The sequence below is a fragment of the Kribbella voronezhensis genome (assembly GCF_004365175.1).
Lineage (GTDB): Bacteria > Actinomycetota > Actinomycetes > Propionibacteriales > Kribbellaceae > Kribbella > Kribbella voronezhensis.
Map to the genome: position 1 here is coordinate 1028760 of NZ_SOCE01000002.1, position 115343 is coordinate 1144102.

The window sequence follows — 115343 nt, forward strand, 5'->3', positions numbered from 1 at the left end:
CGATGGGGTGGTTCGGGGTTCAACGAGAGGGGTGGGGGTTGTGGTGGAGGTTGATCTGGCAGCGATTGAGGCTGAGCGGGAGCGGATTCGGGGGGAGTATCTGAAGGGTGGGCGCGGGTCGTCGGCGCGGGGGTTGCATCACACGGCGTTGTTGTGTGCGGACGTCGAGCGGACGATCCAGTTTTACCAAGAGGTGCTGGAGTTTCCGTTGACCGAGATCGTCGGGAACCGGGACTACGAGGGGTCGAACCACTTCTTCTTCGACATCGGGAACGGGAACCTGCTCGCGTTCTTCGACTTCCCGGGGCTGGAGCTCGGGCCGTACGCCGAGGTGCTCGGTGGGCTGCACCATCTGGCGATCTCGGTCGAGCCGGCCAACTGGCAGCGGTTGAAGGGGAATCTGGATGCGGCGGGGGTGGAGTACCTGGAGGAGAGCGGTACGTCGATCTACTTCCGGGACCCTGATGGCGCCCGGATCGAGCTGATCTCGGACCCGTTGGGGGAGATGTACGGGCTGAGCGTGCTCTGAGCTGGGCGTGATGTGTGGGCTCAGCGTGCTCTGACCGGGCGGGTGCGCGAGGATGGCGGTATGACTATGCCGACTCCCAGCGACCGTCCGTACGTGCCCGAGGCCGAGGTGGTGGACCTCTGTTCCGAGCTGATCCGGTTCGACACGACGAACTACGGCAACGGCAAGAGCAACGGGGAGCGGGGCGCCGCGGAGTACGTGGCGGCCAAGCTCGACGAGGTCGGGATCGAGTCGACGATCTACGAGTCGGAGCCGGGTCGCGCAACCCTGGTTGCGCACTGGGAGGGCGAGGACCAGGAAGCGGATCCGCTGCTCGTCCATGGGCACCTGGACGTCGTACCGGCTGATCCGAAGGACTGGAAGGTCGATCCGTTCGCCGGTGAGATCTTCGACGGGTGCGTGTGGGGCCGCGGGGCCGTCGACATGAAGGACTTCGACGCGATGGTGTTGTCGGTGGTCCGGGCGCGGCAGCGGGCCGGGGTGAAGCCGCGGCGGCCGGTCAGGCTGGTGTTCACGGCTGACGAGGAGGCCGGTGGCCTGTACGGCGCACAGTGGCTGATCAACAATCACCCGGACACCGTTGCCGACTGCACCGAGGGGATCGGCGAGGTCGGCGGGTTCTCGCTGACGGTGAAGGACGACCTGCGCCTGTACCTGATCGAGACCGCCGAGAAGGGCATGAACTGGATGCGCCTGAAGGCCCGCGGTACGGCGGGTCACGGGTCGATGGTGAACAACGACAACGCGGTGACGAACCTCGTCGAGGCGGTCACCCGGATCGGCAACCACCAGTGGCCGTTGCGGCTGACGCCGACGGTGAAGGAGTTCCTCAAGTCGCTGGAGGACGTGCTCGGCACCGAGCTCGATCCCGAGGACATGACGACGACGCTGGCCAAGCTCGGCAGCTTCAGCCGGATGTTCGGCGCGACGATCCGCAACACGGCGAACCCGACGATGCTGAACGCCGGCTACAAGGTGAACGTGATCCCCGGTGACGCGGAGGCGCATGTCGACGGGCGGTTCCTCCCGGGGTACGAGGACGAGTTCTTCGCCACGATCGACGAACTGCTGGGCGACAAGGTGCAGCGCGAGACGGTGATCGAGGACATCGCGCTCGAGACCGAGTTCAGCGGCGGACTGGTCGAGGCGATGAAGGCGTGCCTGGCGGCCGAGGACCCGCAGAGCCGGACCGCGCCGCTGCTGATGTCGGGCGGTACCGATGCGAAGTCGTGGAGCCGGCTGGGCGTTCGCTGCTTCGGTTTCGTCCCCCTGCAGTTGCCGCCGGACCTCGACTTCATGGGCATGTTCCACGGCATCGACGAGCGCGTCCCGACCAGCTCGCTCGAGTTCGGCTCGCGAGTCCTCGACCGCTTCTTCGCCGAGGCCTGAGCCCCCGTACTGCGAGCCCGCCGCCGCTCGGGGCTGGGGAGGTGGCGGGCTGCGGGGCTAGACGGTGGGGCCTGGTGGGTAGCTGGTAGGCCTCGGCGGATACGGGTGCTGCTGGGTTGCGCGCTTGCGTTTCACGGTGTCGGCGATGATCAGGGCGGTGCCGATGATGAAGAAGAGCGCGAAGGTGCCGACGGCGGTGAGGGCTGGAGCCAGGTAGGTGCCCATGGTGTGGCGCTGGCCGACGAAGTAGGTCCGCTGGGTCGCGTCCGTGCAGGTGATCGTGACGGTCTGGGGTGGGATCTTGGCCGTCGAGTGGGCGACGACGTAGTACGTGCGTGTCGTGGCGGCCCACTTCTCGGATCGCTTCGGGGTCTGCAAGGGGACGTTGTTGCCGTGCTCGTCCTTGGCTGTGCAGAAGTTCGTCGGAGCCGGCGATGAGGCGAAGACGGTCAGGCCGGCTCGCTCCAGCCGAACGGGGCCGTCGGCGATCGCGGTGGGCTCGGCAGGGATGTTGTGCACCAGGCGCCAGATGAAGATCGAGCTCACCGCGAGGCCGAGGACGAAGGAGACGATCGCGAGCCTCGTGAGGGTTCGCTTCGGCTGGGGAGGCTGGGGAGGCTGCGGTGGCTGGGAGGGCGGTGGTCCCGGCTGGCCTGAGTAACTGCTCACGGCGCAAACGCTAGCTGGTCAGCGGGTTAGGTGCAGAGCCTGACGGAGGCGGGGGAGCAGCCGGACCAGGGCTGGCGGTGGGGTGTTCGCGGTGATCAGGCTGAGGGTGAGGCGGTGCCGGAACGGGGCCGGGACCAGGCGTTCGCCCGGGCGGAGTTCGTGGGACAGGGCGCTGCGGGGGACCAGGGCCAACTGGGAGCGGCGGCGGGCCATGGCGACGGTGGTGCCCAGGGTGACGCCGCGGCGGCCTGTGGCGCCGAGGGCGATCAGGCGGGCGCGGATGGCGTCGCCGCTTCGGTCGTACGTCGAGAACGGGAGATCGCGCTCTCTCAGCGGCTGGCGACCCGTGCCGGGCAAGGGAACACCGAGCGGGACGAAGAGGACGAGCTCGTCGCGCCCGACGGTACGGGCGGTGGTGCCTCGTGGGAGGACCATCTGGTCGGCGATGGCGATGAACGCGGCGTCCATGGTGCCTTCGGCAACCAGTTGCGCGAGGTGCTGGCCGTGGTCGACCTGCTGGTCGATAGTGACGTCGGGGAGTTCGGCATCCAGCACCGGGAAGAGGATCGGGGCAAGGCTGACGAAGGTGCCGACGACGAGCCGGTCGCCGGCCGAGGCGGCGCGGGTGGCCGCGTAGACCTCGTCGAGGTGACCGAGGATGTGTTCGGCACGGCGGGCGAGTTCGCGGCCGGCGGCGGTGGGGCGGGCGCCGCGGGTGTCGCGCGTGAACAACTGGGTGTCACAGGCGCGTTCGAGGCGGGCCAGGCGCTGGGATGCCGACGGCTGGGAGATGCGCAGTTCGCGCGCCGCCGTACCGAGCGAGCCGGTGCCGGCGATGGTCATGACGAGCCGGAGGTCATCCACCGAGGGTGATGAGGCCATAGGAACAGACTATGACCGGCCGATAGTTGCCGCCAGCTACCGCCGACGCCGGGCCGGATCGAGGATGGGAGCGTGAGAGCTCAACGCGATGCGCTGTTTCTGTTGCTGGGAAGCGGTTTCGCCGATCTGGCCTTCCGGATCGCACAGGTTGCGTTGCCGTTGGTGGTGTTGCAGGAGACGGGTTCGGTGGCCGCTACGGGGTTGGCCGGCGGTGCCGCGGGGGTGCCGGTGTTGCTGTCGCCGTGGTGGGCTCGGCGCGCGCGACAGTGGGTCGATTCCGGGCGGCGGCTCGCGGTGGTTGCCGCGGTACAGGCGTTCGCGTTGGCGATGGTTCCTGGAGCGGCGGCGCTTGGGGTGCTGTCTGCCGGAGTACTGATCGTGAGCGGGTTCTTGTTGGGGTCTGGGGATGCGCTGGCTACTCCGGGGCGTAGTGCGTTGCTGGCCGATACCGGGGATCGGTGGGGACCGGACCAGGCCGTCGTGTTGCTGACCTGGCAGGACGGCATCCGGCGAGTGGGGATGGTGGTCGGCCCGTCGATCGGCGCGGCTGCCGTCGCCGTCGGGCTGATGGACGAGTTGCTGTGGATCGAGGCCGCGGCTGTGGTGTCAGCAGGGCTGCTGGCGGTCAGAGTTGTTGGAGAGCGCTCTCTGGACAGCGCTGAGCTGCCGTCGATCCGGGGCAGTCTGGGCGGGCGGTCCGACGTGCTGTACGGCTGGATCGCGCGAGGTGCCGGCTGCCTGACGTGGTTCTCCTTCACGCTGGGGTTGTCGGTGATCGGTGCGGAGAAGGGGCGGCCTGGGGTGTATCTGGCGGCCGGCATGTCGGGGTACGGCGTGGGCGCGTTGCTCGGCACGTTGGTGTCGCTGGCCGTCGTCCGTCGCGTCTCGCCGGTGCCGCTGGCCGCGATCGCCTGGGCCTGCATGGGTTTGTGCTGGGTCGGGATGGGTGTGTGGACGACGCCGGGTGCGGTCGCTGCCTTCGGCGCGCTGTCGGGGACGACGGTCGTGCTCGGGATTGCGGCTGTCTCGATCCTGATCACCAGGTCATCGGCTGGAGCTGAGCGCCGGGCGTTGCTTGCTGGGCAGTCGGTGGTGGTCAATGCGAGTAGTTCGGCGGGGTTGCTGATCGGGGGACCGGTGATCGCGGCGGTGGGGGCTGAGCACACGCTGGTCGGGTCCGGCCTGCTGACGAGCGCGGTGGCGATCGGCGTACTGGTGGTGAGTAGGAGCAGGGCTGAGAAACCGGTCGGCAGTGAGAGAAAGGGAGCTGCGGGGGAGAGCGCTCCCTGGGAGACTGCGGGGCATGATCAGGATCACGACCCTTGCCGAGCGGCCTGAGTTGCTGGACGACGTGTACGCGTTCGAGGGCGGGTGGCCGGAGTTCATGATGCAGGACCCGATCGCGGGTTCGCTGTTCGGTCGGGTGCTCGAGTTCTTTCCCGAGCACTGTCTGGTGGCGACCGAGGACGGTGAGCTGATCGCCCACGGCCGGAGCATCCCGTTCGTGTTCCCGGACGAGGACCGTACCGAGCTTCCGGCGGGTGGCTGGGACAGGGTGCTGCAGTGGGGCATCACCGATCACCGCCGAGGCCGTACGCCGACCGTCTCCAGTGCGCTCGAGATCAACGTCAGGCCGAGTCACCTCGGCCGCGGCCTGTCGCACGAGATGCTCGCGGCGATGCGCGAGAGCGTGCAGGCGAAGGGGCACCCGACGCTCTACGCGCCGGTCCGGCCGAACGGCAAGCAGGACGCCAGGCAGCCGATGACGGAGTACATCCAGCAGTTCCGGGACGACGGGCTGCCGGTGGATCCGTGGTTGCGGGTGCACGTGAAGGCGGGCGGCAAGATCCTCAAGGTGGCGCCGGCCTCGATGGTGATGAGCGGATCGCTCGACGAATGGCGGGAGTGGACCGGGCTACCGTTCGACGAGACCGGCGAGGTCATCGTGCCGAAGGCACTCGTCCCGGTGCACTGCAGCCTCGAGCACGACCACGCCGTGTACGTCGAACCGAACGTCTGGGTCCAGCACGACCTCTAGGGACTGGGCACGACCTCTGATACGACCCGCGGCTCAACCGGCCGGAAGAGCGGTCAGAGGGTGCGCATCACCTTGATGATGCGGCGGCGGAGCCAGACGCGGCGGGTGCCGTCGGGGTAGCGCCGGAGGCGGGCCAGTTCCCAGCCGCCGTACTCGGCGTGCTCGGTGAGCAGGCGGCGTACCGCGCCGCGTGACTCCGTCCTGGACACCTCGAACTGTTGCAGCTCGTATTCGGCCATCCACACCTCCGCACCTTCACCGCACTAGCTCACGAAACGTCTTCCAGCGCCGCCGCGATGGCCGGCGGCAACGTCAGCTCCTCGACTCCCAGCACCGACTTCAGCTGCATCGCCGTCCGCGCCCCGACGATCGCGGCCGTCACGCCCGGCCGGTCCCGCACCCAGGTGAGCGCCACCTCGAGCGGACTCCAGCCGAGCCCGTCGGCTGCGCGGGCCACCGCCTCAACGATGCCTGAACCTCGGCCGTCGAGGTAGGGGTCGACGAATCTGGACAGATGCTGAGACGCCGCCCGTGAGTCCGCCGGGATGCCGGTCCGGTACTTCCCAGTCAACACACCACGCCCAAGTGGCGACCACGCCAGTACGCCGATGCCGAGGCCGCCCGCCGCGCGAATGGCATCCGCCTCCGCGTCCCGGGCGAGCAGCGAGTACTCCACCTGGTTGGAGACGGGCACCGCTCGACCGGGCCACGCCTGCTGCCAGGTGACGGCGCGGGCGGACTTCCAGCCGGCGTAGTTGGACACTCCGACGTACCGCACCTTGCCGGAGTTCACCGCGTGGTCCAGCGCGGACAGCGTCTCCTCGAGCGGCACGTCGTCCGACCAGGTGTGCAGCTGCCACAGGTCGATGTGGTCGACGTTGAGTCGCCGCAGCGAACCCTCGAGATCACGGAGCAGGGCGCCACGAGAGGTATCGGTGATCCGCTCGCCACGGCGCACCGAGAAGCCTGCCTTGGTGGCGATCACCAGGTCGTCGCGCTCGACGACGTCACCCAGCAACGAGCCGATCAGCCGCTCGCTGTCACCGTCGCCGTACGCCGCGGCGGTGTCGATCAGGGTGCCGCCCGCAGCGACGAAGGCGGCCAACTGCTCACGAGCTTCGTGCTCGTCGGTGTCACGGCCCCAGGACATGGTGCCCAGGCCCAGCCTGCTCACGGCGAGGCCACTGTGACCTAGATAGCGCTGCTGCATGGACCGAGCCTATTGCGGGCCGCCGACAACGGCTCGTTAGGCTCGCCTGTCATGCGACTCGGACTCAACATCGGCTTCGTCCTCGGCGGCGACGATCATCTGGATCATCTCAGGCTGGTGAAGGAGGCCGAAGCGCTCGGATTCTCGGTCACCTGGGCCGCGGAGGCGTACGGCTCGGACGCGGCCACGCTGCTGACCTGGATCGCCGCCCAGACCTCGACCATCGACGTCGGCGCGGCCGTCTTCCAGATCCCGGCCCGTACGCCGGCCATGACGGCGATGACCGCGGCGACCCTCGACCGGCTGTCCGGCGGCCGGTTCCGGCTCGGCCTGGGAGTTTCCGGACCGCAGGTGTCCGAGGGGTGGCACGGTGTGCCGTTCGCTCAGCCGCTGCTCAGGACGCGTGAGTATGTTGCGATCGTGAACTCCGCCCTCCGCCGCGAGACCGTCGCGTTCGAGGGCAAGCACTTCACGCTGCCGCTGCCCGGCGGACCCGGCAAGGCGCTCAAGCTGTCGATCCGGCCGGTCCGCGACCACGTCCCGGTCTACCTGGCCGCCGTCGGCCCGAAGAACCTCGAACTGGCCGGCGAGATCGCCGACGGCTGGCTCGGCATCCTCAACGACCCCTCGTACCTGGGAGAGCAGTTGAACCACATCAAGGCGGGCCGTCAGACCCGCCAGGCCGGCCTCGGACTGGAGGACTTCGACGTCGTGGCGTCGGTCCCGGTCGTGGTCGGCGACGACCTCGCCGCCTGCGCGGATCCGATCCGTGGCTACACCGCGCTGTACATCGGCGGGATGGGCAGCCGGGAGAAGAACTTCTACAACGCGCTCGCGGTCCGGATGGGCTACGCCGACGAGGCCAAGGAGGTCCAGGACCTCTTCCTGGCCAAGAAGCACCGCGAGGCGATGGCCGCCGTACCGCAGCAGTTCATCGACTCCGTCTCGCTGCTCGGGCAGAAGGAGCGGATCGCGGACAAGCTCACGGCGTACGCCGAAGCGGGCGTGACGACGGTCGCGCTCACCCCGTTCGAGTCGACGGCCGAAGAGCGGATCGCCACCATCCGCACCGTCGCCGAAGCCCTCGACCACGCCGGGATCGGTGACTGACACCCCATGTCCATCTGGGACGCCATCATCCTCGGCATCGTCGAGGGGCTCACCGAATTCCTGCCCGTCTCCAGCACGGGCCACCTCACCATCGCCTCGAAGATGCTCGGCCTGAAGATCGACGACCCGGCGGTCACCGCGTTCACCGCGGTGATCCAGTTCGGCGCGATCGCGGCCGTCGTGTTGTTCCTGTGGAAAGACATCAGCCGGTACGCCGTCGCGTGGTTCCGCGGGCTGCGCAACCCTGAGCACCGGGGTGAGTTCGACCACCGGATGGGCTGGTTCGTGATCGTCGGCTCGCTGCCGATCTGCATCGTCGGGTTCCTGGCGAAGGACATCATCTCGGGGCCGCTGCGCAGTCTGTGGTGGGTCGCGGGGTCGCTGATCGCCTGGTCGTTCGTGATGGTCGCGGCCGAGCGGCTGGGCAGCAAGACGCGGCCGTTGGAGAAGATCACGCTGATCGACTCGATCGTGATGGGCGTGATCCAGTGCCTGGCGCTGATTCCCGGCGTCTCGCGGTCGGGCGCGACGATCGCGGCCGGGTTGTTCCGCGGGCTGGATCGGGTCGCGGCGACCCGGATGGCGTTCCTGCTCGGCATTCCGGCGCTGGTGGGTGCTGCGGTCTTCGAACTCAAGGACGCCTTGAGCGGTGACGTCGGGATCGCGCCGGTGCTGGTCGGGACGATCGTGAGTTTCATCGTCGGCTATGCGTCGGTGGCCTGGCTGATCCGGTTCGTGGCCAAGCACAGCACCGAGGTCTTCGCGTTCTACCGGGTGCTGCTCGGCATCGTGATCCTGATCCTGTTGATGACCAGCACGATCACGGCCACGTAGTACGGGTCAGAGCCAGCCGGCGCGGCGGAAGGCGGCGTACATGATGGTGCAGATGACGACCATCAGCAGGAGGACGCCGTAGTAGCCGTAGTGCCAGCTGAGTTCGGGCATGTGGCGGAAGTTCATGCCGTAGATGCCGGCGATCGCGGTCGGGGCCGCGGCGATGGCGACCCAGGCGGAGATGCGGCGCATGTCGTCGTTCTGCTGGACCGAGACGCGGGCCAGGTGGGCGTTCAGGGCCGAGCTGAGCAGCGTGTCGAGCGCCTCCGTCTGGTCGGCGACCCGGACGACGTGATCGGCGACGTCGCGGAAGAACGGCGCGGCCTCGCGGCTGATCAGCGGTACGGCGGCGTGTGCGAACGACTTCATCGGCTCCCGCAGCGGGCCGATCGCGCGGAGCATCTCCAGCACCTCACGTTTGAGGGTGTAGATGCGCTCCGCGTCGCTGGTGCGTTCGGGGGAGAAGACCGAGCTCTCGACCTCGTCGACGTCGATCTCGACCGCGCCGGCGACCTCCTCGTACCCGTCGACGATCGAGTCGCAGATCGCCCAGAGCACCGCGGCGGGGCCGTGGCCGAGCACGGAGGCGCGCTCCTCGAGTTCGGCCCGGGCCGTGGTCAGCGGAGCCCCTTCGCCGTGCCGGACGGTGACGACGTAGCGCCGGCCGACGAAGACGCTCACCTGGCCGGTCTCCACCGCGTCACCGGTATCGGGGTACCAGAGGGTGCGCAGGACGACCACGATCGAGTCGCCGTACTGCTCGACCTTCGGGCGTTGGTGCGCCTTCAGCGCGTCCTCGACGGCGAGTTCGTGCAGCCCGAAGAGTTGCTGGACGCGGGTCATCTCGGCTTCGGACGGTTCGTACAGGCCGACCCAGCCGAAGCACTCCTCGTCGCCGTCGATCGCCTGCGCGACGATTTCCGGCTCCTTGGCGAGTTCCCGGCGGACCCCGTCGGCGTACACCCCGCAGTCGACGATCACCCGGCCATTCTGGCACCGAAGTTTGTCCCGACCGGATAGCGTGCGGCTATGCCCACGGTGATTCTGGTCCGGCACGGCCGCAGCAGTGCCAACACGTCCGGCGTGCTGGCGGGACGGACCCCAGGGGTGAAACTCGACGAGACCGGGCTACAGCAGGCGGCTGCGGTCGCCGAACGGCTGGCCGCCTTGCCGCTGGCCGCGATCGTCACCTCGCCGCTGGACCGCTGCAAGCAGACCGCGACCGCGATCGCGAAGCATCACGACGGGTTGCGTCCGGCAACGGATCGGCGCCTGACCGAGTGCGGGTACGGAGACTGGACAGGCAAGAAGATTCCCGAGTTGGCGAAGGATCCGCTGTGGGCGGTGGTGCAGCAGCACCCGTCGGCGGTCACCTTCCCGAACGGTGAGTCCATGCGTGGGATGCAGCAGCGCGCGGTCGACGCCGTCCGGACCCACGACGCGGCGATCGGCGCCAGCCACGGTCCGGGCGCGATCTGGGTGGCGGTCTCGCACGGTGACGTGATCAAGTCGATCGTGGCCGACGCGCTCGGCCAGCACCTGGACACCTTCCAGCGGATCGTGGTCGACACGGCGTCGGCGACGATCATCACCTACACCCCGACCCGGCCGTTCCTGGTCCGGCTGAACGACACCGGCAGCGAACTCGCCTCGCTGGTGCCGAAGCCGGAGGCGCCGAAGAAGGGCCGCGGGACGAAGAGCCGGAGTACGGGAAAGTCCGCAGTACAGTCCTCGGACGCCGTGGTCGGCGGCCGGTAGATAGGGTTTGGGAATGGCGCGCGTAGTGCATTCGTATGACGATCCGGACCGGTTCGTCGCCGGCACCGTCGGTGAACCCGGTGCCCGGACCTTCTTCCTGCAGGCCAGGGCCGGGACCAGGATGACGTCGGTGGCCTGTGAGAAGGAACAGGTGATGGCGCTCGCGGAGCGGCTCGACGTGATGCTGGACGAGGTGGCCCGGCGGTTCGACCGCGATCCGGTCACGCCGGTCGGTGCCGACGACACCGACCCGCTCGAGCAGCCGATCGAGGAGGAGTTCCGGGCCGGCACGATGACGCTGGCCTGGGAGGCCGACGCCGAGAAGGTCGTGATCGAGGTGTTCGCCGTGGTCGCCGCCGACCCGGCCGAGGAGGAGTCCGACCCGGTCGCGGCGGCGCTGGAGTCCGACGACGCCGAGGTGTTCATCGTCCGGATCAGCGAGGAGCAGGCCCGGGCGTTCGCCCGGCGTGCGGTCGCGCTGGTGGCGTCGGGTCGTCCGACCTGCCCGTTCTGCGGGCGGCCGATCGACCCGGAGGGACACATCTGCCCGCGCGCCAACGGTTACCGCAGGCACGTTCCGGAATGATCGATCTCGACCTGCTCCGCAGCGGGGAACTGTCCCTGCACGGACGGTTGGTGGCCGCTTCCAACGGCACCTTCCAGGGCTCGGTGAGCCTCGGCGGCGACTCGGCGACGGTGGTCTACAAACCGGTCCAGGGCGAGCGGCCGCTGTGGGACTTCCCGGACGGCACGCTGGCCCAGCGCGAGTACGCGGCGTACGTCGTATCGGAGGCGCTCGGCTGGTCCGTGGTGCCACCGACCCTGCTGCGCGACGGGCCGCTCGGCGAGGGCATGGTGCAGCTGTGGATCGACGAGGTCGAGCGCGAGCCAGGCGAGACCGAACTGGTCGACATCGTCCCGCAAGGCCGCGTGCCGAAGGGCTGGGTCGGCGTACTGGACGCACTCGACGGCCGGCACAACCCGGTCACGCTCGTGCATGCGGAGGTCGATCCGTTGCGGCGGATGGCCGTATTCGATGCCATCGTCAACAATGCCGATCGCAAGGGCGGGCATGTGCTCGACCCGGGTGACGGGCGGGTGTTCGGGGTCGACCACGGCGTCACGTTCAACGCGGACGACAAGCTGCGGACGGTGTTGTGGGGCTGGGCCGGCGAGCCGGTGCCGGACGAGTTGCTGGAGGACGTACGGAAGCTGGCCGATCAGCTGGCGGGCAAGCTCGGGCAGGAGTTGGTCGAGCTGATCACGGCGGTCGAGCTCACGGCGACCCGCGAGCGGTGTGCGACGTTGCTGAAGACGGGGATATTCCCATTGCCGAGCGACGACTGGCCGGCGATTCCCTGGCCGGCGTTCTAGTCCGCTGCTGGGCTGCCGGGCTCGACGGTTGTGCGTTCGAGTCGGCCGCGGCTGTCGAAGGTGGCCGTGATGGTGCTGCCGTCGGGGCCCTGCCCGGAGATGGCGTCCGGCGTATCGGCGTACTGGATGTTGAAGTGTTTGAAGTAGCCGCGGACGACCCGGCGGTGGTCGGCCGGGAAGGCGCCGACCGCGGCCAGCAGCAGGCGCGGCGTGGCGATCGGGTCGAAGCCCGCCGTGGGGAGCTTGCTGTCGTCGACATGCAGGTAGACGGCGCCCTGGCCGTCGTTGATCGCGGTCGACCAGGTGCCGTGCCCGCCGAGGACGACGCCGGCCGCGATGGCCAGGGTGGTCGCTGCTTGGTGTGGCGCGGGGAACTTGCTCAGGTCCGGCTCGCCGGTGGTGAACTCGATGATCCCGTACTGCGTGCCGAACTCCCGGATCCGCAGCGTCGGCGCGATCGCCCGGTCGGTCTGTTCGAAGCTCGGATTCGCCCAGCCCCACAACCAGGTCCCGGTGACGTGCGAGAAGCTGCCGAGGAGCGAGACGCCGTCCAGTACGCCGTCCGGGCCGGTCAGCGTCCTGGCTTCGAGGTCCGCCCAGCGGTTGCTCGGGCCCAGCGTGGCGTTGAAGAGGTCCTGCTGCTGGATCGCGGCAGCCGCCACGGTCGCGCCGAACTTCTGGAACGCTGGGCTGAAATCATCGGACGTGTTCATCGCGGCGGAGGCTAGCCGATGAACGGGTGCGCGCGCTCGCCGATCCGGGGATCGGAACCGGATCGTGGCGCGAATTCGCTGACTGGATAGGCTCCGTCCCATGCAGGCGTGGACGAAACCAGAAATCCCGGTCGTACCGGGGCCGGCCCGGCGTCTTCGCCTCTACGACACCGCTTCGGGCGGCCTGGTCGAGGTGCCGCCGCCGGCCGACGGGCCCGCGCGGATGTACGTGTGCGGCATCACGCCGTACGACGCGACGCACATGGGGCACGCTGCGACGTACGTCACATTCGACCTGATCAACCGGCTCTGGCGAGACGCCGGGTACGACGTGCACTACACGCAGAACATCACCGACGTCGACGACCCGCTGCTCGAGCGAGCCACCGCGACCGGCGTCGAGTGGACCGAGCTGGCCGAGCGCGAGATCCAGCTCTTCCGCGACGACATGACCGCCCTCCAGGTGATCCCGCCGCAGGACTACATCGGCGTGGTCGAGTCGATCGACCTCGTCACCGGGGCGATCGAGGACCTCCAGCGGGCTGGTGCGGTGTACTCCGTCGACGACGATCTGTACTTCGCTGTGAAGGCCGACCCGCGGTTCGGCGGCGTGTCGGGGTACGACGTGGAGACGATGCGGGCGTTGTTCGCCGAGCGTGGCGGCGACCCCGGTCGGGAAGGCAAGCGGGATCCGCTCGACAGTCTGCTCTGGCGCGCCGAGCGACCAGGGGAGCCGGCTTGGGATTCGCCGTTCGGACGGGGCCGCCCGGGGTGGCACGTGGAGTGCTCGGCGATCGCTCTGAAGCATCTGGGGATGACGTTCGACGTACAGGGTGGTGGGTCGGACCTGATCTTCCCGCACCACGAGATGTCGGCCAGCGGGGCGCAGGTGGCGACGGGGAAGCATCCGTTCGCGCGGGCCTATGTGCATCAGGCGATGGTCGGGCTGGACGGCGAGAAGATGTCGAAGTCGAAGGGCAACCTCGTGCTGGTCTCGCGAGAGCGAGCCGCCGGGACGGACCCGATGGCGATCCGGCTTGTTTTGCTCGCGCACCACTACCGGACCGACTGGTTCTGGACGTCGTCGGATCTGCTGGCTGCGCAGGAACGTTTGGATGTCTGGCGTGGGGCGGTCTCTCGTGGCACCGGTCCGGATGGCGCGGCGGCGGTCGACGCCGTGCGAGCCGCCCTCACGAACGATCTCGACACGGTGGCTGCGTTGGCAGCGGTGGACCAGTGGGCCGAAACCAACGGCGACGATGCGACCGCACCGGCGTTGGTGGCTGACGCGGTAGACGCTTTGCTGGGGATCAAGCTCTAGTTTCGCGGTGGGCTTCGCGCCTCCTACGTCGGCCGCTCAACCCACCCCGAAACGCCGCTCCTGCGTGGCGGCTGGGAGTTTCGGCGTGCGGCACCAACTCGGATCCCACGCGTCCTGCGCTGCCTGGAAACAAACTTGCATATACGCACGAAAAGTTTCCAGTCACGGCGAAACGTGCCCCGAGGACTACGCAACCGGTCGATTGAGCCGCGACGGGGCGCGTCCCGGGATGAGTCGAGCGGCCGACGAAGGAGGCGCGACGGGGCGGTTGTTCGGCGTACGGGCTACTCCGGCCGGTCTGTGTTTCTGCGTCGTAGGTAGCGTTCGAATTCGGCGGCTATGGCGTCGCCGGTGGCCTCGGGGAGGTCGGTGGTTTCGCGTTGTTCCTCGAGGGACTGGACGTACTCGGCGACCTCGGGGTCTTCTTCGCTGAGTTCGTCGGCGCCTCGTTGCCAGGCGCGGGCCAGTTCGGGGAGTTCGCCTTCGGGGATCGGGAGGTCGAGGAGGGCCTCGATCTTGCCGAGGAGGGCGAGCGACGCCTTCGGGCACGGGGTGCCGGCGATGTAGTGCGGGATCGCGGACCAGATGGAGACCGCCGGTACGCCGAGGGTGCCGCACAGGTCGGCGAAGACGCCGGTGATGCCGGTGGGACCTTCGTACGTCGACGGCTCCAGGCTCCACGACGCGGTGAGTTCGGGGTCGGACGACGAGGCGCTGACCGGGATCGGCCGGGTGTGCGGGGCGTCGGCGAGCAGGGCGCCGAGGACGACGACCAGTTGGGCGTTGGAGTCGTCGACGAGTTCGAGGAGTTCGCGGCAGAACCCGCGCCAGCGCATGTTCGGCTCGATGCCGCGGATCAGCAGGACGTCGCGGCCGGTGTCGGTCGGGCGGGCGAGGAAGACCCGGGTGGTCGGCCAGGTGAGCCGGCGGACGCCGTCGGAGTCGAACCCGACCTGCGGCCGGTTGACCTGGAAGTCGTAGTAGTCCTCCGGGTCGATCGCGGTGACGAGTTCGGCGTCCCACTCGTCGATGAGATGGTCGACTGCGCCGGTGGCCGCCTCGGCGGCGTCGTTCCAACCCTCGAACGCGGCGATCACGACCGGGTCCCTCAGGTTCGCGAGATCTACCACTCCCGCCACCCCCTTGTCCTAGTCGTCTCCTGATGACTCCCGGCCCGGCCGGGAGCAGGGTGCCAGCCTACGTCCATCACCCACCGCGCGCGGCTGCTTTCACCCGCAGCGGAAGTGTCGCCCGTACGCCGCGCGGAAGCGTCACCAGTACGCCGGGCGCAAGCGTCACCAGTACGCCGACAGCGCGCCGCCCCTCGTACAGCGGCCGGCGTCGCCACTACGCCGAATGGAACTGCCCACCAGTACGCCGGACAGCGCGCCGCCTGTCGCAAGGCGGACCCGGCGTGCGGGGGGCGACAGGGGCAAGGGAAACTTGGGTCATGACACTGCGAGCGGTGCTCTGGGACATGGACGGCACGCTGGTGGATTCGGAGCCGGTCTGGGCGCGGGTCCAGATCGAGCGGCTCACCGCACTCGGCGCGACCTGGACGGTCGAGGACTGCGTCGCTCTGGTCGGCAGCGACCTGAGCCACGCGGTCGACGTGTGGATGTCGCGCATTCCGGCCGGCGCGATCGAGCCGGAGGAACTCGCGGAGCGGATGTACGGCGAGGTCGTCGCCGCCCTGAAGGAAGAGGTCGTGTTCCGCCCGGGTGCGCTCGAGCTCCTCACGGCGCTCAAGGCCGAGGGCATCCCGTGCGCGCTGGTCACGGCGTCGTACCGGGTGATGATCGACGCCGTACTGTCGCATCTGCCGCCCGACCCGTTCGACGTGATCGTCGCCGGCGACGAGGTGAGCAACGGCAAGCCGCACCCCGAGCCGTACCTGACCGCGGCCGCCGAACTCGACGTGGACCCGGCCGACTGCCTCGTGATCGAGGACTCGCCGGGTGGAACAGCAGCTGGTACGGCGGCCGGCGCGTTCGTCCTCGCCGTACCGCAATGGGTCACGATTCCGGCGGCACCGCGTCGGCTGGTCGCCGAGTCACTCGAACAGTTCACTCCGCAGGCTCTCCGCGAACTCCTGGCGTGAGCCCAGCAGGCGGCGGTGCGCCTGCCGCGCAGTACCGTCTTGGTGCTAGGGAGGGCCGGGAGGTAGCGTTTCCAGGCCCTCCGGGGGCAGCCGCGATCACGGGCGGGGTCGCGAAGTCGAGAGGGTGGAATTGGTGAACGCGGTGAAGCGCCGGGCGGTGGCCGGCGTACTGGTGGGATCGCTGGCCGTAGTACTCACCGGATGCGGGAAGACCGACCATCCGGCCGGCCAGGGCAGCAGCACACCGGCGCCGAAGGACATGATCCTCAAGGTCGCGACCGCGGACACGGTCACTTCGCTCGACCCGGCCGGTCCGTACGAGATCGGCTCCCGCACGCTGCAGGCGAATCTCTACCAGACCCTGCTGACCATCACCCCCGACAAGCCGACCCCGGTCCCGGACGCGGCCGACTGCCAGTACGACGCTCCGACGATCTACACCTGCAGCCTCAAGAAGGGCCTCACGTTCCCGAACGGGCACGAGCTGACGTCCTCGGACGTGAAGTTCAGCTTCGACCGGATGGTCCGGCTGAAGACGCCGGGCGGCCCCGCCGCTCTGTTCGGTTCGGTCGCGTCGGTGACCACTCCCGACGAGCTGACCGCGGTGTTCAACCTGAAGAAGCCCGACGCGCGCCTTCCGTACCTGCTCACGACGACCGCCGCGTCGATCGTCGACGAGGAGTACTACCCGCCCTCGAAGCTGCTCAACGACCGTGCGATGGGCAGTGGGCCGTACCAGCTGACGTCGTACAAGGCGGGCCGGCAGGCGGTGCTGGCCAAGTTCACCGGCTACCGCGGTGCGCGTGGAGCCTTGAACGACGGTGTCGAGGTGAGCCTGGTGCCGGACTCGGCAGCGCTCACCCAGGCCGTCACCACGGGCAAGGCGGACCTGGCGCTGCACGGCTTCGGCCCGACCGACCTGGACAAGCTCCGCTCGGGCGACAAGGTGCAGGTGGTCGAGGCGGAGTCCGCGGAGACCCGGTTCTTCTCCTTCAACTTCAAGTCGCCGGTCGCCCGCAGACCCGCCGTACGCCGGGCTGTCGCGCAGCTCGTGGATCGCCCGGCGCTGGTCAAGAAGGCGTACGCCGATCACGTCACGCCCTTGTACTCCGTGGTCCCGCCGGGGTTCGGCGGTCATGTCGACGCCTTCAAGGCGGAGTACAAGGAGCCGAACAAGGCAGCGGCCACGAGCATCCTGCGCGAGGGCGGCCTGGCCGGCGTGGTCACGCTGACTCTCGGCTGGACCCCGAGTCACTACGGCCCTGGCGCCCGGGCAGAGGCGCTGGAGCTGAAGCGGCAGTTGGAGGCCTCGGGGCTGTTCAAGGTGAACCTGCGAGGCGTCGAGTGGCCGCAGTACCAGCAGCTGGTGAAAGCCGGAGCGTTCGACCTGTACCACGCCGGCTGGACCCCGGAGTACCCGGACAGCGACGACTACCTGGTGCCGATCGTGCGGGAAGGCGCGGTGTTCCAGAACGCCTACCGGTCACAGAACGCCAACAAGCTGATGGATCAGGAGATCGCGGAACAGAACAACCTCGACCGCGAAGAGTTACTGCAGAACCTGCAGCGGGTCCTGGCGCACGACGTACCGGCGTTGCCGACCTGGCAGGGGCGGCTCACCGTCGCGGCCGGCAAGGACGTCGAGAACGTCGGCGCGAGCCTGAATCCGCTCTCGTTCGTGTACTTCTCGCCACTGCGGAAGTGACCTCGGTTGTGACACTGCGCGAGCCGGTGGCGACTACCGGTGTAACACCATGCTTTACTGCGAGATGTCCACGATACGGGACGATTTCCTAGTCATCACGATCGGGCAACGCACCCATTCCGGCGTTTGACTCCGGACGGTTATGGCGGCAGGTTTAGGCGGCAGCCGCTACGCGTGGCTGACGACCAACACTTCGGACAGGGGTAGCTATCGCGTGACCACACCACTCGAGGTCGAGCCCGGGGGAGCGGCGGCGGGAGATCCGGAAGCCATCTTGGCCGGCACCACCCGGATCGAGGGCCGTTCGCTGTGGCGGATCTCCTGGACCCGGCTCAAGCGCGACAAGGTCGCGATGGCCGGTGCGGTCATCATCGGGCTGCTGATCCTGATGGCTGTCTTCGCGCCGTTGATCGTCAAGGTGCTCGGTGACCCGCCCAACGAGTTCCACCAGGACCTGATCGACACCAAGACCGGCACGCTGGCGCCGATCGGCACCTTCGGCGGCATCAGCTGGGACCACCTGATGGGACTGGAGCCGGTGAACGGCCGGGACCTGTTCAGCCGGGTCGTCTACGGCTCGCGGATCTCGCTGCTGATCGCGTTCTTCGCCACCCTGCTGTCGGTCGCCATCGGTACGACGATGGGTGTCGTGGCCGGCTTCTTCGGTGGCTGGGTCGACGCGGTGATCAGCCGGCTGATGGACATCTTCCTGGCGTTCCCGCTGCTGGTCTTCGCGATCGCGCTGGCCGGCGTGATGCCGGACGAGGCCTTCGGGCTGAAGGGCAACACGCTGCGGATCGTGCTGCTGATCTTCATCGTCGGCTTCTTCAACTGGCCCTACATCGGCCGGATCATCCGTGGTCAGACGCTGTCGCTGCGCGAACGCGAGTACGTCGACGCCGCCCGCAGCCTGGGCGCCCGGCGGCCGTACATCCTGTTCACCGAACTGCTGCCGAACCTGCTCGGCCCGATCCTGGTGTACGCGACGCTGCTGATCCCGACGAACATCCTGTTCGAGGCGGCGCTGAGCTTCCTGGGCGTCGGTATCCGCCCGCCGACGGCGTCCTGGGGCGGCATGCTCTCCGACGCGGTGACCTTCTACACGATGCCGTACTTCATGTTGTGGCCCGGCCTGGCCATCTTCATCACCGTCCTGGCCTTCAACCTCTTCGGCGACGGTCTGCGCGACGCCCTCGACCCGAAGGCCCACTAGTTTCACCAAGAAGTCCCCGTTTGACCTAGCTCCTGAGAAGAAGGGGTGGATCGGAAACGATGAACACCAGACGAATCAAGACAGCGATCGCCGCTACCGCGGTGCTCGCGCTGTCACTGTCTGCCTGTGGGGGCAGCAGCAACAACAGCGGCGGCTCGTCGGGCGGTGACACCGCGAAGGCCGAGTTCAACGCAGCGATGACGAAGGTGTTCAACGCCTCCGACAAGAAGGGCGGCATCGTCAAGTTCGCCGACGAGGGCGCTCCCGACTCGGTCGACACCGGCGACACCTACTACGGCTACAGCTGGAACATGGTGCGGCTCTGGTCCCGTTCGCTGACCATGTTCACGGTCGCACCGGGCAAGGACAGCAGCAAGCTGGTCGGTGACCTGGCCGAGGGCCTCGGTACGCCGAGCGACGGCGGCAAGACCTGGACGTACAAGATCCGCAAGGGCCTCAAGTACGAGGACGGCACCCCGATCACGTCCAAGGACGTGAAGTACGGCGTCTCCCGGTCCACCGACAAGACCGTCTTCCCCGACGGCCCGGCGTACTTCGACTCGATGCTGAACTGGCCGGCCGGCTACAAGGGCCCGTACAAGTCGAAGGGGATGAACACGGACTCGGCGATCTCGACGCCGGACGACACCACCATCGTGTTCCACCTCAAGTCCGCCTTCGCGGGCTTCGACTACCTGGCGATGACGCCGCAGTCCGCTCCGGTGCCGGAGGCCAAGGACCAGGGCGCGAAGCAGAAGCAGCACGTCATCTCGTCCGGCCCGTACATGTTCGCCGCGTACGCCGACGGCAAGAGCTTCACGCTGAAGCGCAACCCCAACTGGGACCAGGCGAGCGACCCGAACCGCAAGGCGCTGCCGGACGGTTACGAAATGTCGCTGAACGTCGACCCGGAGGACATCGACAACCGGCTGATCTCCGGTGACCTCGACATCGCCAGCGCAGGCACCGGTGTCTCGGCCGCGAGCCAGAGCCGGGTGCTGGGCGACCCGACCCTGAAGGCCCGTGCCGACAACCCGACCCTGGGCCGGCTCTGGTACACCTCGATCAACCCGACGGTGAAGCCGTTCGACAACATCGAGTGCCGCAAGGCCGTCGAGTACGCGATGGACAAGACGTCCTACCAGACCGCGTACGGCGGCGAGTTCGCCGGCGGTTCGCTGGCCACCACCCTGCTGCCGCCGGTCATCCCGGGCTACAAGCAGTTCGACCTGTACCCGACCCCGGACGGCAAGGGCGACCTGAACAAGGCCAAGGAGTCGCTGACCAAGTGCGGTCAGCCGAACGGCTTCGCGACCAACATCTCCTACCGCAACGAGCGGCCGAAGGAGAAGGCGACCGCCGAGGCCTTCCAGCAGCAGCTGGCCAAGGTCGGCATCAAGGTCACGGTCAAGGGCTTCCCGAAGAAGGACTACTTCTCCACCTACGCCGGCAACCCGCCGTACGTGGCGAAGAACGGTCTCGGCCTGGTCGTCAACGGCTGGGGCGCGGACTGGAACGACGGCTTCGGCTTCCTGTCGCAGATCACCGACTCCCGGGTCATCCGCGAGACCGGTGGCTCGTCGAACACCAGCGTGCGGATCCCCGAGGTCGACAAGCTGCTCGACCAGGCGCAGGGCGAGCTCGACACCGCCAAGCGTGAGAGCGACTGGTCCGTCATCGACCAGAAGGTGATGGAGCAGGCGGTCATCTACCCGGGCGTCTACGCCAAGAGCCTGCTGATCCGCGGCAAGAACCTGACGAACGTCTTCGTCAACGAGCAGTTCGGCATGTACGACTACCTGTCGCTGGGCAAGCCGTAAGCAGTTCCGTCTTCTTCAGATTAGGTAGGTGAAGGCACTTGGTGGCCGGTCCGGGGGAATCCTCCGGACCGGCCACCGACGCCGAGGTTCGTGGTCACATACATCATCAGGCGGCTGATCGCCGCGGTCGGTCTGCTGTTCGTCGTGAGCGCCATCACGTTCTCGATCTTCTACCTGGTTCCGAGGCTGGCCGGCGCGACGCCGGAGACCCTCGCGACCAGGTACGTCGGGCGGACGGCGACCGCGGAGACCGTCAAGCTGACGGCGCAGAACCTCGGCTTCTACGACCCGATCGTGGTCCAGTACGGGCACTGGGCGAAGGGCATCTTCGTCGGTGCGAGCTACGACATGGGTGCCGAGGTCGAGCACTGCCCGGCGCCCTGCCTGGGCTACTCGTTCATCACCCGGCAGCCGGTCTGGCCCGATCTGCTCGACAGAGCGCCGGTGACGTTGTCGCTGGCAGCGGGCGCTTCGGTGCTCTGGCTGCTGGCCGGCGTCTCCATCGGCGTCCTGTCGGCGTTGCGGCGAGGATCGCTGTTCGACCGGGCGGCGATGACTCTGGCGCTGGCCGGTGTCTCGATGCCGATCTTCTGGACCGGCCTGATGTCGCTGGCGTATCTGAGTTACAAGTTCGGCATCTTCGCCAACGGCGCCAGTTATCAGCCGATCACGCAGGATCCGGTGGCCTGGTTCAAGTCGCTGATGTTGCCCTGGATCACGCTCGCGTTCCTGTTCTCCGCGCAGTACGCCCGGCTGACCCGGGCCGGCATGCTCGAGACGATGAACGAGGACTACATCCGCACCGCCCGGGCCAAAGGCCTGAAGGAGAACACCGTCGTGGTCCGGCACGGTCTGCGCGCCGCGCTGACGCCGATCCTGACGATCTTCGGTCTGGACCTCGGCCTGCTGCTCGGCGGCGCGATCCTGACCGAGAAGGTGTTCAGCCTGAACGGTCTCGGCAAGTACGCGGTCACCGGCATCTCCGACCAGGACATGCCCAAGATCATGGGTGTCACCCTGCTCGCGGCCTTCTTCATCGTGATCTCCAACCTGGTCGTCGACATGCTGTACGCCGTCGTCGACCCGAGAGTGCGGCTCCAGTGACCGAGAACAACGACGCCTTCCTCCAGGTCCGCGACCTGCGGGTGCACTTCCCGACCGACGACGGGGTGGTCAAGTCCGTCGACGGACTGTCGTTCAGCCTGGACCGCGGCAAGACGCTCGGCATCGTCGGCGAGTCCGGCTCCGGCAAGAGCGTCACCAGCCTGTCGATCATGGGCCTGCACAAAGCCGGTACGGCGCGGATCAGCGGCGAGGTGCTGCTCGACGGGCAGGACCTGATCAGCTCGACCCGCGAAGAGGTCCGGTTGCTGCGCGGCAAGCGGATGGCGATGATCTTCCAGGACCCGCTGTCGGCGATGCACCCGTACTACACGGTCGGCACCCAGATCATCGAGGCCTACCGGGTGCACAACAAGGTGACCAAGGCGGTCGCCCGCAAGCACGCGATCGAGATGCTCGACCGGGTCGGCATCCCGCAGCCGGACAAGCGCGTCGACGCCTATCCGCACCAGTTCTCCGGCGGGATGCGGCAGCGCGCGATGATCGCGATGGCGCTGTCCTGCGACCCCGACCTGCTGATCGCCGACGAGCCGACCACCGCGCTCGACGTCACCGTGCAGGCGCAGATCCTGGACCTGATCCGGGACCTGCAGCGCGAGTTCAACTCCGCCGTCATCATCATCACCCACGACCTCGGCGTGGTCGCCGAACTGGCCGACGACATCCAGGTGATGTACGCCGGCCGCGCGATCGAGTACGGCTCGGCCGAGGACATCTTCGACCGGCCGCAGCACCCCTACACCTGGGGTCTGCTCGGCTCGATGCCGCGGATCGACCAGGAGCGGACCGAGCGGCTGATGCCGATCAAGGGCACGCCGCCGAGCCTCATCAACGTGCCGCCGGGCTGCGCTTTCCACCCGCGGTGCAACTATGCGCAGCTGAACGGCGGCGCGAGCGAGACCGAGGTACCGCAGCTACTTGACATCGGCGACGGCCACCGGGTCGCCTGCCACCTGTCGCCCGAGCAGCGCAAGCACGCCTGGGAGACCGACATCAAGCCGAAGCTGTGACGGCCGTCGCCCCGCAAGCCGCCGCTGGGCAGGCCCGAGCCATCACCGCCGAATCCGGGAACGACGGAGTGCCACTGTGACCACTACTGACATCGAATCGGGCACCGCGACCCCGCCGCTCGGCGAGGAGCTGCTCGCGGTGACGGGTCTGAAGAAGCACTTCCCGATCCGGCAGGGACTGCTGCAGCGCCAGACCGGCGCGGTACAGGCTGTGGACGGACTGGACTTCACCGTCACCAGGGGCGAGACGTTGTCGCTGGTGGGGGAGTCGGGCTGTGGCAAGACGACCACCGGCCGGTTGCTGACCCGGCTGCTGGAGCCGACCGACGGCACGATCGTCTTCGAGGGTCGCGACATCAGCCACCTCTCCGAGGGCCGGATGCGACCGCTGCGCAAAGACGTGCAGATGATCTTCCAGGACCCGTACGGCTCGCTGAACCCCCGGCACACGGTGGGCAAGATCGTCGGTGCCCCGTTCAAGCTGCAGCACGTGAAGACTCCGAACGGCACCAAGAAGGCCGTCCAGGAGCTGCTCGAGCTGGTCGGCCTGAGCCCGGAGCACTACAACCGCTACCCGCACGAGTTCTCCGGTGGTCAGCGGCAGCGGATCGGGATCGCCCGGACGCTCGCACTGCGGCCGAAGCTGATTGTGGCCGACGAGCCGGTGTCGGCGCTGGACGTGTCGATCCAGGCCCAGGTCGTCAACCTGCTGGAGGACCTGCAGGACGAGTTCGACCTGACCTACGTGATGATCGCGCACGACCTGTCGGTGGTCCGGCACGTGTCGGACCGGGTCGCGGTGATGTACCTGGGCAAGATCGTCGAGATCGCCGACCGGGTCAGCCTGTACGAGTCGCCGATGCACCCGTACACGCTGGCGCTCCTGTCCGCCGTACCGATCCCGGACACCAAGGGCAAGGGCGGCCGCGAGCGCATCCGGCTCACCGGCGATGTGCCCAGCCCGATCAACCCGCCGCCGGCCTGCCGCTTCCACACCCGCTGCTGGAAAGCCCAGGACATCTGCAAAACGGTCGAACCCCCGCTGCTCCAACTGGCCCCCGGCCACCAGACCGCCTGCCACTTCCCCGAGAACCAGCCCGGCGGCGAGGCCCCCCGCGTCGGCACCGCCCGTTCGATCCCGCCCGCCCGGCCGGCCGACGATCCCAAGAGCGGGGCCGCGCGCCCGGTCGACACACCACCCGCTCCATAGTTCTCGCTGTACTCACTCGACGTCCGGAGAACCCCTTGGGGTTCTCCGGACGTTTGCCGGTCAGTCGGACAGTGCCTTGCCGGTCGGGAACTGGAAGGCCGGGATGCCGTTGTCGGCGGGGTAGCGGGCGAACTTGGCGATGCTGACGGTGCAGGTGGCGTGGCTGACCGAGCAGGTGAGCAGGTCCAGTGGGGTCTTCTCCGGGTTCTTGAGGTGCTTGATGCCGATCGTCGTGAAGTGATCGTCGTCCTGCCAGACGCTGAGCGCGAGCAGGGCGTAGCCGGAGGTCAGCTTGACCTCGCCGGTGCCGTCGGTGCGGGAGACATGGGCCTCGTCGGTGCCGTCGCTGAACAGGTAGCTGCCGTCGGGGGACAGATCCCCCTCGGAGGCGTCTGTGATGGCCTTCCTCGATCCGAGCTTCGGGCCGACCGCGATACCCGAGGTGCCGCCGCCGTTGCCTTCCAGCGCATCGTAGGCGAGCAGGCCATTCGCTGCGTCGACGACGAAGTTCTGCCGCAGGCCGGCCTGGACGAGTTCGGCCTTGCCGGTCCCGAGGTTCCAGCGGTGCAGTCCGTCGAGTGCGGCGAGGTAGGCCTGGTCGTTGTCGATGGCAATGACTCGTGGCTCCCTGTCGTCGTTCGCGGGCTTGCCGGCCGTGTTGCCCACGGTGGTCCTGGCCAACTCCTTGCCCGCGGCAACGTCGTACAGGACGAACTGGCGGACGGCGTGCGTGGCGTCGACCCAGCCGACCACAGTGCCGTGGTCGCCGGCGGTCAACTCCAGGCGCTTGTTGCCCTTGCCGATCTTGGTGTCGTCGTGGCCGTCGGTGAAATAGACGTCGCCGTTGGCCGCGGCGTACGCGAAGCCCGCGTCGGTCTGGACGAAGGAGACGATCTTCGCCGGACCGACCTTGATCACATCGGCGCCGAAGTGGATGGTGTCGCCGGTCGCGTAGGTCGGACGACGGTCCTCGAAAGTCGGTACGCCGCCCACCGGCGGTTCGTCGGCCCCGGCGAGGTTCTTGGCGGTGATGACGCCGCACGCCAGAACCAGTGCGGAGACGCAGGCGACCGCGGCGACCGCGGTGGCGCGCCGGCGGCGAATGCGCCTGTTGCCGGTGGCAATGATCGCGTCGAGGTCCAGCGGCGGCTCGTCGAGGGCGGCGGCTCGCTCGGTCAGGGTGTCCTTCAGCAGGCCGGTCATTTCGCCACCACCATCTCCATGATCAGTACGGCGTCGGGGCCCAGCCGGGCACGTAGTTTCTTCAAGGCATGCGAGGTCTGGCTCTTCACTGTGCCGACAGTGCAGCCGAGCACTCGAGCCGTCTCGGTTTCGGTCAGGTCCTCGTAGTACCGAAGGACCAGCGCGGCGCGTTGCCGTGGCGGGAGCGCCCGAAGCTCTTCCCACAGCCACAGGCGGGCCGTGACATCCTCGTCGTCCCGCGCCCCGGCCAACTCCGGTACGTCGTCGCGCGGACGCTCGGCGCTCCAGGACTTGCGGCGCCACCAGCCGATCGCCGTGTTGGTGATCACCTTGCGGGTGTACGCCTCCGCGTTCGCCGAGTCGTCGAGCCGCTTCCAGGCGACGTACGTCTTGGTCAGCGCCTCCTGGACCAGGTCCTCCGCAAGGCCCCGCTCACCGGCCAGCAGGTACGCGTAGCGGTACAGCGCCTGATGCCTACTGGTGGCGAACTGTGCGAACCCCCCAGATCCGTCTCCGGTTGCCATCTGTTCCCCTTCACCTGGCGGGGCACCCGATGGCACCCCGTCTGTATCCGCCCTGACGCGATGAGCTAGCCGAATGGTTGGCCGGTGATGTGTTCGGCGTTGCCCGGGCGGACTATGCCGGTCTCGTAGGCGTGGACGATGACCTGGGCGCGGTCGCGGAGGCCGAGCTTGGTGAGGATGCGGCTGACGTGCACCTTCACTGTGGGCTCGGAGATGTGGAGTTGCTCGGCGATCTCCCGGTTGGATCGCCCGCGGGCGATCTCCAGCAGGATGTCCCGTTCGCGGTCTGTCAGGCCTTCCAGCGGTTGTTCGGCGGGTGGCTGGAGTGGTTCGGGAAGGTGTGGGGTGAACTGTTCGATCAGGCGGCGGGTGACGGCGGGGGCTACCGCCGCGGCGCCGCTCGCGACCACGCGGATGCCGTTGATGAGCTCGGCCGGGAGGGCGTCCTTGATGAGGAACCCTGAGGCGCCGGCGCGCAGGGCGGCGTACACGTACTCGTCGAGATCGAACGTCGTCAGTACCAGGATCTTCGCGGGTGAACCGCCGGCGACGATCCGGCGGGTCGCCTCGATACCGTCCAGCACCGGCATCCGGATGTCCATCAGGACGACATCGGGCTTGAGCGTTCTGGTCAGCGAGAGCGCTTCCTCCCCGTTCCCCGCTTCTCCGACCACCTCGAGATCGGGCTCCTGGTTGAGAAACGCGCGAAAGCCCAACCGCAACAACGCCTGATCATCCGCCAGCAAAACCCTGATCACGCCGTCACCTCCCGCTCAGCCGGTGCCGCTGAACTGGTCGACGGAGCACGGGAGGCGGTAGCCGAGATGGGTTGGGTGGAGGTGGCCGAGACGCTGGCGGGGGTGGTTCGGGTGGGTGGTGGGGTTGAGGTGGTGGGGTCCAAGGGGAGGTGGGCGGTCAGGCGCCAGCCGGTGGGGGTTTGGGGGGCCGCGTGGATGGTGCCGCCGTAGGCGGTGGCGCGTTCGGTGATGCCTAGGAGGCCGTGGCCGCCGGGGATCGGGGTGGGAGCGGTGGTGTGGGCACCGTCGTCGGTGATGTCGAGGGCGATTCCGGTGGGGGTACGGCGGAGGTGGACCGAGGCGTGGGCGGTCGGGCCGGCGTGTTTGAGGGTGTTGGTGAGTCCTTCCTGGACGATCCGGTAGATGATCAGGCCGGCGCCGGCGGAGAGCGCTCCCTGAGGTTCTTCGATGCTGAGTTCGACCTGCAGGCCCGCGTCGCGGACCTGTGCGACCAGGTCGTCGAGATCGGCGATACCGGGCTGCGGTGCCAGGGACTGGCCGTCGCGGAGTACGCCGACCATCCGCCGCATCTCCGCCAGCGCGGCACGGCCGGTGGTCGACGACTGGCGCATCAACTCGGTTGCCTGATTTGGATCGGTACCGGCCGTCGCGGCGGCGCCGTCGGCGAGCGCGACCATCACAGCGAGGTTGTGTGCGACGACGTCGTGCACCTCTCGGGCGAGCAGTGTGCGCTCGGCCGTGACCGCGATTCTCGCCTGCGCTTCCAGTTCCTGCTGCCGATGGCGGATCCGTTCGAGTTCGGCCTTCTCCCGCAGGCGAAGGGAGATCGCGAGCAGGCAGATGACGGCGACGATGGAGCAGACGCCGATCATGGTCGACAGGTGACCGTCGCTGGTGAGAATCGCGACGACGACCGCGGTCAGCACGGTGACGAGCGCGGGCAGGACGTGGATGATCCGGGCGTACCGAGCGAGGCCGTAGAGGGCGAAGAGCGGGGCGAAGACGAGAAAGACACCCGCGACGTCGAGCAGAACGCACAGGCCGACGAGGGCGAGGATCGACCAGAAGACCGCGACCGGCGCGCGCCGCCGCCAGAACAGTGGCAACTGGACCGCGGCGAACAACAGCCACGTCACCGCGGCGAACCCTGGCCTCGAGCCGATCGTCGCCGGTTCGGTCTGCCCGCCGACGCTCGCAGGCAGCACGATGAGCGCCACCAGCACCGCCAGACACGCGTCCACCAGCCGAGGCGGCTGCACCACGAACCACCGCCCCAACGAATCCCACCGGCCGCGCAACGAATCGCGCCAGCTACGCCTCATCAGCTCACCGAACGCTCGGCGGGTCGGTTGGCCGGTGGTTCCGGCGAGGGGTGCGGCGATGGGGCGGTGGATTGGAGCACCGGTGGACTGGAGCAGCGGTGGCTTGCCGGAACGCGTGGGTGGCGGGACAACGGGGTCACCTTCGTTCGGGGGTCAGATGTCGCGGCGGCGGAGGAGGGTCGCGGCCCAGGTCAGCATCAGGATGACCCAGCCGAGGACCACCACGGTGGAGAGGCCGGGGGAGAGCATGACGTCCGGTGCGTCGCCGACCTGGACCATCGCCTGCGAGACGTTTCGGAACATGCCTTGGAGGGCGAGGGTCGGGAAGTACGGCAACGCGGCGTGGAACGTCGTGGGCAACGCCGACACCAGCACCGACGGCAGGACCACGAGACCGAGCACGTACGCCGACAGCGCACCCGCGGTACTGCGGAGCAGCGTTCCCAGCGCGAGTGCCATCAGGCCTGCCGCCACGGTCGCGGCGGTGGCTCCGAACAAGGACCGGATGATCCCGGGATCCCCCAGAGAAGCGCGGAGAGCGCTATCTGTGAACGCTTGGTACGTCAGAAACGCGCCGAAGTACGCGACCAGCAACGAAGGTGTGGCCACCACGACAAGGATCAGCGCCTTCGCCCACAACACCGGCAGACGCCGCGGTACCGCGGTGAAGGTCGCCCGGATCACGCCCGACTGGAACTCGCCGGTCATCATCGTCAGCCCGAACACCCCGACCGCCACCGCGAACATCAGGAAACCGCCGCCCACGCTGAGCGTGGGATCGGTCGGCGTGGCGTGATTGGTGTGGCCGATCCAGCCGGAGAGAGCGCTGAAGACCACGGGGAGCGCGATCAGCACGCTCCAGTTCGTCGACGACAGTTTGGTCCACTCGGATCGGAGTACGCGCCGGAAGGTCAGCCCGTCCTGCCCGCCGGCGCTCATCGCGGACCGCCCGAGAACTCGACCGCGTCACCGGTCAGCTGGAGATAGGCCTCTTCGAGCGAGGCGTGGCCAGAGGTGAGCTCGGCCATCGGCAGATCGGCGAGCAGCCGCCCGCGCCCGACCACCACGAGTTGGTCCGCGGTGAGCGCCATCTCGCTGATCAAATGCGACGACACCAGCACCGTCCGCCCCTCCGCGGCCTGAGCGCGGAGCAGATTGCGTAACCAGTGCACGCCCGCCGGATCGAGCCCGTTCGTCGGCTCGTCGAGGATCAAGGTGGACGGTTCACCGAGCAACACCGCCGCGATCCCGAGCCGCTGGCGCATCCCGAGGGAGAACTCCGCCGCCGGCCGCCCAGCCACCGAGCTCAGCCCGACCGCGTCGAGCACCTCCTCCACCCGAGAGAGCGTGATCCCATGAGTCTGGGCCAGCGCCAGCAGAAACCGGTACGCCGTACGCCCGCGTTGCACCGGAGTTGCCTCCAGCAACGCCCCCACCTGGCGCAACGGGTCACGCAATTCGCAGTACGGCTGTCCGTCGATCGTCGCGGTCCCGCTCGACGCCTTGGCCAGCCCGAGCAGGATCCGCATCGTCGTGGACTTCCCGGCTCCGTTGGGCCCCAGGAACCCGGTCACCCGTCCCGGCCGTACGCTGAAGGTGAGCCGGTCGACCACCACGGCGCTGCCGTACTTCTTCGTCAATTCCTCGATCTCGATCATGGGACAGACGCTAGGAAACGCAGTAGGTGCGAAGCGTCCGGCGGACGTCTATTCCGCCGGCGCGCGCCGTACATCGAAAGACGTAGCCGGACCTGCGGGGTGTCGCGTTCCGGCACTCAACCGCCGCGTTCGACAATGTCGAACGAGAGTTGTTGTGCCGCCTCGCAGACACTCCTAGATTCCAGTTCTCCGTGGTCGTCACGGGGTGGAAGGGAGACCAAGCATGGCTACGACTGAGGCGGTCAAGGCGAAAACCCTTCTGGGGGAGTGTTCCGCCGAGCTCGCCGGCACGTTCATCCTGATCCTGTTCGGCTGTGGCGTCGTCGCCCAGGTGGTCGCCGGCGGGATCGGCGACCACGACTCGATCGCGTGGGCCTGGGGACTCGGTGTGACACTGGGCATCTACGTGGCGGGCCGGATGACCGGCGCGCACCTGAACCCGGCGGTGACGATCGCCCTGGCGGCGTTCCGCGGCTTCAGCTGGCGAAAGGTGCTGCCGTACTCGGTGGCACAGTTCCTCGGAGCGTTCCTGGCGGCGCTCGTGGTTCGCTGGAACTACACCGAGGCACTGCACAAGGTCGACCCGGGCCTGACCATCAAGACCCAGGGTGTGTTCTCGACCCTGCCCGGCAACGGCAGCATGGATCTCGGCGTCCACATGTGGGGCGGTTTCCGGGACCAGATCATCGGTACCGCGATCCTGATGATGGTCATCCTGGCCATCACCGACCTGCGCAACACCTCCCCGGCGGCCAACCTGGCGCCGTTCATCGTCGGCCTGCTGGTGGTCGGCATCGGGATGGCGTGGGGCACCAACGCCGGCTACGCGATCAACCCGGCGCGCGACTTCGGTCCGCGGCTGGCGTCGTTCTTCACCGGGTACGGCGGAGCGATGAAGGACCAGTTCGGGGACGTCTATTTCTGGGTGCCGATCGTGGCACCGATCATCGGCGCGCTGGTCGGCGCGGCGCTGTACGACCTGCTGGTCGGCCGCAACCTGCCGATCGCGGACGAGGACGAGGAGCCCGGCCGCATCCCGGAGGCCGACACCGAGACCGGCGCCGGGGCCAAGGCCGCCAACGCATGACCACCAAGTGTGAGGAGAGGACTATCCATGGCTGACTTCGTAGGTGCCGTCGACCAGGGCACCACGAGTACCCGCTTCATGATCTTCGACCACTCCGGCAACGAGGTGGGCAAGCACCAGCTGGAGCACGAGCAGATCCTGCCGCAGGCCGGCTGGGTGGAGCACAACCCGGTGGAGATCTGGGAGCGCACCAGCTCGGTGATCCGGACCGCGATGAACGCGCAGGGGCTGCAGGCGAGCGACCTGGCGGCGCTCGGCATCACCAACCAGCGTGAGACGGCCGTGGTGTGGAACCGCAAGACCGGCCGGCCCTACTACAACGCGATCGTCTGGCAGGACACCCGGACCGACCGGATCGCCTCGGCGCTCGACCGCGAGGGCAAGGGCGACGTGATCCGGCAGAAGGCCGGCCTGCCGCCGGCGACGTACTTCTCGGCCGGCAAGGTGCAGTGGATCCTGGAGAACGTCGACGGGGTCCGCGAGGCCGCCGAGGCCGGGGACGCCGTCTTCGGCAACACCGACACCTGGCTGCTCTGGAACCTCACCGGCGGCACCGACGGCGGTTCGCACATCACCGACGTGACGAACGCCAGCCGGACCATGCTGATGAACCTGGAGACGCTCGACTGGGACGACGAGCTGATCTCGTTCTTCAACATCCCGCGGCAGATGCTGCCCGAGATCCGGCCGTCGTCGGACCCGAACACGTACGGCGAGACGCTCACCAACGGCCCGCTCGGCGGTCAGGTGCCGCTGACGGGTGACCTCGGCGACCAGCAGGCGGCCACGGTCGGCCAGGTCTGCTTCAAGCCGGGCGAGGCGAAGAACACCTACGGCACCGGCAACTTCATGCTGCTGAACACCGGTACCGAACTGGTCCGCTCCAAGGCCGGCCTGCTCAGCACGATGTGCTACAAGTTCGGCGACGAGGACCCGGTCTACGCGCTGGAGGGATCCATCGCGGTCACCGGTTCCGCGGTCCAGTGGCTGCGCGACCAGCTCGGCATCATCTCCGGTGCCAGCGAGACCGAGACGCTGGCCCGCCAGGTCGCGGACAACGGCGGCGTGTACTTCGTACCGGCGTTCTCCGGGCTGTTCGCACCGTACTGGCGGTCCGATGCGCGCGGAGCGATCGTCGGCCTGTCCCGCTTCAACACGAACGCTCACCTCGCCCGCGCAACACTGGAAGCGATCTGCTACCAGAGCAAGGACGTGGCGGACGCGATGGAGAAGGACTCGGGCGTGAAGCTCGACGTGCTGAAGGTGGACGGCGGTGTCACGGCGAACGAGCTGTGCATGCAGATGCAGGCCGACATCCTCGGCGTACCGGTGAGCAAGCCGGTCGTCGCGGAGACCACCGCACTGGGCGCGGCCTACGCGGCCGGCCTGGCGACCGGGTTCTGGAAGACCAAGGAAGAACTCGTGCAGAACTGGAACGAGGACAAGCGCTGGAACCCGGAGTGGACCGACGAGCAGCGTGCCGCCGGGTACAAGGGCTGGGAGAAGGCCGTCAAGCGCACCCTCGACTGGGTGGACGTCGACTAGGTCCGGCAGCGACACGCAGTACAAGGCAAGGCAACGGAAGGGAAGCACAGTGGGCGCAGTGGCTCTGTCACCGCAAGCGAGGTCCGAGGCCATCGACGCGATGGCGGACGGCCGGGAACTGGACATCCTGGTGATCGGTGGCGGGGTGGTCGGCACCGGGTCGGCCCTCGACGCCGCGACCCGGGGTCTGACCACGGGGCTGCTGGAGGCTCGCGACTTCGCGAGCGGTACCTCCAGCAGGTCCAGCAAGCTGATCCACGGCGGTCTGCGCTACCTGGAGATGCTCGACTTCCGCCTGGTGCACGAGGCGCTGCAGGAGCGCGGTCTGCTGCTGCAGCGTCTCGCACCGCACCTGGTGAAGCCGGTGCCGTTCCTCTACCCACTGCAGCACCGGTGGTGGGAGCGGTTCTACGCCGGCTCGGGTGTCGCGCTGTACGACGCCATGGCGCTCAGCTCAGGGCTCGGCGCGGGGCTGCCGATCCACAAGCACCTCACTCGCCGCGGCGCGATGCGGCTGGTGCCGAGCTTGAGGAAGTCCGCTCTGGTCGGAGCACTGCAGTACTACGACGCGCAGGTGGACGACGCGCGTCACACGATGGAGCTGGCCCGTACGGCGGCGTCGTACGGCGCCCATGTCGCCAACCGGGTCAAGGTGACCGGATTCCTGCGGCAGGGCGAGCGGGTGACCGGGGTCCAGGCGAAGGATCTGGAGAGCGGCCGCGAGTTCGAAGTACGGGCCAAGCAGGTCGTCAACGCGACCGGGGTGTGGACCGACGACACCCAGGCGATGGTCGGCGAACGCGGGCAGTACCACGTCCGTGCCTCGAAGGGGATCCACCTGGTCGTACCGAAGGACCGGATCCAGTCCAGCACCGGGATGATCCTGCGGACCGAGAAGTCGGTGCTGTTCATCATCCCGTGGGGCCGGCACTGGCTGATCGGGACGACCGACACCGACTGGAACCTGGACAAGGCCCACCCGGCCGCGACCAGCAAGGACATCGAGTACCTGCTCGACCACGTCAACGCGGTACTGACCACCCCGTTGACGCGGGAAGACGTGGAAGGCGTGTACGCCGGTCTGCGACCCCTTCTGGCGGGGGAGTCGGAGAGTACGTCGAAGCTGTCGCGCGAGCACGTCGTCGCCCACGCGGCGCCAGGGCTCGTGGTGGTTGCCGGTGGCAAGTACACGACGTACCGGGTGATGGCCAAGGATGCCATCGACGCGGCCGCGAATGCCCTCGACGGCCGGGTCCCGAAGTCGGTCACCAAGAACACGCCGCTGGTCGGCGCCGACGGGTACCACGCGATGTGGAACCAGCGGCACCTGATCGCGCAGCGGTCGGGCCTGCACGTGGCCCGGATCGAGCACCTGCTCAACCGGTACGGCGCGCTGATCGACGAGGTGCTCGCGCTCGTGGAGAAGGATCCGTCGCTGGGGGAGCAGTTGCCCGGCACGCAGGACTACCTGAAGGCGGAGATCGTGTACGGCGCGACGAACGAAGGCGCGCGCCATCTGGACGACGTCCTGGCCCGCCGGACCCGGATCTCGATCGAGGCCTGGGACCGCGGCGTCGAGGCCGCCGACGCGGCCGCACGTCTGATGGCCCCGATCCTCGGCTGGGACGAGGAGACCGTCGATCGCGAGGTCTCCTTCTACCAGCAACGCGTCCAGTCCGAACGCGACTCCCAGGACCAGCCCGACGACGAGTCCGCCGACAAGGTCCGCCTCGGCGCCCCCGACATCGTGTCGCCCGCCTGATCGGTGGTTGGCCAAGAAGCCCCGAGGATTTCCTCGGGGCTTCTGCTAGTGCGTCAGCACGGTGGCGATGAGCGCGGTGCCGGGGGCGGTGCGGCCACCGGGGCCGGGGGAAGGTGTGGTGGTTCCCGTGGTGAGGGCATCACCGCATTCGGAGCAGCAGACGGTCGGCGTGGTGACCTTGCCGCAGGTGGTGTGGGTGAACCGGAGGGGTTGGCCGGCCGGTGGAGTCGCCCAGCGGTCGCCCCAGGCGGTGAGGGCGATCAGAACCGGCACGAGCTCACGGCCCGCCTCGGTCAACGAGTAGGCATAGCGGACCGGGTTCTCCTGGTACGGCGTACGCGCCACCAGGCCGGCCGACAGCAGCGTGTTGAGCCGGTCGGTGAGCAGGTTGCGCGAGATCCCGAGGTCGGTGACCAGTTGGTCGAAGCGGTCCAGGCCCAGGTAGAGATCACGCAGAACGAGGGGGCTCCACCAGTCGCCCATCACCTCCAGGGACTGGGCGAGTGAGCAGTGCATCCCGGCGAAGCTCGTGTTCCGCATGCCCGCATTCTAGTCAGTTGCGTCATTGAACTCACTAGGCCTAGGCTCGGAAGCTCACCGACGAGGGGATGGGCGGATGTATCACCGGATCGTGGCCGGCAAGGTGCGGAAGACGTTCGCGGAGATCAGCGCGGGCAACTGGGAGGCGATGGTGGCCGGGATGGCGCCCGAGTTCACCTACCGGTTCTACGGCGATCATGCGCTGGCCGGGGAGCGGCACACGCAGGAGGCGCTGCGGCGTTGGTGGCAGCGCTGTTTCAGGTTGTTGCCGCAGACAACGTTCGAGGTACAGGACGTGCTCGTCGCCGGCTGGCCGTGGCACACCAAGGTGGCGACGGCCGTCACCGTGGATGTCGGTCTCGTCGACGGCACGCGGTACCAGAATGTCGTCCACCAGTTCGTCACCATGCGCTGGGGCAGGATCACCGAGGTGCGAACGCTGGAGGACACCGCGGTGCTGGAACGCGCGCTGAGCCGGCTCGCGGCCGCCGGGATCGAGGAAGCGCACGCGGCGCCGATCACGGACGAAGTACCAGCCGCGGTCTGACGTTACTGGTCGGGGCGGATCCAGCCGAAAGTGCGCTCGACCGCGGCCTGCCAGTTGGCGTACTCCGTGACGCGGCGGTCCGGGTCCATGTTGGGGAGCCACTGGCCGGCGCGGTGCCAGTTGCTGCGGAGGCCCTCGAGGTCCGGCCAGTAGCCGACGGCCAGGCCGGCGGCGTACGCGGCGCCGAGGGAGACGGTCTCGGTGACCATCGGCCGGACCACCCGGACGTCGAGCAGGTCGGCGAGGAACTGCATCAGCAGGTTGTTCGCCGTCATTCCGCCGTCCACCTTCAGCGCGGTGAGCGCGATCCCGGAGTCCGCGTTCATCGCGTTGACGACCTCGAGCGTCTGGAACCCGGTCGCCTCCAGCACGGCCCGGGCCAGATGGCCCTTCGTGATGTACGACGTGAGCCCCGCGATCACCCCGCGCGCCTCACTGCGCCAGTGCGGCGCGAACAACCCGGAGAACGCGGGCACGATATAGGCGCCGCCGTTGTCCTCGACGGTCCGCGCCAGCGTCTCGATCTCGGCCGCCGTGTGGATCAGCCCGAGCCCGTCACGGAACCACTGCACGAGCGAGCCGGTCACCGCCATCGACCCTTCGAGCGCGTACGCCGCCGGCTCGGACCCGATCTGATACGCGACCGTGGTGAGCATCCCGTGCGTGGACCGAACGATCTCCTTCCCAGTGTGCAGCAGCAGGAACGACCCGGTGCCGTACGTGCACTTCGCCTCGCCCGGGCTGAAGCATGTCTGACCGAACAACGCGGCCTGCTGATCCCCGAGCGCCGCCCCGATCTGTACGCCGGGCAGCACCTCGGTCGCCGTCGCGAAGACCCCCGACGACGGCCGGATCTCGGGGAGCACACACCGCGGGACGTCGAAGGCAGCGAGCAGTTGCTCGTCCCACTCCAACGTCTCGATGTTCATCAACATCGTGCGGCTGGCGTTCGTCACGTCGGTCGCGTGCAACCCGCCGTCCGGGCCGCCGGTGAAGTTCCAGATCAGCCAGGACTCCATCGTGCCGAAGAGCACCTCGCCCCGCTCCGCACGAGCCCGCAGACCAGGGGTGTGATCGAGCATCCAGCGCAGCCGCGGCGCGGAGAAGTACGTCGTCAGCGGCAGCCCGCAGAGGTCGGCGAACCGGTCCGCGCCCTCGGTGCCGGCCAGTTCCTTGATCAGCCGGTCCGTCCGGGTGTCCTGCCAGACCACCGCGTGGCCGATCGGCTGGCCGGTCCGGCGGTCCCACAGCAGGCTGGTCTCGCGCTGGTTGGTGATGCCGATGGCAACGATCTGGGACGGTTCGGCGCCGATCTGGCGGATCGCGGACGGCACCACCCGGGTGACGTTGCGCCAGATCTCGGCCGCGTCGTGTTCGACCCAGCCCGGCCGGGGAAAGTGCTGTTTGTGTTCGCGCTGCGCGACCGACACCAGCCGCCCGCGCCGGTCGAACAGGATGCACCGGGTCGAGTTGGTGCCCTGGTCCACGGCCGCGACGTATTGCTCAGCCATCAGCGGTCCTCCCGCAGGTCGCGGCCGATGGCCTCCGCGGTCGCCCGGACCATCGTCACCAGGTCCGTGCGATGCCGCATCCGGCTGTCGCAGATGCGTTCGATCCGGCCGGTCAGCCCGACGGCCCCGACCACGAGTCCCCCGAGCCCGCGGATCGGCGCCGCGATCCCGGCCAGCTCGATGGTGTGCTCCTCGAACTCACCGGCCCAGCCTTTGGCCCGTACGGCGGCCAGCTCGTCGAGCAACCTCGCCGGCTCGACGATCGTCCGGGTCGTGTAGGCGTCCAGCTTGCGCGGCTTGGCCGTGCCGCCGGCGTCGAACGCGAGCACCGCCTTGCCGAGCGCGCAGGCGTGCGGCGGCAACGTCGTACCGACGTCCAGGTTCTGGTCGCTGTCGTCGGGGCGGAAGACGTGGTGGACGACGACGACCTTGCCCTCGACCAGGCGGCCGACGCGGACCACTTCGCCGCTGCGGGAAGCCAGCGAGTCGGCCCAGTTGATCGCGCGGCTGCGCAACTCGTTCGGGTCCAGGTAGGTCTCGCCGAGCCGGCCGAAGGCGTCACTCAGGTGGTAGTGCGCGCCGCTGTGGTCCTGCTCCACGAACCCGACCTGATGCAGAGTGCGGAGGATGCCGTGCACAGTCGTCTTCGCGAGGCCGAGCGCATTGCCCAGATCGGCGACCCCGAGGCCGTTCGGCGCCGCCGCGAGCAGCCGCAGCACTGCGGCAGCTCGCTCGATGGACTGCACACTGCCCGGCACACCCCGCAGGCTACCTGTGAAACCGCTGAGTGGCTTCGGTTCACGGGCCCGATCTCCCGGCTCATTCGGTGGCGATCGCCCGCAGTACGTCGAGGCGGGCTGCGCGGCGTGACGGCCAAACAGCAGCGAGTACGCCGACCGCTGCCGCGACCACGACGGTGACGAGCAGTTGGAGCACCGGGACATCCAGCACGCTGAGCCCGTCGTCGACCATCACGGCCTGGATCGAGGCGCCGAAAAGCACTCCGATGACGACACCGAGCAAGGCACCGAGCAGACTGATCGCGATCGATTCCACCTGCAGCATCCGGCGTAGCTGCGGCCGGTCCATCCCGATCGCGCGCAGCAGTCCGATCTCCCGGGTCCGCTCGACCACCGCGAGGGCCAGCGTGTTGACGATGCCCAGCACGGCGATCAGTACGGCGAGCGCCAGCAGCATCCCGATCACTCCGAGCGCAGCATTGATCGGCCTGCGCTCACCTTGGGCGTACGCCTGCTGGTCCCGGACGAGCAGAGTCGGGTAGTCGTGCAGCTGACCGAGGACGGCGAGGCGGACCGGCGCGAGATCGGTGCCCTGGGCAACTTCGACGTACAGGGTGGTGTCGGTGGCGGCGCCGCCCAGTTCGGTGAACTTCGGGAGCGAGACGACGATGCCGTTGAGTTGGCGGTTCGGTTCGATCACGGCGCCGACGGTGACCGGGTGCTTGCCGCTGCCGGTGGTGAGCTGGAAGCTCTTGCCGACGGTGAGGTCGAGGGTCCGGGCGATGTTGCGGGGGACGACCGCCTGACCGGTCCTGAGCGCGTCGAGCGAACCGGACTCGACCTTCGTAGTGATCGATCCCCTCAGGGCTCCGTCGTCGACCCCGCGGAGATCGAACATCCTGGTGTCCACCTTGGCCGGCATCTGGCGGACCCGGTGCACGGCCGAGACACCCGGTACGGCGCTGATCCGGTCGCCGACCTGGCCGGCGAAGGCGCCGCCGCCGTCGTTGCTGACGACCAGCTCGGAGGTGCCGATCGCGTCGGCGATGTTGCGGTCGACGGACGCCTTGGCCGAGGCGGCGATCACCACCAGCCCGCTGATCAGGGCGACCGAGATCATCAGGGCCGACGCCGTCGCGGAGGTGCGGCGAGGGTTGCGTTCGGCGTTGCGCCGGCCCAGCGTGACCGGGGCCTGACGGCCGAACGGCGACATCAGCCCGCGTACGGCGTACCGGCTGATCAACGGGCTCGTCATCACCACGGCCAGCAGCGCGATGGCAGCGCCCAGGCTCAGCAGGATCGCACCGGGCAGGCCGCGGACCTTCTGGGCGATCAAGAAGAGCGTGGCCGTCATCAGGAACATGAAGCCGCCGATGATCACGCGGACCAGCAGTGAGCGCTCCGGGATGGCGAGGTCATCACGCATCGCTGCGACAGGTGGCAGTTTGCCGGCCCGACGGGCTGCCGGGTACGCCGCGGCGAGGGTGACGCCGATGCCGACGACGTACGCCGCGATGATCGTGGCCGCGCTGACCCTGAGTCCGGAACTGGGAACGGCGAGGTCCAGGTGCTGGTAGGAGAACTGCAGTCCGGCAGCGACGCCGGCGCCGAGGAGCAGCCCCAGGGTCGAACCGATCGCGCCGATCACGAGAGCCTCGGCGAGCACTGTGCTGGTGACCTGGCCGCGGGAGGCGCCGATGGCGCGCAGCATCGCGAGTTCGCGGGAGCGCTGGGCGACGAGCATCGCGAAGGTGTTCACGATCAGGAACGCGCCGACGAAGAGGGCGAGCGCGGCGAACAGCAGCAGTACTGCGCTGTAGCCGCCGAACGTGTCGCTCAGGGCGCTCTCGCCCTCGGCGGAGACCTGAGCCGCTGTGCGGACGCGGACATCCGGGCCGGCCAGGGCCGCTATCGCCCTGCTGACCGCCTGGGGGTCCTGACCTGGGTGGACCGCGACGCCGATGGAGGTCCATCCGGGGTGGCCGAGGAGAAAGAGCTGGGCCGTCGCGGGGTCGAAGGTGACGAGTGGGGCGCCGGCTGACGAACCGGAGAGCATCGGTGTGGTGATCGCCGCGAGGGTGGCCGTCACGGCTCGGGTCGGGGTGATCACCTTGATCTGGTCGCCGAGCTGGAAGCCCTCGCGTTCCACGGTGGACTGGTCGAGGCCGAGCTGTTTCTGACCCCACGGCTGATTGCCGTCGAGCAGCTTGAACGGCGCGGTCCGCGGGTCGTGCGGCCAGGCGGAGGCGAAGATCGGTACGCCGTACGTGGCGGTGGGCTTGCCGTCCGAGCCGAGGATCTGGACGCCGCCGACGAGCAGCTGGGGGTCGGTCCCGGCGACGCCCTGGACTGCGGCGACGCGGTCGGCGAGATCGGAACTGAGCGTCGGCGGTTCGGCGCTCGTCGTACCGGCTGTGGTGTCGAGTCCGGTGACCGCGGTGATGGTGATGTCGGCGGTGCTGCCCGCGAAGTTCTTCTTCAGGGCGGCCGAGAGGGTGTCGGTGAAGATCATCGCGCCGGCCACGAAGGCGACGCCGAGCAGGACGGCGACCGTGCACAGGACGAAGCGGAGCCGGTGGGCGAGGACCGACCTGAGGCCGAGCTTGAGCATCAGCCGACCTCGAGCTGCTTCATCGCGTCCAGGACCGAGTCGGCGGTCGGGTCGAGCAGTTCCGAGCGCAGCCGGCCGTCGGCGAGAAAGAGCACGCGGTCGGCGTACGACGCCGCGGTGGGATCGTGGGTGACCATCACGACGGTCTGGCCGAAGTCGCGGACCGAGCGGTGCAGGAAGCCGAGCACATCGGCGGACGACCGGGAATCGAGGTTCCCGGTCGGCTCGTCGGCGAACACCACGTCGGGGCGGGAGACGAGCGCGCGGGCGCAGGCGACCCGCTGCTGCTGACCGCCGGACAGCTCGGACGGTTTGTGGGTCAGCCGGTCGCCGAGGCCGATGGTGGCGATCACTGTGTCCAGCCAGGCCTGGTCGGGGTTGCGCCCGGCCAGGTCGAGCGGGAGCGTGATGTTCTCGAGTGCGGTCAGGGTCGGCACCAGGTTGAACGCCTGGAAGACGAACCCGATGCGGTCCCGGCGCAGGTGGGTGAGCGTTTTCTCCGGCAGGCGGGTGAGATCGACGTCGCCGAGCAGTACCTGGCCGGTGGTCGGGCGGTCGAGACCGGCGAGGCAGTGCAGCAGGGTCGACTTCCCGGAGCCGGACGGGCCCATGATCGCCGTGAACCGGCCCTTGCCGAAGTCGACGCTGACCTCGGCCAGCGCGTCGATCCGGGTCTCCCCGCCGCCGTAGCTCTTCCCGACGTCCAGCGTCCGGATCGCGATCCCCGGGCCGGCCGCTGAGCCGAGGGGCTGGTCCGAGCCGGCGAAACCGTGCACAGTCACGCCCCGAACGCTATCCGTAGGCCGGTCCGCTCGAGGCCACCGCCACCCGGGCCGAGCCGTTGACACGTCAGCCACCGAGGAGCACCTTCGGGGTGACAGGCCACCGACAGCAACAGGCGAGGGGTCGCCAGGGTGGCCTTGGGGGGCTTTCATGACTATGTCCGATATCAGAACTCAGCACGTGCACCACGGGGGGAGAAGACGGCGGCTGCTTTCCGGGGCCGTCGCGGTCCTGCTGGCCGCACCGGTGGTGATGGTCTGGTCCGCACCGCAGGCCGCCGCGGCGAACGTGACCGCGAGTCTGGTCAGAACCGTGCTGACGTCCAACTTCAACCCGCCGTCTCCGGATCCGTCCGGGATCACCTACAACAGCGACCGCGACACCCTGCTGATCTCCGACGCCGAGGTCGACGAGGTCAGCATCTTCCACAACGTCAACCTGTACGAGACGAGCCGCGCGGGCGTCTTGCAGGACACCGGCGTCACCACGAGCTACACCCACGAGCCGGCCGGTATCGGCTACAACCCGGCCAACAAGCACGTCTTCCTCTCGGACGACGACCAGGCCCGGGTGTACGAACTGGCAGGCGGCCCGGACGGACGCTACGGGACCAGCGACGACGTCCGCACGTCCTTCAGTGCCGCGGCCTTCGGCGGCGGAGACTCCGAGGACGTCGAGTACTTCCCGCCGACCAACGAGGTGTTCGTGCTCGAGGGCGCGGACACCGATGTGCATCGGGTCTCGCCGGGTCCCGACGGCCTCTTCAACGGGGTCGCGCCGACCGGTGACGACATCGACACGGAGTTCGACATCGGCCGGTACGGCGTGGACGACCCCGAGGGGATCGGGTTCTATCCGGGCCGCAACACGCTGCTCGTCGTCGACAGCGCGACGGAGACGGCGTACGAGTTCAACCGCAACATGCAACTGGTCAACAAGATCAACATCGCCGCCTCGAACCAGGTCTTCGCGGCCGGCATCACCGTCGCGCCGGCGACGAACGATCCGAATCGCTGGGATCTGTACATCGTCGACCGCGGCGTGGACAACGACACGACCCCGTCGGAGAACGACGGCAAGCTGTACGAGATGTCGGTCGCGCTGCCGCCGATCGGCAACCTCGCTCCGGTCGTCTCGGTAGGACCCGACCAGCCGACACACGTCGGCGAACCGCTGACCTTGCAAGCCGTAGTACGGGACGACGGGTTGCCGACGGCATCGACCACGGTCAGCTGGCAGGTGGTGAGTGGGCCGGGGAGCGTGACGTTCGGGTCACCACAGTCGACGCAGACGTCTGCGACGTTCAGCAGCGCGGGGACGTACGTCGTACGGGCTGTAGGGAGCGACTCTGCGCTCTCCGGGTCCGATGATCTGGTCGTTTCTGTCGTCGCGGCCGGTGGGGCGCTTCCGCTGGACACACCTGTGCAGCGGGCCTTCGACGATGTCGAGCAACGTCCTACTGGCTATGCGGACTGGGTCGGCACGACGCTGAACATCCCGAACGCCGGTACGACGACGCAGACGATCGGGCTGCGCTTCGACAATCTCGAGGTGCCGCAGGGGGCGACGATCACCGAAGCGTGGGTCCAGTTCACTTCGGCAGGGGCGAATTCGGGGACGACCGCGGTGCAGATCTACGGGGTGGCAGAGAACGACACGGCCGCCTTCACCACCTCTCCGACGACTGTGACTTCACGTCCGCGAACCTCGGCACGCACTACTTGGAATCCGGCGGCATGGACAGGGACCGGTCAAGCCGGGACTGCTCAGCGCACAGCTGACATCCGTGCCGTGGCGCAGGAAATCGTCAGCCGACCTGGCTGGCGCCGGGGGAATGCCTTGGGCTTGTCGTTGAGCGGAACAGGCGAGCGGCGCGCGTCGTCGCACGACGGCCCGGCGACTCCGGTGCTGCATGTTGCCTACACCGTGCCTAGTGGGAACACGGCGCCGGTCGCGGCGTTCACGTCAACCTGCACGGGCTTGTCCTGCAGCTTCAACGGCTCGGGGTCGTCCGATGCGGAGGGGCCGATCGCTGGGTATGCCTGGGACTTCGGGGACAGCGCCTCCGGTTCGGGGGTCCAGCCGTCGCACACTTACGGGGCGGCCGGCACCTATACGGTCGCGCTCACGGTGACCGACGGCGGAGGGCTGACCAACCGGGTGACGCATCAGGTCACAGTGGGGTCGACGTCCACCGGGATCGGCTTCCACGGAGGGATCGGGTACGTCGGCAACACGACGTCGCCGGCCTTTGCCATCCCGAGCACCGTGGCCGCGGGCGACGTGCTGGTGTTGTTCGCGACACTCAACCTGACGACCTCGTCGGTCACCGGGCCGTCGGGGGTCACGGGCTGGACTCCGATCGAGAACGTCGTGTCCGGGTCACAGCGGACGATGGCCTGGTCGAAGGTCGCGGCCTCGACCGACGGTGGTCAGGTTGTGCGGCTGACGTTCAACGGCTACACCAAGGTGGCCATGCAGTTGACGGCGTACAGCGGTGCGTCGTTGGGTGCGGTGAGCCAACGGTCGGACGCCACCACGACGACTGCGCATGTCACGCCGACTGTGACCGTGGGCAGTGCCGGCTCGTGGCTGTTGTCCTACTGGGCGGACAAGTCCTCGACGACGACGAACTGGACAGCCCCGGCCGGCTCCGTGACCAGAGATGTGCGGATCGGGTCCGGCAGCGGACTGATCGCCGCACTGGTCGCTGACAGCGGAGCGCCGGTGCCGACGGGCAGCGCGGGCGGCCTGACCGCCACCACGAACGCGGCCAGCCGAGCGACGATGGTCAGCATCGTGCTCACGCCGTCCGGATGAACGCCTGCCGCTGAGTAGAGGCGGTGCCGGGCGCACGCAGTACAAGCGCACCCGGCACCGCCTCACTCGGCAGGTGATCAGGCGTCGATGACCACCGGGATGATGACCGGGCGGCGGCGCCAGTGGCGGTAGGTCCAGTTGCCGACGGCGCGGCCGACCAGCTCCTCGAGCTGGTGCACCTCGCCGATGCCTTCGCGGGCCGCCTTGGCGAGGGTGTCCTCGATGATCGGCTCGACCGCCTTGAAGGTGGTGTCGTCGTGCACGAAGCCGCGGGCCAGGAAGTCCGGTGGCTCGGCCAGCTTGCCGGTGTGTGCGTCGACCAGCAGGACGACGGTGACGACGCCCTCCTCGGCCAGCGCACGCCGGTCCTTGAGGTTCGCCTCGGTGACCCCGCCGACCGTCATCGCGTCGACGTAGACATACCCGGCGTCGACCTTGCCGGTGATCTTGGCGCGGCCCTGGTCGAGGTCGACCACCACACCGTCCTCGGCGATGATCACTCGATCAGTCGGTACGCCGGTGGCGACGGCGAGCGCGGCGTTCGCCTTGAGGTGCCGGTACTCACCGTGGATCGGCATCACGTTGCGCGGCTTGACCAGGTTGTAGCAGTAGACGAGCTCGCCCGCGCTGGCATGGCCGGAGACGTGCACCTTCGCGTTGCCCTTGTGTACGACGTTCGCGCCCCAGCGGATCAGGCCGTTGATGACCGCGTAGATCGCGTTCTCGTTGCCGGGGATCAGCGAGCTGGCCATCAGGACCGTGTCGCCCTCGCCGATCCGGATCATGTGGTCGCGGTTGGCCATCCGCGACAGCGCGGCCATCGGCTCGCCCTGCGAACCGGTGCAGACCAGCGTGACCTTGCGGTCGGGGAGCTTCTCCAGCTCCTTCAGATCGACGATCAGGCCCTTCGGGATCTTCAGGTAGCCCAGGTCGCCGGCGATGCCCATGTTGCGGACCATCGAGCGGCCCACGAAGGCGACCTTGCGCCCGCCGGCCTTGGCGGCGTCGAGGACCTGCTGGATGCGGTGCACGTGGCTGGCGAAGCTGGAGACGATGATCCGGCCCGGCGCGGTCCGGAAGACCGTGTCGATGGCCGGACCGAGGTCCTTCTCCGCGGTGGTGAAGCCGGGCACCTCGGCGTTGGTGGAGTCGGTCATGAACAGGTCGACGCCCTGCTCGCCGAGCTTGGCGAAACCGCGCAGGTCGGTCAGCCGGCGGTCGAGCGGGAACTGGTCCATCTTGAAGTCGCCGGTGTGCAGGACGACGCCGGCCCTGGTCCGGATCGCCACGGCCAGACCGTCCGGGATCGAGTGGTTGACGGCGAAGAAGTCGCACTCGAAGGGCCCGAGCTTGCGCCGGTCGCCCTCCTTGACCTCGATCGTCTGGGGCTTGATCCGGTGTTCCTTCAGCTTGGCGGTGATGAACGCCAGGGTCAGCTTCGAACCGATCAGCGGGATGTCGCCGCGTTCCTTCAGCAGGTAGGGCACGCCGCCGATGTGGTCCTCGTGGCCGTGGGTCAGCACGATGCCGTCGATCTTGTCCAGGCGGTCCCGGATCCAGCTGAAGTCGGGCAGGATCACGTCGACGCCCGGCTGGTGCTCCTCCGGGAACAACACACCGCAGTCCACCACCAGCAGCCGGCCCTTGTGCTCGAACACGGTCATGTTGCGGCCGATCTCACCGAGCCCACCGAGCGCGACGATGCGCAGGGCGTTGTCCGGCAGGCGGGGCGGTGTTCCCAGGTCGGGATGCGGGTGACTCATAACCCGGACGGTATCCGAGAGTGGTGGGTGAACCCCGCACCGACCGGTGTGAACCCGACCTCAGCCACCCCAACCAGCCGCCCAGCCACCCGTCCGGGCAGCGCGCCGACACGCGCTCCGGCGGACATCAGCCGTCGACTCCGACCAGGTCGACACCGGCCGATTCCTGAGCGACCTCCTCGACCGAACGGGACGGCAGCGGCGGGGGAGTACCGCCCCAGGACGGGCAGAGCGCCTTGTGGTCGCACCAGTCGCACAACGGGCCCGGGCTCGGCCGCCAGTCGCCGGACTCCAGCGCCCGCGTGATCGCACTCCACAACGCGGTGACCTTGCGCTCGCAGGCCCGCAGATCCGCCTCGTCGGGGACGTAGCGGACGATCTCGCCGTTGCCCAGATACACCAGTTGCAGCATGGCCGGTACGACGCCGCGCAGGCGCCACAGCACCAGGGCGTAGAACTTCATCTGGAACAGGGCCTTGGCCTCGAAGAACTCGGACGGCGACCGGCCGGTCTTGTAGTCGACGACCCGGATCTCACCGGTCGGCGCCACGTCCAGACGATCGACGTACCCGCGCAAGGTCAGGCCGGAGTCGAGCTCGGTCTCGACGTACAGCTCCCGCTCGGCGGGCTCCAGCGCGTTCGGATTCTCCAGCGTGAAGTACTTGCCGAGCAGTTGGTGGGCCTCGGCGAGCCACTTCGCGAGCTCCTCACCACCGGCGTCCTCGGCGAACAGTTCCGCGACCTCGGGCTCGGCCTCGAGCACGTGCTGCCACTGCGGCTCGAGCATCTCGGCCGCGCGCTCCAGCGTCCGCTCGCCGGCCGGCAGATCGAAGAGGCGCTCCAGCACGCCGTGCACGACGGTCCCACGGACAGCTGCAGACGACGGCTTCTCCGGCAGCCGGTCGATCACCCGGAACCGGTACTTGAGCGGGCAGCTCATGAAGTCCGCCGCCCGGGACGGGGACAGCGCCCCGCGTGGGTGGCCGTGCACATCGACTGCCGCTGCAACACTCATACCCGGAAGGCTAGGCGAGAGCACCGACACTCCGCTCGCACGCCGCACTCGACCTGTGGACAACTCGTTCCTGGTCTCACCGCGAACTCACGGCTGACTCCCGGGAACCTGCGGAGTCCGCCGGGTCCGTTGTGGGCTCGCCAAGGAGCTCAGGCGGCTTCCGGGGGTCGCCAAGCACTCGACGTACGGCCAGCTAACCGTGGGCGTGTAGCACGGTGTTACCGGTGGACCAGTAGCGTTACCTCGATGTCGGAGTCGCATGATCCCCAGAGTCCCGCTCAGCCTGCCGGCCCACCGCCCGGCACCTGGGTGCTCGGCCGTGTCAAAGGGGTGCGGCTCACCATGCGGGTCACCTGGCTCCCGGTCGCCGTACTGCTCGCACTCGGCTTCTCGACCGTCATCGGCGAGCAGTTCCCGGAGCTGGGCAGCTGGCGGTACGTCGCGTCGTTCGCCTTCGTGGTCGCCTTCACCGTCTCGATCCTGATCCACGAACTGGCCCACGCGCTGGTGGCGATGCGATACGACATCCCGGTGACCGAGATCAACCTCGGCTTCTTCGCGGCCGGTACGCATATCGAGGGCGAACGGAAGACCCCGTTCGAGGAGTTCGCCATCTCGATCGTCGGCCCGCTCGCTTCTCTCGTCGTGGGCGGGCTCGCGTACCTCGGCTCGCGGGCGATCGACGAGGGCGTCGGCTATGTCGCGCTGTTCGAGCTCGCGCTGGCCAACCTGATCGTCGGCGTCACCAACCTGCTGCCCGGCCTGCCGCTGGACGGCGGTTGGGTACTACGGGCCTTCGTCTGGAAGCTGACCGGCAACATGCACACCGGGACGATCGCCGCGGCCTGGGCCGGCCGGCTGATCGCGATCTCGGTGCTCGCCGCGCCCGTCGTACTGGAGGAGGTCTTCGACCGGCAGCCGACCTTGATCGACTTCGTCATCGCGCTGCTGGTCGGCTTCTTCCTCTGGATGGGCTCGACCGCGTCCCTCATGCAGGCTCGCCTGCGCCGCAAACTGCCCGCCCTGCAGGTCCGCACCCTGGCCCGCCGAGCGATCGCAGTACACGCCGGTACGCCGGTATCGGAAGCCGTCCGCCTCGCCTCCGAGCAACGAGCCGGCGCGGTCGTGGTGATGGACGGCGAAGGCCGGCCCCACGCCCTGGTCTCGGAGTCGGCTGTCAACGCGGTCGCCCCCAACCAGCGCCCCTGGACCACCGTCGGCGAAGTCTCGACCCGCATCGCCGCCGGCCACATCATCGGCGTCAACGACACCGGCGAAGAGATCCTCACCACCCTCCGCAAGAACCCGGCCACGGAGTACCTCGTCCTCGACCCGAACGGCCAGGTCTACGGCGTCCTCGCCACCGCCGACGTCGAAGCAGCCTTCCGCACCCGCTAGTACGCCGCCCCCGCATCGCGCCCTCCTGCGTCGGCGCTCGACCCACCCACCCCAGAACGCCGCTCCTCCGTCGCGGCTAGAACTTCGCTCCGGCGCACCCGGTCCTCGGTGCTACGGCAGGCGACCCCGCGTGCTCCGTCTCCGCAGGCTGCACCGGCGTCGAGGGGTGCTCTCAGGAGGGCGCGATGCGGGGTCGGCGTACGGGTGGAAGTTAAGGTGAGCGCCTTATGTCTGATCTTCGTGATTTTCCTGATGCCTCGTTCTCCGGGGTGCACCATGGTCCGTTGCAGGCGGGCGAGTGGGTCACCTTGTCCGACTCCAAGGGGCGCCGGCACTCGGTGTTCCTGGAGCGGGGGAAGATCTTCCACACGACCAAGGGCGGGATCGAGCACGACGAGTTGATCGATGGGCCGGATGCGGTCGTTGTGCGGTCCAAGGGCGGCGTCGAGTACCTCGCGCTTCGGCCGTTGATGGCTGACTACTCGGTGTCGATGCCGCGGGGTGCGGCCGTGATCTATCCGAAGGACACGGCCCAGATCGTCACGATGGCCGACATCTTTCCGGGCGCCAAGGTGGTCGAGGCCGGCGCCGGGTCGGGTGCGCTGACGACCGCGCTGCTCAGAGCTGTCGGAATCCAAGGCCAGGTGATCTCGTTCGAGCGCCGGGAGGACTTCGCCGAGGTGGCCCGCAAGAACGTCACCGGGTTCTTCGGTGCTGAGCACCCGGCCTGGCGGTTGCAGGTGGGTGACCTCGTCGAGTCGCTCGACGAGGAGGACGTGGACCGCGTCGTACTCGACATGCTCGCCCCCTGGGAGTGCGTGGACGCCGCTGCGGGTGCCCTGGTGCCGGGAGGGGTCTTCTGCGCGTACGTCGCCACTACGACCCAGCTGAGCCGTGTCGTGGAGACACTGCGGGCTCACGGTGAGTTCACCGAGCCCAGGGCCTGGGAGTCGCTTGTGCGCGACTGGCACGTCGAGGGACTGGCCGTTCGGCCGGGGCATCGGATGCAGGGACACACCGCGTTCCTGGTGACCGCTCGGCGGATGGCGCACGGCGTACAGGCACCCCGGAAGAAGCGCCGGCCGGCCCCGGGCGCGTACGGCGACGACTATTCCGGACCCCGTAAGTCCGATACACCCGAAGACACGCCGCGGGCAACGGATTCATCCGCAACCGACACGTGATGGGATTCAGCTTGCTCAGTGAGGTTTTCTGGGTAAGGTCCATAGGGTCGAGCCCCACATGGTGAGGTGATGATCGTGGCTGGAGACGAGAGTCCTACCGCGGCAGAGCTGCGTAATCAGGTCAGGTACCTGGAGGCCGAGGTCGCAGCGTTGCGGCGGAGGTTGTTGGAGCACCCGGCGGACAGCCGGTCGCTCGAGAGCAGACTGTCCGAAACCCAGGCGTCCTTGGCAAGCGTGACCGCACAGAACGAGCGGTTGGCGGACACGCTGCGCGAGGCCCGAGAGAAGATCATCGCCCTGAAGGAGGAGGTCGACCGGCTGGCGCAACCGCCGTCCGGTTTCGGGACCTTCCTGGGCCGCAACGACGACGACACGCTGGACGTGTTCACCGGGGGACGCAAGCTCCGGGTCGCTGCAAGCCCCTCAGTCGACCTGGACGCGCTGAAGCTCGGCCAGGAACTGATGCTGAACGAGGCGCTGAACGTGGTCGAGGCCTGCGACTTCGAGGTCGTGGGCGACGTGGTGATGCTGAAGGAGTTGCTGGCCGACGGCGAGCGGGCTCTGGTGATCGCGCAGGCCGACGAGGAACGGGTCGTCCGGCTCGCCACGCCGCTGCTCGACATCGCCCTGCGGGCCGGTGACTCGCTGCTGCTGGAGCCCCGCTCCGGCTATGTCTACGAGAAGATCCCGAAGTCCGAGGTCGAGGAGCTGATCCTCGAAGAGGTCCCGGACATCGACTACACCCAGATCGGTGGCCTGGCCGGCCAGATCGAGCAGATCCGCGACGCGGTCGAGCTGCCGTACCTGCACAAGGACCTGTTCCTGGAGCACGAGCTGAAGCCGCCGAAGGGCGTCCTGCTGTACGGCCCGCCGGGCTGTGGCAAGACGCTGATCGCCAAGGCGGTGGCGAACTCGCTGGCCAAGAAGGTCGCCGAGCGGACCGGGGTGGAGGGGCAGAAGTCGTTCTTCCTCAACATCAAGGGCCCCGAGCTGCTGAACAAGTACGTCGGTGAGACCGAGCGGCACATCCGCCTGGTCTTCCAGCGGGCCCGGGAGAAGGCCTCCGAGGGCATGCCGGTGATCGTGTTCTTCGACGAGATGGACTCGCTGTTCCGCACCCGCGGTTCCGGTGTCTCCTCCGACGTCGAGAACACCATCGTTCCGCAGTTGCTGAGCGAGATCGACGGTGTCGAGGGCCTGGAGAACGTGCTGGTCATCGGCGCCTCCAACCGCGAGGACATGATCGACCCGGCGATCCTGCGGCCGGGCCGCCTCGACGTGAAGATCAAGATCGAGCGGCCGGACGCGGAGTCCGCGCGCGACATCTTCTCGAAGTACCTGACCACGACGCTGCCGCTGCACGCCGACGACCTCGCCGAGTTCGGCGGGGACAAGGCCGAATGCGTCAACGGGATGATCCAGCGCACGGTCGAGCGGATGTACACCGAGGCCGACGAGAACCGCTTCCTCGAGGTCACCTACGCCAACGGTGACAAGGAGGTCCTGTACTTCAAGGACTTCAACTCGGGCGCGATGATCCAGAACATCGTCGACCGGGCCAAGAAGATGGCGATCAAGGCCTTCCTGGACGACAACCAGAAGGGTCTGCGGGTGCAGCACCTGCTGCAGGCGTGCGTCGACGAGTTCAAGGAGAACGAGGACCTGCCGAACACGACCAACCCGGACGACTGGGCCCGGATCTCCGGCAAGAAGGGCGAGCGGATCGTCTACATCCGCACCCTCATCTCCGGCAAGCAGGGCACCGAGCCAGGCCGCTCCATCGACACGGCCACCAACACCGGCCAGTACCTGTAACCACACAACCCCAGCCGCCCCGGTCCGCTCGGACCGGGGCGGCTGGTGCTTGTCCCGCCTGCTCCGACGATCCGCGTACTGCGGCCGCCTGCTGCTGAGGTGTCGACAGCGGGCGGGAGGCGTGCTTGCCTTGCTGCAGGGGAGCGCTCGGGGGGAACTGGGCGCGTGGCTACAGGGGGTGGGCGCATGCCCAGGTTCAACGTATCCGGAGTCTTCCAGCAGTTGGCCCAATCGGACTGGCTCAAGCCGTTTCTGGCCGGCATCTACATCGACGGCGTCGAGGTCACTCAGGTGATCCAGTACCGCAAGGCGGCTGAGCACCTGACCGATCCGGGCGATCGGGGAGCGGACAACTCGGTCCGGCTGGTCGCCGACAAACCGGCGTACGTGCGGGTCTACGTCCACGCGCTCTTCGCCGACGTGTACGGCGTACAGGGCACCGTGGTGATGCAGCGGATGAAGTACGGCGTCTGGGTGGACAGCGGGACGCTGGTGGCGCAGTACCCCGGAGTGGTGACCGCGCCGGCCGATCCGGACTACGCGACCGAACGGAGGTCGTTGAGCAACAGCCTGAACTTTGTCATCCCGGCAGCGCTGATGCGCGGCACGTTCCGGTTGCGGGTGACCGTCGAGGCCGCGAGCAACAAGCGGTACCGGGCCGAGCATCTGCAGACCGTCGACGCCGGGCTGCTGCAGAAGCTCAAGGTGCGGATGATCCCGATCAAGTACTCCGGCGACGACCTCAACGGCAACCACGTCGACCTGCCGTTGCCGACGCTGGCCGATCTGCAGTCGACCGTCGTCGACACCGTGAACTGGTATCCGGTCTCCCACGTCCCCGAGCTGTCGGTCGCCGGCCAGATGAACTGGTTCGTCCCCTTGTCCGGCGCGATCCTCAACGGCAAGTGCCCGGACGTGTGGAACAGCATCCTCGCCTGGATGTACCTGGTGAAGCTTGCCGACGGCGACAAACCGGGCTGGCTGTACTACGGGATGCTGCCGAGCGCGATTCCGCTCGACGGCACCGGCGGCTGTGGCGGTGGCGGAGCCGGCGTCGGGACCGGACCGGTCGGCCAGAGCAACAGCATGGGCCACGAGTTGGGGCACGTCTTGACCTTCCAGCACTCACCCTGCGGTCAGACCAACGATCCGTACATCGACCCGAACTATCCGGCGTACGAGCCGTACGACAGTATCCAGAACCGGATGGCCTCGATCGGGGAGTACGGGTTCGACATCACCGGGCCGACCGTGCTCAGACCTGGCATCGGCCGCGACTTCATGTCGTACTGCTTCCCGCGCTGGCCGTCGTTGTACCAGTACCAGCGCATGCTGCAACACGAACACCTCAACCCGAGCTGGCTACCGGGACCAGGAGACGCGCGGCCGCCGAACGTCCAGCTCGACCTGGACGGGCCGATCCCGCACTACATCCCCGATCCGCCGCCGGACTGGGGGAGTGCGCAGGTCAGGCCGATGCTCGTGCTGCTCGGCCGGATGGTCGACGGGCAACTGGAGGTTCAGCACGTCATCACTCTGAACACCACACCGTCGCAGGACGGCATTCGGCTGCCGGGCACTTCACTGCACTTCATCGACAGGCAGGGGCAGCTCCTCTCGCAGGCGCCGGTCTACCTGGTGGAGACGCTGGCCTGTGGTGGTTGCGGCGGTGGCGGTGGGTGTGGTGGATGCGGGGACAAGGCGGCTCTGGACCAAGGCGTGATCCGCGCGATGGTCCCGGTGGCGCCGGAGGGCGGGACGCTGCGGATCGTGCGCGACGACGAAGAGGTGTGGATGCGGGAGCCCGCTGACGCGCCGCCGTGGATCGAAGGTCTGCAGGCCGAGGCGACCGCGGATGCGCTGCGGGTCAGTTGGCACGAAGAGGTGTACGTCGACAAGCCGCTGCGACTGCTGCGGTGGTCGGGCGACGACGGGCAGACCTGGCAGAGTCTCGCGGCCGGGCTGGAGGCAGGTGAGGCGACGGTGTCGATGACGCCGATGTCGGCGGGTCCCGCGCTGGTACAGCTGATGATCTCGGACGGCTTCCACACGGTGGTGAGCGACAGCGTGCGGGTCGACGTACCGTGGCGGGCTCCGGATGCGGCGATCCTCGCACCCGCGGCCGGATCCACTGTCCGGGCCGGCTCGTTGGTCCGCCTGTGGGCGCTCGCCGGCGACGCGAGCGGCCGGCCGTTGTCGGGCGACCAACTCCGCTGGGAACTCGACGGCCAACCAGCCGGAACCGGCACGGAGGTCTTCGCCGACCTCCTCGACTTCGAGGGCGACCACCGAGTCGTCCTAACCGTCGACGACGGTTCCTCCCGCACCGTCCTCACCACCACCTTCACCGCCTCCGACAACGGCCACCCACCACACCGCCATACCCGCTGACCTCGTACGCCGGAAAGGCCGCCCACGCAGGCTTCTACGTCGCCTGCCCCCCACCCCTACTACGGCGGCTCCTCCGTCGCCACCTCGCACCTTCACCCGTACGCCGAGCCGCAGCGAGCGGCTCGACGATCGACATGGCGAACCCCCGTTCTGGCCCACTTGTGACCAGGGGAACTGTCGTCAACCTGCGGGCCTCGTCTATGACGAGCGATCCGAGGCGTGGTGGGCGCCGGCCGACCACCGCACGTTGCTCATCTCGTTCCATCCGCGCCCGGCTGCAACGCAAGGCTCTGAGCATCCGGTGTGGAGACTCCGAGGGACGGGGAGTGTGCGACGTCGCAGCTGGCGTGAGCGGCTCCTTGCAGTGCTGGTTCGTACCACCGATGCGGTGTGGTTGCCAGGGCGGTAGGTCTACCGGAGCCCTGGGTTGAGGACGGGGCGGGGGTCAGGGTTTCCCCCTATCCCATGGGAGCGTTTGCTGGCGTACCTTCGGGCTATGGCGACGGAAGAGATCCGTAAGGACCTGCGGGCGGCAGTGGCGGCGCGGCAGGAGCTGGGGCCGGACTACGAGCCCGAGATCATCGAGGGGTTCCTCGCGAAGCTCGACGCGCACACCGCCCAGCACCTCGCCACGCCGCCGGTGCAGGCGCCGAAGCCGAGCCGGGAAGGCGACCCGGGCGGTCTCGCGCTCGCGATCGTGTCCGTGACCGCCGGCATCCCGATCACCGCGATCGCAGCCGCCCAGGAAGGCGCTTTCGCCATCGTCATCTGCTGGGGCGGCCTGGTCGGCATCAACCTGGCCCGCTCCATCTCCCGCTTCATCAGCCGCCAGCCCTAGGGCAGCGGTACCGGATTGCCATATTTGTCGAAGGCCCGGAACTCGGTGCGGCCTGATGCGCCGCGGTCAGCGAAGTTGTCGGTGTAGGCGACGCCGTCCAGCACGACGCCTTCGTACCAGGCGGGACCGATCGCCCCGATCGTGCGCGACTGGATCCGGGCAATTTCGGGACGCACCCGATGCAGGCCCCAGGTCTCTTCGTACGTTGTCGACGTCCCGCCGCCGACCGGACTGCCTATCAGGACGTGCGTCAGTTCATCGATCGTCACCAACCCTTGCGCGGGCGTCGGCTGAAGCGACCAGGCAAAGTCAGAGGCGGCGTGCCCGTGGCCTCCGGAGGCGGTACAGAACACGAGGCCGGGGTTCTCACCTGGGGGAGACACCCTCAGGAGTGCCACTACGCCAGTGAGCTTCTCGTTCTCCATGAAGGTGGAGAACCACCGCACCTTACGGCTCCACAGGACCTCTGTGCGCTGGGTCGGTGAAGTGGGGCAGTTGCGTTGAACCTTGGCCAACTCAGCCGGGCTGGCCGGGCCGAGGTCGACCTTGATCGCGTCCGGGACGGGCGTGCTGGTGATCGGTGGTGCGGTGTTGTCGCCGCGGTGGGCGGCGAGGGTTGCTCCGGCGATGACGGCGGCGACCGCGGTCACCGCTGCAACCGGGACGGCCCAGCGACGTGGCGTACGGCGTACGGGAGAAAGCATGACGCGATCGTGCAACCGGGCGCGCTGCTCCGCGGACAGCGGCGGTACCAGGGGCGGCTCCAGCTTGGTGGTCATGAAAGCTCCTCGGAGAGAGCGGTACGGGACAGGAGGTCGGGGAAACGGCGGCGGGTGCGGTGGAGGCGGGCTTTGACGGTGCCGACCGGTACGCCGAGCGCGTCGGCGGCTTCCGCCGTCGTCAGGCCGGACCAGACGACCAGTTCGAGCGTCTCCCGTTCGTGCCGGGGAAGCTTCGCCAGCGCCTGGCGGATGGCGGACATCCGGCGTTCGTCGTCGAGCCGGCGCGCCACTTCGGCGGCGTGGTCGGTCTCGGGCGGCGGATCCGGCAGCCGTTGCAGCAGGTTGCGGAGCCGTTTCGTGGTCCGGAAGAGAGAACGGCATTCGTTGCCTGCGACGACCAGCAGCCAGCCGCGGGCACTCGAGGCGGTCAACGGGCCCGGTGGGTCGCGCTGGAACCGCCGCCAGGTGCTGAGGAAGGTCGCCTGGACCACGTCCTCGGCGGTGGCCCACGAGGCGGTACGCCGGAACGCGAAGGCGTAGACATCGTCGGCGTACCGGTCGAACAGTTCGCCCAAGGCGGACTGATCACCGGAGCGCATTCGGTCCCACACCTCGGCGTCGGGCGTACTGCGGAGGCTCGGCCCGGGCGGGATGTTGCCAGGGCTCGGCCCGGTGGGCTCTGGAGATCCGGCGGCCATCGGTGGCTCCGTCTCGTCGGTCAGGATGATCTTCACACCGGGGAGTGACCGCTCACCTGGTCGATGGTTGCATCAGAGGCGGGCCAGGACCCCCGAGAGACCGCTCTCCACCAACTCCGGGCGATCTGTGACGAGGCCGTGGACGACCTCGTACCACGGGCCGAGGCGATGCCAGTCGTACGCGCGGCGGACCAGTTCGTCGCTCGGCCGGTAGGTCTCGGCGACGCCTTCGGAGAGCGCTCTCGGAGCGGCGTGCAGCAGCCAGGAGAGGTCCATCGCCGGGTCTCCGATGTGCGCGTCGGTCCAGTCGATGATCCCGGTGATCCGACCGTCGTACACGCGAAGGTGATCCGGCCCGAGATCGCCGTGAACCAGCGCGGTGTTGACACCGCCGATGCCGTCGAGCAACGACGCCCCGCGCGAGCGCTCCGGTTCCGGCAGCAGTGGCAGGACCTTCTCGCGCATCTCCGCCATCACCTCGGCCCGCTCGGCCTCGGCAGTTGCCGGATCCAGAGCCCCATGCTCGACAGCTGCGACCGGATCCACCTCGTGGAGCGCTTTCACGAACGACCCGAGCTCGCGGCCCAGCGCAGTACTGGCTTCGGCCAACGGCTCACCGACGAGCAGACGATGCCGTACGCCGTCCTCGGTCAGCTCCGGGATGGGCACCGGGAGCGGGAGTTGAGGCGCCAGCCAGGGCAGGAGACGGGCCTCGGCCAGGAGACGTGGACGGACCTCCTCGCGCCGAGGGGCGCGGTGCAGCCAGTCGCCGTCCAGCCAGGCGCGGCTGTCCCAGCCGTTGTCGGTGACCGTCACATGAACGACCTCACCAGCGGGCCGACCAGGGCGGCCGTGTCGGGCATCACCGGCCAGGAAGGATCGTCCAGCTTCGCGATCAGCTCGGCCGGGGACATCCAGGCGCCCCACGCGACCTCCTCGGGCTGGTGCACGACCGGACCGTCCCAGACGCAGCTGTAGAGATAGGCGTGGTACGACGTGGCGTCGTCGGCATAGTCGCCCTCGGGGAGCTTCACCAACTCGACTCCGCTGATCCCGAGCTCCTCGGCCAGCTCGCGCACCACCGCGTCGTACGGGTCCTCCCCGAAGGCGACGACGCCGCCGGCCATGAAGTCGTAGTACGACGGATACACGTCCTTCGTGGCGGTCCGGCGGTGGACGTAGATGTCGCCGGCGCTGTTGCGGACCAGTACTCCGGTGGCGGCATGGCGGAGGTTGTCGCGCCGCATCACGGACCGGGGCGCACTGCCGCACACCCGGCCGTCGGAGTCCAGCAACGCCACGAGTTCGTCCATTTGGGCAGTCTCACACGTAACCCTGTGGACACTTCAACGCATTTAGTCGGCCTGACCGCGTAGGCTCGATCGTATGAGTGTTCGGCGGATCATGGGCACCGAGACCGAGTTCGGGATCTCGGTGCCGGGCCAGCCCGGGGCCAACCCGATGCTGACCTCCAGCCAGGTGGTGAACGGCTATGCCCAGACGCAGCCGCTGGCGCGCAAGACGAGGTGGGACTTCGACGAGGAGCACCCACTGCGGGACGCGCGCGGCTTCGACCTGAGCCGGGAGGTGGCCGACTCCAGCCAGCTCACCGACGAGGAGACCGGGCTGGCCAACGTCATCCTGACCAACGGCGCGAGGTTGTACGTCGACCACGCCCACCCGGAGTATTCGGCGCCGGAGTGCACCAACCCGCGCGACGTGGTGGTCTGGGACAAGGCCGGCGAGCTGGTGATCATGGAAGGCGCCCGGCAGGCCCGGCAGATCCCCGGCGCGCCCCCGCTGAACCTGTACAAGAACAACACCGACAACAAGGGCGCGTCGTACGGCTCGCACGAGAACTACCTGATGCGCAGGTCCACGCCGTTCGCGTCGATCGTGCGGCACCTGACGCCGTTCTTCGTCAGCCGCCAGGTGGTCACCGGCGCGGGCCGGGTCGGGATCGGCCAGGACGGCAACGCGCACGGTTTCCAGATCAGCCAGCGGGCGGACTACTTCGAGGTCGAGGTCGGCCTGGAGACGACGCTGAAGCGCCCGATCATCAACACCCGCGACGAGCCGCACGCGAACCCGGACCGCTACCGGCGGCTGCACGTGATCATCGGCGACGCGAACCTGTCCGAGATCTCGACCTACCTGAAGGTCGGTACGACGTCGCTGGTGCTGGCGATGATCGAGGACGGCTGGCTCACCGACGACCTCAGTGTCGACCGGCCGGTGACCGCGCTGCACGAGGTCAGCCACGACCCGACCTGCACCCACCTGCTCACCTTGAAGGACGGCCGCAAGCTCACCGCCGTCCAGCTGCAGGTGGAGTATCTGGAGCAGGCCCGCAAGTATGTCGAGGACAAGTACGGCGACGACGCCGACCGGCAGACCAAGGACGTCCTGCAGCGCTGGGAGAGCGTGCTCGACCAGTTGGCCATCGATCCGATGAAACTGTCCGACCAGCTCGACTGGGTCGCCAAGCTCAAGCTGCTGCAGTCCTACCGCGACCGCGACGGCCTCGACTGGGACGACTCCAAGCTGCACCTGGTCGACCTGCAGTACGCCGATCTCCGCCCGGACAAGGGGCTGTACTACAAGCTGGTCAAGGCCGGCCGGATGCAGCGCCTGGTCAGCGACGAGGAGATCCGGATGGCCGTCTCGCACCCGCCGACCGACACCCGCGCGTACTTCCGCGGCCGCTGCATGCAGCAGTACGCCGGGCAGGTGGCCGCCGCCTCCTGGGACTCGGTGATCTTCGATCTGCCGGGCAAGGAATCGTTGCAACGCATCCCTACTTTGGACCCGTTGCGCGGTACCAAAGCGCATGTTGGGGCCTTACTTGACCAGTGCGACACCGCGAGTGACCTGGTTCGCACCATTACTGGGGGCGCTGCCGGGTAGGGTCGCTGTAGAAGGTCGGTTGGGCGGCCTTCCACTGCGGTTCTAGGAGGTGTGTGCCATGGCGAAGGACGGCGGACAGCAGCACAAGCAGCCGAAGCGTTCGACGACCGAGGAAGAGGTCACCGAGGTCAAGTCGACCGAGGACGCCGCCGAGCGCAAGGAACGGCTCGACGACGACGTGGACTCGATCCTCGACGAGATCGACGAGGTGCTGGAGGAGAACGCGGAAGAGTTCGTCCGCGGTTTCGTGCAAAAGGGTGGGGAGTGAACCGCTAGATGACATTCGATGCCTCCGGCCGGTTGCCGGAAGCCTTCCTGGTCCCAGGTGGCTCGTCCTTCATGGACTTCCTGGCCGGGCACGCGCCCGACCTGTTGCCCGGACGACGCTCCCTGGGATCGGCAGATTTCTCCGCCGACGTCCCGCACGGTACGACGATCGTCGCGGCCACCTTCCCCGGTGGCGTCGTGATGGCCGGCGACCGGCGGGCCACGATGGGCAACATCATCGCCCAGCGTGACATCGAGAAGGTCTTCCCCGCCGACGAGTACTCCGCGGTCGCCTTCGCGGGCTCGGCCGGTTTCGGGATAGAGATGGTCAGACTCTTCCAGGTCGAGCTGGAGCACTACGAGAAGCTCGAGGGCACCACGCTCAGCCTGGACGGCAAGGCGAACAGGCTGAGCGCCCTGATCCGGGGCAACCTGGCGATGGCGATGCAGGGCCTGGCCGTGGTGCCGCTGTTCGCGGGCTACGACGAGGACATCAAGGGCGGCCGGATCTTCTCCTACGACGCCACCGGTGGTCGCTACGAGGAGCATCACTTCCACAGCGTCGGCTCGGGGTCGTTGTTCGCCCGCGGCGCGCTGAAGAAGCTCTACCGGGAGGACCTGTCGGCGACGGAGTGCGCGACGGTCGCGGTCCAGTCCCTGATCGACGCGGCCGACGACGACTCGGCGACCGGTGGGCCGGACATGTTGCGGCGGATCTTCCCGGTGATCGGCGTGGTCACGGCCGACGGCTACCAGCGGTTGCCCGAGGACGAGGTCGCCTCGATCGTCGACAGCGTGTGGGCCGCGCGGCACGAGCGTCCCGACGGCCCCGCGTCCTCGCTGACCTGAGCCGTTCGCTGACCTGAGTCTGCCCGCGCTTCGAAGACAAGGATTTCCATGAGCGTTCCGTTCTACGTCTCTCCCGAACAGTTGATGCGGGACCGGGCGGACTTCGCCCGGAAGGGCATCGCCAAGGGCCGCAGCGCGATCGCACTGCAGTACGCCGACGGCATCCTGTTCGTGGCGGAGAACAGGTCACCCGCCCTGCACAAGGTGGCCGAGATCTACGACCGGATGGCGTTCGCCGCGGTCGGGCGGTACAACGAGTTCGAGAACCTGCGGATCGCCGGCGTCCGGCTGGCCGACATGCGCGGGTATTCCTACGACCGGCGCGACGTGACCGGCCGGGCGCTGGCCAACGCGTACGCGCAGACGCTCGGCGCGATCTTCTCCTCCGGCGGCGAGAAGCCGCTCGAGGTGGAGATCCTCGTTGCCGAGATCGGCAACAGCACCGCCGACGACCAGATCTACCGGCTCACCTACGACGGCTCGATCGCCGACGTCCGCGGCTACGCCGTGATGGGTGGCCCGGCCGAGCAGGTCGCCGACTACATCGGCGAGCACTACGCCGAGGGCATCTCGCTGGCCGGCGCGCTCCGCCTCGCGGTGGACGCGCTCGGCCACGACGGCACCGAGGTCCGGCAGCTCGAGCCGGACCAACTCGAGGTCGCGGTCCTGGACCGGACCAGGAGCCAGATGCGCAAGTTCAAGCGGATCTCGGAGGAGACGCTGGCCCGGATCCTGTCCGAGTCCCGGCCGGAGTCCTCGCCGACGACGGACACGGGCAGCCACACCGAGCCCGCGGCCGAGTCGGTCAACGGCGGCAACTACGAAAGCGCCGACGCCGCACCGGATTCGTCCACGGACGCCGCTGACGACGCCCCGGTCGCCCCGCCGGTCGAGGACGACACCCCGGTCGCCCCACCGGAGGACCCGGACACCAGCAACCCGCTGTGACAGCAGACCCGACGCCCGCCGGGGGACCAGCCTCCCCGGCGGGCCCTGCTCATCCCGGCGCATCAGCCTCCCCGGCGGGTGCTGCTCATCCCGGCGCATCAGCCTCCCCGGCGGGTGCTGCTCATCCCGGCGCATCAGCCTCCCCGGCGGGTGCTGCTCATCCCGGGGCATCAGCCTCCCCGGCGGGCCCTGCTCACCCCGGGGCATCAGCCTCTCCGGCGGGTGCTGCTCATCCCGCGGCATCAGCCTCTCCGGCGGGTGCTGCTCATCCCGCGGCATCAGCCTCTCCGGCGGGTGCCGCCGGTCCAGCCGGCGGACAAACTTCGCCGTCGGAGCCAGCTGCCGGCCCCGAGCCGGGATCTTCTCCCGCGGCGCAGGCGGCCGCCCCTGAGCTCGGACCTGCCACGGCGGCGAGTGCTGCTGATCTCGCCGGGGGAGCTGCTTCGCCGGTTCCGCGTGCTGCCGATCCCGAGCCGTGGGTGTTGCTGGAGGAGAAGCCGGGGTACGACGGGTTCCTCACCGTCAAGCGCCGGCGTTATCGCCTGCCGGACGGCCGGGAAGTGGACTGGGACGTGTTCGGTCCGGAGCTCGATTCCGGGTTCAGTTCGGGTGTGACCGTGCTGCCGCTGACGCCGGAGGGCCGGATCGTCACGATCCGGATGTTCCGCGCCGGCCCGGATCAGGTCGTCACCAACCTGCCCGGTGGTCTGGTGGATCCGGGCGAGGAGCCGGCGGACGGCGGTCGCCGCGAGCTGGAAGAGGAGACCGGCTACACCTGCGAGTCCATCGAGGTGGTCGGCTGGATCTGGGCAGCCTCCTCATCGGTCTTCCGCAAGTACGTCGCGATCGCCCGCGGCTGCCGTCCGGACGGCCAACAACACCTGGACGAGACCGAGGATTGCGTCCCCGTCGAGCTCACCGTCGAAGAGTTCCGCGCCGAACTCCGCACCCCCGGCCAGATGACCGGCACGGATGCCGCCTATGTCGCTCTGGACCACGCCGGCCTGCTCTGAGCGGTCCGGCGTAATACCTCGCTCTGGACCACGCCGGCCTGCTCTGAGCCGTCCGGCGTAATACCTCGCCCGTCCGAGCCATGCCAGCGTTATTGCGTTGTGTGATCGTCTGATCGCGCTCTAGCGTGCGCGGATGACTGATGACCCGTTCGGCGACGAGCAACTGGTCGAGTTGTACGACCTCGACAACCCGTCCGGCATCGACCACGACTTCTTCCGCGCCCTCGCCGACGAACTCGAAGCGACGAAGATCATCGACTTCGGCTGCGGCACCGGCCTGCTGACCCGCACGCTTGCAAAGCCAGGTCGCAAAGTCATCGGCATCGACCCGAGCAAGACCATGCTCGACTACGCCCGCAGACAACCCGGCGCCGACACCGTCACCTGGATCGACGGTGACCTGACCGCGGTCGAGCAGTCCGGCGACGCCGATCTGGTGCTGAGCAGCGGCAACACGATGATGTACGTGAGCGGCCTCCCCGCCGCCCTGAGCGCCCTCCGTGGAGCCCTCAAACCAGGTGGCGTCATCAGCTTCGAGAGTCGCAACCCCACCACGCGCGCCTGGGAGCAGTGGACCCGCGAAGCGACGTACGGCGAACGTGACACGTCGGCCGGTCGTCTTCGCGAGTGGATCGAGGTCATCGACGTCGACCAGGGCCGGGTGGTATTCGACGCGCACAACGTCTTCGACGACGGCCGCGACGCCGTGTTCAGGAACGTGCTGTATTTCCGGACGGTCGAAGAGCTCACCACCGCCCTCGAAGAAGCGGGCTTCGGCGGGATCGAGGTACGCGGAGGCTGGCGTGGTGAGGCAGTGACGGACGCGTCTCGCTTGCTCGTGTTCCGGGCTGCCGGGAGCTGACACCGGCAGCGCCGCCGGGGGAGGACCGCTAAACTCGGTGCCGGACCGCTACTGGCGTTGAGGTGGAAGACCACCGGGGAACGGTCCGTCGGCCTCGCCGACCTGAAGCCGCGCGCCTGGGCACCCGACCTGTTCGTCGACGCCCGAAGGAGCGCGCATGACCTCGACCGGAACCACTGCCCAGCTGATGATCGGCACCGACCTCGCCGCCGAGATGGTGGCCAAGGCGGCCGAGCGGGCCAAGAAGCTGCAGGACGAGACCGGCGTACAGCCTTGCCTCGCGACCGTTCTGGTCGGCGACGACCTGGCCTCGGCCACCTACGTCCGGATGAAGCAGAACCGCAGCAAGAAGGCCGGCATCGGCTCGCGCAGCGTCGTCCTGCCCGCCGAGACCACCACCGAGGAACTCGTCGCCGAGCTGACCAAGTTGTCCGAAGACCCCGAGGTGCACGGGATCCTGCTGCAGCACCCGGTGCCGGCGCAGATCGACGAGCGGGCCGCGTTCGAGGCGATCGACCCGGCCAAGGACGTCGACGGCGTCACCATGCACGCGTTCGCGGCGATGGCGTTCGGCGAACCGGGCTTCCGGTCCTGTACGCCGGGCGGCATCCTGCGCCTGCTCGAGGCGTACGACGTACCGCTGGAAGGCGCGCACGCCGTCGTCATCGGCCGCAGCCCGATCCTCGGCAAGCCGGTCGGAATGTTGCTGCTGGCATCGAACGCGACCGTCACCTACACGCACTCCAGGACCCGTGATCTGGCGGACATCGTGCGCACCGCCGACATCGTCGTGGCCGCCGTCGGCAAGGCGAACTTCGTCCGGGGCGACTGGCTGAAGCCGGGCGCGGTCGTGATCGATGCCGGATACAACGAAGGCAACGTCGGCGACGTGCACTTCGAGGAGGCCGCTCAGGTGGCGAGCCTGATCACCCCGGTACCGGGCGGCGTCGGCCCGATGACGATCTCACTGCTGCTCGAGCAGACTGTCGACGCCGCCGAACGGCTGCGGTAGGGGCAGAATGCGAGACGACCGGGCACCCGGGCGGGGAACTGGCTAGGGTTGTTGTCGGCAAATGGCCGCGAACGAGGAGGCAGGCACTGTGGCGGTACGGGCGATCCGGGGAGCCACCCAGCTCGAGAAGGACGAGCGCGAGCACTTGCTCGAGCGGTCCGCCGAGCTGGTCCGGGCAGTGCTGGAAGCCAACGATCTGGAGTCCGAGGACCTGATCAGCATCCTCTTCACGGTCACGCCGGACCTGCACTCGGAGTTCCCCGCGGTGGCCGGCCGGCAGATCGGGCTGACCGACGTACCGCTGATGTGCATGCAGGAGATCGACGTGCCGCACGCGCTGCCGCGGGTGGTCCGGATGATGGTGCACGCCGAGTCGCCGCGGTCGCGGGAGAAGATCCAGCACGTCTACCTGCACGGCGCCACCAGCCTCCGTCCCGACCTCACGGGTGCGCAGTGACCGAGCTGCGCGGACCGGTCCGGATCGTCGGCACCGGACTGATCGGTACGTCGATCGGCCTCGCACTCGCGCGGCTCGGCGTCGTCGTGGAGCTGGTCGACGCCGATCCCGACAACGCGCTGATGGCCGAGCGGATCGGTGCCGGTTCGCGGCTGGTCCAGCTCGAGCCGCAGCTCGTGGTCGTCGCCGTACCGCCGGACCACGTGGGCGCGGTGGTCGCCGAGCAGCTCAAGCAGACCGACGCGATCGTCACCGACGCGGCCAGCGTGAAGTCGAAGCCGCTGGCCGAGGCTCGCACGCTCAGCTCGGCCGAGGATCTCACCCGGTACGTCGGCAGCCACCCGATGGCAGGGTCCGAGCGCAACGGCCCGCTCGCCGGCCGGGCCGACCTTTTCGACGGCGCGACCTGGGCAGTCACCCCGCACGAGACCAGCGATCCGGACGCCGTAGAGCTCGTACGGCGGCTCGCCGAGGCAGCCGGTGCGCGCACGGTCGAGCTGTCCGTCGAGGACCATGATCTCGCGGTGGCCCGGGTCTCCCACCTGCCGCAGCTGATGTCGTCGCTGGCCGCGGGCACCCTGGTCGACGCCCCGGCGGCACATCTGGAACTGTCCGGCCAGGGCGTTCGCGACGTCACCCGGATCGCGGCGAGTGATCCGGGTCTGTGGACACAGATCGTCTCGGCCAACTCGCCGGCGCTGAGCGGCCTGCTGGAAGGCATCCGGGACGAGCTGGACCGGCTGCTCATTGCCTTGGGCAAGGAAGAGGCGGCCGACGAGGTCACTGCCGTACTGAACCGTGGTGTGTCCGGCGCGGTCCGGGTGCCGGGCAAGCACGGTGCCCCGCACATCGAGCTCGTAGCGGTGCTCGTCACGATCCCCGACCGGCCAGGGCAGCTGGCCCGGTTGTTCAACGACGCGGCCGCTTCGGGCGCGAACGTCGAGGACCTGCGGATCGACCACAGCCCCGGCCGCCCGGTCGGTGAGGTCGAGCTGGACGTCAAGCCGGACTCGGTCGACCAGCTGGTCCGGGTACTGACCGAGCGTGGCTGGGCCGTGCACCGGTAACCTCTGGGCCATGATCATCGCTGTCGACGGCCCGAGCGGTTCCGGTAAATCGAGTACGGCCCGTGGGGTTGCCACCAGGCTGGGCCTGCAATACCTCGACACCGGTGCGATGTACCGCGCCGTCACCTGGTCCGTGCTGGAGCACGGGATCGACCCGGCCGACACCGAGACGGCTGCCGCGCGGGCGCGCGACCTCCAGCTCGCGATTTCGACGGACCCACAGCACCAGACCGTCGGAGCCGACGGGACCGACATCACCGAGGCCATCCGGGACCCGCGGATCAGCGAGAGCGTGAGCAAGGTCGCCGCCACCAACCTGGCGGTCCGGGCCGAGCTGATCCGCCGTCAGCAGGCGATCATCGCCGCTGCCCAGCAGACCGGCGGGATCGTGGTCGAGGGCCGGGACATCGCCACCGTCGTCGCGCCGGAGGCCGAGCTGAAGGTCGTGCTCACCGCCGACCAGGAAGCCCGGATGGCCCGCCGCAAGGCCGAACTCGCCGAGGGAGCGGTCTCGGCCGAGCAGCTTCGCGACCAGATCGTCCGCCGCGACGCCGACGACTCGACCGTCGCGCAGTTCCTGGTGGCCTCCGACGGGGCCGTCACCGTGGATTCCACTCACTTGTCACTGGAGGAGGTCATCGACGTGATCTGCCGCCTGGCGAAGGAGGCCGAGGCCGCCCCTCGCGACCGGGAGTCATGACCGCCGAACTCACCGGGCACCGGGAACTGCCGAGGACCGACGACCTGGCCCCGCTGCCGTACCGGCTCGGCCTGCCGATGCGCTGGGTGGTCCGCCAGTACTTCCGCCGGCGCTACGATCTGACCGTGCACCGCGAGGACCTGTTCCCGCGCACGGGCCCGGTCCTGATGGCCCCGAACCACCTCGGTCTCCTCGACGGCCCGCTGCTGGGTGCGATCGCACCCCGGATGGTGCACCAACTCGGCAAGATCGAGGCCTTCACCGGGCTGCAGGGCAGGATGCTGGTCCGGGTCGGCCAGATCCCGATCGACCGGTCGGCGTACGACGTACTGGCCGTCCGCCGGGCGATCCAGGTGCTGCGTGCGGGCCGGGTGCTGACCATCTATCCGGAGGGCAGGCGCGGACCGGGGGACTTCCGCCGGATCCGGACCGGGGTGGCCTATCTGGCCGCCGTCACCGGTACGCCGATCCTGCCGGTCGCCCTGCTCGGGACCAGGCAGCCGGGCGGTGACGTGGAGCGCTTTCCGCCCCGCGGGACGAAGCTGGATGTGGTGTATGGCGAACCTTTCACCGTCGAGCGCGTACCATTTCCCAGGAGGCACTCGGACGTACGCGTGATTGCCGACCAGATCGGCGACGTGCTGCGGGCCCATGTGCAGGCGGCCGTCGCAGCCACCGGCAACCCGCTTCCGGGTGTGCCAGACCAGAAGGATCCTGATGAGTGACCTGCCCACCGGCTACGAGTTCGACGCGGAGCCGAGCCACGACCGCGACGACACCGGCCCGCTGCCGGTCGTGGCGATCGTCGGCCGGCCGAACGTCGGCAAGTCGACGCTGGTGAACCGGATCATCGGCCGCCGCGAGGCCGTGGTCGAGGACACTCCGGGCGTCACCCGCGACCGCGTCTCGTACGACGCCAACTGGGCCGGCCGCGGCTTCACGCTCGTCGACACCGGCGGCTGGGACCCGGACGCGGTCGGTTTCGCGGCGCTGGTCGCCGCGCAGGCCGAGATCGCGATCAGCCTCGCGGACGCCGTGCTGTTCGTGGTGGACGCGACCGTCGGCATCACCGACTCCGACGAAGCCGTCGTCCGGGTGCTGCGCAAGTCCGGCAAGCCGGTCGTGCTCGCGGCGAACAAGGTCGACGACCAGCGCGTCGAGGCCGAGGCGATGAACCTGTGGAGCCTCGGCATCGGGGAGCCGTTCCCGATCTCGGCGATGCACGGCCGGGGTACCGGAGACATGCTCGACGCCGTGCTGGCCGCGTTGCCGGACGCACCGGCCGAGCGTGACGCCGAGGTCGGCGGACCGCGCCGGGTGGCGATCGTCGGCAAGCCCAACGTGGGCAAGTCCTCGCTGCTGAACAAGGTCGCCAAGGAGGACCGGGTCGTCGTCAGCGACGTTTCCGGGACGACGGTCGACCCGGTCGACGAATTGATTGTCCTCGGCAACAAGCACTGGCGCTTCATCGACACCGCCGGCATCCGGCGCAAGGTGAAGAACGTCCAGGGCCACGAGTACTACGCCAGCCTGCGCACCAACAGCGCGATCGAGCGGGCCGAGGTCGTCGTGGTCGTGATCGACGCGTCCGAGCCGATGACCGAGCAGGACCTGCGGATCATGAACACGGTCGAGGAGATGGGCAAGGCGCTCGTCATCGCCTACAACAAGTGGGACCTGGTCGACGAGGACCGCCGGTACTACCTGGAGAAGGAGATCGACCGGGATCTGGTCCAGTTCCGCTGGGCGCCCCGGGTCAACATCTCCGCGATGACCGGCCGGCACATGGAGAAACTGGTGCCGGCCATCGAGGCCGCGCTGGACGGCTGGCAGACCCGCGTCCCGACCGGCCAGCTGAACGCGTTCCTCGGCCGGCTGGTGGCGGCGCACCCGCACCCGGTGCGCTCCGGCAAGCAGCCGAAGATCCTGTTCGGTACCCAGGCCACCACGATGCCGCCGACCTTCGCGATCTTCACCTCGGGCGCCTTCGAGCCGTCGTACCAGCGCTTCATCGAACGCCGCCTCCGCGAGGACTTCGGCTTCGTCGGCAGCCCCGTCCACGTCCAGATCCGGCCCCGCGTGAAGAAGCCGAAGAACTGATTCGGCCGACCTCGAATAGGTAGCTCCGGGACCGGAGCTGGACCAGGATCGCCTGTCATGAAGGCGATCCTGGTGACGAGGTCGTTGCTGGCCGGCGTACTGCTCGCAGCCGTGTTGGGGGCTGGTCAACTCGCGGCGGCGGGCGGGGTGGTGGCCGGGGAGACGGCGCCAGTGCGCGGCTACGAGGTCGAGGGTGTTGGTGCGGTCCCGGCCGGGTGCTCGACGCCGAGCGGCAAGGCGGCCGCGGTGGTCAGCGGTGAGCGAGCTCAGACCGGCACGCGGTCCTTGCTGGTGAACGACCAGTCGAACGGCTCGCAGGCCTTGACCGTCTGCCCCCTCGATCCGCGGTCGGCGACCTCCTTCAGTTTCTCGGCCTTCCCTGCGGCCCTGCCGAACGGCTTCCTGGTCACTCTGCTCGGACACTGGCAAGGTACTGCGGGCGCCGCGGTACCGGTGTTTCACCTGAATGTCACCGCCGACGGCGCAGTCCACTGGTACAACGGCAGCAACTGGATCCAGTTCGCCGGCCCCGGCACGGTCAAGCTCAACGCCTGGAACTCGCTGCGCCTAGAGAGCGCTTCCCGATCCGCGGAACTCTTCGTCGGCGGCACCTCGGTCGGCACAGTCCAGCCGGCCGGCAGCCAGGCCGTACTCGACGTCAGCGCCTATCAACTCGGCAGCAACGGCACGGTCCCGCAGGGCGACAAGGTCTTCTTCGACGACCTCTCCGCCTCGACCGGCCGTGGCTACGAGTCGGAGCCGGTCGGTTCCGTCCCCTGCGGTACGCCGGCCGGCAAGGCGGCCGCGATCGTCAGCGACCTGCGCGGCTCCACGGGATCGCGCTCTCTCCGGTTCAACGACCGGGCGACCGACGCCCAGACCGTCGCCGCCTGCCCAGCCGTTCCCCAGCAAGGGATCGATCTCTCACTGGCGGTCTACCCGGCCGCGCTGCAGAACGGCTTCCTGCTCTCTCTGCGCGGACACTTGGAGGGCATGGTCGATCCCACGGTCGTCTTCCACCTCGCGATCACCGCCGACGGCAGCCTCCGCTGGTACGACGGCGCCGCGTGGACCACGCTCACCCGGCCCGGCGTCGTGCCGGTCGGCAAGTGGAGCACGATTCGCCTGAAGGTGGCCGCCGACGAGGAGTCGGCCCAGATCCTGGTGAACGGCGCCCTTGCCGCCGCGGCCGGTCCGTGGGGCGTACGCCGGGTCGTCGACATCATCGGGTTCGATCTGTCCAGCAACGGGACCGCGACCGCGGGGGACGAGGTGTTCGTGGACGACGTGGCGGTGGGGGCGGCAGACGCCGTACTGCCGCAGGTCGGTGGCGTCGAGGTCGGCCCGGACACGACGATCGAGCAGTCGACGAGCAACCTGCTGCAGATGCCGCACTCGTCGGTCATCGCCGGATCGGAGACGCTGATCACCTACGCGGCGCACAACGACTCCAGCACCGGCACCGGTACGCGCTTTGCCTCATCACCCGACGTCGGGACGACCTGGACACCGGATCCTTCTCGCAATCCGTTGCCCGCAGCCCAGTCGTACAACCTCTCGAAGCTGCGGAACGGCAATCTGCTCGCGGTCTCCTACCACGCCTACATGGTGGACGGATCGGCGAACAAACGAGCCGACGTCGAGTCCTCGGTCTCGACCGACAACGGCCGGACCTGGACCCAGCGGGTCGGCTCGATGACCACGCCGCAGGCGATGCGGCCGATCAGCCCCAACAGCAGCCGGCCCGGCCGGACCCTCGGTGGCTTCGTGCTCGTGCACAACGTGGTCGAGGAGGCCGACGGGACGCTGTACCAATCCGCGTACGGGTACTACGAGGGCGATTCGAAGTACCGGCAGTTGATCCTGCGGTCCACGGACGGTGGTCTCACCTGGACGACGCGCGGGACCGTGGCGTACAGCGCATCGATCCTTGGCGAAGGGTTCTGCGAAGCCGCGATCGAGCGGGTGGCCGACGGGTCGCTGCTGGCGGTGATGCGGACCGGTTGGTACCTGACGATGTACGCCGCGCGCTCGACCGACAACGGCGCCACCTGGACCACGCCGGTGCCGCTGCGCGCCGGGCCGCACGCTCTCCCGGTGATCGGCGTGTACCCGAGCCTGGTGACAATGCCGAACGGCAAGCTCGTCCTGTACTTCGGCCGGCCGGGCCAGTCCGTGATGGTCTCCGAGGACGGCAGCGGCGCCTCGTGGAGTACGCCGGTGCCGGTGGACTACCGCAACTCGGCGAACGGCAGCGCCGTACCGGTCGATGTGGACAAACTGCTCGTCTTCGGCGATCGCGGCGCCGACTGGTCGATCAACAAGTCGCCGCTGGCGCGGGTCTGGTCCCGGCCGGTCGGCATCGCGTCAGCCTGTACGACGACGGTCACCGGCACCCGTACGGAGCTCGAGGTGTTGTCCGGCACGACCTGTGTCGAGGACGCCACGATCACCGGACCTGTTGCTGTGGGCCACAATGCCGCACTGGTCGTGCGGAACTCCTCGCTCCGTGGCGGACTACGTTCGTCGGCAGCCCGGACGGTGTCGGTGTGCGGTAGCCGGGTGACCGGTGACGTGTCGATCACGGGCACTACCGGTGTCGCGATGGTGGGGGACCGGACCCGGGGATGCGCTCCCACCACGGTCGATCGGCCCGTGGTACTGACTGGCAATCGTGGCCTGGCGATCACCGACGGAACCCGGTAAGAACCACTGCCTCGGATGGGGTAAGGTTTACCCGCTCGCTGCTACGGGAGAGAGCACTCGGGCTGTGGCCTAGTTGGTAAGGCGCCAGTCTGGGGGACTGGAGATCGCGAGTTCAAGTCTCGCCAGCCCGACATCAGGGGCACCGATTTCGATCGGTGCCCCTTTGCTGTGTCCGGGCCTGTATCGGTCGCCGCTTGATTGCGCTGTAATGATGTAATCAGGAGGCGCGAGATGGCGGAAGACGACGTACTGGATGCCTACTCCCGGGTGGTCTCGGGAGTGGCCGAACAGCTGATCCCGCGGGTGGCCAGCCTGCGGGTGCAAGGCCGGCGCGGTGACTCGTCCGGATCCGCGGTCGTGCTGACCGGCGACGGGCATCTGCTCACCAACGCCCACGTGGTCGGCGACGGCGACAACGCGACCGCCGAGTTCGCCGACGGTACGACGGCGCAGGCGGCCGTGATCGGGGTGGACCGGCTGTCCGACCTGGCGGTGCTGCGGGCCGACCGCGAGATCCCCGACCCGCCGGAGTACGGCGACGCGGACGGGCTCAAGGTCGGCAACCTGGTAGTTGCCGTGGGCAACCCACTGGGGCTGGCCGGGAGCGTGACGGCCGGTGTGGTGAGCGCTCTCGGACGATCTCTTCCGGTCCGGTCCGGGTCGGCCCAACGCATCATCGAGGACGTGATCCAGACCGACGCCGCGCTGAACCCGGGCAACTCGGGCGGAGCGCTTGCCGATGGCAACGGTCGCGTGATCGGCATCAACACCGCGGTCGCGGGGATCGGGCTCGGTCTCGCCGTACCGATGAACCCGACCACCCGCCGGATCATCTACTCGCTCCTGCACGACGGGCGGGTCCGCCGCGCCTACCTGGGACTGGTGACCAAACCCGCGCCGCTGCGTCCGCAGTTGGTCGAGCGCTTCGGCCAGCGCACCGCCTTGCGAGTCGTCGAGGTGATCTCGGGGAGCCCGGCTGCCGCCGCCGGTCTGCGCGAGGGCGACCTGGTCCTCGCCGTCGACGGCACACCCCTGCGCGACGCCCAGTCCTTGCAACGCCAACTCTTCGCCGACGCGATCGGCCGCCGTACCGAGATCACCGCGATCCGCAACGGCGCCCTCGTCGACGTAGTCGCCGCGCCCGCCGAACTCACCGACCGCTGAGGTTCGGTCTAGCCGTTCAGGGGAGCCCGCAGTAGGACGCAGGTGCCGGCTTCGAGAGGAGCGTTGGGGAAGCTGAAGGTGCGGGTGACCTCCTCGAACCTGAACCTCTGGTGGAGGTCGAGGATCGCCGCGTTCGACAGATTCACAAACGTGTAGACCTCGTCGGCGCGCTCGGCGGTCCAGCGCAGACGATCGGCGGTGAGCAGGTCGCCGATCCCGTGCCGGCGCCACTCCGGCGCGACGATCAACCCGATCAGGTAGTACCCCGACGGCGCGGTGTCGGCCGGCATCCCTGGCAACGCCTCGTGCCGGATCACCCCGCCGTACCCGATCACCTTCTCGTCCGCGCACGCGACCGCGACGTACCGATCTGGATTCTCGAGATCACCCAGCAAGCGCTCTCTGCGCTCAGAAGCGCTGCCGCCGGTGCGTGTGACGATCAGCCGCGCACACGCCTCGAGATCGCCGGAGAGCGCTCCCCGGACCGAGATCACCGCGTCAGCCGGCCGTCGCGCTTCGTCCGGCCGGTACTCAGCGAAACCCTTCACGACCGGCAGCCTAGATCAACGGGTACGCGGCGCGCGTTCGAAGTAAAGGACGTATCAATTCGATCGGGTGATCGCGCTGCTGCCCGTCCGGTGGTCGGAGGCCGACCTAGGATCGCCGCGACGGGGCGATTCGTGAAGGAGGCAGAGTGGACGAGCGGGTCGTACGGGCGCGGGAGCTGTACGAGCAGGCCGTTTTCGCCGGAACGGAAGGAGTTCTGGCGCAGGCCGACGAAGAGCTGGACGCCGTGGAGGCGGATCTGGCCCTCGCCCGTGGTCGCGTGCTGCACGGCCGGTTCCTTGCCTGTGACAAGGAAGATCCGGCCGAGCTCCCGTTGTTCCAGCGATCGGCCGAGCTCTACCGCAAACTCGGCGACACCCGAGGCGAGGCCGAGGCCCTCTTCTGGATCGGCTGCTTCTACCAGGTCGTCTGGAAGGACGCCGACGGCGCTGTCGACGCACTGGAGCGATCCGCCGAACTCGCGCGGGAAGTGGGGGACAGGCTGACCTTGTCCTACGCGCTCCGCCACCTCGGCATCGCCGCCCAGCAGGCCGGCCAACTCGACACCGCCCGCACCCTGCTCGAGGAGTCCACCACGCTCCGCCGCGACCTGGGCTTCCACGCCGGCGTTGCCGCCAACCTGGTCGGCCTCATCTACCTGGCAGCCGCCCAGAACCGCACCACCGACGCCCACCACCTGGCCGACGAAGCCACCGCCTTGGCCCAATCCGCCGGCGCCACCACCATCCTCACCCAACTAACCGAAGCCCGCCGCCACCTCTGACGCCGCCCCCAGCCGGGCACGCCGTAGTACAAGGTGCTGCCTCCGCCGGGCACCCTGCAGACCAGGTGCGGCCTCAGCCGAGTGCGCGTAGTACGAGATCGCCAGGCGTGCCGTGGGTCACCAGCCGCGGGCGTGCCATTCGGGGAGGTGGGGGCGTTCGGTGCCGAGGGTGGTGTCGGCGCCGTGGCCGGGGTAGACCCAGGTCTCGTCGGGGAGCCGGTCGAAGAGTTTGGTCTCGACGTCGTGGAGGAGCGACTCGAAGTTCTTCTTGTTGCCGCGGGTGTTGCCGACGCCGCCGGGGAAGAGCGAGTCGCCGGTGAACAGGTGTGGCGCGCCGGTCGGGTCGTCGTACAGCAGGGCGATCGAGCCCGGCGTGTGCCCGGCGAGGTGGATCACCTCGAGACCCAGCTCACCGAACTTGATCACGTCGCCGTCGCCGACGGCCTCGTCGGTCCGCACCGGGATGCCCTCCGCGTCCTCGCGGCCGGCGACCGTGGTCGCGCCCGTCTTGGCGACCACCTCGGCCAGCGCCTGCCAGTGATCGCCGTGCTGGTGGGTGGTGATCACCCGGGTGATGCCGCCGGAGCCGATCACCGTCAGCAGGGTCTCCGCGTCGTTGGCGGCGTCGATCAGCACCTGCTCGTCGGTCTGCCGGCAGCGCAGCAGGTACGCGTTGTTGTCCATCGGCCCCACGGCGACCTTCGTGATCATCAGCTTGGCCAGTTCGTGCGTCTGCACGGGCCCACCGACGTGGACGTTGCCGTGGTACTCCGTCATGTGTTCTCCCATGTCAGTCCTCTCAGCCCCAAGCCGGTACGCCGGGAAGCTCACCGTCTGCGGAGAGCGTGCTCCCGTCGTCGCGGCCGAGCACCCAGCTCAGCAGAGCCGCACTGTCGCCAGTGACGATCCTTGCACCAGCCGGCCGCGCAGGCGATGACCACTCGCTGTCGGAGCTCCGCAGCACGACCGGTACGTCGTCCGGCCAGCGCGCCGTCACGTAGGTGAGCAGTGCCTCGCGCAGCTCAGCCGGTACGTCGTCGAACGTGTACCCGACTCCTAGGTCGACGTGATGAACCTCGATCTCGTTCAGACGCGCCACCACGATCTGGTCCGCAGTACGGACGACCCCGCTGGGCCAGGAGACTCGTGTGAGCCACGCCACCTCGGGCAGGTCCTCGAACCGCTCCCACAGTCGCGCCTCCGCCGCCACCAGATCGTCGACCTGTTCGGCCAGCGGCCGTGCCTGCCCCTCGGCGATGTCGGCCTCGCGGGCCTCCAGCGACGCGTACATCGGCTTGCGGACGCCGGTTTGCGCCCAGTCGCACAAGTTCACGAGCGCGTCGGCGTTCCGGGCGAGATGGGTCAGCACGTGCCCGATCGTCCAGCCGGGCAGCAGGGACGGGCGGCCGACATCGGCGTCCGTCAGCCGGGCGAGGGTGTCCAGCAGGCGCCGGTCGGCGGACGGTAACTCCGCCAGCAGCCGGCTCGTTTGCTCCGATGCGACCATGGGCCGAGAGTATCGAATATGCTTTCGAAAGAGGTCGTGGATCCGGTCCGGATCGCTGATGGAAGTTTTTGTCGGTGGGCCTCGTTAGCATGACCGGGCATGTCCCAGGAGTGGGTACCGGTGCCTCGGCGAGGCCACCGGTCCGCCCCAGAAACCTTCGAGAACGGCTGAGAGTGAGCTTGTGTCTGACCGTCTGATCGTGCGTGGAGCGCGTGAGCACAACCTGAAGGACGTCTCGCTCGACCTGCCGCGCGACGCCATGATCGTCTTCACCGGACTGTCCGGGTCCGGCAAGTCCAGCCTGGCCTTCGACACCATCTTCGCCGAGGGCCAGCGGCGCTACGTCGAGTCGCTCTCGGCGTATGCGCGGCAGTTCCTCGGGCAGATGGACAAACCGGACGTCGACTTCATCGAGGGGCTGTCACCGGCCGTCTCGATCGACCAGAAGTCCACCTCGAAGAACCCGCGCTCGACCGTCGGCACGATCACCGAGGTCTACGACTACCTGCGGCTGCTGTTCGCCCGCGCGGGCCGGCCGCACTGTCCGGAGTGCGGCGAGCCGATCGCCAAGCAGACCCCGCAGCAGATCGTCGACCGGGTGCTCGACCTGGACGAGGGCACCCGGTTCCAGGTGCTCGCGCCGGTGATCCGCGGCCGCAAGGGGGAGTATCTCGACCTCTTCCGGCAGCTGACCGGCCAGGGTTTCAGCCGCGCCCGGGTGGACGGCGAGACGATCCAGCTGACCGAGCCGCCGAAGCTGGACAAGCAGAAGAAGCACACCATCGACGTGGTGGTCGACCGGCTCGCGGTGAAGGGCTCGGCGAAGCAGCGGCTGACCGACTCGGTCGAGACCGCGCTCGGCCTGTCCGGCGGCATCGTCACGCTCGACTTCGTCGACCTGGACGAGAAGGACCCGCTGCGCGAGCGCCGGTTCTCCGAGAAGCTCGCCTGCCCGAACGATCACCCGCTCGCCATCGACGAGCTGGAGCCACGGTCGTTCTCGTTCAACTCGCCGTACGGCGCCTGCCCGGTCTGCTCGGGTCTCGGCACCCGGATGGAGGTCGACCCGGAGCTGCTCGTCCCGGACCCGTCGAAGTCGCTCGACGAGGGCGCGATCCAGCCCTGGGCCGGAGCGAACGTCTCGCAGTACTTCGAACGCCTGCTCGGCGCGCTGGCCAAGGACCTCAAGATCAAGACCAGTACGCCGTTCGGCGAGCTGCCCGCGAAGGCGAAGAAGTCGCTGCTGACCGGCCACGACCGCCAGGTCCACGTGTCGTACAAGAACCGCTACGGCCGCGAAAGGTCGTACTACACCACCTTCGAAGGCGTCATCCCGTACGTCGAGCGCCGGCACGCCGAGGCGTCCAGCGACACCAGCCGGGACCGTTTCGAGGGCTACATGCGCGAGGTGCCCTGCCTGGCCTGCAACGGCGCCCGGCTGAAGCCGATCTCGCTCGCGGTCACGATGGGCGGCAAGAACATCGCCGAGATCGGCGCGATGTCGATCGACGAGGTGCACGCGTTCCTCGCCGACATGGAGCTGTCGCCGCGCGAGAAGCAGATCGCGGAGCGGGTGGTCAAGGAGATCGGTGAGCGGCTGCAGTTCCTGCTCGACGTCGGCCTGGACTACCTCGCGCTGAACCGGCCGGCCGGTTCGCTGTCCGGCGGCGAGGCACAGCGGATCCGGCTCGCGACGCAGATCGGCTCCGGCCTGGTCGGCGTGCTGTACGTGCTGGACGAGCCGTCGATCGGTCTGCACCAGCGCGACAACCGGCGGCTGATCGACACCCTGGTCCGGTTGAAGGACCTCGGCAACACACTGATCGTGGTCGAGCACGACGAGGACACCATCGACCACGCCGACTGGGTGGTCGACATCGGCCCCGGCGCCGGCGAGCACGGTGGTCAGGTGGTCGTCTCCGGCACGGTCGAGGACCTGCGCAACCACCCCGACTCGATCACCGGCGCCTACATCTCGGGTCGCAAGGAGATCCCGATCCCGGCCGTACGCCGGCCGCTCACCGAGGGCCGCGAGCTCACCGTGTACGGCGCCCGCGAGCACAACCTGCAGGACATCGACGTGACGATCCCGCTCGGCGTCTTCGTCGCGGTCACCGGTGTCTCGGGCTCGGGCAAGTCGACGCTGGTGAACGACATCCTCTACACGTCGCTGGCGCGCCAGATCTACGGTGCCCGGACGATCCCGGGCCGGCACACGAAGATCTCCGGGATGGAGCACGTCGACAAGGTCATCCACGTCGACCAGTCGCCGATCGGCCGGACGCCGCGGTCCAACCCCGCGACCTACACCGGGGTGTGGGACCACGTCCGCAAGCTGTTCGCGGAGACGCCCGAGGCGAAGGTCCGCGGCTACCAGCAGGGCCGGTTCTCCTTCAACGTGAAGGGCGGCCGCTGCGAGGCCTGCTCCGGCGACGGCACGTTGAAGATCGAGATGAACTTCCTGCCGGACGTCTACGTGCCCTGCGAGGTCTGCCACGGCGCTCGGTACAACCGCGAGACGCTCGAGGTCCACTACAAGGGCAAGACGGTCGCGGACATCCTGGACATGCCGATCGAGGAGGCCGCCGACTTCTTCGCCGCGATCCCGGCGATCGCCCGGCACCTGACCACGCTGAACGAGGTCGGGCTCGGCTACGTCCGGCTCGGTCAGCCGGCGCCGACGCTCTCGGGTGGTGAGGCGCAGCGGGTCAAGCTGGCGTCGGAGCTGCAGAAGCGGTCGACCGGCCGGACGGTGTACGTGCTGGACGAGCCGACCACCGGGCTGCACTTCGAGGACATCCGCAAGCTGCTGGGCGTGCTCGGCAGCCTGGTGGACAAGGGCAACTCGGTGCTGGTGATCGAGCACAACCTCGACGTGATCAAGACCGCCGACTGGATCGTCGACCTCGGCCCCGACGGCGGTCGCCGCGGTGGGACGTTGGTTGCCGAGGGCACCCCCGAGGAGGTCGCGGCCAACCCAGCGTCGTACACGGGGCAGTTCCTGGCCGAGATCCTGCACGGTCGCGCTGCCAAGCCCAGTGCGAAGAAGGCGACCGCGGCTGCGATCAAGGAGCCCGCCGCAGCGGTCAAGTCGGCGGTGAAGAAGTCCGCCTCGGTCAAGAAAGCTGCCGCCAAGAAGACCACCACGGCGAAGACGACTGCGGGGGAGACGACCGCAGGGAAGACGACTGCGGGGAAGGCGGCTGCCAAGAAGGCACCCGCCAAGAAGGTCGCGGCGAGGCGGGCCGCCGGATAGACGTCGACTGGCTCGAGAAGTCCTGGCGCCGGTCAGGAGCGCCCGGCGCGGCCGTGGCGATCCTGACCGGTGGCGCGCTGCGAACCGAGCTGTACTTCGGTGCTGCCGTCGCCGGGCGACCGATGACTTCAGCAGCCGTTTTCGACTCCGCCTCCCTGACCAAACCGCTGTTCGCCTGGTACGTGCTGGAATTGGCCGCTTCAGGCGAACTGGACCTCTACGCGCCGATCGCTATCGACTACGCCACCCTCGGTGCCGCCGAGGATCCCAGGCTCGGCCGGATCACGCCCGCGATGGTGCTCTCCCACCAGACCGGCCTGCCGAACTGGCGCCCCGACGGCGAACCACTCCGACTGGTCGCGACGCCGGGGGAGCAGGTCGTGTACTCCGGGGAAGGCTTCCAGCTCCTCCTCAAAACACTCCAGAACGAACGCGGAGCCGACACGGTAGCCGCGGAACTGCAGGACTTGCTCGACCGATTCGGAATGACCGGCAGCTCGTTCGTCGACCCACCCGCCGGAGCCGGCAGCTCGTTCGTCGACCCACCCGCCGGAGCCGGCAGCTCGTTCGTCGATCCACCCGCGGGAGCTGCCGGCTCCGACGGCGGATCCACTGGGTATGCGGTAGCTCACGACGCGGACGGCCGGCCGCTGGCGAGGCGGGCGCGGGAACGGATCGGTGCGTACGGCACACTCGACGTCACGCTGCCCGACTACGCCAAGTTCCTGGAGTCCGCCTTCTGGGGCTGGGATTCCGTCTCCGCCCGGAGAATCCGCGCGCTGACGACCGGCCCGTACGGCGTACCGCAGGGTGGCCGGACGCTCGGGTGGGGTTGCTGGTCCCGAGCGGACGGCACGATCGTGCTGCACCAGAACGGCGACAACCCCGGCTACAAACATCTGGCGCTCGTCGACCCGGCCGCCGGCGAAGCAGTAGTTGCCTTGACCAACGGTGAGGGCGGGCTGGCGTTCACCGACCAGCTGGCCGCGAGATTCCGTCGTACGGACTGATCCCGTGAGGTTCCGCGGTACGGACTCATCCCGTGAGGTTCGTGGTACGGACTGATCGCGGTGGGGGTGGGTCGGGGCGAACCTCCCACCGTTTAGATTAGGCGCGTTGTTCGTTCCGGACCGAGGGGATGCCTGTGGCGCGCCAGTACGACACCCAGCTGATCGAGTCGGTGGCGGTTCGCCGTCGACGGCTGCGGGAAGCCTGGCTGTTCGGCTCCGCGCGATCGCGCAACACCCTGGACGAAGGCGTGACGAAGCTGTTCGCCAGCGCCGCGATCGCCGCGGTCGTGTGCGCCGGTTGCGTCGGCTACTCCTTCATCCAAAGCCAGCGGGGCAAGGGTCCTGGCGGTCCGGTCGCACCCAGTGCGACGGTCTCCGGCCCGGTCACGCCACTGCCCAGTGGTACCCCGTCCGGTCGTCCGGCCGAAACACCCAAGGCGCCTGTCTCCAAGACCTCCTGACCCGTTTCGGAGGGAACCGGGAGCGACCCCGGCCACGTCTATCGTGGGGAATGTCGAGAGCAGGCAACGAAATCTTCGAAGGGACAGCTGTGGGCACACGTTGGGACATGGGTAAAGACACCCTGAGCACTCTGGCCAAGAAGACGGGGACCGGCACGCAGGACCTCGGCGGTCTGGTCAAGCAGCTCGCCGCGGCCGCCGAGCCGCTGGAGGGCAAGCTCCAAGGCGGTGGCCACGACGCGTTCATGGCCTTCAAGGGCCGGGTCGACAAGATCGCCGCGGACCTGAACGCCGGGATGTCCGCGATCGCCCAGGGCCAGCAGGGGATGGACAAGGCGGTGCGTACGGCGGAGACCGACATGACCCAGGCCGCCAAGAAGTCAGAAGGCGCGGCGAACTTCGACGCCGCCAAGTTCGGCAATCGCTGAGACGGGGAGTAGCTGATATGTCAGGTCGTACCGGGTTCGACAGCACCGCCAGCGGTGAGACCCAGACCAAGATCAAGAGCCTGTCCGGCCAGATCGAGTCGCTGCTGTCGCAGCACAAGGCGAACGTGAAGGCGATGCGCGCCGACGCCAGCATGACCAAGGTGATGGACGACTACGACGCGGTCGAGGCGAAGTTCAACGCCGCGGCGTCCGAAGTACAGGGCATCATCAAGTCGCTGGCCGAGACGCTGAAGCAGTTCGACGGCATCGGCGAGACCGCGCACAGCGCGGCATCCACCGCGGTACGCGGTATGACGGGCGGCTGATCCGCCGCGGTTTCCGGGATCGGACGGCCAGCGCGCCAGGCGCGCGCTGGTCCTGCTCCCTGCTGTCCAGCTACACATCGTTGAGCCCGGTCGTCGCGGGCGTCGGAGAGGTCGAGAATGGTCAAGTGGAGCATCGAAGGTGCTGCCGCGATGGATGCTCTGACAAAGGTTCAGACCCGCGCGGGCGACTTCGAGGGCATTGGGACGACGCTGGGGCAAGCGCTGCAGGATGCCGCCACCAAGTCCTCGATGAACGGCAAGGGTGGTGTGATCGGTCAGGCGATCAGCGAGTTCGCCGACAAGTGGAAGAACTCGCTGCCGGGCATGGTCAAACGCACCAGCGACGTCCTGCAGGGCACGGCGAACGCCGTCACCGCGCTCGAGAACGGGCAGACGGAGATGGCGCTGGCCGCCCAGCGCGGCATCCAGCTCGCCGAGAACGTCGACCCGAAGGCGATCATCAACTCCGCCGCCGCTGCGTACGAGGCGGAAGCCAAGGCCTCGCAGCCCAAGCCGCCGCCGCACGCGGTCTGAGACGGGAGACCAGTCAATGATCAAGGTCGAAGGTATCCCGAAGTTCGAGGGCGATCTGCAGGGCGTCATCACCGCGGCCGACAACCTGGTGAAGACGGGCAACAACATCGTCTCCATCGCCCAGGACCTGGAGTCGAAGTTCCGCAACGGGATGGACAAGCACTACGTCGACGGCCCCGAGAAGGCGTTGCTGCTCAACGCGATGCTGCCGGTGAAGAAGGAGGGCGAGGACTTCGGTCCGAAGCTCAGCCTGGTCGCCGACGCGCTGCGCAAGTTCGTCGACGAGGTCAGGGACAACGTCACCAAGCTGAACGGCGTGAAGGGCCGGGCCGAGGCGTGGAAGCGCAAGGTCGGCAACACGCCCGAGGACGAGATCGACGACAATGAGGACTGGGTCAAGGAAGAGAACCAGCTCCACAAGGACATCTCGGACTCGATGCAGGCCATCAGCGAGGCCGAGAACCGCTGCGCGAACAAGATCGCGGCCCTGTACGGCGGGCGCAAGTGGGACGAGAAGAGCGGTCACCGCGACGGCGACCCCGAGCCGCCGCCGGCCGACGAGGACAAAGAGCCGCCGTGGGGCAAGCCGCTGGAGTACGACGCGCCGTGGTACGAGGACGCGCTCGACTTCGCCGGTGGCGTCCTGAAGGGCATCTTCGTCGACGGAATTCTCGGCACCCTGGACGCGCTGACCACGCTGATCCCGATCCAGCCGCTGCTGAACTCCATGGGTGTGAAGAGCATCTTCGGGCACCAGCTGCCGGACTGGAACAAGTGCGGCGAGGCTTGGAAGGGCGTCGGTCTGACGCTCGCTTCCGCGGCGATGTACTCGATCCCGGGAGCGGCTGTCTTCATGCACCTGGCGTTCCCGGAGACCGCGGCCTATCTGGACAACGTCGGCCTGACCGTGCTCAAGGGCATGGTCGCCTGGGACATGTGGGGCGAGGACCCGGGCCGCGCGCTCGGCCAGGTCGGCTTCAACGTGATCACCACGGTCGGCACCGGTGGTGCCGGTGGTGCAGTGCGCGCCACGGCGATGGCCGGCAAGTACGGCGCGGTGGCGGCGAAGGTTGCCAAGGGCGCCGAAATCGCCGTGAACGTGACCGGCAAGGTGATCCGCCCTGGTCAGGCTGCACTCGACCTCGCGCTGAAACTGCCGAAGGTCAGCGCGCTGGCGCTCAAGGTCGCCGACTCGCCGACGCTCGGCGGTCTCGCCAAGCTCGGCGGCCTCGACCTCTCGAAGGCCGGCAAGGGCATTGACCTGCCCAGCGCCCACGTCGGCGTCGACGCCCCGCACGTACCGTCCCACACGCCGGTCTCCGTGGGCGGCGGCGACCACACTCCGTCGTACCACTCCGACAGCAGCCCCAGTACGACGAGCGCCGGCCACTCGGACGCTCCGCCCCCACCAAGCCACCCGAGCACCAGCAGCGGCGACCACACGCCGTCCTCACCGGGCGACTCCACCCCTGCCTCCCACTCGGACACACCTGCTTCGCACTCGGACACGCCTGCGCCGCACTCGGATGCCCCGACATCGCATCCAGATGCCCCGGCTGCCCACTCGGACGCGCCGACGTCGCACCCGGACGCCCCGGCCGCCCACTCGGACAGCCCGGCAGCACACTCGGACGCACCGAACCCGGACGCCCCGGCGTCCCACGCCGATGCGCCTACCACGCATTCGGATTCCCCTGCCACGCATGGCGGTTCGGACGGCCCCACCCAACCGCACGACCCAGCCACCCCAACCCACGCCGACGGCCAGACCACCCCCGGAACCCACACCCCGGACAGGCCGGCCACGCATTCGCCGGATAGCCCGACGACGCACACGCCGGATCACCCGAGCACGCACACGCCGGACAGTCCGACCACGCATTCGCCGGACAGCCCGACGACGCACACGCCCGATCGGCCCACGACGCATACGCCGGACCAGCCGGCGGCTCATCACGATCCGTCCGGGCACCAGCCTGGGCACGTGGAATCGCGGCTGCACCCGGACGGTCCGCCGGCCCCGCACAACCCGAACCGGATCGGCGACCGCCTGAACCCGGACGGCCCCGGGCGTCCGCACGAGCCCGGCACCATCGACTCACGCCTGCACCCGGACGGCCCGCCGGCTCCGCACGACCCGAACCGGATCGGCGACCGCCTGAACCCGGACAACCCGCGCACCCCGCGCGATCCCGACACGATGACGCACGCCTCGGACGCACCGACGACGCCACGCGGCGCCGACACGCCTCCGATGGCGCCCCCGATGATGCCGGGCGTTCACACCCCGGGCCACACGCCGAGCACCCACTCGCCCGGCGGCCACGGCCCGGACCGTACGCCGAACGAGCCCCACACCGGCGCCGACCAGCCCCGCGGCACCACACCGCACCAGCCGAACGCCCCGCATCAACCCAACGCGCCGCACCAGCCGAACGCTCCGCACCAGCCAAACGCGCCGCATCAACCCAACGCGCCGCATCAACCAAATGCGCCGCACCACCCGAACGCCCCGCACCAGCCGAACGCGCCGCAGCACCCGCCGATGCCGCATCACCCGCCGCAGGGTCCGTCGGGCGCGCCCGGGCAGCCTCGGCACGAGCTGGAGCCGAACCGGTACCACACCAGGGACGACGACGGTTCGCTCACCAACCGGCACCAGCGGGCGGTCGGCGATCCGCCGGTCAGCAACGTCAAGAAGTGGATCAAGTCGGCGAACCCGTTCTTCAAGACCAAGCACCCGGCGTTCCGCAACAACTGCGGTGACTCCAGCCGTGCGTTCGCCGACACGCTGCAGGGTCGCGAGCCGCGGTTGGCCAATGGTGACTTCAAGATCCCGCCGGGCGAACGCCGGGAGATGTACGAGAACACCGGCATCCGGCCGGAGTCGATCAAGGTGCCGGGGGCAAAGAACTCCCGGGAGTACACCGACGGTGCGCTGAAGGCGATCGAGGACAGCCTGAAGGGCAAGCCGCCGGGCACGGTCGCGATCGTCGGCGGCGCCTGGCACAAGGGTCCGCTGCCGGACGGCACGATTCCGCCGGGTAGTGGGCATTGGTTCAACGCCTTCGTCGACCAGAAGGGCCGGGTCCGCTGGGCCGACGCGCAGAGCGGGCACACCGGCCCGTGGCCGCCGAAGTACGGCAACGGCAAGGCGACCTTCGACGAGCTCGAGGTGATGACCCGCGAGCCCGGCGGCACGTGGACGTCCCCGGCAGCCCCCGGCCACCCGGTCAACGCCACCCCGCCGCCCATGCCAACCCACCCGCCGGCCCCCCACCAGCCAGGGCCCTACAACCCGCCGGCCCCACACCAGCCGGTCCAGCACAACCCGTACCAGCCCGGCCCCTACAGCCCGCCGGCCCCCCAGCACCCGGTCCCGAACAACCCCTACCAGCCGGGCCCCCACAACCCGACCCCGCAACACCCGGTCCCGAACAACCCGTACCAGCCGGGCCCGCACAACCCACCGGCACCTCACGAGCCGGGTCCGTACAACCCGCCAGCTCCGCACGAGCCGGTGCCGAACAATCCGTACCAGCCGGGTCCGCATAACCCACCGGCTCCTCACGAGCCGGGTCCGTACAACCCGCCGGCTCCGCACGAGCCGGTGCCGAACAACCCGTACCAGCCGGGTCCGCATAACCCACCGGCTCCTCACGAGCCGGGTCCGTACAACCCGCCGGCTCCGCACGAGCCGGGTCCGTACAACCCGCCGGCTCCGCACGAGCCGGTGCCGAACAACCCGTACCAGCCGGGTCCGCACAACCCACCGGCTCCTCACGAGCCGGGTCCGTACAACCCGCCGGCTCCGCACGAGCCGGTGCCGAACAACCCGTACCAGCCGGGACCGCACAACCCACCGGCACCTCACGAGCCGGGTCCGTACAACCCGCCAGCTCCGCACGAGCCGGTGCCGAACAATCCGTACCAGCCGGGACCGCACAACCCCGCGCCGCAGCAGCATGCACCGCATCAGCCGACGCAGCAGGTCCCGGAGGCGCCGACTGCACCGCACCCGACGCAGCACGTCCCGCCGGCGCCGCATACACCGGACGCCCCCGCACCGCATCCGCATCAGGATGGGAAGGTGCCGGGTGAGGGTGAGATCGGTCGGCGTCTGAATCCGGAGCATGGTCCGGGTACGCCGGAGGCGGCGCATCCGCATCGGGATGGGAAGGTGCCGGGTGAGGGTGAGATCGGTCGGCGTCTGAATCCGGAGCGTGGTCCGGGTACGCCGGAGGCGCACGCGCCGCACTCGGATCCTGCGCATCCGTTGGCTGATCCGGCTCACCCGCATGCTGATCCTGCGCATCCGCGGTCGGATCCTGCGCATCCGTTGGCTGATCCGGCACATCCGCATGCTGATCCTGCGCATCCGCAGCACCAGCCGACTCAGGACGTACCAGGTGCGCACGATCGCGCACCGGATCCGTCGACCCGTCGCGACCTGCCGCCGCCGAAGGACGCCCATCCCATGGACGCCCAGCACCCTGCGCCGCACGACCCGAACCGGATCGAGAACGCGTTGCATCCGGATGGTCCGCCGGCGCCGCGCGATCCGAACCGGATTGAGAATGCGCTGCATCCGAATGGTCCGCCTGCTCCGCATGATCCGAATCGGATCGAGAACGCGTTGCATCCGGATGGTCCGCCTGCGCCGCGTGATCCGAATCGGATTGAGAATGCGTTGCATCCGGATGGTCCGCCTGCGCCGCATGATCCGAACCGGATCGAGAACGCCCTGCACCCAGACGGTCCGCCGGCTCCGCACGACCCGAATCGGATTGACAGTCGGCTCAACCCGGAGCGGCCTGTTGATCCGCGGGAGAGCTATCGGGTCGACCACCGGGCGCCGGAGCGGCCTGTTGATCCGCGGGAGGCGTGGCGGGATGGGAAGCTCGGTGGGGCGTCTGACGCTCAGCCGGGTGGTGACAGTTTCGGGTCGGCTGATTGGGAGCCGGGGGATCCGTCGTTCGGGGAGAGCAAGAGAGACGGGTTCGATCCGGGGTTCCATCACAAGCCGCTCGGGGACGACTTTGCGCCGGGTGTGCACGATCCGGACGGGGCGTTCCAGGACAAGGAGCGGGCGATCGCGGACAAGTTCGCCGAGGAGAAGGGCTGGCGGCTGGACGGGCGGCTCGAGGACCATACGGTCGAGGGGTTGAAGAACCCCGAGTGCATGGTTCGCAAGGACCCGGGTGACGCGGGCCGGATCACCGAGTTCAAGACGCTCGACCCGCCGAAGCAGGGTTCGAACCCGGTGAACGCGGTGAAGCGGAACATCAACGACGCCAGTCACCAGGTGCCACCGAACGGCGAGGTCGTGATCGACGCCCGCAACATCCCGGGGCTGACCGAGGAGGACGTCCTGCGGGCGTACAAGAAGGCCCTCGGCCAGCCGAAGGGCGCGGTCGCCGCGGAGGTCCATATCATCCTCGGCGACGGACGCATCGTCACCTATCGGAAGGAGGGCTGATGGCCGACCGGGAGATCCTCTTCCTGAAGACCGCGGCCTCGGTCGAGGACGAAGCCAAGCTGCTGCAGGAGATGCTCGAACTCGAGCCGATCCCGAACCAGGCGGGCGCGGCCGACGACGAGTTCGGGCTGCGCGGGCCGGCGCGGACGGTCGACGGCACGCTCGGCTTCGAGGTGCGTCCGAACTCGTACTCCGAGGTCGACCCGGATCCCGAGGACGTGCAGGCGTTCGACGGCTACCCGGTCGAGATCGACATCTGGCTGGGTGGCCGCGGACCGGCCCAGGAGCGCGAGGCCAGGCTGGTCTTCGATCTGCTGGTGGAGGGCCGCCCGGATGTGCCGATGCTGCTCTGCCACACTCTGGACCGGCTGGTCGCGGCGTACTTGCCGGGCCGCGGCGTGTACGAGTTCCCGGCCGACACCTCGGTGGACGCGCCCCACGCCGATCGCTGGCAGGACTGGGTCGCCCGGTGACCGTCGCAGTGATTGAAGAAAGGACGCCCCATGCCTGAGGGCATCGACCAGGAGACGCTGGACCGTGCGTACGCGCGGCTGGCCGAGTACCACAACGAGGATCTGCCCGACGGCCTGCCGGCGATGACGGCGGAGACGTTCGCCGGGTACCAGGTCACGCCGTACGAGGAGTGGCTGATCTTCAACTCCGCGGACGGTTTCACCAACCAGACGTTCCTGGTCAGCGACGAGATGGTCTACGAGTCCCCCGGCTGGCAGTCGTACGAGGACGCGCTGACCGAGGCCCGGGCCCTGAAGGCAGCGGGCGCGACCCGCCGCCCGGAGGACCCGGACGACGAGGATGACGACGACGAGGACGACGAGGACGACGACTGAGCCGTCAGCGGTTCAGCCAGCGGCGCCAGGCCGGGGTCCGTAGCGGCTTCGGCAGGGTGACAGCGGGGGAGCGGTCGAGGTCGACCGGCAGCTCGGCGAGCAGTTCGCCGACGAGCCAGTAAACCCCTGCTGTACAAGGGTCCGCCGCGTCGGCGTACGCCTTGGCGACCCAGCGCGCGAACTCGTCCGCCCTGGTCTGCATGTCTTCGCGCCGGTCGACCGGACAGGCCGCAAGCAGATCAGTGGCCGGTACTGCGAGTAGCGTGCCGCGACCGTTGCCTGCTCGCGGCATCAGCCGGTCGTGGTCGACGAGGGCCATCCCGACAGTCTGGTCACCGGGCCGGTGCAGCACGGACCAGGGCGCGTCCGGGACGGGCTGGAACGTCAAGCCGGTCAGGCCGTTCAGCGTCATGTCGAGTCCGGACGGCCGGTCGGGCAGGTGCAGTCCGTGCATCACCTGGCGGACCTGGGTCAGCCGCTGCCAGTCCGAACCGCTCTGGATGCCGAACACGATCTCGAAGTACCGGCCGAACGGAACGCTGAGCCCGGCGAGCACGCTGCCGCTGGGATCGGACCAGCCGCGCGGTCGCAGGGTAACCCGTTGCCGGGCGGCGACTTCGCCGTACAGGTGTTCGTCGGTGGCGATGCCGATCTCGTCGACGACGGCGCGCAGCCAGTCGTCGACGGTGCGCGGCCATAGGTGGTTCGGTTGCTCACGGCATCGGTCGATCAGCTCGACCAGGCCGACCTCGGCGCTGGACGACAATCCGCCGCGACTCCAACGCAGCTTGACGAGTGGGCCCGCGGGGTCGAGTTCGGCGTCCGGTAACAGCACCGGTAGCAGATCGGCGACCAGGTCCAGCACCTGCCTGCCGTCGAACGGTGGCTGGCCGTCGAACGGTGTATCGGTCATCGGTAGTGAGCTCCGCCTCTACTAGAGTCCGGGTGCAGCATGCCATCTGAGGCGTTCACACAGTTCAGTCGAGGGGCCGAGCGGCTCAGCTGAGGAGAGAAAGTGTCGACCCGACTTGTGCACCGCCCGGCGCGGAGCACCAGGAGCATCGACACCGGGCAACCGCGGGTGATCGAGACCCCGCCGCCCGGCGCGCGCGGCAAGGCCGGCGGTAACGCGATGCAGGCCTTGATGCCTGCGGTCGGTGTGCTCGGTTCGGTCGGGATGATGAGCACGATGCGGACCGGTACGTCGGCGGTGATCGGCGTCGGCGTGTTGTTTCTCACGCTGGTCGGAACGTTCGGGATGGCGTTCTCGTCCCGCGGCCGGGCCGGCAAGGAGAGTCGCGAGCAGCGCAACCGGTACCTGGACTACCTGGAACGGCTCCGCGAGGAGTTCGGCAAGATGGAACGCGCCAGCCGCAAGACCGCGCTGGCGCTGAACCCGCCGGCCGACGCGCTGGTGGACTGCGTCCGCGATCCGGCCCGGCTGTGGGAGCGCCGGCGCAGCGACCCCGACTTCCTGCTGGTCCGTTGCGCGACCGGGCGGATGCCGGTCGTGCCCGCGACGCTGGCCGCGTCCGGTTCGATGATGGATCCGCCGGACCCGTTCATGATGGCCGAGGCCGAGGCACTGGCCCGCCGGTTCGCGTTGATGCCGGACATGCCGCTGACGATCCCGCTCGACCTGGCAGGCAACGTCAGCATCGTCGGCGACCGCGACGGCGTAGTACGGATTGCCCGGGCTCTGCTGCTGCAGGCGGCCGTCTTCCATGCGCCGGAGGATCTGGAGCTGGCGGCGTGTTTCCCGCCGGCGTCGCTGGACCAGTGGCAGTGGCTCGGCTGGCTGCCGCATGCGTGCGACCCGGATCGCCGTGAAGGCCCGCATCCGTTCCGCCGGATCGCCCAGAAGCCGGACGAGCTGGCCGGGCTGATCAGCGAGGACGTGGCGTCGCGCGCGAAGCTGGCCAGTGAGGCCAAGCGGGGCTCGCTCGGCAACGGCGATGCCCGCCGGATGATCCAGCGGATGCTGGTACTGCACGACACGTACGGCGAGGTCGCCACCGAGGTGGTGACCAACGACGAGACGCTGTCGGTCGGAGACGTGGGTGTCACTGTGCTGCACCTGGTCGCGGACCGGATGCAGGAGCCCAGCAACGTCGCGATCCGGATCACTGTGCAGGAAGGCAAGGTGCTGGTCGAGGACTTGCGCGGCGGCGGTTACCTGACCGCCGAGGGGCAGCTGGACGACACGCCGCTGGCCACCGCCGAAGGGCTGGCTCGCGCGCTGGCGCCGTTGCGGTTGTCGGCGGAGTCGCTCGAAGAGGACGCCTCGCTCAAGACCGTCGACTTCATGAGCCTGCTGCAGATCGATGACCCGGGCAACGTCGACCTCGCCCGCATGTGGACCCCGCGCAACGAGCGCGCGTTCCTGCGGGTGCCGCTCGGTCTCGACAGCGCCGGTCAGCCGGTCGTGCTGGACCTCAAGGAGTCCGCCCAGCTGGGAATGGGCCCACATGGTCTCTGCATCGGCGCGACCGGTTCCGGCAAGTCCGAAGTACTGCGAACGCTCGTGATGGGGCTGCTCGCGACGCACTCGCCGGAAGACCTGGCGATGGTGCTGATCGACTACAAGGGTGGCGCCACCTTCGCGCCGTTCGACGGCGTACCGCACGTGGCCGGCATCATCACCAACCTGGTCGACGACCCGAGCCTGACCGAGCGCGCGTACGCCAGCCTCGCCGGTGAGGTGCAGCGGCGTCAGCAGATGCTGAAGGACGCGGGCAACGTCGCCAACATCACCGACTACCGGTTGCTGCGCAAGCAGAATCCAGCCCTGCCGGCGTACCCACACCTGTTCGTGCTGATCGACGAGTTCGGCGAACTGCTCACCGCGCGGCCGGACTTCATCGACCTGTTCCTCTCCATCGGCCGGATCGGCCGCTCCATCGGTGTGCACCTGCTGCTGGCGAGCCAGCGCGTCGAGGGCGGCAAGCTGCGCGGACTGGAGACCTACCTGTCGTACCGGCTCGGTCTGCGGACGTTCTCCGAGGAGGAGAGCCAGACCGTCCTGAACACCCCGGATGCGTTCCATCTGCCGCCGCTGCCGGGCTTCGGGTACTTGAAGGTCGACACCTCCGTGTACCAGCGGTTCCGCGCGGCGTATGTCTCCGGCCCCTACAAGGGCGCGGTCGCGCTGACTCAGGAGAAGGAGCAAGACGGTCCCGCCGTACGCCCGTACCTCGTGACGCCGTACCAGCAGCCGGATCTCGCGCAGTTGGCCGCTGAGGACAAGAAGGACGAGGACGAGGACGACTCGACCGAGCGGACCACCGGTCCCACGGTGCTCGGGGTCTTCGTCGACCAGGTGAAGCCGTCGGCGACGCCGGTGCCTCAGGTCTGGTTGCCGCCGCTGCCGAAGGTCTGCACGCTGGACCAGGTCGGCGGCCCGGTGGACATCGGCCCGCGCGGGCTGCAGTTCGCCGTACCGGCTCCGCCGATGTCTCCCGCGATCGGTGTCATCGACGACCCGCGCAAACAGACGCAGAGCGTACTGCGGCTCGACCTCACCCAGGCCGGTGGGCACGCCGCCTTGATCGGTGGGCCGCAGTCGGGCAAGACCACGTTCTTGCGGTCGCTGGTGACGTCGCTGGCGCACAGCTACACGCCGCAGGAGGTCGCGATCTACGCGATCGACCTGGCCGGTGGTGGCCTGCAACCGCTGGCCGACCTGCCGCATGTGGGTGGCGTGGCGATCCGGACCGATCGGGAGAAGATCCGCCGGACGCTCGAAGAGGTCCGCGGCATGCTCGACCACCGCGAGATCGTGTTCCGCGACCGCGGGATCGACACGATGGAACGGCTTCGCTCGATGCACGCCGCGGGCGCGGTCCCGGAGCTGCCGGTGGCCGACGTCGTCCTGGTGCTGGACAACTACGGCGCCATCAAGACGACCTTCGACGACCTCGAGGAGCCGATCGCGGATCTGCTCGGCCGGGGCAGCAGCTACGGCATCCATGTCGTCACCACGATGATCCGGTGGACCGACGTACGGATGGCCTCGCAGGCCCTGTTCGGCACGGTGATGGAGCTGCGGATCAACGATCCGTCCGACTCCAACATCGAACGCCGGCTGCAGGAGACGATGCGCAACGCCGGCCCGGGCCGGGTGCTCATGCCGCGCACCAAGCTGTTCGCGCAGCTCGCTTTGCCGAGGGTCGACAGCTTGCTGCAGGACGACGACCTCACCGAGGCGATGCAGGGCCAGGCGTTGGCGCTGGCTTCGGCTTGGCAAGGACCGACCGCGCCCAAGGTGCGCGTGCTGCCGCTGCGACTGGAGCGCAAGACGCTGCCGAACGCACAGCAGGAGCCGGTCACCGTGCCGATCGGGATGGACGAGACCCGGATGGCGCCGGTCCTGCTGGACCTGTTCGACCGCGACGGCAACCTGGTGATCTTCGGCGACACCAAGTCGGGCAAGACCAACCTGCTCAAGCTGATCATGCAGCAGCTGATCGACCGGTACAGCTCCGACGAGCTGGTGTTCGCGGTGATGGATCCGCGGCGCGGTCTGCGCGGCTTCCTGCCCGACGCGTACCTCGGCGGCTATGCCACCAGCGGCCGGGTCGGCGCAGGGCTGGCCGCCGGCGTCGCCGGTGAGCTGGAGAAGCGGCTGCCGGACGACTCGAACGAGGGCGCGCCGGTGCCCGTCGCAGGACCTCGGGTGATCGTGGTCGCCGACGACTACGACCTGCTGACCACTGGTGGCCAGGCCCCGATGGATCCCTTCCTGACGTTCATCGCGTCCGGCCGGGACATCAACCTGCACTTCCTGATCGCCCGGCGTGCGGCCGGCGCGAGCAGGGCCTTGTACGAACCGTTCCTGACCACCGTGACGGAGTCCGGCACCGCCGGACTGGTGCTGTCCGGTGACAGGGCAGAGGGCGCACTGTTCACCGGTGCGACACCCGGGAACTTCCCGTCCGGCCGTGGATTGTTCGTACGACGTGGCGAGCGCCCGTCGCTGATCCAGACGGCCCTGGCCGACGGAACCCCGACCACCGACGACGCAGATGGCGGAGGAGAGCAGTGAGCTACGACGTGGTGGCACTGATCGACGGGCGACCGTCGTACCAGGACGTGCTGGCGGGCATGATGGCCGCCGGGCCGGACTGGCTGGTGCGCGATGTGTCCGACGGCGCGGTACTGCAGCTGTGCAACCCGGCAGGGGAGCCGCTGGCCTCACTGGAGGCGCCGATCCTGATCCAGGTGCCCGGCGAGGTGGAGAGGCTGCTCGGGCCGGAGCTGGCCGGCGTACCGACACCGGTGTGGTGGGCCGAGGTCCGGGCCGACCCGCAGAACGGTGGGCCCGAGCTGGCCGACCGGTACGCCGCCGAGCTGGTCAAGCGGCTCGGCGGCCAGGTGTGGAAGCCGGCTCCGCCGCCGTTCGACCCGCCGACCGGACCCGCCGTCACCGATGTTGCTGGAGGCAACAATGCCTAACCCGGTCGAGCTGAGCCCCGCGATCGACCTGCACACCGACAAGGTCGTCGTGATCATGCAGGACCGCCCGGTGGTCGGCATGTCCGCCTGGCTGGTGGACGCGCTGGCGGCCGCCGAGGCGGCAGGACTAGGCGTCCAGCTGGTCACGCCCGCGACGACGCGGCTGACGTTCGCAGTACGGACCACGCTGTTCAGCGGGCGGGACTCGCGCTGGGTGGTGACCGAGCCGAACGGCGAGGGCGCGTACGACGGACTGGGCGGCTCGAAGCTCAAGTGGGACGGGCAGATGTTCCAGGCCGTCGCGGCCGGTGAGCAGGACAAGGTCGACATGAGCCCGACCTTCGTCGCGGTCGACCTCGAGCTGCCGTCGCAGCTGCTGATCACCGCGCGGGTGCGCTACCAGGCTCTCGAGACGACGGTCGTCGGCAAGGCGGCCGAGCAGTTGTTCAAGGACCTGACCGGTGACGAGCCGGCCGGGTGGGGGACCGCCGAGCCGGTGTCGCAGCCGTGGAACGTGGGCCAGCTGACGGCGTACTGCCGGCGCCGGGCGCCGAAGCCGACCTGGCTGTCGGTTGTCGGCGGCAAGGACGGTTTGAGCGCCATGGGTGCGGTGGAGATCCACAGGCGGCCCGCCGGCCTCGAGGAGGTCATCAACCTCGCGGTGGCGACGCCGGACGGCCTGCCGACTCCCGAGGCCGTCCAGAAAGTCGGCGAGCGGCTGGCGAACAGTTTCACGCTGGTGTCGTTCTTCGCTCAGGGTGCGCACGGCGGTACTGACACGAACGCGATGCCGCACTGGGTCGGCGTACCGGTTCCGATGGCGATGGCTGTCGGCAACGATGCGCTGCGCGGTGACGGGATGGCCAAGGCACTGGACATGACCGGTGTCGCCGACATCACGCCGGTCAAGATCGGCCCGGCCGCGTCGCCGGCGGTGTGGTACCCGATCGGTGACGGCAAGAACCAGCTGGACTGGAACATTTACAGCGCGCTGCTCGGCCGGCTGCTGCCGCCCGGTACGCCGATCAGTCGGCCGACTGCTTAAGTGAACGCTGCAACGACGATCAGAGAGGTGTACAGGTGGCTGCGGTCTACAGCCGGGTGACCATCATCGGCAGGCAACGCCAGATGGACGCCGTCCTGCCGGTGGACGAGCCGCTGGGCCGGTTGATGCCGGACCTGTTGCGGATGCTCGGCGAGCCGGTCGACCCGTCGCCGCGGCGCCGGTACCTGACCACGCCGACCGGCCAGACGGTCTCGCTCGAACTCACTCTGGGTTCGGCGCAGATCGGCGACGGTTCCGTACTGCGGCTTGCCGCCGAGGGCGAGGTGCCACCCCCGCCGACCGTGTACGACGTGGTCGAGGAGGCCGTGGACGACCTCGAGCGGCGGGGCACCACCTTCCAGCGCAAGCATCGGCACTGGGCCGCCGGTGCCGCGCTGATCTTCGCGCTGCTCGCCGGTGCGATCGCGCTGGCCCGGGCGGTCGACGGCGACGTGGCCGCCTTCGTGCTGCTCGTCGTTGCGATCATCACCGGTCTCGGCGGAGTAGTGCTCGGCCGCGCCGGGCAGCGGACGACCGCGATCACCTTGCTGATCGTGACCCCGATCCTGCTCGCGATCGTCGCCTGGTCGCTCGGCAGCTCGGAGGACTGGTCGACGCCGATGCGTGCCGGGATCGTTGCCCTCGGGCTGGCGCTTGGGCCGCTGCTGTTCGCAATGGCCGGGCTGGCCGGTGGCGGCCTGGTCGGTGGCGGTACGGCGATGATCTTCGCGTTGATCTGGATCGTCGGTGTGGCGGCCGGTGTGTCCAGCGAGAAGCTGAGCGCTCTGGTGGCCGTCGTGGCGGTGCTGCTCCTCGGCGTACTGCCGCGTCTCGCGCTGTCGATGTCGGGGCTCACCGCGCTGGACGACCGGCGATCGAGTGGAAACGAGATCGGCCGGCCGGACGTCGAGTCGGCCCTGAACGCCGCGCACGTGGGTCTGGCGCTCTCCGCGACGGCGATCGCGCTGTGGTCCGCCGCTGCTGGGATCGTGCTCGCGCTGCACGGGTCGGTCTGGACAGTGTCCATCGCTGCTCTGCTGGCGCTGCTGCTGTGCGCGCGCTCGCGTCTGTACCCGTTGGCCGCTGAGGTGCTCGGGTTGTTCACTGCCGCGGGAGTGATCGTCGCCGCGTTGGTCCAGGATCTGTCGCAGAAGTCGGTGGGTGGCACACTTGTAGCAGTCGGGCTACTCGTGGTGGTGGCGATGGTCGGTGCCTTCGGCCTGAGCTGGACGCCACAGGACCACGTGCAGGTCCGGCTCGGCCAGGTGCTGGACCAGATCCAGGTACTGGCCGTCGTAGCGCTGGTACCGCTGACCCTCGGAGCCTTCGGGGTCTTCAGCGGGCTGCTCAAAGTCTTCTGATCGGATGGTATGACCGGGCCGAACTGGCAGGCGGAGCTGATGAACCGCCTCGACGACGATTCCGCGGCGGCTCCCCAACCGGCCGCCGCGGCCCCGGTTCCCCCTACACCCGAACCGGCCCCACCCGTCGCGCCGGCCCAGGCGGTTGCGCAGTCGGCGGCGCCTGAGCCGACGATGCCGCCGCCTCCTCCGGCGACGGGGGAGGGGTGGGGCGGTCCGCAGCAGCAGTATCAGCCCGGGTATCAGCAGTACGCGCCGCAGCCGCAGTACGGGCAGCTGTACTCGCAGCAGCCACCGCCGTACCAGCAGCCGCAGTACCCGCCGCAGCCTGCGTACGAGCAACCGCCGTACGGGCCGCCGCCGCAGGTGCCGCCTGCGCCGTACCAGCAGCCGTACGGTGAGCAGTACCCGCCGCAGCCTTACCAGGCACCGCAGCAGTATCAGGCGCCAGCGCCGCAGTACTACGAACCTCCGGCGCAGCAGCAAGGCTGGCAGCAGCCCCCGCCGCCGCAACAACAGCAGCAGTGGGTCCAGCCGCCACCACCTCAGCAGCCGTCTTGGGAGCAGCCGCCACCTCAGCAGCCGCAGTGGGAGCAGCCGCCGCCGCCCCAGCAGGCGTCTGCCCAGCAATGGGAGCAGCCACCGGCTCAACCGCCGCCGGCGCAGCAATGGGAGCAGCCAGCGGCTCCACCGCCGCCGGCGCAGCAATGGGTGCAGCCGCCGCCAGTTGAACAGCCGCCGGCCCCGCAGCAGCAGTGGGAGCAACCTGCCGGGGACGGTAGTTGGAACGCGCCGTCGGAGCCCGAAGCTGGCGGCTGGAACGGTCCCGCCCCCGACGGCGGCCCGGATGCGCACGCCTACACACCTGCCTACCAGGATCCGCTGGCGGGTCCGTTGCCTGCGGCAACAGGTTCGGTCGGCCTGCAGCACGAGGATCCGTCCGGCGGGTTCTTCCGCAAGATCGGCCGGTTCGCCGCCGAAGCGGCCTACATCGCCGGTGCGTCCGGCCGGATGCAACGCGACGTCGAGAACATCGCGATCATCCGGCGCCCGATCGGCATCGGCCGGATGATCGGCGTCATCGGTCCTGTCCCGCAGAGCGGTACGTCGACCGTCACCGCTCTGCTCGCGGACGCCATCTCGTCCCAGCGCGGCGACATCGTGCTCGCGGTCGACGCTTACCCGTTGGAAGGCAAGCTCACCCACCGCCTCGACCAGGGCATCGCCAACACGCCCGGCTCGCGGGTCCAGCTCGCCCGCGCCGAACCGACCGCCGACGCGATCAGCGACGTCCTCGCGGCCCGGAACGTCGGCGGCGCCAACCAGATCCCGCTGTCACTGGTGGACTGCCCGGCCGGTCTGTTCGAGGAAGCGACCGGGTACGTCGCCGGCGCGGCGCACGCCGTCGCGCTCGTCATCCCGTCGTCACGCGACGCCGCGCTGAGCAGCATCACCCTGCTCGACCAGTTGACGACGGACGGCCAGCACATGCTGGTCGACAAGGGCCTTGTCATCATCGCCGAGAACGTGCCCGACGATCCCGAGCCGGTCCGCTGGTTGCAGTCGGCCGTCTCGGACCGCGGCCTCGGCTACGTAGTACTGCCGTACGACGCCCACCTGGCGCGTGCCTGGCCGCTCCAGCCGGAACGCCTCGAACCCGCCACCCGCAGGGCGGTGCTCGAACTCGCCGCCCGGTTGGTCCAACGCGCTACCCGCTGAACCGTTCCGCGGTTCCGCTCGTTCCTGCTGATGTAGCCCGATTTGGGGGTTTCGGGTAGAACAGCAAATAGCAGAGCGTTCAACTACTTTGGCCAGGACTCTTGGAGGTCCAGATACATGAGCGACGACAGTACGGCGGAACTCGGCCGGGCGATCGAGACCCTGCGGGACCGGCGGGCGGTGCTCCGCGGCGCTGGCGTGGCCGGATTGGCCGGCGTCGGCCTGCCGGTGCTCGCGGCCTGCGGTGGCGACAGCAAGGCCGGCGGCACCGCCTCGGATCCGACCTCCGCGCCCAGTTCGGCGCCGTCCTCCGGGCCGTCCTCGAGCGCTCCGACGACCGGCGGCGGGGGATCGGTCCTCGGGCCGGTGTCCGACGTACCGGTCGGTGGCGGCAAGGTCTTCACCGACGCGAAGATCGTGGTGACCCAGCCGACGGCCGGTCAGTTCAAGGCGTTCACCGCGGTCTGCACGCACGCGGGTTGCCTGGTGGCCACGGTGGAGAACAAGACCATCGACTGCCCCTGTCACGGCAGCAAGTACAGCGTCGCGGACGGCAGCGTCGTGAACGGCCCTGCGCCGTCACCGCTCGCCCCGGTGAACGTCACGGTCAAGGGCGGCAACATCGTCGGCCCGGCTGCCTGACGCGTCGAACGCGGAAGCCCTCGGACAGGTGGCCGAGGGCTTCCGTTCTTCCTGCCGGGTCAGCGTCGGGCGGGGTCGACCTTGCCGACGAAGAGCAGTTTGTTCGGCGAGTCGGTGCCGGGGTTGCCGACCTTGTCCGGCGTTGCGGCGGCGACCAGTGCGGTAGCCACGTCGGCCGGCTTGGCGTCCGGGTGCTCGCTCAGGTAGAGCGCGATCCCGCCGGTCACGTGCGGCGTGGCCATCGACGTACCGCTCATCTTGGCCGTCGCGTCCGGGGCGGTGATGCCGACCGACTCGACGTCGACGCCCGGTCCGAAGACGTCCACGCACTTGCCGAAGTTGGAGAAGGTTGCCTTGGCATCCTTGTCGTCGGTGGCGCCGACCGTGATCGCGTCGGGCTGGTCGGCCGGCGACGCACCGCAGGCGTCGGAGTTGTCGTTGCCGGCGGCAACGGCGTACGTGATGCCCGAGTCGATGGAGGCCTTCACCGCCGCGTCCAGCGCGGCGTCCGCGCCGCCACCGAGGCTCATGTTGGCCACGGCCGGCTTCTTGGCGTTCTTCGTCACCCAGTCGATACCGGCGACCACACTCTCGGTCGACCCCGACCCGTTGCAGTCGAGCACGCGGACCGCGACGATCTTGGCGCCCTTGGCCAGGCCGAAGGTCGTCCCGGCGATGGTGCCGGCGACGTGGCTGCCGTGGCCCATGCAGTCGACGCCGTTCTGGCCGTCACCGACGGTGTCGGTGCCGACGGAGGCGCGCCCGCCGAAGTCCTTGTGCTCGGCGTAGATCCCGGTGTCGATGACGTACACCGTGACGTTGTCGGCGGTCGCCGAAGGCTCGAACTTCTTGTCCAGCGGAAGATCCCGCTGGTCGGCCCGGTCCAGGCCCCACGGCGGGTCGTCCTGGCTCGCCGTCACCTTCTGGTTCTGCTGCACGAACGCGACGCGGGTGTCGGCGGCGACCTTCTTCGCCTGCTCTTCGGACATCGCGGTGGAGAACCCTTTGATTGCCGAGCTGAACTGCCGCCGCACCTTGACGCCGTACGACGTCGCCAGGCTCTGCGTGGTGGCCCGCGTCTGCGCGACCGACTGATTGCCGGCGAGGACGACCACGTAGCTCCCGGGAATCGCGGTCGCGCTGCCGGCGCCCCTGATGGAGTCGGCGGTCCTAGTTGTGGAATCGGCGCTCCTGGCTGCCTCACTCGCGGACGCGGTGGTGACCAGGCCGGTGACGAGGAGACCAGCAGCGGCAGTGACGCCGAGCACGCTCCGCAGCCGACGCGCTGTGGGGAATGGGTTCATGGGCGGAACTCCCTAGAGTCAGCGCGGGCCCGGTTGCCGCACGCTCGGTCCTGCTCAACCACCCTGAGTGACAGGCTAGGCGCGCCGCTCATCCCAACCCGGGATCAGACCAGCCATATGAGCCAACCCGCAACACGACCTTTGCGCGATCGCAAGATGCGCCTCACGCCGCCGCCTACGAGCGCTCCTGCGTCACCTGCTAGACGCGGGTGCCTGGCAGGGCTCGGCGGTTCGCGGTCGGGGCGAAGGCGCTGCGTTCGGAGTCTCCGGCGGCCGCGGCCGTTGCGTGCGGACGTCCACGCCATCAGTACGTCGGCTCCGCTGCTGCCACCTCGCTCAACGATCGCGTCGCAGACACCCCGAGTGCCACCACTGATGGTCTGGGGATCCGCGCCGCCCGTGATCTCTCCAGGTCTCTGGAGACCGGCGGCGTGAGGGCTTGTCGGCGGGGCGAACTAGGGTTGGGGCGTGGCTGATCCTTCCTCCTATCGCCCCGCGCCGGGCTCGATTCCCGATTCGCCTGGGGTGTATCGCTTCAGCGATGCGTCCGGGCGGGTGATCTATGTCGGCAAGGCGAAGAACCTGCGGGCCCGGCTGTCGTCGTACTTCCAGGATCTGGTGAATCTGCACCCGCGGACGCAGTCGATGGTGACGACGGCCGCGAAGGTCGACTGGACCGTGGTGGCCAACGAGGTGGAGTCGCTGCAACTGGAGTATTCCTGGATCAAGGAGTACGACCCGCGCTTCAACGTGAAGTACCGCGACGACAAGTCGTACCCGTGGCTGGCCATCTCGATGAACGAGGAGTATCCGCGGGTCATGGTCGGCCGCGGCCCGAAGAAGAAGGGCGTGCGGTACTTCGGTCCGTACAGCCACGCCTGGGCGATCCGGGAGACCGTCGACCTGCTGCTTCGGGTGTTCCCGATGCGCTCGTGCAGCAAGGGTGTGTTCAATCGGCACCGCCAGATCGGCCGGCCGTGCCTGCTCGGCTACATCGGCAAGTGCGCCGCGCCCTGCACGGGTCAGGTGAGCCAGGAGGAGCACCTCAAGATCGTCGAGGACTTCTCCGCGTTCCTGTCCGGCCAGACCGCGACGTACGTGCGCCGTCTGGAGAAGGAGATGAAGGCAGCCGCGGCCGAGCTCGAGTACGAGCGGGCCGCCAAGATCCGCGACGACCTCGGCGCGCTGGAGAAGGCGCTCGCGAAGAACGCGGTGGTGCTCGGCGACGGGACGGACACCGACGTCGTCGCGTTGTCGGAGGACCCGCTCGAAGTCGCCGTACAGATCTTCTATGTCCGCGGCGGCCGGATCCGCGGCCAGCGGGGCTGGATCGCCGACAAAGCAGACGGTACGGCGACGACCGCCGACCTGGTGGAGCGGTTCATCCAGCAGATGTATGCGGGGGAGTCGACCGACACCATTCCGCGCGAGATCCTCGTGCCGACGCTGCCGGAGGACCTGGACGCGCTGACCGACTGGCTCTCGGGGCTGCGCGGCTCGCGGGTGGCGATCCGGGTCCCCCAGCGCGGTGACAAGAAGGACCTGATGGCGACGGTCGAGCGGAACGCGCTGCAGACGTTGACCATGCACAAGACCAAGCGGGCCAGCGATCTGACCACCCGCAACCTGGCGCTGGAGGAGATCCAGGCCGCGCTCGACCTGCCGGAAGCGCCGCTGCGCATGGAGTGCTATGACGTCTCCAACCTGCAGGGCACTGAGGTAGTCGCCTCGATGGTGGTGTTCGAGGACGGCCTGCCCCGCAAGTCGGAGTACAGGCGGTTCGTCATCAGGGGGGTCGAGGGGCAGAACGATGTCGCCTCGATCGCGGAGGTGCTGACCCGGCGGTTCAAGCGGCTGCTGGACGAGCGGGCCGCGACGCCGGAAGGCGAGGACCCGACCGCGAACCTGATCGATCCGGAGACAGGACGCGCGAAGAAGTTCGTCTACGCGCCGGGGCTCGTCGTCGTCGACGGTGGCCCGCCGCAGGTGGCCGCCGCCCGGCAGGCGATGGACGAGCTCGGGCTCGGCGACATCCCGGTCTGTGGTCTGGCCAAGCGGCTGGAGGAGGTCTGGCTCCCCGACGACGAGGATCCCGTGATCTTCTCCCGTACGTCGGAAGGCCTCTACCTGCTCCAGCGGCTCAGAGACGAAGCGCACCGCTTCGCCATCACCCACCACCGCAACCGCCGGTCGAAGTCGATGGTCGAGAGCGTGCTGGACGAGGTGCCCGGCCTCGGCGAGGTGCGCCGCAAGACGCTGCTGCGGCATTTCGGGTCGCTGCGGAAACTGCGGCAGGCCTCGGTGGACGAGGTCGCGGAGCTGCCGGGGTTCGGACGCCGTACGGCGGAATCCGTCGTCCTCGCGGTGAACTCGGCGGCAACGAAGGCCGACACCTCGCGGGCGCCGTCGGTGAACACGGCGACGGGCGAGATACTGGACGACGACGTCACGCCGGCCGGTGTGACCGACGGGGATCTGGCGACCGCGGATCGCCCGGACGGGGATTGACACGGGGAGAACTGAGAACTGATGGACGAGTCGAGCGGCAACCTCATCATCGTGTCCGGGATGTCCGGCGCGGGACGGAGTTCGGTCGCGGACGTACTGGAGGACCTCGGCTGGTTCGTGGTCGACAACCTGCCACCGATGTTCCTGACCACCATCGTCGAGCAGGTGGTCGGGACCGGGGCGTCGCCGCGGCTCGCGATCGTCGTCGACGTCCGGACCGGGATGTTCTTCGACGAGCTCGGCTCGGCGCTGGAAGACCTGCGGGCCAAGGGATACCGGCCACTGACGCTGTTCCTGGAGGCCTCCGACGACGTGATCGTGCGCCGGCAGGAAAGCGTCCGCCGGCCGCACCCGTTGCAGGGCGACGGCCGGTTGCTCACCGGGATCGAGCGCGAACGCGAGCTGCTCGGCGACATCCGGGCCGGCGCGGACCTGGTCATCGACACCTCGAACCTGAACATCCACCAGCTCGCCGCGCGGATCGTGAACGCCTTCGGCGACGAGGAGAAGATCGAGCTGCGGGCCACCGTGGTCTCGTTCGGGTTCAAGTACGGCATCCCGGTCGACGCCGACGTGGTGGCCGACATGCGGTTCGTACCCAACCCGTTCTGGCAGCCCGATCTGCGCCCGATGACCGGGCAGGACAAACCTGTGTCAGACTTCGTGCTCGGTCATCCGCTGGCCCAGCAGTTCCTGCAGAACTATGTGGACGTGCTGGACACGCTGCGGACCGGTTATCTGAACGAGGGCAAGCGGTTCGTCACGGTCGCGATCGGCTGCACCGGTGGGAAGCACCGGAGCGTCGCGATGGCCGAGGAGATCGCGAAGAGGCTGCGGGAGAAGGGTTCACCGACCTTGGTCGTGCACAGGGATCTCGGGCGGGAGTGACTGCTTAGTGTCACGGGCTCCACGGGTCGTCGCGCTGGGTGGCGGGCACGGCCTCGCCGCTTCGCTGTCCGCACTGCGCCAGGTCACCGACCAGCTGACCGCGGTCGTCACGGTCGCCGACAACGGCGGCTCCTCGGGGCGGCTCCGGCGCGAGCTCGGCGTACTGCCCCCTGGTGACCTCCGGATGGCGTTGGCGGCGTTGTGCCGCGACGACGAGTGGGGCCGGACGTGGGCCAGCGTCCTCCAGCACCGGTTCCGCAGCGACGGCGAACTGCACGACCACGCCGTCGGCAACCTGCTCATCGTCGCGCTGTGGGAACTGCTCGGCGAGGCCGTCGACGGACTCGACTGGGTGGCCAGACTCCTCGGCGCACAAGGGCGCGTGCTGCCCATGTCGGCCGTGCCGCTCGACATCACGGCCAGAGTGATCGGCCTGGATCCCCTGTACCCCGAGGCGATCACCGAGATCCGCGGCCAGGCCGAGGTCGCGACGACCGAAGGCAAGGTGGTCGACGTCGCGCTCGACCCGGCCGATCCGCCGGCCTGCCCGGAGGCGCTGGTCGCGATCGCCGAAGCCGACTGGGTCGTGGTCGGCCCCGGCTCCTGGTTCACCTCGGTCATCCCGAATCTGCTGGTCCCCGCGCTCGCACACGGTCTGCAGGCGACCAACGCCCGCCGGCTGGTGACGCTGAACCTCGGCGAACAGAAGGGCGAGACCGACGGCTTCTCCCCGGAGACCCACCTCGAAGTCCTCGCCGCCCACGCCCCCGAACTCCGCATCGACGTGGTGCTGGCCGACGAAGGCCACGTCCCCGACCCGGCCTCCCTCCGCCGTACGGCGCAATCGCTCGGCGCCGACCTGGTCGTCGCCGACATCGCCGACGACGACCGCCACCTCCACCACGACCCCACCAAACTCGCCAAGCTCTACCGCGAAATCTTCGAGTAGCCCGTAACAGTCGCCGAGCCGGGGAGTTGGACCCGTACGTACACGCGGTCCTGGGCGGCCAACACAGTTGTTTGTTTCTGGGTCGTAGCGATGAGGGTCTTTGACAGCCGCTCTCTCGCCACGCCTTCGCAGTTTCCGAGGTGTACCGACGAGGGTCTTTGACAGCCGCTCTCTCGCCACGCCTTTGCAGTTTCCGAGGTGTACCGATGAGGGTCTTTGACAGCAGTGGGAGGATTCACTACATGGCGATGACAGCACAGGTGAAGTCCGAGTTGACCAGTATTCAGGTCACGAAACCCTGCTGCCGCAAGGCTGAAGTGTCTTCGGTACTACGGTTCGCCGGCGGACTGCACCTGGTCTCGGGCCGGATCGTGGTGGAGGCCGAGCTGGACAGCGGAGCCGCGGCCCGCCGGCTTCGCAAGGACATCGCCGAGATCTTCGGTCACCCGTCGGACGTGGTGGTGATCTCCCCGTCCGGAATCCGCAAGCAGACGAAGTACGTAGTACGGGTTGTTCGGGACGGCGACGCGCTGGCGCGGCAGACGGGGCTCGTCGACAACCGTGGCCGTCCGGTACGGGGACTGCCTCCGGCGGTCGTCTCCGGTGCCTCCTGCGACGCGGTGGCTGCGTGGCGCGGTGCGTTCCTGGCGCACGGTTCGCTGACTGAGCCCGGCCGCTCGTCGTCGCTCGAGGTCACCTGCCCCGGTCCCGAGGCGGCGTTGGCTCTCGTCGGCGCCGCTCGCCGCCTGGGCATCGGTTCCAAGGCCCGTGAGGTCCGCAATGTGGACCGCGTGGTGATCCGTGACGGCGACGCGATCGGCGCGCTGCTGACCCGGCTCGGCGCGCACGAGTCGGTGCTGGCCTGGGAAGAGCGCCGGATGCGCCGCGAAGTCCGCGCCACCGCGAACCGCCTGGCCAACTTCGACGACGCGAACCTGCGCCGTTCCGCGCGGGCGGCCGTCGCCGCCGGCGCCCGGGTCGAGCGCGCACTGGAGATCCTCGGTGACGACGTACCCGACCACCTCCAGGTCGCGGGCAAGCTCCGGCTGGAGCACAAGCAGGCCAGCCTCGAGGAGCTCGGTCAGCTGCACGAGCCGGCCCTGACCAAGGACGCGGTGGCCGGCCGGATCCGCCGCCTGCTGGCGATGGCCGACAAGCGCGCCGCCGACCTCAACATCCCGAACACCGAGGCCAACCTCACCCCGGACATGCTCGACCCGGCCTGATCCTCGGCACCAGTCCGTCAACTGGTCTTCACGCTACGGTCCCGGAGAATTCCGGGACCGTAGCGCGTTCGGGTGGTCTGGTCCGGTAGCTACTCGCCGGTGCTGGTGGTCTGCTGTGGATAGCACCAGTGAGTCGGGTGGGCACTTGGGCTAGTGTTTCGGGTGTAGCGGCAGTGCTCGAAAGCTAGTTTGAGGAGACGTAGTCCCGTGACCGTTCGCGTAGGTATCAACGGCTTCGGCCGGATCGGCCGTAACTTCTTCCGCGCCGTTCAGGCGTCCGGTGCCGACATCGAGGTCGTCGCCGTCAACGATTTGACCGACAACCAGACCCTCGCCCACCTGCTGAAGTACGACTCGATCCTGGGCCGCTTCCCCGGTGACGTGACCGCGACCGACGATGACATCACCGTCGGCGGCCACACCTTCAAGGCGTTCGCCGAGCGGGACCCCGCCAACCTCAAGTGGTCTGATGTGGGCGCCGACATCGTGATCGAGTCGACCGGCTTCTTCACCGACGCCACCAAGGCCAAGACGCACGCCGACAACGGCGCCAAGAAGGTCATCATCTCCGCCCCGGCGAAGAACGAGGACCTGACCGTCGTGATGGGCGTGAACCACGAGCTGTACGACGCCGACCAGCACACGGTCATCTCGAACGCGTCCTGCACCACGAACTGCCTCGCCCCGATGGCCAAGGCCATCCACGACGAGTTCGTCATCCAGCAGGGCCTGATGACCACGATCCACGCCTACACCCAGGACCAGAACCTGCAGGACGGCCCGCACAAGGACCTGCGTCGCGCCCGCGCCGCGGCCCTGAACATCGTGCCGACCTCGACCGGTGCCGCCAAGGCGATCGGCCTGGTGCTGCCGGAGCTCAAGGGCAAGCTCGACGGCTACGCGCTGCGCGTCCCGGTCCCGACCGGCTCGGCCACCGACCTGACCGTCACCGTGGGCCGCGAGACCTCGGTCGAAGAGGTCAACGCCGCCGTCAAGGCCGCTGCCGAGGGTGCGCTCAAGGGCTACCTGAAGTACACCGAGGACGAGATCGTGTCGACCGACATCGTCACCGACCCGGCCTCCTGCATCTTCGACGCCGGCCTGACCAAGGTGCTCGGCAACCAGGTCAAGGTCGTCGGCTGGTACGACAACGAGTGGGGCTACTCCAACCGCCTCGTCGACCTGGTCAACTACGTCGGCGCCTCGCTCTGACTCATCCACTCCTGACGTTGCGTCCGAAGAACTGTGGCCACTGACCCACAGTTCTTCGGACGTTAGCGATTTCTGGCGAAGGAAGCAGCAACTGTGAAGACCATCGAAGACCTCGGTGACGTGGCGGGCCGCAGAGTGCTGGTGCGCTCCGACCTCAACGTCCCGATTGAGGGCGACAAGATCGGCGACGACGGCCGCATTCGCGCCAGCCTGCCGACCCTGGTGAAGCTGGCCAAGGCCGGCGCCAAGGTGATCGTCACGGCACACCTCGGCCGCCCCAAGGGCAAGCCGAACCCTGAGTTCACGCTGGCCCCGGTGGCCAAGCGGCTCGGTGAGCTGCTGGCGCCCGAGGGCATCACCGTCCACTTCGCGACCGACGTGACCGGCGACAGCGCCCAGGAAGCCGTCCAGGAGCTGGACGAGGGCGAGGTCCTGCTGCTCGAGAACGTCCGGTACGACCCGCGCGAGGAGAGCAAGGACGAGGCCGAGCGCGGTGCGCTGGCCGACGAGCTCGCCGGCCTGGCCGACGTGTTCGTCAGCGACGGCTTCGGCGTAGTACACCGCAAGCAGGCCAGTGTGTACGACGTGGCCCGCAAGCTCCCGCACGCCGCCGGTGGCCTGGTGCTCGCCGAGGTCGAGGTGCTGAAGAAGCTCACCGAGGACCCGGCCCGTCCGTACGTCGTCGTCCTCGGTGGCGCGAAGGTCTCGGACAAGCTGGCCGTGATCGACAACCTGATCGCCAAGGCCGACAAGCTGCTGATCGGTGGCGGCATGGTGTTCACCTTCCTCAAGGCCCAGGGTCACGAGGTCGGCAAGAGCCTGCTCGAGGAAGACCAGGTCGAGGCGGTCAAGGGCTACTTGGCGACCGCGAAGGACAAGGGTGTCGAGATCGTGCTGCCGACCGACATCGTGGTCGCGCCCGAGTTCAAGGCCGACGCGCCCGCAACGGTGGTCGCCGCCGACGCGATCCCGGCCGATCAGCTCGGCCTGGACATCGGCCCGGACTCCGGCCAGGCGTTCGCCGCCGAGATCGCCGGCGCCAAGACCGTGTTCTGGAACGGCCCGATGGGTGTCTTCGAGATGGAGGCGTTCGCCGGTGGAACCAAGGCCGTCGCGCAGGCGTTGACCGAGGTGGACGGGCTCAGCGTGGTGGGTGGTGGCGACTCGGCCGCCGCAGTACGGCAGCTGGGCTTCGCCGACGATCAGTTCGGGCACATCTCCACCGGCGGTGGCGCTTCGCTCGAATACCTGGAGGGCAAAGAGCTCCCGGGTCTTGCTGTGCTGGAAGAGGACTGACACCAAAATGGCTGATAACGCTGCCCGTAAGCCGTTGATGGCGGGCAACTGGAAGATGAACGTCAACCACGTCGAGGCTGTGCACCTGCTGCAGAAGCTGAGCTGGACGCTGCAGGACAAGAAGCACGACTTCGAGCGGGTCGAGGTGGCCGTGCTGCCGCCGTTCACCGACATCCGCAGCGTGCAGACGCTCGTCGACGGCGACCGGATGAAGATCGTGTACGGCGCGCAGGATGTCTCCCAGCACGACGAGGGCGCTTACACCGGCGAGATCTCGGCGGCGATGCTGGCCAAGCTCGGCTGCAGCTACGTGCTGGTCGGACACTCCGAGCGGCGGCAGTACCACGGCGAGGACGACGCCCTGGTGAACGCCAAGACCGTCAAGGCACTGGCAGCCGGCATCACGCCGATCGTCTGCGTGGGCGAGGGGCTGGAGATCCGCAAGGCCGACGGGCACGTGGCGCACTGCGTGCAGCAGATCGACGGCGCGCTGGCCGGCCTGAAGGCGGACGACGTGCGCAAGCTGGTGATCGCGTACGAGCCGGTCTGGGCGATCGGTACCGGCGAGGTCGCCACCCCCGAGGACGCCCAGGAGGTCTGCGCCGCGATCCGGGCCCGGCTGGAGGAGACTTTCTCGCCGTCCGTGGCCGACGCGGTACGGATTCTGTACGGGGGGTCGGTGAAGATGAGCAGTGCAGGTGGCATCATGGCCCAGCCGGATGTCGACGGCTGCCTGGTGGGCGGTGCAAGCCTTAAGGTGGACGAGTTCGCCGGTATCTGCCGTTACCTGGACCTTCAGTTAGGCTACTCCTCGTGATTCTCGCTTTTCAGATCGTCGTCGTCATCTGCAGCCTGATCCTGACGCTGCTCGTGCTGCTGCACAAAGGCCGCGGTGGTGGCCTTTCCGACCTGTTCGGTGGTGGGGTCTCGTCCAGCCTGGGCGGTTCCTCGGTCGCCGAGCGGAACCTCGACCGGATCACGATCGGCGTCGGCCTGATCTGGTTCGCGGCCATCGTCGCGCTCGGCCTGCTGTACAAGCTCGGCTGAGAGGGGAGTAGCTCCCATGCCTGGTGGTGGCAGTGCGATTCGAGGTAGCCGGGTCGGCGCCGGACCGATGGGCGAGGCGGAGCGCGGCGACACCGCGCCCCGGCAGCGCGTCGTGTTCTTCTGTGCCAACGGACACGAGACCGCGACCGTTTTCGCGGTCGAGGCAGCGGTCCCGGAGGCCTGGGACTGTCCGAGGTGCGGTCTGCCGACCAGCACCGACGTCAACAACCCACCGCCGCCCACCAAGATCGAGCCGTACAAGACGCACCTCGCCTACGTGAAGGAGCGTCGCAGCGAGTCCGAAGCCGCCGAGATCCTCGAAGAGGCTCTCGAGAAGCTCCGGGCCCGCCGCGCCCGCGGCGAAGTCATCTTCTGAGCACGACAAACCCGGGCGGTCCCTGGAGAAGGGGCCGCCCGGGTTTGTCGTGCCTCAGGAAGACTTCAGCCGCGAGGCCGCGGCGTCGTCCAGTAGCCAGAGGGTTCGGTCGAGGCCCCTCGGAGTCGCAGCTGGGACGTCGCCACCTGATACGGCCGTCGCCACCGCGTCCGCCTTGTCGTCGCCCGACACCACGAACCAGACCTCGCGTGACCGGCCCAGCGTCGGGAACGTCAGCGAAACCCGCGTCGGCGGAGGCTTGGGGGAGTCGTGGACAGCGACCGCCCACCGGTCCTGCTCGGCCAGCTCCGGATAGCCAGGGAACAGCGACGCCACGTGCCCGTCCGGTCCCACGCCCAGCATCAGTACGTCGAAAGTCCGCACTCCGCTGGCCGCCAGTTCGGCCGCGTAAGCCTCAGCCGCCGCCTCCGGCCCCTGACCGCTGTCAGCCGCCATCGGGTGCACGCGCGCCGGATCGACGTCGACATGGGACAGCAGCGCGTCCCGAGCCTGGGTCTCGTTGCGCTCGGGATCGCCGGCGGGCAGGAAGCGTTCGTCGCCCCACCAGAACTCCACCCGCCGCCAGTCGATCGCGTGCCGCGCCGGGGACTCCGCCACGGCTCCGTAGACCTTCGCCGCGACGCGGCCGCCGGTGAGCACCACCTGCGCGATGCCACCGGCGACCTGGGCGTCGATCAGCCGGGTGATCAGCCTGGCCGCGACGGCGTGGACCAGGCCCTCGGCGTCGCGGTTGAGCAGGATCTCGGGCGAACTCATCAGCGCCCCGCCACCTTCTTCGCAGCCGCCTTCCGGGCCGGCGCCTTCTTCGCGACGGCCTTCTTGGCGGTCGCCGACTTGCGCGCCGACTTCGCCGCCGCGCTGGCCTTCTTGGCCACCGTCTTCTTGGCCGCGGTCTTCCGGCCGGCCGTCTTCTGAGCGGTAGAAGACTTCTGAGCGGACGAGGACGCCCGGCCCCCACCTGACCGGGCGGCGGCCTCGAGTTCCGGCGAGGCGGCCTTGCCCGAGACCTTCGTCGTACGGGCTGCTGCCTTCTCTGCCGCGGTCTGTGCGGACCGTCGGTCGACATCGCTGACCGTCTTCGCCGACGCGGGCATCTTCTCCCGCTCGACGAGGCAGCCGAGCGTCTGCGCGTACACGTCGTCAGGGTCGAGTCGCCGCAGTTCCTCGCTCAGCAGCTCCGAGGTGTTCCGCCGCTTCAACGCGACGGGCCGGTCCGGCTGGCCAGGAATGCTGAACGTCGCCACCGCACCGTCCGGCCGCGTCAACGCGATCGGCCCGGCGGGCGTGAACATCCGTACGGCGGTGATGCCGGGCCCTCGCGAGTTCCGCTGCTCCACCGGTACGCCGAGGCGGCACTGCAGCCAGGCGGCCATCAGATCCGCACTCGCGTTGCCCTTGGCCGACACCACCTCGGCGCCGGTCACCTTCGTCGGGTACTGGTCGAGCGCCGCGGCCATCAAGGCACGCCAAGGCGTCAGTCGGCTCCACGCGAAGTCGGTGTCGCCCGGCGCATAGCCCTCCGCCCGCGCGGTGAAGTCCGCGCCCCGCCGGGTCGCGGCCGCATCGGTGACCCGGCGACGGCCGAGTGCGCCGAGCGGGTCCTCGTTCGGAACCTTCGGCCCGCCTCCTGGCCACCAGACGATGACGGGGGAGTCGGGCAGCAGCAGCGGGGTGATGACGGACTCGGGCACCTTGGCCAGCTCGCCGTGCAGCCGCAGCAACACCGCCTCGCCCGGAATCCCTTCACCGACGCGTACTTCGGCGTCGAGGCCACCCGCGCCGCGCCCAGGCCGCAGGATCGCCACCAGCACCCGTGACGGGTGCTCGCGACCGGCTTCGTTCGCCGCCTTCATCGCGTCGTGGTGCGAGGCCTCGTCGACGACCACCACGATGGTGCCGACCATGCCCATCGCCGGTGAGCCGGCGTTGCGGCGGGCTCTCAGCAGGGCCGAGGCGATCTCCGCCGACGTGGTGCTGGTGAGGTCGATGATCATGGCCGCCTCCAGGCGCGTCCGTCGCGGGCGAGCATCTCGTGGGCGGAGTCGGGTCCCCAGGCACCGGAGGCGTACTGCTCCGGCTTGCCGTGTTCGGCCCAGTAGTTGATCACCGGGTCGAGGATCTTCCAGCCGAGTTCGACCTCCGTGTGCTGCGGGAACAGCGGCGGGTCGCCGAGCAGTACGTCGAGGATGAGCCGCTCGTACGCCTCGGGGGAGGACTCGGTGAAGGACCCGCCGTACGCGAAGTCCATGTTCACGTCGCGGATCTCCATCATCGTGCCGGGGACCTTCGCCCCGAACCGCATGGTGATGCCCTCGTCCGGCTGGATCCGCATCACCAGCGCGTTCTGGCCGAGTTCCTCGGTCTCCGTCTTGGTGAACGGCAGGTGTGGCGCGCGCTTGAACATCACGGCCACCTCGGTGACGCGGCGCCCCAGCCGCTTGCCGGTCCGCAGGTAGAACGGCACGCCGGCCCAGCGGCGGGTGTCCACGTCGACGCGCAGCGCGGCGAAGGTCTCCGTGGCCGAGTCGGCGGGAATCCCGTCCTCCTGCAGGTAGCCCTTCACCTTCAGGCCACCGGCCCAGCCCGCGGCGTACTGACCGCGTGCCGTGTGCAGGTCGAGGCGCTCCGGCAGCTTCACGGCCGCCAGCACCTTCTTCTTCTCCTGGCGCAGCGACCAGGCGTCGAAGCTGACCGGCTCCTCCATCGCGATCAGCGCGAGCAACTGGAGGAGGTGGTTCTGGATCACGTCGCGGGCGGCGCCGATGCCGTCGTAGTACCCGGCGCGGCCGCCGATGCCGATGTCCTCGGCCATCGTGATCTGCACGTGGTCGACGTAGTGGCTGTTCCAGACCGGCTCGAACATGGCGTTGGCGAACCGCAGCGCCAGCATGTTCTGGACGGTCTCCTTGCCCAGGTAGTGGTCGATCCGGAAGACCGCCTCGGGCGGGAAGACGGACTCGACCACCCGGTTCAGTTCCCGGGCGCTCTTCAGGTCGTGCCCGAACGGCTTCTCGATCACGACCCGGCGCCACGAGCCCGGGGTCTCCTTGGTCAGCCCGTGCTCGTTCAGCTGCTGCACGACCTGCGGGAACAGCCCCGGCGGGATGGACAGGTAGAAGGCGTGGTTGCCGCCCGTACCGCGGTTGACGTCGAGCTCGTCCACGGTTTCCTTGAGCCGCTTGAACGCCTCGTCGTCGGTGAGGTCACCCGGAACGAAGCGGAAGCCCTCGGCGAGCTGCTGCCAGACCTCCTCGCGGAACGGCGTCCGCGCGTGCTCCTTGACGGAGTCGTGCACGATCTGGGCGAAGTCCTGGTTGCTGAAGTCACGCCGGGCGAAGCCGACCAGGGCGAAACCGGGCGGCAACAGGCCCCGGTTCGCCAGGTCGTACACCGCCGGCATCAGCTTCTTGCGAGCCAGGTCACCGGTGACGCCGAAGATCACCAGGCTGCAGGGCCCGGCGATCCTGGGGAGCCGCCGGTCCTGGGGATCCCGCAGCGGGTTCACCGGGGCGGTGGGCTCCTCGTCGAGCTCTGCGGTCATGCGCCGCCGTCCTCCGATTTGTCAGGTGCGTCGAGTAGGGAGATCAGCTGCTCCACCCCGGCGGCGGGATCGGTGAGGTGCAGCCGTAGTACGGGACGGCCACGGTCGGCCAGTACGCCGGCGTCGCCCGCGGCCTGGGCCGAGATCAGGGTGCCGAACGAGAACGGGCGGTCCGGGATCTCGACGTCGGTCGATTCCGACGAGGTGATCTGCAGGAACACACCCTGCGGGTGGCCGCCCTTGTGGTACTGCCCGGTGGAGTGCAGGAACCGCGGTCCCCAGCCGAATGTGACCGGCCGGCCGGTACGGCTGCTCAGAGCGGGGCGGATGGAGATCAGGTTCTCGTCGCGCTCGGAGTCCAGGTACGCCATCACAGCGAGGTAGCCGTCCTCGCCGAGCTTGCTCAGCAGCGAGTCGAGCGCACCCTTGACCGTGTCGACGCCGTCGAGCAGACCCTCGGTCGCCCTGACCTCTACAGCACCGTCGGTGAAGGCAGCAGCCTCCGGCTCGGGCTGAGCATCCAGCAGACCGCGGGCGGCCTTCTTGGCGCTCTCCACGTCCGGCTGGTCGAACGGGTTGATCCCGAGCAGGTAACCGGCCACAGCAGTGGCCGTCTCCCACAACAGCATCTGCCCGCCGAGCGAACCAGACGTCAGAGCAGTCGGTACGTCACTGGTCGCCTTGTCGGCCAGCAGCGCGTTGGTGATGTCCGGCGCGTTGCTGTGCAGCTCCGGTGCGTGCAGGCCCTTCACTGCGACGGGCAGCACGCCGGTGCCGTTCTTTCCGGTGCTCTCGGCAATCAACTGCTCAGCCCAGTCGGGGAACCCGACGATGTCGGTGCCGTCGGCCGTGATGATCGCCTTGTCCCGGCCCGGGCTGCCGGCCAGTACTGCGCCCAGCAGCAGCGCCGGGTTGTCCGCGGAGTCGGCCTGCAAGACGGGAGCGGCCTCGGCCGCTTGGTCCAGCAGCTCAGCGATGTCGGCGCCCGCAAGCCCCGACGGGACGAGCCCGAAGGCGGTGAGCGCGCTGTAGCGTCCACCGACGTTGGGGTCGGCCAGGAAGGTCTTGCGGTAGCCCTCGTCGGCCGCGAGCTTCTCGAACGGCGATCCCGGATCCGTCACGACGACGACCCGCGAGGCCGCGTCGATCCCCGCGTCCGCGAACGCCTTGACGAACACCCGCCGCTGACTGTCGGTCTCGACCGTGCCGCCCGACTTGCTCGACACGACGATCACGGTGCGCTGCAGGTCGCCCGCCAGCGCCCGCGCGATCACGCTCGGGTTGGTCGAGTCCAGGACGACGAGCTCGACGCCGGCCGTCTTGGTGATCACCTCGGGAGCCAGTGACGAACCGCCCATGCCCGCGAGCACGATCCGGTCCAGGCCCTCGGCGCGCAGGTCGGCCAGCAGTGCCTCGATCTCGGCCAGCAGTGGCCGCGACGTCTCGTGCAGGTCGACCCAGTTGAGCCGGATCGCCGACTCGGACTCGGCCTCCGGACCCCAGACGGTGGCGTCCTTGGCCGCGATCCGGGAGGCGATCTTCTCCGCGACGAGCCGCTCGATCGTCTCGGCCCAGTCGCCGTTGACTGCGGTGACGGTCGGAGCGCTCACTTGGTGGCCGCCTTGAGGGCCGACGTGACGGTGTCCTGCAGCTCGGTCCAGGAGGCGTCGAACTTGCTGACGCCCTCGTCCTCGAGCACCTGGACGACCTCGTCGTACGAGATGCCGAGTGCCTCGAGGTCCGCGATCACCTTGCGGTCGGCGTCGTACTTGCCGCGCACGGTGTCACCCGGCACCTCGCCGTGGTCGGCGAACGCGTCGATGGTTGCCTGCGGCATCGTGTTCACGACGCCGCGGGTGATCAGCTGCTCGACGTACATGGTGTCCTTGTACGCCGGGTCCTTCACGCCCGTGGACGCCCACAGCGGGCGCTGCGGCTTGGCGCCGGCGGTCTCGATCTCGCGCCAGCGGTCGGAGGAGAAGATCTCCTCGTAGGCCTCGAACGCGAGCCGGGCGTTGGCGATCGCGGCCTTGCCCCGCAGCGCCTTCGCCTCGTCGGTCCCGATCGCGTCGAGGCGCTTGTCGACCTCGGTGTCGACCCGGCTGACGAAGAAGGACGCGACGCTGCCGAGCTTGGTCACGTCGTGACCGTTGTCGATCGCCTTCTCCAGACCGGTCAGGAACGCGTCCACGACCGCCTTGTACCGCTCCAGCGAGAAGATCAGCGTCACGTTCACACTGATGCCCTGGGCAAGCGTCTCGGCGATCGCCGGGATGCCTTCCTTGGTGGCCGGGATCTTCACGAAGACGTTCTCCCGGCCGACGGTCTCCCACAGCTCCTTGGCCTGGGCGATCGTCTTCGCGGTGTCGCGGGCCAGCCCGGGCTCGACCTCGATCGAGACCCGGCCGTCGACACCCTCGGAGTCGTCGTAGACCGGCTTGAACAGGTCGGCGGCGTCCCGGACGTCGTCGGTGGTGATCACCCGGATCGCCTGGTCGGTGGAGACGCCGTCGGCGGCGAGGGTGTGCACCTGGTCGGCGTACGCGTTCGCGTCGGAGATGGCCTTGGCGAAGATCGTCGGGTTGGTGGTCACCCCGCTGACGTGCTGGTCGTGGATCAGGGTTTCCAGGCTGCCGCTGGTGAGCCGCTGCCGGGAGAGGTCGTCGAGCCAGATGGAAACCCCGGCGTCGGCGAGGTCTTTCAAACGATCGGTCATGTCCGAAGCCCTCCGAAATGTTCTGTTGTGGATGGTCAGTTGGCGGCGTAGGTGTCGGCCGGTCCGACCGGCCCGGCTGCTGCCCGGCTCGGCGCAACACCGCTGCCACCGAGCTCGGCGGCCGCCGCGATGCTGTCCTTGGCTGCCTGTACGACGGCGTCGGCGGTGATGCCGAACTCCGTGTACAGCCGCTGGTAGTCGGCCGAGGCGCCGTAGTGCTCCAGGCTCACACTGCGCCCGGCGTCACCGACGATCTCGCGCCAGCCCAGCTTGATCCCGGCCTCGACCGAGACGCGGGCGCGCACACCGGCCGGGATGACCGACTCGCGGTACGCGTCGTCCTGCTCGTCGAACCACTCGCGGGAGACCAGCGACACGACCCGGGCCTTGATGCCCTCGTCGGCCAGCGTCTTGCGGGCCTCGACGGCGAGCTGCAACTCCGAGCCGGTACCGATCAGGATCACGTCCGGGGTGCCCTCGGTGTCGAGCAGCGTGTAGCCGCCCTTGTGCACGTTCTCCGTGGTCGCGTAGCCGTCCGTACCGCGCGGGTAGGTCGGCACGTTCTGCCGGGTCAGCACCAGGCCGGCCGGACGGTCGGTGTGCTCGAGGATCGTCGCCCAGGCGGCCGCCGTCTCGTTCGCGTCGGCCGGGCGAACCACGTCCAGGCCCGGGATCGCCCGCAGTGCGGCCAGGTGCTCCACCGGCTGGTGCGTCGGGCCGTCCTCGCCGAGACCGATCGAGTCGTGCGTCCAGACGTAGGTGACGGGCAGCTTCATCAGCGCGGCCAGCCGGACCGACGGACGCATGTAGTCGCTGAAGACGAGGAACGTACCGCCGTACGGGCGGGTGCGGCCGTGCAGGGTGATGCCGTTCAGGATCGAGCCCATGCCGTGCTCGCGGATGCCGAAGTGCAGGACCCGGCCGTACTCGTTGCCCTGGAACTCCTTGGTGGCGTGCTCGGCCGGGATGAACGACGGCTGCCCCTTCGGGGTCGTGTTGTTCGAGCCCGCCAGGTCGGCCGAACCGCCCCACAACTCGGGCAGCTCCGGCGCGATCTTGGTGAGCACCTCACCGGAGGCGGCGCGGGTGGCGACGCCCTTCGCGTCGGCCTCCCAGCTCGGCAGCGCGTCGCGCCAGCCCTTCGGCAGTTCCCGCTTGCCCAGCCGGTCGAACAGCTCGGCGGCCTCGGGGTCGCCGGTCTTCCACGCGTCGAACTTCTGCGTCCACTCGTCCTGCAGCGCCTGGCCGCGCTCGATCGCCTTGCGGGTGTGCTCGATGACGTCCGCGGCGACCTCGAAGCTCTGCTCCGGGTCGAAACCGAGGATCTTCTTCGTCGCGGCGACCTCGGCGGCGCCCGCGGCCGAGCCGTGGATCTTGCCGGTGTTCTGCGCGTTCGGCGCCGGCCAGCCGATGATCGTGTGCAGCCGGATGAAGGTCGGCTTGTCGGTGACCGCGTGGCCGGCCTCGATCGCGTCGTACAGGGCCTGCACGTCTTCTTCGTAGCCGGTGCCGCCGTTGGTCCAGTCGACGTCGTGGACGTCCCAGCCGTACGCCGCGTAGCGGG

Annotated in this window: 101 protein-coding genes, 1 tRNA gene and 1 riboswitch (1 of these 103 only partly in view); of the genes, 67 read left to right on the top strand and 35 right to left on the bottom strand. The window is 68.8% G+C overall.

The window, feature by feature from the left end:
- Positions 1-40 precede the first annotated feature (40 nt).
- Together EV138_RS32005 and EV138_RS32010 are read left to right on the top strand one after the other, a co-directional pair.
- Positions 41-529, top strand: coding sequence for a VOC family protein (locus EV138_RS32005; RefSeq protein ID WP_133983605.1), 489 nt, complete (start codon positions 41-43; stop codon positions 527-529).
- A gap of 60 nt (positions 530-589) precedes the next feature.
- Entirely contained in the window at positions 590-1918 is a 1329-nt protein-coding gene (locus tag EV138_RS32010; protein WP_133983606.1) for a M20/M25/M40 family metallo-hydrolase, read from the top strand.
- Positions 1919-1975: 57 nt separating this feature from the next.
- Here the strand turns inward: EV138_RS32010 and EV138_RS32015 are convergent, their stop codons facing one another.
- Positions 1976-2587 carry a hypothetical protein gene (locus tag EV138_RS32015; RefSeq protein ID WP_133983607.1) on the bottom strand — a complete coding sequence of 204 codons (612 nt, stop codon included), beginning with the start codon at positions 2585-2587 and terminating at the stop codon, positions 1976-1978.
- Between the two features lie 18 nt (positions 2588-2605).
- A complete protein-coding gene (locus tag EV138_RS32020) occupies positions 2606-3469 on the bottom strand; it encodes a LysR family transcriptional regulator (protein ID WP_133983608.1) in 864 nt (287 codons plus the stop codon).
- A gap of 72 nt (positions 3470-3541) precedes the next feature.
- Between EV138_RS32020 and EV138_RS32025 the strand changes: the two genes are divergently transcribed.
- The gene (locus EV138_RS32025; RefSeq protein WP_133983609.1) at positions 3542-4807 is read left to right on the top strand and encodes an MFS transporter; all 1266 of its coding nucleotides are present in this window, start codon (positions 3542-3544) and stop codon (positions 4805-4807) included.
- Positions 4773-5507, top strand: coding sequence for a GNAT family protein (locus EV138_RS32030; RefSeq protein ID WP_133983610.1), 735 nt, complete (start codon positions 4773-4775; stop codon positions 5505-5507). The genes EV138_RS32025 and EV138_RS32030 overlap by 35 nt, the downstream gene beginning before the upstream one ends.
- A gap of 53 nt (positions 5508-5560) precedes the next feature.
- On the opposite strand, the gene EV138_RS32035 is transcribed toward EV138_RS32030, so the two are convergent.
- Both EV138_RS32035 and EV138_RS32040 read right to left on the bottom strand, forming a co-directional pair.
- A complete protein-coding gene (locus EV138_RS32035) occupies positions 5561-5746 on the bottom strand; it encodes a DUF5703 family protein (protein WP_077014804.1) in 186 nt (61 codons plus the stop codon).
- A gap of 29 nt (positions 5747-5775) precedes the next feature.
- Positions 5776-6717: an aldo/keto reductase gene (locus tag EV138_RS32040; RefSeq protein WP_112238904.1), complete on the bottom strand. Its 942-nt coding sequence runs from the start codon at positions 6715-6717 to the stop codon at positions 5776-5778.
- Positions 6718-6768: 51 nt separating this feature from the next.
- Here EV138_RS32040 and EV138_RS32045 point away from each other — a divergent pair, with 51 nt between their 5' ends.
- Together EV138_RS32045 and EV138_RS32050 are read left to right on the top strand one after the other, a co-directional pair.
- The gene (locus tag EV138_RS32045) at positions 6769-7827 is read left to right on the top strand and encodes an LLM class F420-dependent oxidoreductase (RefSeq protein WP_133983611.1); all 1059 of its coding nucleotides are present in this window, start codon (positions 6769-6771) and stop codon (positions 7825-7827) included.
- A 6-nt stretch (positions 7828-7833) separates the two neighbouring features.
- Positions 7834-8661, top strand: a complete 828-nt coding sequence (locus EV138_RS32050) for an undecaprenyl-diphosphate phosphatase (protein ID WP_133983612.1) — start codon at positions 7834-7836, stop codon at positions 8659-8661.
- A gap of 6 nt (positions 8662-8667) precedes the next feature.
- On the opposite strand, the gene corA is transcribed toward EV138_RS32050, so the two are convergent.
- Positions 8668-9642 (bottom strand): magnesium/cobalt transporter CorA, encoded by a 975-nt coding sequence (gene corA, locus EV138_RS32055; protein ID WP_133983613.1) that lies wholly within the window; start codon positions 9640-9642, stop codon positions 8668-8670.
- A gap of 48 nt (positions 9643-9690) precedes the next feature.
- Between corA and EV138_RS32060 the strand changes: the two genes are divergently transcribed.
- The 3 genes from EV138_RS32060 to EV138_RS32070 are packed head-to-tail and all read left to right on the top strand — an operon-like array spanning position 9691 to position 11793.
- Positions 9691-10419, top strand: coding sequence for a histidine phosphatase family protein (locus tag EV138_RS32060; RefSeq protein ID WP_133983614.1), 729 nt, complete (start codon positions 9691-9693; stop codon positions 10417-10419).
- A 13-nt stretch (positions 10420-10432) separates the two neighbouring features.
- Positions 10433-11005 carry a DUF3090 domain-containing protein gene (locus EV138_RS32065; protein WP_133983615.1) on the top strand — a complete coding sequence of 191 codons (573 nt, stop codon included), beginning with the start codon at positions 10433-10435 and terminating at the stop codon, positions 11003-11005.
- Positions 11002-11793 carry an SCO1664 family protein gene (locus EV138_RS32070; protein WP_133983616.1) on the top strand — a complete coding sequence of 264 codons (792 nt, stop codon included), beginning with the start codon at positions 11002-11004 and terminating at the stop codon, positions 11791-11793. Before EV138_RS32065 ends, EV138_RS32070 begins: the two co-directional genes overlap by 4 nt.
- Here the strand turns inward: EV138_RS32070 and EV138_RS32075 are convergent.
- On the bottom strand, positions 11790-12506 hold the full coding sequence (locus tag EV138_RS32075) for a DUF6882 domain-containing protein (protein ID WP_133983617.1): 717 nt from the start codon (positions 12504-12506) through the stop codon (positions 11790-11792). The two genes, EV138_RS32070 and EV138_RS32075, sit on opposite strands and share 4 nt — an antisense overlap.
- 100 nt (positions 12507-12606) lie before the next feature.
- On the opposite strand from EV138_RS32075, the gene mshC reads away from it, so the two are divergent.
- Complete coding sequence (mshC, locus tag EV138_RS32080) at positions 12607-13827, top strand: cysteine--1-D-myo-inosityl 2-amino-2-deoxy-alpha-D-glucopyranoside ligase (RefSeq protein WP_133983618.1); 1221 nt, start codon at positions 12607-12609, stop codon at positions 13825-13827.
- Positions 13828-14111: 284 nt separating this feature from the next.
- Here mshC and EV138_RS32085 read toward each other — a convergent pair whose 3' ends face one another.
- Positions 14112-14957, bottom strand: a complete 846-nt coding sequence (locus tag EV138_RS32085; RefSeq protein WP_133984618.1) for a PAC2 family protein — start codon at positions 14955-14957, stop codon at positions 14112-14114.
- 320 nt (positions 14958-15277) lie between these two features.
- On the opposite strand from EV138_RS32085, the gene EV138_RS32090 reads away from it, so the two are divergent.
- From EV138_RS32090 to EV138_RS32120, 7 genes are all read left to right on the top strand, one after another.
- On the top strand, positions 15278-15928 hold the full coding sequence (locus EV138_RS32090) for an HAD family hydrolase (RefSeq protein ID WP_133983619.1): 651 nt from the start codon (positions 15278-15280) through the stop codon (positions 15926-15928).
- A gap of 133 nt (positions 15929-16061) precedes the next feature.
- Entirely contained in the window at positions 16062-17633 is a 1572-nt protein-coding gene (locus EV138_RS32095) for an ABC transporter substrate-binding protein (protein WP_238158522.1), read from the top strand.
- A 214-nt stretch (positions 17634-17847) separates the two neighbouring features.
- Positions 17848-18846: an ABC transporter permease gene (locus EV138_RS32100; RefSeq protein ID WP_238158523.1), complete on the top strand. Its 999-nt coding sequence runs from the start codon at positions 17848-17850 to the stop codon at positions 18844-18846.
- A gap of 59 nt (positions 18847-18905) precedes the next feature.
- Positions 18906-20666 (top strand): ABC transporter substrate-binding protein, encoded by a 1761-nt coding sequence (locus EV138_RS32105; protein ID WP_133983621.1) that lies wholly within the window; start codon positions 18906-18908, stop codon positions 20664-20666.
- 90 nt (positions 20667-20756) lie between these two features.
- Positions 20757-21770, top strand: a complete 1014-nt coding sequence (locus tag EV138_RS32110; RefSeq protein WP_133983622.1) for an ABC transporter permease — start codon at positions 20757-20759, stop codon at positions 21768-21770.
- On the top strand, positions 21767-22798 hold the full coding sequence (locus EV138_RS32115) for an ABC transporter ATP-binding protein (protein WP_133983623.1): 1032 nt from the start codon (positions 21767-21769) through the stop codon (positions 22796-22798). The genes EV138_RS32110 and EV138_RS32115 overlap by 4 nt, the downstream gene beginning before the upstream one ends.
- Positions 22799-22874: 76 nt before the next feature.
- Positions 22875-24008 (top strand): ABC transporter ATP-binding protein, encoded by a 1134-nt coding sequence (locus tag EV138_RS32120; RefSeq protein ID WP_238158524.1) that lies wholly within the window; start codon positions 22875-22877, stop codon positions 24006-24008.
- 60 nt (positions 24009-24068) lie between these two features.
- Here EV138_RS32120 and EV138_RS32125 read toward each other — a convergent pair whose 3' ends face one another.
- From EV138_RS32125 to EV138_RS32150, 6 genes are all read right to left on the bottom strand, one after another.
- Entirely contained in the window at positions 24069-25211 is a 1143-nt protein-coding gene (locus EV138_RS32125; protein WP_133983624.1) for a hypothetical protein, read from the bottom strand.
- Entirely contained in the window at positions 25208-25735 is a 528-nt protein-coding gene (locus EV138_RS32130) for a SigE family RNA polymerase sigma factor (RefSeq protein ID WP_133983625.1), read from the bottom strand. Before EV138_RS32130 ends, EV138_RS32125 begins: the two co-directional genes overlap by 4 nt.
- A 65-nt stretch (positions 25736-25800) precedes the next feature.
- Positions 25801-26493, bottom strand: coding sequence for a response regulator (locus EV138_RS32135; RefSeq protein WP_133983626.1), 693 nt, complete (start codon positions 26491-26493; stop codon positions 25801-25803).
- Positions 26490-27815 (bottom strand): sensor histidine kinase, encoded by a 1326-nt coding sequence (locus EV138_RS38440; RefSeq protein WP_133983627.1) that lies wholly within the window; start codon positions 27813-27815, stop codon positions 26490-26492. Before EV138_RS38440 ends, EV138_RS32135 begins: the two co-directional genes overlap by 4 nt.
- A 153-nt stretch (positions 27816-27968) precedes the next feature.
- The gene (locus tag EV138_RS32145; protein ID WP_133983628.1) at positions 27969-28754 is read right to left on the bottom strand and encodes a hypothetical protein; all 786 of its coding nucleotides are present in this window, start codon (positions 28752-28754) and stop codon (positions 27969-27971) included.
- Positions 28751-29473: an ABC transporter ATP-binding protein gene (locus EV138_RS32150; RefSeq protein ID WP_133983629.1), complete on the bottom strand. Its 723-nt coding sequence runs from the start codon at positions 29471-29473 to the stop codon at positions 28751-28753. The genes EV138_RS32145 and EV138_RS32150 overlap by 4 nt, the downstream gene beginning before the upstream one ends.
- A gap of 223 nt (positions 29474-29696) precedes the next feature.
- On the opposite strand from EV138_RS32150, the gene EV138_RS32155 reads away from it, so the two are divergent.
- From EV138_RS32155 to EV138_RS32165, 3 genes are read left to right on the top strand one after another with little or no spacing between them, the layout of a single operon-like run.
- The gene (locus EV138_RS32155) at positions 29697-30560 is read left to right on the top strand and encodes an MIP/aquaporin family protein (RefSeq protein WP_133983630.1); all 864 of its coding nucleotides are present in this window, start codon (positions 29697-29699) and stop codon (positions 30558-30560) included.
- Positions 30561-30587: 27 nt separating this feature from the next.
- Positions 30588-32105 (top strand): glycerol kinase GlpK, encoded by a 1518-nt coding sequence (gene glpK, locus EV138_RS32160; RefSeq protein WP_133983631.1) that lies wholly within the window; start codon positions 30588-30590, stop codon positions 32103-32105.
- Positions 32106-32154: 49 nt separating this feature from the next.
- Complete coding sequence (locus tag EV138_RS32165) at positions 32155-33867, top strand: glycerol-3-phosphate dehydrogenase/oxidase (RefSeq protein ID WP_238158525.1); 1713 nt, start codon at positions 32155-32157, stop codon at positions 33865-33867.
- Positions 33868-33912: 45 nt separating this feature from the next.
- Here the strand turns inward: EV138_RS32165 and EV138_RS32170 are convergent, their stop codons facing one another.
- Positions 33913-34407 carry a winged helix-turn-helix transcriptional regulator gene (locus tag EV138_RS32170; protein ID WP_133983632.1) on the bottom strand — a complete coding sequence of 165 codons (495 nt, stop codon included), beginning with the start codon at positions 34405-34407 and terminating at the stop codon, positions 33913-33915.
- A 76-nt stretch (positions 34408-34483) separates the two neighbouring features.
- Between EV138_RS32170 and EV138_RS32175 the strand changes: the two genes are divergently transcribed.
- Positions 34484-34954, top strand: coding sequence for a nuclear transport factor 2 family protein (locus EV138_RS32175; protein WP_133983633.1), 471 nt, complete (start codon positions 34484-34486; stop codon positions 34952-34954).
- 2 nt (positions 34955-34956) lie between these two features.
- Here the strand turns inward: EV138_RS32175 and glpK (EV138_RS32180) are convergent, their stop codons facing one another.
- From glpK (EV138_RS32180) to EV138_RS32195, 4 genes are all read right to left on the bottom strand, one after another.
- Entirely contained in the window at positions 34957-36465 is a 1509-nt protein-coding gene (gene glpK, locus EV138_RS32180; protein WP_133983634.1) for a glycerol kinase GlpK, read from the bottom strand.
- Positions 36465-37223, bottom strand: a complete 759-nt coding sequence (locus EV138_RS32185; RefSeq protein ID WP_133983635.1) for an IclR family transcriptional regulator — start codon at positions 37221-37223, stop codon at positions 36465-36467. The genes glpK (EV138_RS32180) and EV138_RS32185 overlap by 1 nt, the downstream gene beginning before the upstream one ends.
- Positions 37224-37284: 61 nt before the next feature.
- Entirely contained in the window at positions 37285-39816 is a 2532-nt protein-coding gene (locus EV138_RS32190) for an ABC transporter permease (RefSeq protein ID WP_133983636.1), read from the bottom strand.
- A complete protein-coding gene (locus EV138_RS32195; RefSeq protein ID WP_133984625.1) occupies positions 39816-40592 on the bottom strand; it encodes an ABC transporter ATP-binding protein in 777 nt (258 codons plus the stop codon). The genes EV138_RS32190 and EV138_RS32195 overlap by 1 nt, the downstream gene beginning before the upstream one ends.
- 157 nt (positions 40593-40749) lie before the next feature.
- Here EV138_RS32195 and EV138_RS32200 point away from each other — a divergent pair, with 157 nt between their 5' ends.
- Entirely contained in the window at positions 40750-43419 is a 2670-nt protein-coding gene (locus EV138_RS32200; protein WP_133983637.1) for a PKD domain-containing protein, read from the top strand.
- A gap of 77 nt (positions 43420-43496) precedes the next feature.
- Here the strand turns inward: EV138_RS32200 and EV138_RS32205 are convergent, their stop codons facing one another.
- A complete protein-coding gene (locus EV138_RS32205) occupies positions 43497-45182 on the bottom strand; it encodes a ribonuclease J (protein ID WP_133983638.1) in 1686 nt (561 codons plus the stop codon).
- A gap of 127 nt (positions 45183-45309) precedes the next feature.
- Positions 45310-46197, bottom strand: coding sequence for a RecB family exonuclease (locus EV138_RS32210; RefSeq protein WP_112238935.1), 888 nt, complete (start codon positions 46195-46197; stop codon positions 45310-45312).
- A 246-nt stretch (positions 46198-46443) separates the two neighbouring features.
- Here EV138_RS32210 and EV138_RS32215 point away from each other — a divergent pair, with 246 nt between their 5' ends.
- The 5 genes from EV138_RS32215 (at position 46444) to EV138_RS32235 (ending at position 53823) form a co-directional block, all read left to right on the top strand.
- Complete coding sequence (locus EV138_RS32215; RefSeq protein WP_238158526.1) at positions 46444-47595, top strand: site-2 protease family protein; 1152 nt, start codon at positions 46444-46446, stop codon at positions 47593-47595.
- Between the two features lie 227 nt (positions 47596-47822).
- Positions 47823-48779 carry a tRNA (adenine-N1)-methyltransferase gene (locus EV138_RS32220; protein WP_133983639.1) on the top strand — a complete coding sequence of 319 codons (957 nt, stop codon included), beginning with the start codon at positions 47823-47825 and terminating at the stop codon, positions 48777-48779.
- Between the two features lie 69 nt (positions 48780-48848).
- Positions 48849-50594 (top strand): proteasome ATPase, encoded by a 1746-nt coding sequence (arc, locus tag EV138_RS32225; RefSeq protein ID WP_133983640.1) that lies wholly within the window; start codon positions 48849-48851, stop codon positions 50592-50594.
- A gap of 186 nt (positions 50595-50780) precedes the next feature.
- A complete protein-coding gene (locus EV138_RS32230; RefSeq protein ID WP_133983641.1) occupies positions 50781-52985 on the top strand; it encodes a M66 family metalloprotease in 2205 nt (734 codons plus the stop codon).
- A gap of 496 nt (positions 52986-53481) precedes the next feature.
- Positions 53482-53823: a hypothetical protein gene (locus tag EV138_RS32235; protein ID WP_133983642.1), complete on the top strand. Its 342-nt coding sequence runs from the start codon at positions 53482-53484 to the stop codon at positions 53821-53823.
- On the opposite strand, the gene EV138_RS32240 is transcribed toward EV138_RS32235, so the two are convergent.
- From EV138_RS32240 to EV138_RS32255, 4 genes are read right to left on the bottom strand one after another with little or no spacing between them, the layout of a single operon-like run.
- Positions 53820-54602 (bottom strand): hypothetical protein, encoded by a 783-nt coding sequence (locus tag EV138_RS32240; RefSeq protein WP_133983643.1) that lies wholly within the window; start codon positions 54600-54602, stop codon positions 53820-53822. The genes EV138_RS32235 and EV138_RS32240 overlap by 4 nt on opposite strands.
- Complete coding sequence (locus tag EV138_RS32245; protein WP_133983644.1) at positions 54599-55279, bottom strand: RNA polymerase sigma factor; 681 nt, start codon at positions 55277-55279, stop codon at positions 54599-54601. Before EV138_RS32245 ends, EV138_RS32240 begins: the two co-directional genes overlap by 4 nt.
- A 36-nt stretch (positions 55280-55315) precedes the next feature.
- Positions 55316-56059: a phosphotransferase gene (locus EV138_RS32250; protein WP_133983645.1), complete on the bottom strand. Its 744-nt coding sequence runs from the start codon at positions 56057-56059 to the stop codon at positions 55316-55318.
- Complete coding sequence (locus EV138_RS32255; protein WP_133983646.1) at positions 56056-56556, bottom strand: NUDIX hydrolase; 501 nt, start codon at positions 56554-56556, stop codon at positions 56056-56058. Before EV138_RS32255 ends, EV138_RS32250 begins: the two co-directional genes overlap by 4 nt.
- Before the next feature lie 73 nt (positions 56557-56629).
- Between EV138_RS32255 and dop the strand changes: the two genes are divergently transcribed.
- The 15 genes from dop to EV138_RS32330 all read left to right on the top strand — a co-directional run bounded on the left by dop (position 56630) and on the right by EV138_RS32330 (position 71295).
- Positions 56630-58150, top strand: a complete 1521-nt coding sequence (gene dop / locus EV138_RS32260) for a depupylase/deamidase Dop (RefSeq protein ID WP_133983647.1) — start codon at positions 56630-56632, stop codon at positions 58148-58150.
- Positions 58151-58208: 58 nt separating this feature from the next.
- Positions 58209-58418 (top strand): ubiquitin-like protein Pup, encoded by a 210-nt coding sequence (locus tag EV138_RS32265; protein ID WP_112238945.1) that lies wholly within the window; start codon positions 58209-58211, stop codon positions 58416-58418.
- Between the two features lie 8 nt (positions 58419-58426).
- On the top strand, positions 58427-59266 hold the full coding sequence (gene prcB / locus EV138_RS32270) for a proteasome subunit beta (protein WP_112238946.1): 840 nt from the start codon (positions 58427-58429) through the stop codon (positions 59264-59266).
- A gap of 48 nt (positions 59267-59314) precedes the next feature.
- Entirely contained in the window at positions 59315-60214 is a 900-nt protein-coding gene (gene prcA / locus EV138_RS32275; protein WP_133983648.1) for a proteasome subunit alpha, read from the top strand.
- Between the two features lie 479 nt (positions 60215-60693).
- Entirely contained in the window at positions 60694-61227 is a 534-nt protein-coding gene (locus tag EV138_RS37510; RefSeq protein WP_166678834.1) for an NUDIX hydrolase, read from the top strand.
- A gap of 133 nt (positions 61228-61360) precedes the next feature.
- A complete protein-coding gene (locus EV138_RS32285) occupies positions 61361-62089 on the top strand; it encodes a class I SAM-dependent methyltransferase (RefSeq protein WP_133983650.1) in 729 nt (242 codons plus the stop codon).
- 37 nt (positions 62090-62126) lie between these two features.
- A riboswitch (ZMP/ZTP riboswitch) is annotated at positions 62127-62218 on the top strand.
- 28 nt (positions 62219-62246) lie between these two features.
- Positions 62247-63101, top strand: a complete 855-nt coding sequence (locus EV138_RS32290) for a bifunctional 5,10-methylenetetrahydrofolate dehydrogenase/5,10-methenyltetrahydrofolate cyclohydrolase (protein ID WP_133983651.1) — start codon at positions 62247-62249, stop codon at positions 63099-63101.
- A 61-nt stretch (positions 63102-63162) separates the two neighbouring features.
- Positions 63163-63558, top strand: a complete 396-nt coding sequence (gene aroH, locus EV138_RS32295; protein ID WP_232828179.1) for a chorismate mutase — start codon at positions 63163-63165, stop codon at positions 63556-63558.
- On the top strand, positions 63555-64625 hold the full coding sequence (locus tag EV138_RS32300) for a prephenate dehydrogenase (RefSeq protein WP_133983652.1): 1071 nt from the start codon (positions 63555-63557) through the stop codon (positions 64623-64625). The genes aroH and EV138_RS32300 overlap by 4 nt, the downstream gene beginning before the upstream one ends.
- A gap of 10 nt (positions 64626-64635) precedes the next feature.
- The gene (gene cmk, locus EV138_RS32305; RefSeq protein ID WP_112238952.1) at positions 64636-65325 is read left to right on the top strand and encodes a (d)CMP kinase; all 690 of its coding nucleotides are present in this window, start codon (positions 64636-64638) and stop codon (positions 65323-65325) included.
- Entirely contained in the window at positions 65322-66050 is a 729-nt protein-coding gene (locus tag EV138_RS32310) for a lysophospholipid acyltransferase family protein (protein WP_133983653.1), read from the top strand. Before cmk ends, EV138_RS32310 begins: the two co-directional genes overlap by 4 nt.
- Positions 66043-67425 (top strand): ribosome biogenesis GTPase Der, encoded by a 1383-nt coding sequence (der, locus tag EV138_RS32315; protein WP_133983654.1) that lies wholly within the window; start codon positions 66043-66045, stop codon positions 67423-67425. The genes EV138_RS32310 and der overlap by 8 nt, the downstream gene beginning before the upstream one ends.
- Before the next feature lie 57 nt (positions 67426-67482).
- Entirely contained in the window at positions 67483-70131 is a 2649-nt protein-coding gene (locus EV138_RS32320; RefSeq protein WP_133983655.1) for a sialidase family protein, read from the top strand.
- Between the two features lie 58 nt (positions 70132-70189).
- Positions 70190-70262, top strand: a tRNA-Pro gene (locus EV138_RS32325).
- Positions 70263-70362: 100 nt separating this feature from the next.
- Complete coding sequence (locus tag EV138_RS32330) at positions 70363-71295, top strand: S1C family serine protease (protein WP_133983656.1); 933 nt, start codon at positions 70363-70365, stop codon at positions 71293-71295.
- 8 nt (positions 71296-71303) lie between these two features.
- Here the strand turns inward: EV138_RS32330 and EV138_RS32335 are convergent, their stop codons facing one another.
- Entirely contained in the window at positions 71304-71843 is a 540-nt protein-coding gene (locus tag EV138_RS32335) for a GNAT family N-acetyltransferase (RefSeq protein ID WP_166678835.1), read from the bottom strand.
- Positions 71844-71989: 146 nt separating this feature from the next.
- Here EV138_RS32335 and EV138_RS32340 point away from each other — a divergent pair, with 146 nt between their 5' ends.
- Positions 71990-72625, top strand: coding sequence for a tetratricopeptide repeat protein (locus tag EV138_RS32340; RefSeq protein ID WP_133983658.1), 636 nt, complete (start codon positions 71990-71992; stop codon positions 72623-72625).
- A 117-nt stretch (positions 72626-72742) separates the two neighbouring features.
- Here EV138_RS32340 and EV138_RS32345 read toward each other — a convergent pair whose 3' ends face one another.
- Both EV138_RS32345 and EV138_RS32350 read right to left on the bottom strand, forming a co-directional pair.
- Entirely contained in the window at positions 72743-73402 is a 660-nt protein-coding gene (locus EV138_RS32345; protein WP_133983659.1) for an MBL fold metallo-hydrolase, read from the bottom strand.
- A gap of 22 nt (positions 73403-73424) precedes the next feature.
- Entirely contained in the window at positions 73425-74132 is a 708-nt protein-coding gene (locus tag EV138_RS32350; RefSeq protein WP_133983660.1) for a maleylpyruvate isomerase family mycothiol-dependent enzyme, read from the bottom strand.
- Positions 74133-74313: 181 nt separating this feature from the next.
- Here EV138_RS32350 and uvrA point away from each other — a divergent pair, with 181 nt between their 5' ends.
- From uvrA to EV138_RS32395, 9 genes are all read left to right on the top strand, one after another.
- Positions 74314-77388 carry an excinuclease ABC subunit UvrA gene (uvrA, locus tag EV138_RS32355; RefSeq protein WP_133983661.1) on the top strand — a complete coding sequence of 1025 codons (3075 nt, stop codon included), beginning with the start codon at positions 74314-74316 and terminating at the stop codon, positions 77386-77388.
- The gene (locus EV138_RS32360) at positions 77385-78398 is read left to right on the top strand and encodes a serine hydrolase domain-containing protein (protein WP_133983662.1); all 1014 of its coding nucleotides are present in this window, start codon (positions 77385-77387) and stop codon (positions 78396-78398) included. The genes uvrA and EV138_RS32360 overlap by 4 nt, the downstream gene beginning before the upstream one ends.
- A gap of 128 nt (positions 78399-78526) precedes the next feature.
- A complete protein-coding gene (locus EV138_RS32365) occupies positions 78527-78859 on the top strand; it encodes a hypothetical protein (protein WP_238158528.1) in 333 nt (110 codons plus the stop codon).
- A 107-nt stretch (positions 78860-78966) separates the two neighbouring features.
- A complete protein-coding gene (locus tag EV138_RS32370; protein WP_112238962.1) occupies positions 78967-79287 on the top strand; it encodes a hypothetical protein in 321 nt (106 codons plus the stop codon).
- A gap of 17 nt (positions 79288-79304) precedes the next feature.
- Positions 79305-79613 (top strand): hypothetical protein, encoded by a 309-nt coding sequence (locus EV138_RS32375; RefSeq protein WP_133983664.1) that lies wholly within the window; start codon positions 79305-79307, stop codon positions 79611-79613.
- 117 nt (positions 79614-79730) lie between these two features.
- Positions 79731-80147 (top strand): DUF6507 family protein, encoded by a 417-nt coding sequence (locus EV138_RS32380; protein ID WP_255513775.1) that lies wholly within the window; start codon positions 79731-79733, stop codon positions 80145-80147.
- 16 nt (positions 80148-80163) lie between these two features.
- Positions 80164-85626, top strand: a complete 5463-nt coding sequence (locus tag EV138_RS38535) for a toxin glutamine deamidase domain-containing protein (RefSeq protein ID WP_133983666.1) — start codon at positions 80164-80166, stop codon at positions 85624-85626.
- Entirely contained in the window at positions 85626-86099 is a 474-nt protein-coding gene (locus tag EV138_RS32390; protein ID WP_133983667.1) for a hypothetical protein, read from the top strand. The genes EV138_RS38535 and EV138_RS32390 overlap by 1 nt, the downstream gene beginning before the upstream one ends.
- A gap of 30 nt (positions 86100-86129) precedes the next feature.
- Positions 86130-86474, top strand: a complete 345-nt coding sequence (locus tag EV138_RS32395; RefSeq protein WP_133983668.1) for a hypothetical protein — start codon at positions 86130-86132, stop codon at positions 86472-86474.
- Positions 86475-86478: 4 nt separating this feature from the next.
- On the opposite strand, the gene EV138_RS32400 is transcribed toward EV138_RS32395, so the two are convergent.
- The gene (locus EV138_RS32400) at positions 86479-87387 is read right to left on the bottom strand and encodes a hypothetical protein (protein WP_133983669.1); all 909 of its coding nucleotides are present in this window, start codon (positions 87385-87387) and stop codon (positions 86479-86481) included.
- Between the two features lie 102 nt (positions 87388-87489).
- On the opposite strand from EV138_RS32400, the gene eccCa reads away from it, so the two are divergent.
- From eccCa to EV138_RS32430, 6 genes are all read left to right on the top strand, one after another.
- Complete coding sequence (eccCa, locus tag EV138_RS32405; RefSeq protein WP_133983670.1) at positions 87490-91518, top strand: type VII secretion protein EccCa; 4029 nt, start codon at positions 87490-87492, stop codon at positions 91516-91518.
- On the top strand, positions 91515-91928 hold the full coding sequence (locus EV138_RS32410) for a hypothetical protein (protein ID WP_133983671.1): 414 nt from the start codon (positions 91515-91517) through the stop codon (positions 91926-91928). The genes eccCa and EV138_RS32410 overlap by 4 nt, the downstream gene beginning before the upstream one ends.
- Positions 91921-92973, top strand: coding sequence for a DUF6177 family protein (locus tag EV138_RS32415; protein WP_133983672.1), 1053 nt, complete (start codon positions 91921-91923; stop codon positions 92971-92973). Before EV138_RS32410 ends, EV138_RS32415 begins: the two co-directional genes overlap by 8 nt.
- A 35-nt stretch (positions 92974-93008) precedes the next feature.
- Positions 93009-94334, top strand: a complete 1326-nt coding sequence (gene eccD / locus EV138_RS32420; protein WP_133983673.1) for a type VII secretion integral membrane protein EccD — start codon at positions 93009-93011, stop codon at positions 94332-94334.
- Positions 94335-94343: 9 nt separating this feature from the next.
- Complete coding sequence (locus EV138_RS32425) at positions 94344-96053, top strand: MinD/ParA family ATP-binding protein (RefSeq protein ID WP_133983674.1); 1710 nt, start codon at positions 94344-94346, stop codon at positions 96051-96053.
- 117 nt (positions 96054-96170) lie between these two features.
- Positions 96171-96695, top strand: a complete 525-nt coding sequence (locus tag EV138_RS32430; RefSeq protein WP_133983675.1) for a Rieske (2Fe-2S) protein — start codon at positions 96171-96173, stop codon at positions 96693-96695.
- A 59-nt stretch (positions 96696-96754) separates the two neighbouring features.
- On the opposite strand, the gene EV138_RS32435 is transcribed toward EV138_RS32430, so the two are convergent.
- Positions 96755-97999 carry a S8 family peptidase gene (locus EV138_RS32435; protein WP_133983676.1) on the bottom strand — a complete coding sequence of 415 codons (1245 nt, stop codon included), beginning with the start codon at positions 97997-97999 and terminating at the stop codon, positions 96755-96757.
- Positions 98000-98467: 468 nt separating this feature from the next.
- On the opposite strand from EV138_RS32435, the gene uvrC reads away from it, so the two are divergent.
- From uvrC to EV138_RS32480, 9 genes are all read left to right on the top strand, one after another.
- Positions 98468-100507, top strand: coding sequence for an excinuclease ABC subunit UvrC (gene uvrC, locus EV138_RS32440; RefSeq protein ID WP_133983677.1), 2040 nt, complete (start codon positions 98468-98470; stop codon positions 100505-100507).
- A gap of 21 nt (positions 100508-100528) precedes the next feature.
- The gene (gene rapZ, locus EV138_RS32445) at positions 100529-101395 is read left to right on the top strand and encodes an RNase adapter RapZ (RefSeq protein ID WP_112238979.1); all 867 of its coding nucleotides are present in this window, start codon (positions 100529-100531) and stop codon (positions 101393-101395) included.
- A 7-nt stretch (positions 101396-101402) separates the two neighbouring features.
- A complete protein-coding gene (locus tag EV138_RS32450) occupies positions 101403-102344 on the top strand; it encodes a gluconeogenesis factor YvcK family protein (RefSeq protein ID WP_133983678.1) in 942 nt (313 codons plus the stop codon).
- A gap of 242 nt (positions 102345-102586) precedes the next feature.
- Positions 102587-103570 (top strand): DNA-binding protein WhiA, encoded by a 984-nt coding sequence (gene whiA, locus EV138_RS32455; protein ID WP_132191256.1) that lies wholly within the window; start codon positions 102587-102589, stop codon positions 103568-103570.
- Between the two features lie 207 nt (positions 103571-103777).
- Positions 103778-104782, top strand: a complete 1005-nt coding sequence (gene gap, locus EV138_RS32460) for a type I glyceraldehyde-3-phosphate dehydrogenase (protein WP_133983679.1) — start codon at positions 103778-103780, stop codon at positions 104780-104782.
- A 93-nt stretch (positions 104783-104875) separates the two neighbouring features.
- A complete protein-coding gene (locus EV138_RS32465; RefSeq protein ID WP_133983680.1) occupies positions 104876-106078 on the top strand; it encodes a phosphoglycerate kinase in 1203 nt (400 codons plus the stop codon).
- Positions 106079-106085: 7 nt separating this feature from the next.
- Positions 106086-106895 carry a triose-phosphate isomerase gene (gene tpiA / locus EV138_RS32470; protein WP_133983681.1) on the top strand — a complete coding sequence of 270 codons (810 nt, stop codon included), beginning with the start codon at positions 106086-106088 and terminating at the stop codon, positions 106893-106895.
- Complete coding sequence (gene secG, locus EV138_RS32475; RefSeq protein ID WP_077013974.1) at positions 106892-107125, top strand: preprotein translocase subunit SecG; 234 nt, start codon at positions 106892-106894, stop codon at positions 107123-107125. The genes tpiA and secG overlap by 4 nt, the downstream gene beginning before the upstream one ends.
- A 16-nt stretch (positions 107126-107141) precedes the next feature.
- Positions 107142-107501 carry an RNA polymerase-binding protein RbpA gene (locus tag EV138_RS32480; RefSeq protein ID WP_133983682.1) on the top strand — a complete coding sequence of 120 codons (360 nt, stop codon included), beginning with the start codon at positions 107142-107144 and terminating at the stop codon, positions 107499-107501.
- A 54-nt stretch (positions 107502-107555) separates the two neighbouring features.
- Here the strand turns inward: EV138_RS32480 and pgl are convergent, their stop codons facing one another.
- The 6 genes in view from pgl to tkt are tightly spaced (at most 35 nt apart) and all read right to left on the bottom strand, a layout consistent with a single transcriptional unit that may run on beyond the window.
- Entirely contained in the window at positions 107556-108278 is a 723-nt protein-coding gene (gene pgl, locus EV138_RS32485) for a 6-phosphogluconolactonase (RefSeq protein ID WP_133983683.1), read from the bottom strand.
- On the bottom strand, positions 108278-109516 hold the full coding sequence (locus EV138_RS32490) for a glucose-6-phosphate dehydrogenase assembly protein OpcA (protein ID WP_133983684.1): 1239 nt from the start codon (positions 109514-109516) through the stop codon (positions 108278-108280). Before EV138_RS32490 ends, pgl begins: the two co-directional genes overlap by 1 nt.
- Positions 109513-111063, bottom strand: a complete 1551-nt coding sequence (gene zwf / locus EV138_RS32495) for a glucose-6-phosphate dehydrogenase (protein ID WP_133983685.1) — start codon at positions 111061-111063, stop codon at positions 109513-109515. Before zwf ends, EV138_RS32490 begins: the two co-directional genes overlap by 4 nt.
- On the bottom strand, positions 111060-112673 hold the full coding sequence (locus EV138_RS32500) for a phosphoglucose isomerase-related protein (RefSeq protein ID WP_133983686.1): 1614 nt from the start codon (positions 112671-112673) through the stop codon (positions 111060-111062). Before EV138_RS32500 ends, zwf begins: the two co-directional genes overlap by 4 nt.
- Positions 112670-113779, bottom strand: a complete 1110-nt coding sequence (gene tal / locus EV138_RS32505) for a transaldolase (RefSeq protein WP_133983687.1) — start codon at positions 113777-113779, stop codon at positions 112670-112672. Before tal ends, EV138_RS32500 begins: the two co-directional genes overlap by 4 nt.
- A gap of 35 nt (positions 113780-113814) precedes the next feature.
- Positions 113815-115343, bottom strand: the 3' portion of a protein-coding gene (gene tkt / locus EV138_RS32510) for a transketolase (protein ID WP_133983688.1). It continues 649 nt past the right edge of the window; 1529 of the gene's 2178 nt are visible here — the last part of the coding sequence; the start codon falls outside the window, past its right edge — the gene reads right to left on this strand; the stop codon is at positions 113815-113817.

Bases quoted from the DNA above. Each gene is read 5' to 3' on its own strand.
- EV138_RS32010 (WP_133983606.1), top strand. From the start codon at position 590: ATGACTATGCCGACTCCCAGCGACCGTCCGTACGTGCCCGAGGCCGAG.
- EV138_RS32020 (WP_133983608.1), bottom strand. From the start codon at position 3,469: ATGGCCTCATCACCCTCGGTGGATGACCTCCGGCTCGTCATGACCATC.
- EV138_RS32030 (WP_133983610.1), top strand. From the start codon at position 4,773: ATGATCAGGATCACGACCCTTGCCGAGCGGCCTGAGTTGCTGGACGAC.
- EV138_RS32035 (WP_077014804.1), bottom strand. From the start codon at position 5,746: ATGGCCGAATACGAGCTGCAACAGTTCGAGGTGTCCAGGACGGAGTCA.
- EV138_RS32040 (WP_112238904.1), bottom strand. From the start codon at position 6,717: ATGCAGCAGCGCTATCTAGGTCACAGTGGCCTCGCCGTGAGCAGGCTG.
- EV138_RS32045 (WP_133983611.1), top strand. From the start codon at position 6,769: ATGCGACTCGGACTCAACATCGGCTTCGTCCTCGGCGGCGACGATCAT.
- EV138_RS32050 (WP_133983612.1), top strand. From the start codon at position 7,834: ATGTCCATCTGGGACGCCATCATCCTCGGCATCGTCGAGGGGCTCACC.
- EV138_RS32060 (WP_133983614.1), top strand. From the start codon at position 9,691: ATGCCCACGGTGATTCTGGTCCGGCACGGCCGCAGCAGTGCCAACACG.
- EV138_RS32065 (WP_133983615.1), top strand. From the start codon at position 10,433: ATGGCGCGCGTAGTGCATTCGTATGACGATCCGGACCGGTTCGTCGCC.
- EV138_RS32070 (WP_133983616.1), top strand. From the start codon at position 11,002: ATGATCGATCTCGACCTGCTCCGCAGCGGGGAACTGTCCCTGCACGGA.
- EV138_RS32075 (WP_133983617.1), bottom strand. From the start codon at position 12,506: ATGAACACGTCCGATGATTTCAGCCCAGCGTTCCAGAAGTTCGGCGCG.
- mshC (WP_133983618.1), top strand. From the start codon at position 12,607: ATGCAGGCGTGGACGAAACCAGAAATCCCGGTCGTACCGGGGCCGGCC.
- EV138_RS32090 (WP_133983619.1), top strand. From the start codon at position 15,278: ATGACACTGCGAGCGGTGCTCTGGGACATGGACGGCACGCTGGTGGAT.
- EV138_RS32105 (WP_133983621.1), top strand. From the start codon at position 18,906: ATGAACACCAGACGAATCAAGACAGCGATCGCCGCTACCGCGGTGCTC.
- EV138_RS32125 (WP_133983624.1), bottom strand. From the start codon at position 25,211: ATGACCGGCCTGCTGAAGGACACCCTGACCGAGCGAGCCGCCGCCCTC.
- EV138_RS32130 (WP_133983625.1), bottom strand. From the start codon at position 25,735: ATGGCAACCGGAGACGGATCTGGGGGGTTCGCACAGTTCGCCACCAGT.
- EV138_RS38440 (WP_133983627.1), bottom strand. From the start codon at position 27,815: ATGAGGCGTAGCTGGCGCGATTCGTTGCGCGGCCGGTGGGATTCGTTG.
- EV138_RS32145 (WP_133983628.1), bottom strand. From the start codon at position 28,754: ATGAGCGCCGGCGGGCAGGACGGGCTGACCTTCCGGCGCGTACTCCGA.
- EV138_RS32150 (WP_133983629.1), bottom strand. From the start codon at position 29,473: ATGATCGAGATCGAGGAATTGACGAAGAAGTACGGCAGCGCCGTGGTG.
- EV138_RS32155 (WP_133983630.1), top strand. From the start codon at position 29,697: ATGGCTACGACTGAGGCGGTCAAGGCGAAAACCCTTCTGGGGGAGTGT.
- glpK (WP_133983631.1), top strand. From the start codon at position 30,588: ATGGCTGACTTCGTAGGTGCCGTCGACCAGGGCACCACGAGTACCCGC.
- EV138_RS32170 (WP_133983632.1), bottom strand. From the start codon at position 34,407: ATGCGGAACACGAGCTTCGCCGGGATGCACTGCTCACTCGCCCAGTCC.
- EV138_RS32175 (WP_133983633.1), top strand. From the start codon at position 34,484: ATGTATCACCGGATCGTGGCCGGCAAGGTGCGGAAGACGTTCGCGGAG.
- glpK (WP_133983634.1), bottom strand. From the start codon at position 36,465: ATGGCTGAGCAATACGTCGCGGCCGTGGACCAGGGCACCAACTCGACC.
- EV138_RS32190 (WP_133983636.1), bottom strand. From the start codon at position 39,816: ATGCTCAAGCTCGGCCTCAGGTCGGTCCTCGCCCACCGGCTCCGCTTC.
- EV138_RS32200 (WP_133983637.1), top strand. From the start codon at position 40,750: ATGACTATGTCCGATATCAGAACTCAGCACGTGCACCACGGGGGGAGA.
- EV138_RS32205 (WP_133983638.1), bottom strand. From the start codon at position 45,182: ATGAGTCACCCGCATCCCGACCTGGGAACACCGCCCCGCCTGCCGGAC.
- EV138_RS32210 (WP_112238935.1), bottom strand. From the start codon at position 46,197: ATGAGTGTTGCAGCGGCAGTCGATGTGCACGGCCACCCACGCGGGGCG.
- EV138_RS32215 (WP_238158526.1), top strand. From the start codon at position 46,444: ATGTCGGAGTCGCATGATCCCCAGAGTCCCGCTCAGCCTGCCGGCCCA.
- EV138_RS32220 (WP_133983639.1), top strand. From the start codon at position 47,823: ATGTCTGATCTTCGTGATTTTCCTGATGCCTCGTTCTCCGGGGTGCAC.
- arc (WP_133983640.1), top strand. From the start codon at position 48,849: ATGATCGTGGCTGGAGACGAGAGTCCTACCGCGGCAGAGCTGCGTAAT.
- EV138_RS32230 (WP_133983641.1), top strand. From the start codon at position 50,781: ATGCCCAGGTTCAACGTATCCGGAGTCTTCCAGCAGTTGGCCCAATCG.
- EV138_RS32235 (WP_133983642.1), top strand. From the start codon at position 53,482: ATGGCGACGGAAGAGATCCGTAAGGACCTGCGGGCGGCAGTGGCGGCG.
- EV138_RS32240 (WP_133983643.1), bottom strand. From the start codon at position 54,602: ATGACCACCAAGCTGGAGCCGCCCCTGGTACCGCCGCTGTCCGCGGAG.
- EV138_RS32255 (WP_133983646.1), bottom strand. From the start codon at position 56,556: ATGGACGAACTCGTGGCGTTGCTGGACTCCGACGGCCGGGTGTGCGGC.
- dop (WP_133983647.1), top strand. From the start codon at position 56,630: ATGAGTGTTCGGCGGATCATGGGCACCGAGACCGAGTTCGGGATCTCG.
- EV138_RS32265 (WP_112238945.1), top strand. From the start codon at position 58,209: ATGGCGAAGGACGGCGGACAGCAGCACAAGCAGCCGAAGCGTTCGACG.
- prcB (WP_112238946.1), top strand. From the start codon at position 58,427: ATGACATTCGATGCCTCCGGCCGGTTGCCGGAAGCCTTCCTGGTCCCA.
- prcA (WP_133983648.1), top strand. From the start codon at position 59,315: ATGAGCGTTCCGTTCTACGTCTCTCCCGAACAGTTGATGCGGGACCGG.
- EV138_RS32285 (WP_133983650.1), top strand. From the start codon at position 61,361: ATGACTGATGACCCGTTCGGCGACGAGCAACTGGTCGAGTTGTACGAC.
- EV138_RS32290 (WP_133983651.1), top strand. From the start codon at position 62,247: ATGACCTCGACCGGAACCACTGCCCAGCTGATGATCGGCACCGACCTC.
- aroH (WP_232828179.1), top strand. From the start codon at position 63,163: ATGGCCGCGAACGAGGAGGCAGGCACTGTGGCGGTACGGGCGATCCGG.
- cmk (WP_112238952.1), top strand. From the start codon at position 64,636: ATGATCATCGCTGTCGACGGCCCGAGCGGTTCCGGTAAATCGAGTACG.
- EV138_RS32310 (WP_133983653.1), top strand. From the start codon at position 65,322: ATGACCGCCGAACTCACCGGGCACCGGGAACTGCCGAGGACCGACGAC.
- der (WP_133983654.1), top strand. From the start codon at position 66,043: ATGAGTGACCTGCCCACCGGCTACGAGTTCGACGCGGAGCCGAGCCAC.
- EV138_RS32320 (WP_133983655.1), top strand. From the start codon at position 67,483: ATGAAGGCGATCCTGGTGACGAGGTCGTTGCTGGCCGGCGTACTGCTC.
- EV138_RS32330 (WP_133983656.1), top strand. From the start codon at position 70,363: ATGGCGGAAGACGACGTACTGGATGCCTACTCCCGGGTGGTCTCGGGA.
- EV138_RS32345 (WP_133983659.1), bottom strand. From the start codon at position 73,402: ATGACGGAGTACCACGGCAACGTCCACGTCGGTGGGCCCGTGCAGACG.
- EV138_RS32350 (WP_133983660.1), bottom strand. From the start codon at position 74,132: ATGGTCGCATCGGAGCAAACGAGCCGGCTGCTGGCGGAGTTACCGTCC.
- EV138_RS32365 (WP_238158528.1), top strand. From the start codon at position 78,527: ATGCCTGTGGCGCGCCAGTACGACACCCAGCTGATCGAGTCGGTGGCG.
- EV138_RS32370 (WP_112238962.1), top strand. From the start codon at position 78,967: ATGGGTAAAGACACCCTGAGCACTCTGGCCAAGAAGACGGGGACCGGC.
- EV138_RS32375 (WP_133983664.1), top strand. From the start codon at position 79,305: ATGTCAGGTCGTACCGGGTTCGACAGCACCGCCAGCGGTGAGACCCAG.
- EV138_RS32380 (WP_255513775.1), top strand. From the start codon at position 79,731: ATGGTCAAGTGGAGCATCGAAGGTGCTGCCGCGATGGATGCTCTGACA.
- EV138_RS38535 (WP_133983666.1), top strand. From the start codon at position 80,164: ATGATCAAGGTCGAAGGTATCCCGAAGTTCGAGGGCGATCTGCAGGGC.
- EV138_RS32390 (WP_133983667.1), top strand. From the start codon at position 85,626: ATGGCCGACCGGGAGATCCTCTTCCTGAAGACCGCGGCCTCGGTCGAG.
- EV138_RS32395 (WP_133983668.1), top strand. From the start codon at position 86,130: ATGCCTGAGGGCATCGACCAGGAGACGCTGGACCGTGCGTACGCGCGG.
- EV138_RS32400 (WP_133983669.1), bottom strand. From the start codon at position 87,387: ATGACCGATACACCGTTCGACGGCCAGCCACCGTTCGACGGCAGGCAG.
- EV138_RS32415 (WP_133983672.1), top strand. From the start codon at position 91,921: ATGCCTAACCCGGTCGAGCTGAGCCCCGCGATCGACCTGCACACCGAC.
- EV138_RS32425 (WP_133983674.1), top strand. From the start codon at position 94,344: ATGACCGGGCCGAACTGGCAGGCGGAGCTGATGAACCGCCTCGACGAC.
- EV138_RS32430 (WP_133983675.1), top strand. From the start codon at position 96,171: ATGAGCGACGACAGTACGGCGGAACTCGGCCGGGCGATCGAGACCCTG.
- EV138_RS32435 (WP_133983676.1), bottom strand. From the start codon at position 97,999: ATGAACCCATTCCCCACAGCGCGTCGGCTGCGGAGCGTGCTCGGCGTC.
- rapZ (WP_112238979.1), top strand. From the start codon at position 100,529: ATGGACGAGTCGAGCGGCAACCTCATCATCGTGTCCGGGATGTCCGGC.
- whiA (WP_132191256.1), top strand. From the start codon at position 102,587: ATGGCGATGACAGCACAGGTGAAGTCCGAGTTGACCAGTATTCAGGTC.
- tpiA (WP_133983681.1), top strand. From the start codon at position 106,086: ATGGCTGATAACGCTGCCCGTAAGCCGTTGATGGCGGGCAACTGGAAG.
- EV138_RS32480 (WP_133983682.1), top strand. From the start codon at position 107,142: ATGCCTGGTGGTGGCAGTGCGATTCGAGGTAGCCGGGTCGGCGCCGGA.
- pgl (WP_133983683.1), bottom strand. From the start codon at position 108,278: ATGAGTTCGCCCGAGATCCTGCTCAACCGCGACGCCGAGGGCCTGGTC.
- EV138_RS32490 (WP_133983684.1), bottom strand. From the start codon at position 109,516: ATGATCATCGACCTCACCAGCACCACGTCGGCGGAGATCGCCTCGGCC.
- zwf (WP_133983685.1), bottom strand. From the start codon at position 111,063: ATGACCGCAGAGCTCGACGAGGAGCCCACCGCCCCGGTGAACCCGCTG.
- tal (WP_133983687.1), bottom strand. From the start codon at position 113,779: ATGACCGATCGTTTGAAAGACCTCGCCGACGCCGGGGTTTCCATCTGG.